The organism is Pseudochrobactrum asaccharolyticum, assembly GCF_003314995.1.
Taxonomy (GTDB): domain Bacteria; phylum Pseudomonadota; class Alphaproteobacteria; order Rhizobiales; family Rhizobiaceae; genus Pseudochrobactrum; species Pseudochrobactrum asaccharolyticum.
In genome coordinates, this window is sequence record NZ_QNRH01000001.1 from 633,575 (window position 1) to 748,917 (window position 115,343).

The 115,343-nt window shown below is 51.1% G+C and carries 103 protein-coding genes and 1 pseudogene (2 of these 104 running past the window's edge); 59 read left to right on the forward strand and 45 right to left on the reverse strand.

The genetic code is table 11. The features are described from left to right. The 3 genes from dnaE to map form a co-directional block, all read left to right on the forward strand. Positions 1-369, forward strand: partial view of a DNA polymerase III subunit alpha gene (dnaE, locus tag DFR47_RS02940; protein ID WP_374788391.1) — the end only. Its footprint begins 3,093 nt before the window's first position; only the last 369 of its 3,462 coding nucleotides appear in the window; the start codon falls outside the window, past its left edge; it ends in the stop codon at positions 367-369. A gap of 77 nt (positions 370-446) precedes the next feature. Next, a complete protein-coding gene (locus DFR47_RS02945; RefSeq protein WP_113942878.1) occupies positions 447-659 on the forward strand; it encodes a ParD-like family protein in 213 nt (70 codons plus the stop codon). Further along, positions 656-1,453, forward strand: coding sequence for a type I methionyl aminopeptidase (map, locus tag DFR47_RS02950; RefSeq protein ID WP_113942879.1), 798 nt, complete (start codon positions 656-658; stop codon positions 1,451-1,453). The genes DFR47_RS02945 and map overlap by 4 nt, the downstream gene beginning before the upstream one ends. A gap of 45 nt (positions 1,454-1,498) precedes the next feature. Here map and DFR47_RS02955 read toward each other — a convergent pair whose 3' ends face one another. Next, positions 1,499-2,140 (reverse strand): NAD(P)-dependent oxidoreductase, encoded by a 642-nt coding sequence (locus tag DFR47_RS02955; RefSeq protein ID WP_113942880.1) that lies wholly within the window; start codon positions 2,138-2,140, stop codon positions 1,499-1,501. 207 nt (positions 2,141-2,347) lie between these two features. Here DFR47_RS02955 and DFR47_RS02960 point away from each other — a divergent pair, with 207 nt between their 5' ends. Continuing rightward, positions 2,348-2,776, forward strand: coding sequence for a winged helix-turn-helix transcriptional regulator (locus DFR47_RS02960; RefSeq protein WP_113943213.1), 429 nt, complete (start codon positions 2,348-2,350; stop codon positions 2,774-2,776). Between the two features lie 53 nt (positions 2,777-2,829). On the opposite strand, the gene DFR47_RS21520 is transcribed toward DFR47_RS02960, so the two are convergent. Beyond that, positions 2,830-3,138, reverse strand: coding sequence for a hypothetical protein (locus tag DFR47_RS21520; protein WP_147245474.1), 309 nt, complete (start codon positions 3,136-3,138; stop codon positions 2,830-2,832). A gap of 372 nt (positions 3,139-3,510) precedes the next feature. Between DFR47_RS21520 and rpsD the strand changes: the two genes are divergently transcribed. Beyond that, a complete protein-coding gene (gene rpsD / locus DFR47_RS02970; protein ID WP_113942882.1) occupies positions 3,511-4,128 on the forward strand; it encodes a 30S ribosomal protein S4 in 618 nt (205 codons plus the stop codon). A gap of 157 nt (positions 4,129-4,285) precedes the next feature. Further along, complete coding sequence (locus DFR47_RS02975; RefSeq protein ID WP_113942883.1) at positions 4,286-4,828, forward strand: single-stranded DNA-binding protein; 543 nt, start codon at positions 4,286-4,288, stop codon at positions 4,826-4,828. A 50-nt stretch (positions 4,829-4,878) separates the two neighbouring features. Here the strand turns inward: DFR47_RS02975 and DFR47_RS02980 are convergent, their stop codons facing one another. Next, a complete protein-coding gene (locus DFR47_RS02980; RefSeq protein WP_113942884.1) occupies positions 4,879-5,511 on the reverse strand; it encodes a MarC family protein in 633 nt (210 codons plus the stop codon). A 397-nt stretch (positions 5,512-5,908) separates the two neighbouring features. Here DFR47_RS02980 and gyrA point away from each other — a divergent pair, with 397 nt between their 5' ends. Then, complete coding sequence (gyrA, locus tag DFR47_RS02990; RefSeq protein WP_245416449.1) at positions 5,909-8,638, forward strand: DNA gyrase subunit A; 2,730 nt, start codon at positions 5,909-5,911, stop codon at positions 8,636-8,638. A gap of 202 nt (positions 8,639-8,840) precedes the next feature. On the opposite strand, the gene DFR47_RS21525 is transcribed toward gyrA, so the two are convergent. Further along, positions 8,841-9,017 carry a hypothetical protein gene (locus tag DFR47_RS21525; protein ID WP_170137430.1) on the reverse strand — a complete coding sequence of 59 codons (177 nt, stop codon included), beginning with the start codon at positions 9,015-9,017 and terminating at the stop codon, positions 8,841-8,843. A gap of 317 nt (positions 9,018-9,334) precedes the next feature. Next, entirely contained in the window at positions 9,335-9,718 is a 384-nt protein-coding gene (locus tag DFR47_RS02995; RefSeq protein WP_210207249.1) for a hypothetical protein, read from the reverse strand. Positions 9,719-9,952: 234 nt separating this feature from the next. On the opposite strand from DFR47_RS02995, the gene coaD reads away from it, so the two are divergent. The 5 genes from coaD to tgt all read left to right on the forward strand — a co-directional run bounded on the left by coaD (position 9,953) and on the right by tgt (position 14,097). After that, the gene (gene coaD, locus DFR47_RS03000) at positions 9,953-10,447 is read left to right on the forward strand and encodes a pantetheine-phosphate adenylyltransferase (protein ID WP_113942887.1); all 495 of its coding nucleotides are present in this window, start codon (positions 9,953-9,955) and stop codon (positions 10,445-10,447) included. Positions 10,448-10,471: 24 nt separating this feature from the next. Beyond that, complete coding sequence (locus DFR47_RS03005) at positions 10,472-11,071, forward strand: peptidylprolyl isomerase (RefSeq protein ID WP_113942888.1); 600 nt, start codon at positions 10,472-10,474, stop codon at positions 11,069-11,071. 163 nt (positions 11,072-11,234) lie between these two features. Then, positions 11,235-11,741 carry a peptidylprolyl isomerase gene (locus DFR47_RS03010; protein ID WP_113942889.1) on the forward strand — a complete coding sequence of 169 codons (507 nt, stop codon included), beginning with the start codon at positions 11,235-11,237 and terminating at the stop codon, positions 11,739-11,741. 134 nt (positions 11,742-11,875) lie between these two features. Then, the gene (gene queA, locus DFR47_RS03015; RefSeq protein ID WP_113942890.1) at positions 11,876-12,949 is read left to right on the forward strand and encodes a tRNA preQ1(34) S-adenosylmethionine ribosyltransferase-isomerase QueA; all 1,074 of its coding nucleotides are present in this window, start codon (positions 11,876-11,878) and stop codon (positions 12,947-12,949) included. An 11-nt stretch (positions 12,950-12,960) separates the two neighbouring features. Beyond that, on the forward strand, positions 12,961-14,097 hold the full coding sequence (gene tgt / locus DFR47_RS03020) for a tRNA guanosine(34) transglycosylase Tgt (RefSeq protein WP_113943215.1): 1,137 nt from the start codon (positions 12,961-12,963) through the stop codon (positions 14,095-14,097). 34 nt (positions 14,098-14,131) lie between these two features. Here the strand turns inward: tgt and DFR47_RS03025 are convergent, their stop codons facing one another. Further along, positions 14,132-14,848 (reverse strand): HAD family hydrolase, encoded by a 717-nt coding sequence (locus DFR47_RS03025; RefSeq protein ID WP_113942891.1) that lies wholly within the window; start codon positions 14,846-14,848, stop codon positions 14,132-14,134. Positions 14,849-15,120: 272 nt separating this feature from the next. On the opposite strand from DFR47_RS03025, the gene rpiA reads away from it, so the two are divergent. The 8 genes from rpiA (at position 15,121) to gltX (DFR47_RS03065) (ending at position 23,897) form a co-directional block, all read left to right on the forward strand. Beyond that, positions 15,121-15,816 (forward strand): ribose-5-phosphate isomerase RpiA, encoded by a 696-nt coding sequence (gene rpiA / locus DFR47_RS03030; RefSeq protein ID WP_113942892.1) that lies wholly within the window; start codon positions 15,121-15,123, stop codon positions 15,814-15,816. Positions 15,817-16,024: 208 nt separating this feature from the next. Next, positions 16,025-16,549, forward strand: coding sequence for a DUF2059 domain-containing protein (locus DFR47_RS03035; protein ID WP_113942893.1), 525 nt, complete (start codon positions 16,025-16,027; stop codon positions 16,547-16,549). A gap of 178 nt (positions 16,550-16,727) precedes the next feature. After that, entirely contained in the window at positions 16,728-18,122 is a 1,395-nt protein-coding gene (gene gor / locus DFR47_RS03040; RefSeq protein ID WP_113942894.1) for a glutathione-disulfide reductase, read from the forward strand. Between the two features lie 250 nt (positions 18,123-18,372). Beyond that, the gene (locus DFR47_RS03045; RefSeq protein ID WP_113942895.1) at positions 18,373-19,752 is read left to right on the forward strand and encodes a class II 3-deoxy-7-phosphoheptulonate synthase; all 1,380 of its coding nucleotides are present in this window, start codon (positions 18,373-18,375) and stop codon (positions 19,750-19,752) included. A gap of 82 nt (positions 19,753-19,834) precedes the next feature. Next, positions 19,835-20,200 carry a diacylglycerol kinase gene (locus DFR47_RS03050; protein WP_113942896.1) on the forward strand — a complete coding sequence of 122 codons (366 nt, stop codon included), beginning with the start codon at positions 19,835-19,837 and terminating at the stop codon, positions 20,198-20,200. 82 nt (positions 20,201-20,282) lie between these two features. Continuing rightward, entirely contained in the window at positions 20,283-20,651 is a 369-nt protein-coding gene (locus DFR47_RS03055; RefSeq protein WP_113942897.1) for a pentapeptide repeat-containing protein, read from the forward strand. 165 nt (positions 20,652-20,816) lie between these two features. Next, a complete protein-coding gene (locus tag DFR47_RS03060) occupies positions 20,817-22,499 on the forward strand; it encodes an NAD+ synthase (protein WP_113943216.1) in 1,683 nt (560 codons plus the stop codon). 24 nt (positions 22,500-22,523) lie between these two features. After that, on the forward strand, positions 22,524-23,897 hold the full coding sequence (gltX, locus tag DFR47_RS03065; protein ID WP_113942898.1) for a glutamate--tRNA ligase: 1,374 nt from the start codon (positions 22,524-22,526) through the stop codon (positions 23,895-23,897). A 155-nt stretch (positions 23,898-24,052) separates the two neighbouring features. Here the strand turns inward: gltX (DFR47_RS03065) and DFR47_RS03070 are convergent, their stop codons facing one another. After that, the gene (locus tag DFR47_RS03070; RefSeq protein WP_113942899.1) at positions 24,053-26,401 is read right to left on the reverse strand and encodes an NADP-dependent malic enzyme; all 2,349 of its coding nucleotides are present in this window, start codon (positions 26,399-26,401) and stop codon (positions 24,053-24,055) included. Between the two features lie 367 nt (positions 26,402-26,768). Beyond that, positions 26,769-27,761 (reverse strand): N-acetyl-D-Glu racemase DgcA, encoded by a 993-nt coding sequence (gene dgcA, locus DFR47_RS03075; RefSeq protein WP_113942900.1) that lies wholly within the window; start codon positions 27,759-27,761, stop codon positions 26,769-26,771. Positions 27,762-27,940: 179 nt separating this feature from the next. Between dgcA and DFR47_RS03080 the strand changes: the two genes are divergently transcribed. From DFR47_RS03080 to DFR47_RS03100, 5 genes are all read left to right on the forward strand, one after another. Further along, complete coding sequence (locus DFR47_RS03080) at positions 27,941-29,128, forward strand: ABC transporter permease (RefSeq protein ID WP_113942901.1); 1,188 nt, start codon at positions 27,941-27,943, stop codon at positions 29,126-29,128. A gap of 23 nt (positions 29,129-29,151) precedes the next feature. After that, complete coding sequence (locus tag DFR47_RS03085) at positions 29,152-30,084, forward strand: ABC transporter ATP-binding protein (RefSeq protein WP_113943217.1); 933 nt, start codon at positions 29,152-29,154, stop codon at positions 30,082-30,084. Next, positions 30,084-31,079, forward strand: coding sequence for an MlaD family protein (locus DFR47_RS03090; protein ID WP_113942902.1), 996 nt, complete (start codon positions 30,084-30,086; stop codon positions 31,077-31,079). The genes DFR47_RS03085 and DFR47_RS03090 overlap by 1 nt, the downstream gene beginning before the upstream one ends. Beyond that, the gene (locus DFR47_RS03095; protein ID WP_113942903.1) at positions 31,079-31,672 is read left to right on the forward strand and encodes an ABC-type transport auxiliary lipoprotein family protein; all 594 of its coding nucleotides are present in this window, start codon (positions 31,079-31,081) and stop codon (positions 31,670-31,672) included. The genes DFR47_RS03090 and DFR47_RS03095 overlap by 1 nt, the downstream gene beginning before the upstream one ends. 214 nt (positions 31,673-31,886) lie before the next feature. After that, positions 31,887-33,659 carry an SLC13 family permease gene (locus tag DFR47_RS03100; protein WP_113942904.1) on the forward strand — a complete coding sequence of 591 codons (1,773 nt, stop codon included), beginning with the start codon at positions 31,887-31,889 and terminating at the stop codon, positions 33,657-33,659. Between the two features lie 112 nt (positions 33,660-33,771). Here the strand turns inward: DFR47_RS03100 and DFR47_RS03105 are convergent, their stop codons facing one another. Both DFR47_RS03105 and DFR47_RS03110 read right to left on the reverse strand, forming a co-directional pair. Beyond that, positions 33,772-34,857, reverse strand: coding sequence for a siderophore-interacting protein (locus DFR47_RS03105; RefSeq protein WP_147245478.1), 1,086 nt, complete (start codon positions 34,855-34,857; stop codon positions 33,772-33,774). A gap of 86 nt (positions 34,858-34,943) precedes the next feature. Further along, complete coding sequence (locus tag DFR47_RS03110) at positions 34,944-37,061, reverse strand: TonB-dependent hemoglobin/transferrin/lactoferrin family receptor (RefSeq protein WP_113942906.1); 2,118 nt, start codon at positions 37,059-37,061, stop codon at positions 34,944-34,946. Positions 37,062-37,259: 198 nt separating this feature from the next. Between DFR47_RS03110 and DFR47_RS03115 the strand changes: the two genes are divergently transcribed. Next, positions 37,260-38,102 carry a heme/hemin ABC transporter substrate-binding protein gene (locus DFR47_RS03115; protein WP_245416416.1) on the forward strand — a complete coding sequence of 281 codons (843 nt, stop codon included), beginning with the start codon at positions 37,260-37,262 and terminating at the stop codon, positions 38,100-38,102. Between the two features lie 6 nt (positions 38,103-38,108). On the opposite strand, the gene DFR47_RS03120 is transcribed toward DFR47_RS03115, so the two are convergent. After that, positions 38,109-38,684: a TetR/AcrR family transcriptional regulator gene (locus tag DFR47_RS03120; protein WP_210207250.1), complete on the reverse strand. Its 576-nt coding sequence runs from the start codon at positions 38,682-38,684 to the stop codon at positions 38,109-38,111. A gap of 124 nt (positions 38,685-38,808) precedes the next feature. Between DFR47_RS03120 and DFR47_RS03125 the strand changes: the two genes are divergently transcribed. After that, the gene (locus tag DFR47_RS03125) at positions 38,809-40,308 is read left to right on the forward strand and encodes an MFS transporter (protein ID WP_113942908.1); all 1,500 of its coding nucleotides are present in this window, start codon (positions 38,809-38,811) and stop codon (positions 40,306-40,308) included. A gap of 70 nt (positions 40,309-40,378) precedes the next feature. On the opposite strand, the gene DFR47_RS03130 is transcribed toward DFR47_RS03125, so the two are convergent. Beyond that, complete coding sequence (locus tag DFR47_RS03130; protein ID WP_113942909.1) at positions 40,379-41,311, reverse strand: bile acid:sodium symporter family protein; 933 nt, start codon at positions 41,309-41,311, stop codon at positions 40,379-40,381. Between the two features lie 212 nt (positions 41,312-41,523). Next, positions 41,524-42,837 carry an MFS transporter gene (locus DFR47_RS03135; RefSeq protein WP_113942910.1) on the reverse strand — a complete coding sequence of 438 codons (1,314 nt, stop codon included), beginning with the start codon at positions 42,835-42,837 and terminating at the stop codon, positions 41,524-41,526. Between the two features lie 219 nt (positions 42,838-43,056). Between DFR47_RS03135 and DFR47_RS03140 the strand changes: the two genes are divergently transcribed. Further along, complete coding sequence (locus DFR47_RS03140; protein ID WP_113942911.1) at positions 43,057-44,868, forward strand: LysR family transcriptional regulator; 1,812 nt, start codon at positions 43,057-43,059, stop codon at positions 44,866-44,868. Positions 44,869-44,936: 68 nt separating this feature from the next. Here DFR47_RS03140 and DFR47_RS03145 read toward each other — a convergent pair whose 3' ends face one another. The 5 genes from DFR47_RS03145 to DFR47_RS03165 form a co-directional block, all read right to left on the reverse strand. After that, a complete protein-coding gene (locus DFR47_RS03145) occupies positions 44,937-46,583 on the reverse strand; it encodes a thiourocanate hydratase (RefSeq protein ID WP_113942912.1) in 1,647 nt (548 codons plus the stop codon). A gap of 24 nt (positions 46,584-46,607) precedes the next feature. Further along, on the reverse strand, positions 46,608-47,696 hold the full coding sequence (locus tag DFR47_RS03150; RefSeq protein WP_113942913.1) for a thiohydantoin desulfurase: 1,089 nt from the start codon (positions 47,694-47,696) through the stop codon (positions 46,608-46,610). A 12-nt stretch (positions 47,697-47,708) separates the two neighbouring features. Further along, the gene (locus DFR47_RS03155; RefSeq protein ID WP_113942914.1) at positions 47,709-48,995 is read right to left on the reverse strand and encodes a Zn-dependent hydrolase; all 1,287 of its coding nucleotides are present in this window, start codon (positions 48,993-48,995) and stop codon (positions 47,709-47,711) included. Next, a complete protein-coding gene (locus DFR47_RS03160) occupies positions 48,995-50,356 on the reverse strand; it encodes a dihydroorotase (RefSeq protein ID WP_113942915.1) in 1,362 nt (453 codons plus the stop codon). The genes DFR47_RS03155 and DFR47_RS03160 overlap by 1 nt, the downstream gene beginning before the upstream one ends. A gap of 66 nt (positions 50,357-50,422) precedes the next feature. Continuing rightward, on the reverse strand, positions 50,423-52,105 hold the full coding sequence (locus tag DFR47_RS03165; RefSeq protein ID WP_113942916.1) for an HAL/PAL/TAL family ammonia-lyase: 1,683 nt from the start codon (positions 52,103-52,105) through the stop codon (positions 50,423-50,425). A gap of 410 nt (positions 52,106-52,515) precedes the next feature. Between DFR47_RS03165 and DFR47_RS03170 the strand changes: the two genes are divergently transcribed. Next, positions 52,516-54,111: an amidohydrolase gene (locus DFR47_RS03170; RefSeq protein WP_245416417.1), complete on the forward strand. Its 1,596-nt coding sequence runs from the start codon at positions 52,516-52,518 to the stop codon at positions 54,109-54,111. A 160-nt stretch (positions 54,112-54,271) separates the two neighbouring features. On the opposite strand, the gene DFR47_RS03175 is transcribed toward DFR47_RS03170, so the two are convergent. Continuing rightward, on the reverse strand, positions 54,272-54,949 hold the full coding sequence (locus tag DFR47_RS03175; protein ID WP_113942917.1) for a helix-turn-helix transcriptional regulator: 678 nt from the start codon (positions 54,947-54,949) through the stop codon (positions 54,272-54,274). Between the two features lie 158 nt (positions 54,950-55,107). Here DFR47_RS03175 and DFR47_RS03180 point away from each other — a divergent pair, with 158 nt between their 5' ends. Then, entirely contained in the window at positions 55,108-56,532 is a 1,425-nt protein-coding gene (locus DFR47_RS03180) for an MFS transporter (RefSeq protein ID WP_113942918.1), read from the forward strand. A 48-nt stretch (positions 56,533-56,580) separates the two neighbouring features. Here DFR47_RS03180 and msrQ read toward each other — a convergent pair whose 3' ends face one another. The 4 genes from msrQ to gltX (DFR47_RS03200) form a co-directional block, all read right to left on the reverse strand. After that, positions 56,581-57,225, reverse strand: a complete 645-nt coding sequence (gene msrQ / locus DFR47_RS03185; RefSeq protein WP_113942919.1) for a protein-methionine-sulfoxide reductase heme-binding subunit MsrQ — start codon at positions 57,223-57,225, stop codon at positions 56,581-56,583. A 15-nt stretch (positions 57,226-57,240) separates the two neighbouring features. Beyond that, entirely contained in the window at positions 57,241-58,194 is a 954-nt protein-coding gene (msrP, locus tag DFR47_RS03190; RefSeq protein ID WP_113942920.1) for a protein-methionine-sulfoxide reductase catalytic subunit MsrP, read from the reverse strand. Positions 58,195-58,374: 180 nt separating this feature from the next. Beyond that, complete coding sequence (gene gltA / locus DFR47_RS03195) at positions 58,375-59,667, reverse strand: citrate synthase (RefSeq protein WP_113942921.1); 1,293 nt, start codon at positions 59,665-59,667, stop codon at positions 58,375-58,377. A gap of 367 nt (positions 59,668-60,034) precedes the next feature. After that, positions 60,035-61,453, reverse strand: coding sequence for a glutamate--tRNA ligase (gene gltX, locus DFR47_RS03200; RefSeq protein ID WP_113942922.1), 1,419 nt, complete (start codon positions 61,451-61,453; stop codon positions 60,035-60,037). A 257-nt stretch (positions 61,454-61,710) separates the two neighbouring features. Between gltX (DFR47_RS03200) and DFR47_RS03205 the strand changes: the two genes are divergently transcribed. Continuing rightward, positions 61,711-62,139: a hypothetical protein gene (locus DFR47_RS03205; RefSeq protein ID WP_113942923.1), complete on the forward strand. Its 429-nt coding sequence runs from the start codon at positions 61,711-61,713 to the stop codon at positions 62,137-62,139. A 3-nt stretch (positions 62,140-62,142) separates the two neighbouring features. Next, positions 62,143-64,254, forward strand: coding sequence for a ComEC/Rec2 family competence protein (locus tag DFR47_RS03210; protein WP_113942924.1), 2,112 nt, complete (start codon positions 62,143-62,145; stop codon positions 64,252-64,254). A 124-nt stretch (positions 64,255-64,378) separates the two neighbouring features. On the opposite strand, the gene lexA is transcribed toward DFR47_RS03210, so the two are convergent. From lexA to DFR47_RS03240, 6 genes are all read right to left on the reverse strand, one after another. Continuing rightward, positions 64,379-65,101 carry a transcriptional repressor LexA gene (gene lexA, locus DFR47_RS03215; RefSeq protein ID WP_113942925.1) on the reverse strand — a complete coding sequence of 241 codons (723 nt, stop codon included), beginning with the start codon at positions 65,099-65,101 and terminating at the stop codon, positions 64,379-64,381. Positions 65,102-65,305: 204 nt separating this feature from the next. Beyond that, on the reverse strand, positions 65,306-66,526 hold the full coding sequence (locus DFR47_RS03220) for a molybdopterin molybdotransferase MoeA (protein WP_113942926.1): 1,221 nt from the start codon (positions 66,524-66,526) through the stop codon (positions 65,306-65,308). Positions 66,527-66,647: 121 nt separating this feature from the next. Next, positions 66,648-67,139 (reverse strand): cyclic pyranopterin monophosphate synthase MoaC, encoded by a 492-nt coding sequence (gene moaC, locus DFR47_RS03225; protein ID WP_113942927.1) that lies wholly within the window; start codon positions 67,137-67,139, stop codon positions 66,648-66,650. Positions 67,140-67,142: 3 nt separating this feature from the next. Further along, on the reverse strand, positions 67,143-67,940 hold the full coding sequence (gene trpC, locus DFR47_RS03230) for an indole-3-glycerol phosphate synthase TrpC (RefSeq protein ID WP_113942928.1): 798 nt from the start codon (positions 67,938-67,940) through the stop codon (positions 67,143-67,145). Between the two features lies 1 nt (position 67,941). Then, positions 67,942-68,964, reverse strand: coding sequence for an anthranilate phosphoribosyltransferase (gene trpD / locus DFR47_RS03235; RefSeq protein WP_113942929.1), 1,023 nt, complete (start codon positions 68,962-68,964; stop codon positions 67,942-67,944). Positions 68,965-69,006: 42 nt separating this feature from the next. Further along, positions 69,007-70,896, reverse strand: coding sequence for a SurA N-terminal domain-containing protein (locus DFR47_RS03240; RefSeq protein ID WP_113942930.1), 1,890 nt, complete (start codon positions 70,894-70,896; stop codon positions 69,007-69,009). Positions 70,897-71,232: 336 nt separating this feature from the next. Here DFR47_RS03240 and tpiA point away from each other — a divergent pair, with 336 nt between their 5' ends. From tpiA to kdsA, 5 genes are all read left to right on the forward strand, one after another. Then, positions 71,233-71,997 carry a triose-phosphate isomerase gene (gene tpiA, locus DFR47_RS03245; RefSeq protein WP_113942931.1) on the forward strand — a complete coding sequence of 255 codons (765 nt, stop codon included), beginning with the start codon at positions 71,233-71,235 and terminating at the stop codon, positions 71,995-71,997. Positions 71,998-72,109: 112 nt separating this feature from the next. Continuing rightward, positions 72,110-72,493, forward strand: a complete 384-nt coding sequence (gene secG / locus DFR47_RS03250; protein WP_113942932.1) for a preprotein translocase subunit SecG — start codon at positions 72,110-72,112, stop codon at positions 72,491-72,493. Positions 72,494-72,725: 232 nt separating this feature from the next. Continuing rightward, positions 72,726-73,367 (forward strand): L,D-transpeptidase, encoded by a 642-nt coding sequence (locus tag DFR47_RS03255; protein ID WP_113942933.1) that lies wholly within the window; start codon positions 72,726-72,728, stop codon positions 73,365-73,367. Positions 73,368-73,737: 370 nt separating this feature from the next. Next, positions 73,738-75,366, forward strand: coding sequence for a CTP synthase (locus DFR47_RS03260; RefSeq protein WP_113942934.1), 1,629 nt, complete (start codon positions 73,738-73,740; stop codon positions 75,364-75,366). A 177-nt stretch (positions 75,367-75,543) separates the two neighbouring features. Beyond that, a complete protein-coding gene (kdsA, locus tag DFR47_RS03265) occupies positions 75,544-76,386 on the forward strand; it encodes a 3-deoxy-8-phosphooctulonate synthase (RefSeq protein ID WP_113942935.1) in 843 nt (280 codons plus the stop codon). 49 nt (positions 76,387-76,435) lie between these two features. On the opposite strand, the gene DFR47_RS03270 is transcribed toward kdsA, so the two are convergent. Both DFR47_RS03270 and DFR47_RS03275 read right to left on the reverse strand, forming a co-directional pair. Beyond that, positions 76,436-78,778 carry a TonB-dependent hemoglobin/transferrin/lactoferrin family receptor gene (locus DFR47_RS03270; protein ID WP_113942936.1) on the reverse strand — a complete coding sequence of 781 codons (2,343 nt, stop codon included), beginning with the start codon at positions 78,776-78,778 and terminating at the stop codon, positions 76,436-76,438. A gap of 136 nt (positions 78,779-78,914) precedes the next feature. Further along, entirely contained in the window at positions 78,915-79,352 is a 438-nt protein-coding gene (locus DFR47_RS03275) for an Lrp/AsnC family transcriptional regulator (protein WP_113943220.1), read from the reverse strand. A 172-nt stretch (positions 79,353-79,524) separates the two neighbouring features. Between DFR47_RS03275 and rocF the strand changes: the two genes are divergently transcribed. The 3 genes from rocF (at position 79,525) to DFR47_RS03290 (ending at position 82,287) form a co-directional block, all read left to right on the forward strand. Beyond that, a complete protein-coding gene (gene rocF, locus DFR47_RS03280; RefSeq protein WP_113942937.1) occupies positions 79,525-80,448 on the forward strand; it encodes an arginase in 924 nt (307 codons plus the stop codon). Positions 80,449-80,664: 216 nt separating this feature from the next. Then, a complete protein-coding gene (locus DFR47_RS03285) occupies positions 80,665-81,735 on the forward strand; it encodes an ornithine cyclodeaminase (protein ID WP_113942938.1) in 1,071 nt (356 codons plus the stop codon). A 111-nt stretch (positions 81,736-81,846) separates the two neighbouring features. Beyond that, positions 81,847-82,287 carry a DUF1489 family protein gene (locus DFR47_RS03290; protein WP_113942939.1) on the forward strand — a complete coding sequence of 147 codons (441 nt, stop codon included), beginning with the start codon at positions 81,847-81,849 and terminating at the stop codon, positions 82,285-82,287. Positions 82,288-82,358: 71 nt separating this feature from the next. On the opposite strand, the gene DFR47_RS03295 is transcribed toward DFR47_RS03290, so the two are convergent. Both DFR47_RS03295 and DFR47_RS03300 read right to left on the reverse strand, forming a co-directional pair. Next, on the reverse strand, positions 82,359-82,646 hold the full coding sequence (locus DFR47_RS03295; protein WP_113942940.1) for a hypothetical protein: 288 nt from the start codon (positions 82,644-82,646) through the stop codon (positions 82,359-82,361). Between the two features lie 200 nt (positions 82,647-82,846). Continuing rightward, complete coding sequence (locus DFR47_RS03300; protein ID WP_374788387.1) at positions 82,847-84,442, reverse strand: D-alanyl-D-alanine carboxypeptidase; 1,596 nt, start codon at positions 84,440-84,442, stop codon at positions 82,847-82,849. Positions 84,443-85,169: 727 nt separating this feature from the next. Here DFR47_RS03300 and clpS point away from each other — a divergent pair. Both clpS and clpA read left to right on the forward strand, forming a co-directional pair. Next, the gene (gene clpS / locus DFR47_RS03305) at positions 85,170-85,520 is read left to right on the forward strand and encodes an ATP-dependent Clp protease adapter ClpS (protein ID WP_113943221.1); all 351 of its coding nucleotides are present in this window, start codon (positions 85,170-85,172) and stop codon (positions 85,518-85,520) included. Positions 85,521-85,526: 6 nt separating this feature from the next. After that, the gene (clpA, locus tag DFR47_RS03310; protein WP_113942942.1) at positions 85,527-87,971 is read left to right on the forward strand and encodes an ATP-dependent Clp protease ATP-binding subunit ClpA; all 2,445 of its coding nucleotides are present in this window, start codon (positions 85,527-85,529) and stop codon (positions 87,969-87,971) included. A 78-nt stretch (positions 87,972-88,049) separates the two neighbouring features. Here clpA and scpC read toward each other — a convergent pair whose 3' ends face one another. Continuing rightward, positions 88,050-89,543, reverse strand: a complete 1,494-nt coding sequence (gene scpC / locus DFR47_RS03315) for a succinyl-CoA:acetate CoA-transferase ScpC (RefSeq protein ID WP_113942943.1) — start codon at positions 89,541-89,543, stop codon at positions 88,050-88,052. A 632-nt stretch (positions 89,544-90,175) separates the two neighbouring features. On the opposite strand from scpC, the gene DFR47_RS03320 reads away from it, so the two are divergent. Both DFR47_RS03320 and DFR47_RS03325 read left to right on the forward strand, forming a co-directional pair. Further along, positions 90,176-90,958, forward strand: coding sequence for an AzlC family ABC transporter permease (locus DFR47_RS03320; protein WP_245416418.1), 783 nt, complete (start codon positions 90,176-90,178; stop codon positions 90,956-90,958). Further along, the gene (locus DFR47_RS03325; RefSeq protein ID WP_113942945.1) at positions 90,955-91,302 is read left to right on the forward strand and encodes an AzlD domain-containing protein; all 348 of its coding nucleotides are present in this window, start codon (positions 90,955-90,957) and stop codon (positions 91,300-91,302) included. Before DFR47_RS03320 ends, DFR47_RS03325 begins: the two co-directional genes overlap by 4 nt. A gap of 45 nt (positions 91,303-91,347) precedes the next feature. On the opposite strand, the gene DFR47_RS03330 is transcribed toward DFR47_RS03325, so the two are convergent. The 5 genes from DFR47_RS03330 to DFR47_RS22215 form a co-directional block, all read right to left on the reverse strand. After that, positions 91,348-91,770 carry an HIT family protein gene (locus DFR47_RS03330; protein WP_113942946.1) on the reverse strand — a complete coding sequence of 141 codons (423 nt, stop codon included), beginning with the start codon at positions 91,768-91,770 and terminating at the stop codon, positions 91,348-91,350. Positions 91,771-91,780: 10 nt separating this feature from the next. After that, positions 91,781-92,953, reverse strand: coding sequence for a GNAT family N-acetyltransferase (locus DFR47_RS03335; RefSeq protein WP_374788390.1), 1,173 nt, complete (start codon positions 92,951-92,953; stop codon positions 91,781-91,783). A 136-nt stretch (positions 92,954-93,089) separates the two neighbouring features. Further along, a complete protein-coding gene (locus DFR47_RS03340) occupies positions 93,090-93,830 on the reverse strand; it encodes a glycerophosphodiester phosphodiesterase (RefSeq protein ID WP_113942948.1) in 741 nt (246 codons plus the stop codon). A 2-nt stretch (positions 93,831-93,832) separates the two neighbouring features. Then, complete coding sequence (locus DFR47_RS03345; RefSeq protein WP_113942949.1) at positions 93,833-94,297, reverse strand: RidA family protein; 465 nt, start codon at positions 94,295-94,297, stop codon at positions 93,833-93,835. Then, positions 94,294-94,422: a hypothetical protein gene (locus DFR47_RS22215; RefSeq protein ID WP_281011547.1), complete on the reverse strand. Its 129-nt coding sequence runs from the start codon at positions 94,420-94,422 to the stop codon at positions 94,294-94,296. Before DFR47_RS22215 ends, DFR47_RS03345 begins: the two co-directional genes overlap by 4 nt. Before the next feature lie 154 nt (positions 94,423-94,576). Here DFR47_RS22215 and DFR47_RS03350 point away from each other — a divergent pair, with 154 nt between their 5' ends. Further along, positions 94,577-95,422, forward strand: coding sequence for a cell envelope integrity EipB family protein (locus tag DFR47_RS03350; protein ID WP_113942950.1), 846 nt, complete (start codon positions 94,577-94,579; stop codon positions 95,420-95,422). Positions 95,423-95,523: 101 nt separating this feature from the next. Here the strand turns inward: DFR47_RS03350 and DFR47_RS22055 are convergent, their stop codons facing one another. Then, on the reverse strand, positions 95,524-95,703 hold the full coding sequence (locus tag DFR47_RS22055; protein WP_245416419.1) for a hypothetical protein: 180 nt from the start codon (positions 95,701-95,703) through the stop codon (positions 95,524-95,526). Here DFR47_RS22055 and DFR47_RS03355 point away from each other — a divergent pair. The 14 genes and pseudogenes from DFR47_RS03355 to lpxB all read left to right on the forward strand — a co-directional run bounded on the left by DFR47_RS03355 (position 95,669) and on the right by lpxB (position 110,698). Continuing rightward, complete coding sequence (locus tag DFR47_RS03355) at positions 95,669-96,088, forward strand: SgcJ/EcaC family oxidoreductase (protein ID WP_342633940.1); 420 nt, start codon at positions 95,669-95,671, stop codon at positions 96,086-96,088. The genes DFR47_RS22055 and DFR47_RS03355 overlap by 35 nt on opposite strands. Before the next feature lie 146 nt (positions 96,089-96,234). Beyond that, a complete protein-coding gene (rpsB, locus tag DFR47_RS03360) occupies positions 96,235-97,002 on the forward strand; it encodes a 30S ribosomal protein S2 (protein WP_113942952.1) in 768 nt (255 codons plus the stop codon). Positions 97,003-97,355: 353 nt separating this feature from the next. Further along, on the forward strand, positions 97,356-98,279 hold the full coding sequence (tsf, locus tag DFR47_RS03365; RefSeq protein ID WP_113943222.1) for a translation elongation factor Ts: 924 nt from the start codon (positions 97,356-97,358) through the stop codon (positions 98,277-98,279). A gap of 425 nt (positions 98,280-98,704) precedes the next feature. Continuing rightward, the gene (pyrH, locus tag DFR47_RS03370; protein WP_113942953.1) at positions 98,705-99,427 is read left to right on the forward strand and encodes a UMP kinase; all 723 of its coding nucleotides are present in this window, start codon (positions 98,705-98,707) and stop codon (positions 99,425-99,427) included. Between the two features lie 221 nt (positions 99,428-99,648). Further along, on the forward strand, positions 99,649-100,209 hold the full coding sequence (frr, locus tag DFR47_RS03375) for a ribosome recycling factor (RefSeq protein ID WP_113942954.1): 561 nt from the start codon (positions 99,649-99,651) through the stop codon (positions 100,207-100,209). A 232-nt stretch (positions 100,210-100,441) separates the two neighbouring features. Next, positions 100,442-101,218, forward strand: a pseudogene (locus DFR47_RS03380) (isoprenyl transferase); the annotation flags it as partial. Between the two features lie 60 nt (positions 101,219-101,278). After that, a complete protein-coding gene (locus DFR47_RS03385) occupies positions 101,279-102,091 on the forward strand; it encodes a phosphatidate cytidylyltransferase (RefSeq protein WP_113942956.1) in 813 nt (270 codons plus the stop codon). Between the two features lie 51 nt (positions 102,092-102,142). Then, entirely contained in the window at positions 102,143-103,282 is a 1,140-nt protein-coding gene (rseP, locus tag DFR47_RS03390) for an RIP metalloprotease RseP (RefSeq protein ID WP_113942957.1), read from the forward strand. 263 nt (positions 103,283-103,545) lie between these two features. Next, the gene (gene bamA / locus DFR47_RS03395) at positions 103,546-105,942 is read left to right on the forward strand and encodes an outer membrane protein assembly factor BamA (RefSeq protein ID WP_113942958.1); all 2,397 of its coding nucleotides are present in this window, start codon (positions 103,546-103,548) and stop codon (positions 105,940-105,942) included. A 67-nt stretch (positions 105,943-106,009) separates the two neighbouring features. After that, a complete protein-coding gene (gene lpxD, locus DFR47_RS03400; protein WP_113942959.1) occupies positions 106,010-107,056 on the forward strand; it encodes a UDP-3-O-(3-hydroxymyristoyl)glucosamine N-acyltransferase in 1,047 nt (348 codons plus the stop codon). Between the two features lies 1 nt (position 107,057). After that, complete coding sequence (gene fabZ / locus DFR47_RS03405; RefSeq protein WP_113942960.1) at positions 107,058-107,519, forward strand: 3-hydroxyacyl-ACP dehydratase FabZ; 462 nt, start codon at positions 107,058-107,060, stop codon at positions 107,517-107,519. A 90-nt stretch (positions 107,520-107,609) separates the two neighbouring features. Then, positions 107,610-108,440: an acyl-ACP--UDP-N-acetylglucosamine O-acyltransferase gene (gene lpxA / locus DFR47_RS03410; RefSeq protein WP_113942961.1), complete on the forward strand. Its 831-nt coding sequence runs from the start codon at positions 107,610-107,612 to the stop codon at positions 108,438-108,440. A gap of 1 nt (position 108,441) precedes the next feature. Continuing rightward, positions 108,442-109,305 carry an LpxI family protein gene (locus tag DFR47_RS03415; protein WP_113943223.1) on the forward strand — a complete coding sequence of 288 codons (864 nt, stop codon included), beginning with the start codon at positions 108,442-108,444 and terminating at the stop codon, positions 109,303-109,305. Between the two features lie 211 nt (positions 109,306-109,516). Next, positions 109,517-110,698, forward strand: coding sequence for a lipid-A-disaccharide synthase (lpxB, locus tag DFR47_RS03420; protein ID WP_113942962.1), 1,182 nt, complete (start codon positions 109,517-109,519; stop codon positions 110,696-110,698). Between the two features lie 179 nt (positions 110,699-110,877). Here lpxB and DFR47_RS03425 read toward each other — a convergent pair whose 3' ends face one another. The 5 genes from DFR47_RS03425 to mobB all read right to left on the reverse strand — a co-directional run. Further along, positions 110,878-111,711, reverse strand: coding sequence for an ABC transporter permease (locus DFR47_RS03425; RefSeq protein WP_113942963.1), 834 nt, complete (start codon positions 111,709-111,711; stop codon positions 110,878-110,880). Then, positions 111,708-112,442 carry an ABC transporter permease gene (locus DFR47_RS03430; RefSeq protein WP_113942964.1) on the reverse strand — a complete coding sequence of 245 codons (735 nt, stop codon included), beginning with the start codon at positions 112,440-112,442 and terminating at the stop codon, positions 111,708-111,710. The genes DFR47_RS03425 and DFR47_RS03430 overlap by 4 nt, the downstream gene beginning before the upstream one ends. A gap of 187 nt (positions 112,443-112,629) precedes the next feature. After that, positions 112,630-113,454 (reverse strand): transporter substrate-binding domain-containing protein, encoded by an 825-nt coding sequence (locus tag DFR47_RS03435; protein ID WP_113942965.1) that lies wholly within the window; start codon positions 113,452-113,454, stop codon positions 112,630-112,632. A gap of 495 nt (positions 113,455-113,949) precedes the next feature. After that, positions 113,950-114,762 (reverse strand): ABC transporter substrate-binding protein, encoded by an 813-nt coding sequence (locus tag DFR47_RS03445; protein ID WP_113942967.1) that lies wholly within the window; start codon positions 114,760-114,762, stop codon positions 113,950-113,952. Positions 114,763-115,037: 275 nt separating this feature from the next. Then, positions 115,038-115,343, reverse strand: the 3' portion of a protein-coding gene (gene mobB / locus DFR47_RS03450; protein ID WP_113942968.1) for a molybdopterin-guanine dinucleotide biosynthesis protein B. The gene runs 204 nt beyond the window's last position; 306 of the gene's 510 nt are visible here — the last part of the coding sequence; its start codon lies beyond the right edge, outside the window; the stop codon is at positions 115,038-115,040.

A 115,343-nucleotide genomic window follows, 5' to 3' on the forward strand; every position in this document is an offset into this window, starting at 1 on the left:
CTGTTCTCGGAAGCGCTCCAGCAGTTCCGCGACCTGTTGGAGCCCGGACGTTCGGTGGTGATTACGGTTTCGGCTGAAAACCGGCCGGAAGGTGTGAGCCTGCGTATTGCTACGGTCGTGTCATTGGAAGATGAGGCCAGCCGCCTGCAAAAGGCATTGCGTCTGTTTTTGCGGAATAGCGATGCGCTCGATCAGATTGTGCCTTACTTCAAAACCCGTGGTGACGGCGAGGTCAGCTTCATCGTGATCAAGGATAATGGTCAGCGCGAGGTCGAAGTTGCTTTACCGGATCGCTACCGCATCAGCCCGCAGATTGCCAGCGCGATGAAGGCTATTAACGGTGTAGTGGATGTGGAACTCATCAGCTGATCGCTGACGGATTATTCACCTTGAGACTCAATATATGTTTCATGTATAGTATGTATATAAAACATATGTGAGGCCTTATGGGTATTGTGAATATTGAAGACGAGCTGCATGAGCAGCTGCGTCTTGCAAGCAAGGTGACCTGCCGCTCTATTAATGCGCAGGCTGCTTTCTGGATTAAGATCGGCATGTTATGCGAGACCAATCCGACGCTCAGTTTTTCAGAAATTATGCGCCGTGAGCTCAATGCCGCTGGTGTTGCTGTGTCTTCGCTGAGTGTGAGTGAAGCATGATTAAGCAACCACAGGAATTGGCACTGATGGCTGAGGCAGGCCGATTACTGGCTTCAGTCTTTGATATGCTGGATAAAACGCCGCTGGAGGGTGTCTCAACCATTGAGATTAACGACAAAGTCGAGCGCTTTATCACTGAGAATCTACAATCCCGACCGGCCAGTAAGGGCCAGTATGGCTATGGCTTTGTCCTGAATTCTTCACTTAATCATGTGGTTTGCCACGGTGTGCCGTCGCAGTCCGATGTGTTGAAAAGCGGTGATATTGTCAATTTTGACATTACGCTGGAGAAGAACGGCTATATCGCAGATTCCAGCAAGACTTATTGTGTCGGTGAGGTAAATACGGCTGCCAAGCGATTGGTGCGTGCCGCTTATGAAGCAATGTGGATGGGGATTGCTACGGTGCGTCCGGGCGCGCGGATCGGCGATATCGGCTGGGCGATTGAGCGCCATGCCAAGCGCAACGGCTATTCGGTTGTGCATGATTATTGTGGGCATGGTATCGGCCGTGAGATGCACGAAGAGCCGCAAATTCTCAATTTCGGTAAGCCCGGAACCGGCCTGTTTCTGCAACAAGGCATGGTTTTTACCATCGAGCCGATGCTCAATCAGGGGCGGCGCAACGTAAAGACCGAAGCGGATGAGTGGACTGTCACCACAAAGGATGGATTACTCTCGGCACAGTTCGAACATACGGTTGCAGTGACCGCAACAGGCGTGTCGGTGCTGACCCTGCGTGAAGATGAAAAGAACTCGCCGCAGGCTAAGCGTCTCGGCCTGTTTCCTGCCTGATAAAAAGAAAGCCTGCAATTAAAACAGGCTTTCTTATTTTAGCTTTTAATATGCTGCTGTGAAGCGCTGGCGGATATGTTTGCCTTGTTCTGCTTCATCAAGAATGGCGACGGCCAGATCGCCGACGGTGATTTTGCTTTCACCTTTGTCGTCAAAAACCGGAGAATCCTTACCAAGACGGAATGTGCCGGTGGCTTCCCCCGGAACCAGCAGAATGGCTGGTGAAACAAAAGACCAGTCCAGCGTATCTTCGGCTTTCAGATCATTGAGTGCCTGACGGGCACCCAGCGCACCTTCTTTATATTCAGCCGGAAACTCAGGGGAATCCACCAGCTGCTGACCGTTGATTTCGAGGCTGCCTGCGCCGCCGACTGCGATCAGACGCTTGATGCCAGCTTTCTTCACCGCTTCACTAATGGATTTGCTGCCCTTGATGTGAATATTGCGGATGTCAGCTTCCTGCCAGCCCGGATTATAGGCGGAGATCACCAGATCATGGCCTTTTAAAAGGGCAGCCAGTCCGTCCGTGTCCAGGACGTCAGCTTTCACCGCAGTGACATTGGCACTGGCAGCGATTTTCTCCGGATGGCGCACAAAAGCGCTGACCTGATGACCGCGTTTCACGGCTTCATTGAGCAGGGCTGTTCCGACATAACCGCTGGCGCCGATGATTGCAATTTTTGACATGATGCTTACCTCATACTATAAATCTGAGAATTATTTTTAATCAGGTTACGATAGGTAACTATGTAATATGCTTTTAAAGGGCTGTGAAGAATGCACTTTAAAGTTGGCAGGTTACATCAAAGTAACCACCTGTTCTGCTGTAAATGCAGGTTTATTATGGTGATGGACAGGAGAAGGATGAAGGCAATGGCATCTCAAACCAAGGCTATGCAGAAAAAAATATCTGTCGTGGATAGTGATGAAACTCAAAAAACTGTCCCGCTGCTGGCAGACACCGCCGGATTCGCAACGAATGAAGACGGCACTTGTCCGATCCGCGAAGTTCTGGATCGCGTTGGGGATACATGGAGCCTGCTGGTTATTCTCAATTTGCAACAGGGCACAGTGCGGTTCAATGCGTTGCGCCGTCTGATTGAAGGTATTTCGCAACGTATGCTGACAGTGACTTTGCGCTCATTGGAGCGTGACGGTTTGGTGTTGCGTATTGTGCGCCCGACTTCGCCGCCGGAAGTGGAATATTCGCTGACGCCGCTTGGTATGTCGCTGGCCAAGCCGATTGATGGTCTGGGGCAATGGGCCGTTGATAATCGTCATATGATGCGCGAAGAGCGTGCGCGCTTTGATGCTCAACAGTGATGAGACCGGTATTTCACTCTTAAGAATGTGGTTCGCTTTATATGCTGGTCAGCCTATTCGACATAAAACAGCAAAAGCAATGCAATCAGCATGGCCGGCATAAGGCATAGCGCAGACATGTTCAGAATTGCGGACACCGGCTGCTGCAATGATGCATTCTTTTTATAGCGTGCAGATGCTTGGAACGACTTTACACATTGGTAGATAACCAGATAGCCGCCCATGGTGATCAGTCCGAGTGTCCAGCCTGACAGAATAGTTTGTGTCGGCTGTCCCGGAACGCCGATGATCCACGGAATAATCAGAAGTCCGCAAATAGCTGCAATCAAATCCGGATAGAAGCGTATAATGAGTTTTGTCATATTCAGATGATCTCTGTCCGGACGCATTTTGAAATCTGTGCTATCGGTTTTGAACTGAAAATTAGAACCATACAAGCAGCTATAGCCGTAGCGTGCTCCGGTTTTGCCGATATTCGGCGATTTAGCATTTGATTTGCAGCAGTCTGAGCCACAGGCCTTGACAACAACGGCTCCCACTCCTTAAAAGCCGCTCAGGATTTCAGGGCATCTTCGCAGATTCCCTGTATCTGTAGACGTGTCCCGTGAATAATTGCCTCATTCGCTGTTGCAATGTTCTGTCAGTCTTCTCAATGAGAGGACAGAGGAGGGCGCGTTTCCTTCGAGCGAGGCAGATAAGCTGCCGCGCCGGTATCACTTATAAAGGGAAATGCGATGAGTAAGCGCGAATCTTCCAAATATAAAATTGACCGCCGTCTTGGCGAAAACATCTGGGGCCGTCCTAAATCCCCGGTAAACCGTCGTGAATACGGCCCAGGTCAGCACGGTCAGCGCCGTAAGGGCAAGCTCTCCGACTTCGGTATTCAGCTGCGCGCAAAGCAGAAGCTGAAAGGCTTCTACGGCGATATCTCCGAAAAGCAGTTCCGTAAAACTTACGAAGAAGCTGCTCGTCGTAAGGGCGATACCGGTGAAAACCTGATCGGTCTGCTGGAAAGCCGTCTGGATGCAGTTGTATACCGCGCCAAGTTCGTACCGACCATCTTTGCTGCCCGTCAGTTCATCAACCACGGTCACGTAAACGTAAACGGTCGTCGCGTTAACATTCAGTCCTACCGCCTGAAGGCTGGTGACGTTGTTGAAGTTCGCGAAAAGTCCAAGCAGCTGGTTATCGTTCTGGAAGCTATCCAGCTCGCAGAACGCGATGTTCCTGACTACATCGTTGCTGACCACGGCAAGCTGACTGCAACATACAGCCGCGTTCCAGGCCTGTCCGACGTTCCTTACGCCGTTCAGATGGAACCAAATCTGGTTGTTGAATATTACTCCCGTTAATCGTGAGTATGGCGGAGTTATCCGCTGTGAAATCAGAGCCGCTGCGATATTTCGCGGCGGCTTTTTTGTTTTGGATAAGCCATCTTCCCCTTTCATCAGGGGGCTGCCTTATGTATTGTCACGCAAACTGTAAGAAAAAAATCTGGAGTGCAGGTCTATGGCAGGCTCAGTCAATAAAGTTATTCTCGTTGGTAATCTCGGAGCGGATCCTGAAATCCGTCGTCTGAATTCCGGTGAGCCGGTTGCAAATCTGCGTATCGCGACATCCGAAAGCTGGCGCGACCGCCAGAGCGGTGAGCGCAAAGATAAAACCGAATGGCACAGCGTTGTGATTTTCAACGAAAATCTGGCCAAGGTTGCAGAACAGTACCTGAAAAAAGGCGCGAAAGTTTACATCGAAGGTCAGCTGCAGACCCGTAAATGGACCGACCAGAACGGCAATGATAAATACACGACTGAAATCGTGTTGCAGAAATTCCGTGGTGAATTGCAGATGCTTGACAGCCGTGGTGAAGGTGGCGGCGGCGGTGGCCGTTTTGAAGGTAGCGGCAGCGGCGGCGATCGTTTTAGCGGCGGTTCATCCCGTGGCGGTGATTACGGCGGCAACAATAATAGCGGCGGTAATGATTTTGGCCGTTCCAGCCCGCAGCAGCAGTCCGGCGGTTTCAGCCATGATCTGGACGATGATATCCCGTTTTGAGACTATCGATTTCAAAGAAAAGCCCGCGTTTATCGCGGGCTTTTTGTTGTTCAGGCTCCGGTGATCAGAGAGCGGACACCATCAGCGACAAATTGCACTGCCAAAGCCGCAAGGATCACGCCGAGCAGGCGGGTGAGGATGGAGCGGCCTGTTTCCCCTAAAAAGCGGTCAACGCGCTCTGCGAGCAAAAATACGACATAGGAAATCAGAATACAGGCAAGCAAAATGCCGAGAAGTGCCAGTCTGGTACCTATGGTCGGGAAGCTGCCGCCGAGCAGTACTGTAGCGGAGATCGCGCCCGGACCTGCAATCAGCGGAATGGCCAGCGGGAAGGCAGCCACATTGCGGATATGGTCTTTGGTAATTGCAACCGTTGCGCTTTTCTCATGGCGCTCCTGACGGCGCTCAAAAATCATTTCAAAAGCAATCCAGAACAGCAGTAAGCCACCGGCAACGCGGAAAGCGCCAAGTGTAATGCCGAACATCATCAGAATTTGTGCGCCGGCAATGGCGAAAAGTGCCAGAATGATAAAGCCGATAATGCTGGCGCGCTTGGCGACCTGCGCCCGTTCACGGCGATCCATACCGGTGGTAACCGCCAGAAACAGCGGCGCAAGACCCGGCGGATCAATGGTGACGAGCAATGTGACAAAGGCGCTGAATAGACTGTCGTAAAAGCTCATCTGTGTCCCCGTTCTTACGTTTATGGTGCTATTACCATGATTATGCATGGCTTTATGTTACCTGTGCAAGATGTGTTATTGCACAGTGTGCTCTGGTCTGCGAACGGTCTGAAATACCGATATGACGGCTTGTTTTTACTGTTCGTGCAAATAAGCACGGATTTGCCTTTTAAATCCGTGCTTATTTGCCTTTGTGATGGAAAAACTGCACATTTGATGTGTATGAAAGCCGCTGCGTGGCAGTCGAAATTTCGTGATTTTGATGTTATGGGATAGAGTATAATCAACCAAAACTAATCGATTCTTTACGAAAGATATTTGAATAGTGACAGACCTTACTCCGCCGCCCGGTTCAGACGAATTTAACGGTATTGAACCGATTTCTATTGTGGAGGAGATGCAGCGGTCCTACCTCGATTACGCGATGAGCGTTATCGTCAGCCGCGCGCTTCCTGATGTTCGTGACGGGTTGAAGCCGGTTCACCGGCGTATTCTCCATGCCATGAATGAAATGGGGCTTGCCTGGAACCGCTCCTACCGTAAATCTGCCGGTGTCGTCGGTGAAGTGATGGGTAAATACCATCCGCATGGTGACGCCTCGATTTATGACGCATTGGTGCGTATGGCGCAGGACTTTTCCATGCGCGAGCCGCTGGTTGACGGGCAGGGGAACTTCGGTTCTGTTGACGGCGACAGTGCTGCGGCGATGCGTTATACCGAGTGCCGTCTGGAAAAAGTTTCCTCGGTTCTGCTCGAAGATATCGACAAAGATACAGTTGATTTTCAGGACAACTATGATGGCCGCGAACAGGAGCCTAAAGTGCTTCCGGCGCGCTATCCGAACCTGCTGGTCAATGGTTCCGGCGGTATTGCCGTTGGTATGGCCACCAATATTCCGCCGCATAACTTAGGTGAAGTGATCAATGGCTGTATTGCCCTGATCGACAATCCTGAAATGTCGCTGGAAGAGATGATTGAGATCATTCCGGGGCCGGATTTCCCGACCGGTGGTCTGATTCTCGGCCGTGCAGGCATTTATTCTGCTTACAGCACCGGTCGCGGTTCTGTGCTGATGCGCGGTCGTGTGGCAATTGAACCAATGCGCAATGACCGTGAATCCATCGTGATCACGGAAATTCCGTATCAGGTCAATAAAGCGACCATGATTGAGAAAATGGCTGAACTGGTGCGCGACAAGCGTATCGAGGGCATTTCCGATCTGCGTGACGAGTCCGACCGTGAAGGTTACCGCGTTGTTGTTGAACTCAAGCGCGATGCCAATGCGGATGTGGTGCTGAATCAGCTGTATCGTTATACACCGCTGCAGACCTCTTTCGGCTGCAATATGGTGGCACTGAATGGCGGTAAGCCGCAGCTGCTGACACTGATGGAAGTGCTGAATGCATTCGTGCATTTCCGTGAGGAAGTTGTCAGCCGCCGCACCAAGTTCCTGCTCAATAAAGCCCGCGAACGCGCGCATGTTTTGGTTGGTCTGGCGATTGCTGTTGCCAATATCGACGAAATTATTGCGCTGATCCGCCGTGCGCCGGATCCGGCAACTGCGCGTGAGCAGCTGATGACACGCCGCTGGCCGGCTGCTGATATTGCACCGCTGATCCGTCTGATTGACGATCCGCGCCATGTGCTGAACGACGATAACACTTATAATCTGTCGGAAGAGCAGGCGCGTGCAATTCTGGAACTGCGTTTGCAGCGCCTGACAGCTCTTGGTCGTGACGAAATCGCTGATGAACTCAACAAGATCGGCGAAGAAATCAAAGATTATCTGGCAATTCTCGCATCGCGTGAGCGCATTCTGTCCATCGTTAAGGATGAAATGGCTGCGGTTCGTGATGAATTTGCTACGCCGCGCCGTACAGAACTGACACTCGGCGGCGCCGATATGGACGATGAAGACCTCATCGCCCGTGAAGATATGGTGGTTACCGTCAGCCACGCCGGTTACATCAAACGCGTACCGCTGAACACTTATCGTGCGCAGCGCCGTGGCGGTAAAGGCCGTTCAGGTATGGCGACAAAGGACGAGGATTTCGTTACCCGTCTGTTCGTAGCCAATACCCATACACCGGTGCTGTTCTTCTCCTCACGCGGTATTGTTTATAAAGAAAAAGTCTGGCGTCTGCCGGTCGGTACGCCGCAGTCTCGCGGTAAGGCATTGATTAATATGCTGCCTTTGCAGCAGGGTGAGCGTATCACCACGATCATGCCATTGCCTGAGGATGAGGCAAGCTGGGCAGAACTTGACGTGATGTTCGCGACAACACGCGGAACAGTGCGTCGTAACAAGTTGTCTGATTTCGTTCAGGTAAACCGCAATGGTAAGATTGCGATGAAGCTGGAAGAAGAAGGCGATGAAATCCTCTCGGTTGATACTTGTACGGTCAATGATGACGTGCTGCTCACCGCTGCCGGTGGCCAGTGTATCCGTTTCCGTGTGGATGATGTTCGTGTCTTTGCCGGTCGTAATTCGATTGGTGTGCGCGGTATCAATCTGGCCGATGGCGATAAAGTTATCTCCATGGCTATTCTTGAGCATGTGGAAGCAACACCGGCCGAGCGTACAGCCTATCTGAAGCGCGCAATTGCGGAACGCCGCAGCCTTGGCTCGGACGATGTGGAAGATATCGCAGTCGTCGGTGAAGACGTGACCGAAGATACGGAGCTGAATGACGAGCGCTATGAAGAGCTGAAAGCCCATGAGCAGACTGTTCTGACAGTCAGCGAATTCGGTTACGGCAAGCGTTCTTCTTCCTATGAATTCCGTATTTCTGGTCGTGGCGGTAAAGGTATCCGTGCAACTGATACATCGAAAGCCGATGAGATCGGTGCGCTGGTTGCGCTCTTCCCGGTTGAAGCAAGCGACCAGATTCTGCTGGTTTCGGATGGCGGTCAGCTGATCCGCGTTCCGGTTGGCGGTATTCGTATTGCCGGTCGTTCCACCAAGGGTGTGACAATCTTCAATACCGCTGACGGTGAAAAGGTTGTGTCGGTAGAACGTATTACTGAAACCGATGATGAAGAGGATGAAACCTCGGAAACAGCCGGTGATCAGACACCGGTTCAGGAAACTGCCCCGACGGGTGGTGATGAACCTGTCGTTGAATAAGCTTTAAAACAAAAACGCCTTGTCAATTTTGACAGGGCGTTTTTTATTACCATGACGACAAAGAAAAAAGGCGGTGTCTTCTCACACCGCCTTGAATAAAAGCCTGGACTGGAGGTTCCGGCTGCAACTTCCCTCTAATCTAGAGGGGTATTTTGAATGTATTTAGGCCTGAATTGGGCAAAACCAAGATATCTCACTTTGTTCAGGCATGTGTAATGCGTTTTGATCGTGTGCCCCGTGCAACACGTCGCACGGAACGCAGGTCGAAAGCAGATTTCTGGTTGTTAAAACGTCTTGAAGCGCTTTCTTCGATCATCAGGATAATGGCTGCAAACATCATCGCGACGATCATTGAGATTGCGAGAATAAATAGCATCATCATAGTATCCTTTCGCTTATATTACGCACAAGCGAGACAAAGGTTGCATAAAAACTTTCATTTTATGGTATGGGGTAGCGATGAACGCCTTATGATGTTTGTATTATAGGCGCTTATCTGTGAACTCTTACTGACCGCCGCATTCATGCTAGGTTCACTTTGCTAATCCGTAAACTTGTGCTTTTGATGTAAGACTACGGCTTAGGCATCGCGCTCAAAATATTGAGGCGGCAGAAAATGGAGGCGGGGTAGTAAATGACGCAGACGCGCATTTTCTCCAAACCTCAGAGATCATGGGGGAGACTTCCTATTGCGTTTCAAACAGGATTATATGCGTTGGATTTTGTGTCCCATTCTATCATATGATCCTCAACACGTACTGACCATTCACATCGGGGAAGAGCATGGCGTATTTCAGTCAAGCACTTAGACCAATGTTGCAGCCCTAATGGAATTGCATCATCCGTATTATCCGGAAGCTTTGTTGATCCGGAAAACACAATGCCTTTAGTGAAAAATGATCCGGCTTTTATATTGAACTCATAATCAAAAGACTCCCAGTTAAGTCCGGTGCCCTCAAGAAGATATTGCTCCAATAGCTCATCAACTGAATATTTGTTGATTATGTTTTTTATTATTTCAATCTCAGAGGGTGTTAATTGGGCTCTTTGTCTTGCAACGTAGTAAATTGAAACGCTCATTTTTCCTCAAGCAGTCTTATGTTTGGAAATGGCATTATTAAATTATATTCGGGAGTTGTCGCGTGCGACTTTAGCCGCAGCGATGCCATCACTTTGATGCGGAAATGAAAACAGTTGCGGTACAAGTTGTTTAACAGCTTTTCTTATGAATTAAGCCGTTTTTGCCGTTTGATTTAAACAGATGAACCACTTCCGTGATTGAAATCTCTGAAGAGAATGATTAACTCAGTAGCCATGAAAACAGCTCTCTATGCAGGATCGTTTGATCCGGTCACCAATGGTCATCTAGATGTTCTGCGCGGAGCCCTCGGGCTTGCCGATAAGGTGATTGTTGCCATCGGCGTTCATCCGGGGAAAACTCCGATGTTTAGCTTTGAGGAACGTGTCGCTTTGTTGCGCGAGGCCGGAGAGCAGGCTTTCGGTTCCGATTACAGTCGTATTGATTATACGAGTTTCAGTGGTCTGGTGGTTGATACGGCCAGAAGCCATAATGCAACGCTGATGATCCGCGGTTTGCGCGATGCCACAGATTTCGACTATGAAATGCAGATGGCCGGTATGAATGCAGGCATGGTGCCGGAAATTCAGACCGTGTTTTTGCCTGCTTCCCCGCATGTGCGTTTTATTACTGCCACACTGGTACGCCAGATTGCGGCAATGGGGGGCGATGTCAGCCGGTTTGTACCGCCTGTTATTGAAAACGCCCTTCGCACAAAGCTCAAAAAATAAGATCAGCCTTAAACAGGAAAAATCATGTCCTTTTTGCGTAAATTACTGGCCGTCACGGCTTTTCTCGCATTTTCAGCCACAGCCGCATTACAGCCAGCCAATGCGCAGGCTGCTGATCCGGAAAACACCGTGGTTCTGACCCTGAAAGACGGCGATGTAACGATTGCATTGCGCCCTGATCTGGCACCGAAACATGCCGAACAGATCAAAAAGCTTGTACGTGACGGCGCTTACAACGGTGTTGTTTTCCATCGTGTGATTGACGGCTTCATGGCGCAGACCGGTGACGTGGAATTCGGCAATGCAGATAAGGGCTATAATCCGGGTCGTGCAGGCACCGGCGGTTCGTCTTACGGCAATATTCCGGCAGAATTCTCCAAAGAGCCTTTTGTTCGCGGCACAGTCGGCATGGCGCGCAGCTCATCCCCGAATTCTGCAAATTCGCAGTTTTTCATCATGTTTGATGAAGGCTCGTTCTTAAATGGTGAATATACCGTTGTCGGTCAGGTCACCAGCGGCATGGAAGTCGTCGATAAAATCAAAAAAGGCAGCAAATCTGCCAATGGTGCAGTTGATAATCCTGACCGTATCGTTAAAGCCATTGTTCTGGCTGATCGTAAATAAAAATAAGATTGCTTTTTGTTAGACGAAAAGCATTCTGTTTGTGACTTACGCATTATCCATTGCACCTGAACGGGATGAGATGCCCGTTCCGGCTTTGCAGGAAATGCACAAATTCTAATAGGACTGCCGGTTGAGCAGTCTGACAATATACAGGAGAGGCCCTATGGCTTATAAAGATCCGGAAAATACACTGGTACTGGAAACCACCAAGGGTACTGTTGCAATCGAACTTTATCCTGATCTGGCACCAGGTCACGTTGCCCGCATTAAAGAGCTGGCACGCGAAGGCGCTTATGACGGCGTTGTATTCCACCGCGTCATCGATGGTTTCATGGCGCAGACCGGCGACGTGAAGTTCGGCAAGCAGGGCGGTTCCAGCTTCAATCCATCCCGCGCCGGTATGGGTGGTTCGGACAAGCCTGATCTGAAAGCTGAATTCAGCAACACCAAGCACGTACGCGGTACCTGCTCGATGGCACGCAGCCAGAACCCGAACTCGGCTAACTCCCAGTTCTACATCTGCTTCACTGACGCGCCTTGGCTGGATCGCCAGTACTCCGTATGGGGTCAGGTAATCGAAGGCATGGACAATGTTGACAAAATCAAGCGCGGTGAGCCGGTAACTGATCCGGATTCAATTACATCCGCTAAGATCGCTGCCGACATTTAATCTGTCAGCCTGCTGATTTGAGGGCGCGTTATGGTTCAAACCGTAACGCGCCCTTTATTTTTTGCCCGCTGTTCTATATGGCAGGGCAATGCGAATTTTAGAAAAATTTGAACTCCCTGAAATTGAGGCCAGTGATGCGCGTCGATCTGTTTGATTTTGACCTGCCGGAAGAGCGTATAGCGCTGCGTCCGGTGACCCCGCGCTATCATGCAAAATTGTTGCGCGTCATTCCGGATCAGCCTTTGCAGGATCTGCATGTTGGTGATTTGCCGGATCTGCTGCGCGAAGGCGATGCGCTGGTTTTCAATGATACCAAAGTTATTCCGGCACAACTGGAAGGCACACGCGAACGTGACGGCACTGTCGCAACAGTGAGTGCGACCTTGCATATGCGTACCGGTGCTGACCGCTGGAAAGCGTTTTTGCGTCCTGCAAAACGCGTGAAGCAAGGCGAACGCATCCGTTTCGGTCATTCCGGTTCCAGCTGCTTCTTAGGCACCTTGGATGCCCTGGTTGCAGAAAAACACGACAGTGGCGAAGTGCTGCTGGTGTTTGATGTTTCCGGCGCTGTGCTGGATGAAGCGATTGCGTCGGTCGGCCATATTCCGCTGCCGCCTTATATCGCGTCCAAACGGGCGGAGGATGCGCAGGACAGGCAGGATTATCAGACCGTCTATGCTCGCGAAGAAGGGGCTGTTGCAGCACCAACTGCTGGTCTGCATTTTACGCCGGAACTACTGGAGCGTATCCGCGCCAAAGGCGTGGAAGAGCATTTTGTGACCCTGCATGTGGGCGCAGGCACATTCCTGCCGGTTAAGGCAGATGATACTGCCGATCACAAAATGCACGCGGAAATCGGCTATGTCTCCGAGGAAACCGCAGCAGCACTCAATCGTGTGCATGAGCGTGGCGGACGGATTATCTCTGTCGGCACGACATCACTGCGCCTGATTGAAAGTGCAGCAGGCGAGGACGGTATTATTCGTCCGTGGTCAGGCGCGACCGATATCTTCATCACGCCCGGCTATAAATTTCGCGCGATTGATATGTTGATGACCAATTTCCATCTGCCGCGCTCGACATTGTTCATGCTGGTCTCGGCTTTCAGCGGTTTCGAGACAATGCAGGCGGCCTATGCCCATGCCATTAGCAATGAATACCGGTTTTATTCCTATGGCGATGCCAGCCTTCTGACGCTTCGCACTTAATGGACTCTGATATGACTAGTGAAAATTTTGAATTCAAAGTGCTGGCAACAGACGGCAAAGCACGTCGCGGTGAAATCACCATGCCGCGCGGCACTATCCGCACACCGGCCTTTATGCCGGTTGGCACCGCGGGCACCGTTAAAGCCATGTATATGGATCAGGTCAAAGACCTTGGCGCGGATATCATTCTCGGCAATACCTATCATCTGATGCTGCGTCCGGGTGCCGAGCGCGTGGCACGTCTTGGCGGTTTGCATGAATTTGGTGGCTGGCAGGGGCCGATCCTCACCGATTCCGGCGGCTTTCAGGTAATGTCGCTGGCGCAGTTGCGTAAGCTGACAGAGCAGGGCGTAACTTTCCGTTCGCATATTGACGGCCGCGCTTATGAAATGTCACCGGAGCGCTCGATTGAAATTCAGGGGCTGCTCGATAGCGATATCCAGATGCAGCTGGATGAGTGTACCGCACTGCCTGCATCCTTCAATGTCATGCAGAAAGCGATGGAACTGTCATTGCGCTGGGCAGAACGTTGTAAAGTGGCTTTCGGCGATCAGCCGGGCAAGGCGATGTTCGGTATCGTGCAGGGCGGCGATAATGTACAGCTGCGCGAACAATCCGCACAGGCGCTGAAGGATATGGATCTCAAAGGCTATGCCGTTGGTGGTCTGGCTGTTGGTGAGCCGCAGCAGGTGATGCTGGATATGCTGGATGTGACCTGTCCGATCCTGCCGCATGAAAAGCCACGTTATCTGATGGGCGTTGGTACGCCGGATGATATGCTGAAGTCGGTTGCGCGCGGCATTGATATGTTCGACTGCGTGATGCCGACCCGTGCAGGCCGTCACGGTCTGGCCTTTACCCGTCGCGGTAAGGTAAACCTGCGTAATGCGCGTCATGCGGAAGATCATCGACCATTAGATGAAATGTCAGCCTGTCCGGCATCGAGCCAGTATAGCCGTGCCTATCTGCATCATCTGGTGAAATCCAATGAAGCACTGGGCGGTATGCTGCTGACATGGAACAACTTGCATTATTATCAGTATCTGATGCAGGGTATCCGCGACGCGATTGAAGCAGGTCGCTTCAATGACTTCTTTGAAGAGACGACAGCGGAATGGGCCAAAGGCGATATTGCGCCTCTGGGATAATTAAAAGAAAAGCGGGAGAAATCCCGCTTTTTTATTATTCTGCTGCTTGTTTTGCCGCTTCCAGCAAATCGCTGGCCATATCCAGTGTCAGCTCGTCATAATGCGAGATGATGCAGCTTGGTTCAAAATGCGAGACATGCAGATCGGTATAGCCAAAATCCACGGCAATCACCGGAATGCCTGCTGCTTTAGCGGCATCAATATCGGCACGACTGTCACCGACCATAATCGCCTGATGCGGATTACCTTGCGCCTGTGCAATCGTATCTGTCAGATGGCGCGGATCAGGTTTGCGGTAAGGGAAGGTGTCTTGTCCGCAGATAGCGAGGAAACGATGTGCTTCGCCCATGCCTTCGAGTAATGTTTTGGCGCTGATTTCAAATTTATTGGTGCAGACGGCAAGACCATATCCCGCATCGCTTAAACGGTCGAGGCAGGCCAGCACGCCGGGATAGAAAACTGAGCTGCCTGGCATATTGCCGTTATAATGCTCCATGAACAGAGCAAACAATTTCTGCATATCAGCATCTGTCAGCTGACGGTTCTGAGCCTGATAAGCGCGCTCAATCATTACTTTAGCGCCGGAGCCGACAAATTTGCGCAAGGCAACAGGATCAGCCGGTGTCAGACCACCTGCAATCAGGCAATGGTTTAGGCTGTCGAGCAAATCCGGAGCGGTATCGACCAATGTCCCGTCGAGATCAAACACAATAACGGGACGCGCTGCGGTGCTGGCGGAGGAATGAGACATATCTGCCCTTTGACTTGTCACTATTTCAGAGAGCGGTCACCAAAACGCGCCGCAATCATTACAAAATCTATCTGAAATGTCGTTTATTGATAGTCTTTTTCAGTAAATAGATGAAATGAGAACAATAATATATTTGCCGCGCGTGATGCCCGTGCTACAGCAGTGCGGAAATAAGCAGCATTAATGATGTTTTGCGCCTTGTTTGCACAACTTGTTAAGGCTTACAGCGTTTTGCAGTCAAACCTGCAGATGAAAATACGGGAAGCAGATTTATGAGTTCGGTCGATCCGCGTCAGTTGAAAATTGCCGCAGCTGCTGAGGCTTTAACCCATGTGAAAAGTGGTATGAAGCTTGGCATCGGTACCGGCTCGACAGCGGAAGAATTCGTGCGTTTGCTGGCTGTTAAAGTAGCTGAAGGCTTTGAAATCATCGGTGTGCCGACATCTGAGCGCACTGCTGCTTTGTGTAGTGAGCTGGGCGTGCCGCTGACAACACTGGAAGAAACCCCGCATCTTGATCTCACTATTGACGGTGCAGATGAAGTTGACGGTGATCTGTCGCTGATCAAAGGCGGCGGCGGTGCTTTATTGCGCGAGAAAATTGTCGCTGCTGCATCCGATGCTATGATCGTTATTGCTGACGAATCAAAAATCGTTGATACACTCGGACGATTCCCGCTGCCGGTTGAAGTGAACCGTTTTGGCCTTGCCGCAACGAAAATTGCGATTGAAAAGGCCATTACGGATCTTGGTCTGGAAGCGCCGCTGAGCCTGCGCATGAAAGACGGCGAAATTTTTGTGACGGATGGCGGGCATTATATTCTTGATGCATCTTTTGGCCGTATTCCGGATACAAAAGCATTATCAGACGCACTCTTCGCCATTCCCGGCGTGGTTGAGCATGGTTTGTTTATCGGGCTTGCGCGTGTTGCGGTTATCGCGGGCACCTCAGGTATCCGGACACTGTAGCGCATTCCGAAAAGTGTGAGCGGTTTTCGGATAAAATGCGCGTAAAGACAAAAAAGCAGAGTGGTTTCGACGGTTCAATATGAACTGAAACTGCTTTCTTAATTCTGTAATTCATATCTGTCCGGCAACGGTCAGAAATAAAAAAATCGCATACCGTTGTTCCTGATGAACCGGAAATGCACTCAATAAAAAACGGAGTATTGACCATATGACCAAGGCAATTGGCTATCGCCGTCTTATTGCGCCACTGGCGGCGCTTACAGTGTTGGCTGGTGTCAATCTCGCGCAGGCTCAGGAGGCTTCACAGTCTCATCTGGCAGCTGCGCGTGCTGCAATCGCGGCAATCGGCGCTACCGAACAGTTCGACGGCATTCTGCCACGCGCTGCACAGGCACTGAAGGCTGAACTGATTCAGAAAGACCCGAATCTGGAAGCAATCATCACCAAAACCGTTGATGATAAGGCAATCGCACTGGCTGCCCGTCGTTCCGATCTGGAAACTGAAGCTGCCCGCGTTTACGCAACATCTTTCTCTGAAGATGAACTGAAATCCATCAGCGCATTCTATACTTCTGAAGCCGGTAAGAAGCTGATCTCGGAAGGTCCGATCGTAACCCGTGAAGTGCTGAAGGCTGCAGAAGTCTGGCAGAACGGTGTTGCCCGTGATCTGGCGATGCAGGTTGGCGAAGTTCTGTCGAAAGCTGCCGGCAGCGCAGCTCCTGCTGCCGAATAAAAGCAAGTAGCGCAGCTCATGGCTAGCGCCGTGTCAGTCTTATAAATTTATTCAACAAGCCCGGCCTCTGAGCCGGGCTTGTTGTTTTAGATAGATTTCTGGCTTTCAGTGCCACCTCTTGTTAAACCATGTGCCAAGCAACATATTCTGAGACAGATCAAAAACTTCGGAGAATAAAATGACCAGTTATGACTATGACCTGTTTGTGATCGGCGGCGGTTCCGGCGGTGTGCGGGCAGGGCGTCTTGCCGGAGCAATGGGAAAGAAAGTCGGACTGGCTGAAGAATATCGCATGGGCGGCACCTGCGTGATCCGTGGCTGTGTGCCGAAAAAGCTTTATGTTTATGCATCGCAGTTTCCGGAGCATTTCAGTGATGCTGCCGGTTATGGCTGGACAGTCGGTGAAACCAGCTTCGACTGGTCAAAACTGGTTGCTAATAAAGTCACCGAAATTGCCCGACTTGAAGGCTTCTATGTCGAAGGTTTGGATAATTCGAAGGTTGATATTCTGCGTCATCGCGCTGTGCTCAAAGATGCGCATACGATTGAACTGGTTGGTGCAGGTAAGACTGTCACCGCTGAAACGATTCTGATCGCCACCGGTGGGCATCCGTTTATGGATGATGCCATGCCGGGTCACGAGCTTTGTGTGAATTCCGATCAGATTTTTGATCTGCCGGAACTGCCGAAATCCATCGTCATTCAGGGCGGCGGTTACATTGCGGTAGAATTCGCCGGTATTTTCAATGGTCTGGGTGTTGAAACCACGCTGGTCTATCGCGGCAAGCAAATTTTGAAAAACTTTGATAGCGATGCATTCCGCCTCGTTACAGATTCTATGATCGAAAAGGGCATCCGCATTGTTACGGAAGCCAAAGTGGATGCAGTTGCGGAAGCTGAAGACGATTTTCGTTTGAATGTCACCCTGAGCAACGGCGAAGTTCTGGCTGCTGATCAGGTGTTGCAGGCAATCGGCCGAGTGCCGAACACCAAAGGTCTCGGCCTTGAAAATGCCGGTGTGAAGCAGGCCGCCGACGGATCGATCATCGTGGATGAATATTCTCATACCAATATTGAGAATATCTGGGCGGTGGGCGATGTGACCAATCGTGTTCAGCTGACACCGGTCGCTATTCATGAGGCTATGTGCTTCCTTGAAACCGCATTTAAGGGCAATCCGGTTCGGCCTGATCATGAATTGATTCCAACTGCGGTTTTCTCACAGCCGGAAATCGGTACTGTAGGGATGTCGGAAGAAGAAGCCGCCAAACAATATGCGAATGTTGAAATCTATCGCGCATTGTTCCGCCCGATGCGTAACACACTGGCCGGTCGTTTCGACAAGATGCTGACCAAGCTGGTGGTGGATGGTGACAGCCGTAAAGTGCTGGGCGCCCATGTGGTCGGCCCAGATGCCGGTGAAATGGCACAGTTGCTCGGTGTAGCCTTGAAAGCTGCGGCAACAAAGGATGATTTCGACCGTACCATGGCGCTGCATCCTTCTGCTGCGGAAGAGTTTGTAACCATGTATACGCCGAGCTATCGTTTGGTGAATGGTGTGCGCGAAGGCTAAGTTATTCGCTCTGAAAATAAGACAGAGTGGCAGACCGGCGGTGCAAATCGTCGGTTTTTCATTGGAAAATTACAATAAGCTCTCTGAATCTTGGCAAAAATGACACGCGAGCCGGCACGCGTGCATTTGCGTCTGGTTTATTGTCTTGGGGTGGATTATATACGCAGGGTTGTTATCGCAATGGTGCGGTACAGCAGGGGATATTGAAAAAAACTTTAACTAAAAGTTTGAAAATAACACAGGTGCTATAATGACGAAGAACTGGACACCGCAATCCTGGAGAGGCATGCCGATTAAGCAAGTGCCTTCTTATCCGGACGCGCAGGCTTTGGCCGATGTCGAGGCTCGTCTGCGTACATATCCGCCTTTGGTTTTTGCAGGGGAAGCGCGCAAGCTTACCAGGCAACTGGCCGAAGTGGCTGAAGGTCGCGCCTTCCTTTTACAGGGTGGCGATTGTGCAGAAAGCTTTGCGGAACATGGCGCGGACAATATCCGCGACTTTTTCCGCGTATTTCTGCAGATGGCTGTCGTACTGACTTTTGGCGGATCACAGCCTGTGGTTAAAATTGGCCGTATCGCCGGACAGTTTGCCAAACCGCGCTCCAGCGATATTGAAACAATCAATGGTGTGGAATTGCCGTCTTACCGCGGCGATGTCATCAACGGCATTGAGTTCAATGAAGCCTCGCGCATCCCTGATCCGAACCGTCAGGAAATGGTTTACCGCCAGTCTGCGGCAACACTCAACCTGCTGCGTGCTTTCGCACAGGGTGGCTATGCCAATCTGGAAAACGTGCATAAGTGGACGCTCGGCTTTGTCTCTGACAGCCCGCAAAATGAGCGTTACATTGCGCTGGCTAACCGTATTTCTGAAACCATCAATTTCATGCGCTCTATCGGCATTACCGCAGACAGCAACCATGCGCTGCGTGAAACCGATTTCTACACCAGCCATGAAGCATTGCTGCTTGGCTATGAAGAAGCGCTGACCCGTGTGGATTCGACCTCGGGCGACTGGTATGGCACTTCCGGCCACATGATGTGGATCGGTGACCGTACCCGTCAGCTTGACCATGCGCATATTGAATATTGCCGTGGTATCAAGAACCCGATTGGTATGAAATGCGGCCCGTCACTGGAAGCTGATGATCTGCTGCGCCTCATCGACCGTTTGAATCCGGAAAATGAAGCCGGTCGTCTGACCCTGATCGCCCGTTTTGGCTATGACAAGGTAGAAGATCATCTGCCGCGTCTGATCCGTGCGGTTGAGAAGGAAGGCCGTAAGGTTGTCTGGTCCTGTGATCCGATGCATGGCAACACCATCACTGCTGCGGGCTACAAGACCCGTCCGTTTGATCGTGTTCTGAAAGAAGTACAGAGCTTCTTTGCAGTGCATCAGGCCGAAGGCACTCATGCCGGTGGTATTCATATCGAAATGACCGGTAAAAATGTGACTGAATGCACCGGTGGTGCACGTGCTATTTCTGCGGAAGAATTGTCCGATCGTTACCACACCCATTGCGACCCGCGCCTCAATGCGGATCAGGCTCTGGAGCTGGCTTTCCTCGTGGCAGAGCTTCTCAAAAAAGAACGTGATTCACAGCCTCAAAAAGTTGCGGCAAGTGCATAATTTTTAATGCATAAAATGAATTTCGGGCGGGGCTTGGTTCCCGCCCGTATTGTATTTTTTGACTGGTTTATTGCGGGGAATAATGGAACGTATTTTCAAAGCATTTATCAACTCCATGCGGGCGCTGAACCATCTGGCACGCTTTGAAAAGCCGGTGCAGCAGGAACTGGTTTTGCTGCTGGTGTCCTTGCCGGTGGCGTGGTTTGTGGCGACAGACATGGCTTCTTATCTGCTGCTGGTTGGCGCAGTGGTGTTTTTGCTGCTGGTGGAAATCATCAACACGTCCGTGGAAGCAACCTGCAACGCAATTAGTCGTGATTTCAAAAAAGACATTCAAATTGCTAAAGATTGCGGATCGCTTGCCGTGCTGATCGCTTCGATCATGTGTGCTGCGGTCTGGATCTATCATCTTTGGCCTTATGTGCCGACGCTGGTTTTTCCTGCCTGAATAAAGATAAATATGAGCATGTCAGCGTTTTAACAGCGGCATGACTTGACGGGAAAAACAATGGCTTCGGGAGGAGCGCGCAATGAGTGAGCATGTATTCGACGGGGCACAGATGCAGAGTGTTCGTTATGAAAATGCGGATATGGCCAATGCGGAGTTTCATGGAGTAAACCTTGCAAATGCTCAGTTCTATGCCGTTTTGACCAAGGCTAAATTCACCGATACGAATTTAAGTGATGCAGTTTTTGACGATGTTAATCTCTCCGGCGCACGTTTGAACAATGTCAACTTGTCCGGAACCTCCATATCGGATGCTAATCTGTCCAACCTCGTTATAACTGACGCCACACTGGCAAATGTAGAAATCCGTAATGCTGATCTGACAGGTATGCGGATAAACGGCGTTCTGGTGAGCGATCTGTTCAAAGCCTATGAGCAGGTAACAGGTTAAAATTTCTACAGTATAAAATATCAGAGCGACCTTTGTGCGCCCAAGAGGGCGCACGGCGCTCTTGTGTGTTCTATCCTTAGTATCATTGAATAACTGCATTTCTATTCAACGGTCTGTGCCCGTTTCTCATTGCAAGAAAATGGCAGTCGCGGTAATGCTGGTGACATGAGCACATTGACCACATCTCCCGATAAATTACGTATTGCAATCGCCCAGCTGAATCCGGTTATGGGCGATCTGCAAGGTAACCTCGCTAAGGCGCGCGAAGCCCGCAAAACGGCTGCTGCTGCGCAAGCTGACCTGATCCTGTTTACGGAACTGTTTATCTGTGGCTATCCGCCGGAAGATCTGGTTTCCAAACCGGCTTTTGTGAAGGCCTGTGAAAAGACCGTGCAGGCTCTGGCGCTGGAAACCGCTGATGGCGGGCCCGGTATTATTATCGGTTCACCGTTGCAGCGTGAAAGCGGCCTGCATAATGCGGTGATGGTGCTGGATGGCGGCAAGGTGATTGCCGAGCGCTATAAAGTTGATCTGCCAAATTACGGTGAGTTTGACGAGCAGCGCAATTTTCAGGCTGGCGCTATGCCGGGGCCTGTCAATTTCCGCGGTGTGCGCTTGGGCATTCCGGTTTGTGAGGATATCTGGGGCGAGCTTGGCGTTTGCGAAACATTGGCTGAGAGCGGTGCAGAAATTCTGCTGGTACCAAATGGTTCCCCTTATCACCGCTCCAAGATGGAAGTACGCCATCAGGTAGCTGTGCGTCAGGTTGTTGAGACCGGTTTGCCGCTGGTCTATGCCAACCAGACCGGCGGACAGGACGAATTGCTGTTCGATGGCGGTTCTTTTGTCATCAATGCCAATCATCATCTTGCGGTGCAATTGCCGCAATTTGAAGAGCTGGTGTCCATGACCGAATGGACGCGCGGTGAGGATGGCTGGTCTTGTGCCGACGGTGACCGTAACTGGCTGCCGGAAGGTGAGGAGGCCGATTATCTCGCTTGTATGCATGGCCTGCGCGATTATGTGAATAAAAACGGCTTCAAAAGTGTAGTGCTTGGCTTGTCCGGTGGTTTGGACTCAGCGATTTGTGCCGCTCTGGCAGTTGACGCGCTTGGTAAAGACCGTGTGCATACGGTGATGCTGCCTTATCGCTATACCTCCGATATCTCGCTGAAAGATGCGAAAGATTGCGCCGAAGCACTGGGCTGCCGCTATGACATCGTGCCGATTGCAGAGCCTGTTGAGGGCTTCCTCAATGTGCTTGAGCCGATGTTTGAGGGAACCGAGAGCGGCGTCACGGAAGAAAATCTGCAAAGCCGTGCCCGCGGCGTTATTCTGATGGCAATTTCCAACAAGTTCGGCTCGATGGTTGTAACCACCGGCAATAAATCGGAAATGGCTGTCGGTTATGCCACGCTCTATGGCGATATGAATGGCGGCTTCAACCCGATCAAAGATCTCTACAAGATGCAGGTCTATGCGCTGGCTGACTGGCGCAACCATCATCTGCCGGAAGGTGGTATGGGGCCTGAAGGTGAGGTTGTACCGCAAAACATCATCGACAAAGCACCAAGTGCAGAATTGCGTGACAATCAGACTGATCAAGATTCACTGCCGCCATATCCGGTGCTGGATGCTGTTCTTGAGGCGCTGGTCGAGCATGAACGCAGTGTCGATGAGATCGTAGCCGAAGGCTATGACCGCTCTGTAGTTGAGCGTGTGGAGCATCTTCTCTACATCGCTGAATATAAGCGCCGGCAATCGGCTCCGGGTGTGAAAATTACCACCAAGAATTTTGGCCGCGACCGCCGTTATCCGATTACCAACCGCTTCCGCGACCGGCACTAAAAGAAAACTCAGAAGAAGAAAATTATGACTGTAATCGTTCGTTTTGCTCCATCTCCGACCGGCTATATCCATATCGGTAATGCTCGTCCGGCGCTTTATAACTGGTTGTTTGCGCTGAAGAATAAGGGGCAATTCATCCTGCGTTATGACGATACGGATGTGGAGCGCTCTCGATCAGAATATGCGGAAGCGATTGCTCGTGATATCGACTGGCTGGGCATCAAGCCATCCCGTGTAGAATATCAGTCCAAGCGTTTTGCGGTCTATGATGCTGCGGTTGAAAAGCTTAAAGCAGCGGGTCTGCTCTATGCCTGCTATGAAACAGCAGAAGAGCTGGAACTACGCCGCAAACTGCGACTGGCACGCAAACTACCACCGGTCTATGCCCGTGATGCATTGAAGCTGACAGACGAGCAGAAAGCTGTTTATGAAGCTGAAGGTCGTAAGCCGCATTGGCGTTTCCTGCTGCCGAATTTCAAGAATTCACCATTTGAAACCGAACGTACCGAAGTGCATTGGGATGATCTGGTACGCGGCCCGCAGACGGTTGATCTGGCTTCTATGTCTGATCCGGTGCTGGTGCGCGAAGACGGCACCTATCTCTATACGTTGCCATCGGTGGTGGATGATATTGATATGGGCATCACCCATATTATACGCGGTGACGACCACGTGACCAATACCGGTGCACAGATTGCAATTTTCCGTGCGCTGAGCGATGTGGTGCCAACATTCGGCCACCACAACCTGCTGACGACAACAAGCGGTGAGGGCCTATCAAAGCGTTCCGGTGCCTTGTCCGTAGGTAGCCTGCGTGAAGCCGGTGTGGAGCCGATGGCTGTGGCCTCTCTGGCGGTGCTAACCGGTACATCAGACAATGTTGAACCTGTCGCGACAATGGAAGAACTGGCGGCACGCTATGAGCCGTCTCATGCGTCGAAATCCAATGCGAAGTTTGATCCGGCTGATCTGACCGGTCTCAACCGCGCTTTGATCCATCATCTGGAATTCGCCGATGTGGCGTCACGTCTGGCAGAGATTGGAATTTCCGGCGATAAGGCTGAAGCCTTCTGGGCGGCTGTCCGTGGTAATATTGATCATGTTAAAGATGCTACGCAGTGGTGGGAAGTCGTCAACCGCACTGAGCCTTACAGCGATGCCGTAGCAGCGGAAGACAAGGATTTCATCACACAGGCGTTTGATCTTTTGCCTGAAGCGCCTTGGGGCAATGATATCTGGAAAGTCTGGACAGAAGCCGTGAAGGCTGCAACCGGCCGCAAAGGCAAAACACTGTTCATGCCTTTGCGTTTGGCACTGACCGGCGTTGGTTCCGGCCCCGAGCTTGCTGATCTGCTGCCGCTTATTGGGCGGGAACATACGCTGGCCCGACGCGCCTGATTGAAGTGCGTCTGACAATTTTTATGTAAAAATAAACGGCGGAGTTTTCTCCGCCGTTTTTGTATTTGTAACCGATGAAATACAAACAAGCATAAATAAAAACGCCGCGTAGTTTTTAAACTACGCGGCGTTTTCTTTTTATTTGTAGCGCTGAATTACGCTGGTGTGCGCTGTGAAGCCTCAACAACGGCCAGTGCTGTCATATTCACAATACCGCGCGATGTAACCGACGGTGTGAGGATATGCGCAGGACGGGCTGCACCAAGCAGGATCGGGCCGACATGCAGAGCATCGGTCACGGTTTTCAGCACGTTCATGGTGATATTCGCGGCATCCAGATTAGGGAAGACCAGCAGATTGGCTTCACCCTTCAGGCGGGAATTCGGGAATACGCGGTCACGCTGGAACTGCGACAGAGCTGCATCACCATGCATTTCACCATCAACTTCCAGATCAGGAGCGCGTTCCTGCAGAATAGCGCAAGCCTGACGCATCTTGGCCGCGCTCTTTGAATCGCGCGAACCGAAATTCGAATGCGACAGCAGGGCAGCCTTTGGCTCGATGCCGAAGCGACGGATTTCTTTTGCCGCCAGAATGGTCATTTCTGCAATCTCTTCGGCGCTCGGATCAATATTCACATAGGTATCTGTGAAGAACAGAGTACCGCGTGAGGAAATCAGCAGGCTGAGCGTGGAGAGATCATGCAGGCCGGTCTGAATGCCGAGAATCTGTTTAACCAGTGTCAGGTGACGTTCAAAACGACCTTCCAGGCCACAGATCATCGCATCCGCTTCGTCACGCATCATGGCCAGAGCCGCAATAACGGTCGGGTTGGTGCGAACGATCGAGCGGGCGGCTTCCGGTGTCATACCCTGACGGCCGGTCAGCTTATGCATCAGCTCAACATAATCGCGGTAGCGCGGATCATCTTCCGGATTGATAATGTCGAAATCAACACCCGGTTTGATTTTCAGCGCATAGCGCTGCAGGCGGGCTTCGATAACGCTCGGACGACCGATCAGGGTCGGAATGGCGATACCTTCTTCGAGTACGACCTGCGCAGCACGCAATACACGCTCTTCTTCACCATTGGCATAGATAACGCGCTTCTTGTCGCTTGAGCGACGGGCAGCTGCAAAGACCGGCTTCATGATCATGCCGGAGCGGAAGACGAAGCGGTTGAGACGCTCGACATAGGCTTCCATGTCCTCAATCGGACGGGTTGCCACGCCGGTTTCCATAGCGGCCTGAGCCACAGCCGGAGCAATGCGCAGGATCAGACGCGGGTCAAACGGTGACGGGATCACATAATTAGCACCGAAGACCGGCGTTTCGCCCGGATAGGCGCGTGCAGCCACATCAGAAACTTCTTCACGGGCGAGAGCGGCAATTGCCTTCACCGCAGCCATTTTCATTTCTTCGTTGATCGCTGTTGCGCCAACATCCAAAGCGCCGCGGAAGATATACGGGAAGCAGAGAACATTGTTCACCTGGTTCGGATAGTCCGAGCGGCCGGTACAGATGATTGCATCTTCACGTACTGCACGGGCTTCTTCCGGCATGATTTCCGGCTTAGGATTGGCCAGAGCCATGATCAGCGGGGCAGGTGCCATTTTGGCAACCATTTCCGGCTTCAGAACACCGGCAGCCGATACGCCGAGGAATACGTCCGCATCCGGAATGATGTCATTCAGTGTACGGGCATCAGTTTCCTGAGCGTAAACCTCTTTCCAGCGATCCATCAGCTCGTTACGGCCTTTATAAACAACGCCTTCCAGATCGCTGACCCAGATATTTTTCTGCTGTGCACCAAGGCTGACAAGCAGGTTAAGGCAGGCAAGTGCTGCTGCACCGGCGCCGGAAACCACGATTTTAGCTTTGGAAATATCTTTATTGGCCAGTTCCAGACCGTTCACCACAGCTGCGGCCACAATAATGGCTGTACCGTGCTGATCGTCATGGAAAACCGGAATATTCATCTTGGCACGAAGCTGTTCTTCAACTTCGAAGCACTCAGGAGCCTTGATATCTTCCAGATTGATGCCGCCAAAGGTTGGTTCCAGTGCGGAGATGACATCAACCATACGCTCGACTTTAAGTGAGTCGATTTCAATGTCGAAAACATCAATATCAGCAAACTTTTTGAACAGAACGGCTTTGCCTTCCATCACCGGCTTGGAAGCCAGCGGGCCGATATTGCCAAGGCCGAGAACGGCTGTACCGTTGGAGATCACTGCGACCAGATTGGCTCGTGCAGTGTAATCGGCAGCCAGTGCCGGATCATCCTGAATGGCAAGGCAAGGCGCGGCAACGCCCGGGGAATAGGCAAGAGCCAGATCGCGCTGGTTGCCAAGCGTTTTTGTCGGCTGAATTTCCAGCTTACCCGGCTTTGGTGAGCGGTGATAAAACAGCGCCGCTTCTTCGAAATCAGAAAATTTTCTCTCTGTACCGGCACCCTGTGCGGTACCGGTTTTGTTTGTGTCGTTGGATGAATTTTTTGTCATGTAATAATTGTCCAGTCAGACGATTGGGGCAGCCATCCCCGTGACAGCTAAGCAATTTCAAGAACGCTAAATCGTTGGAGCGGCGAAATCAGTTGCATAGGCTGATTTTGTAGTCCGCTGCGATCCGTCCGAAACCGCATTATACCAAAACACTTTGGCACATTTGTCACAAAGGGAGGCTCTTCGGACAAGCTGTACCATTTAGATGGAATAAGGTCGTATATGGGATAATTGAGCAAGTTACAAATCACAGACTGCTCATTCATCGGGGTAAAAATCAAAAAAAATACGGTTTTGCGGGTTATGGCAGGAAAAGGTCGCGCGATTATGTCTCACTTTGACAAAATCGCGCTTAACCGAATGTCAGTTAACCCCACAATTCAGGGAGTGGCGGGGATACAGTTGTGCCGTCATAATGCAATGCCGGTTCACGGTCTTTTGCCAATAATAGTGGGCCGTCGAGGTCAACAAAATCAGCATCCTGCGCCACCATCAGGGCAGGTGCCATGGCGAGTGACGAGCCGACCATGCAGCCCACCATCACCTGAAGGCCAAGTGAACGGGCTTTGTCACGCATGATCAGGGCTTCAGTCAGGCCGCCGGTCTTATCCAGCTTGATATTGACTGCATCATAGCGGTCTTTCAGCTTTTCCAGACCTTCGGATGTATGGGCGCTTTCATCGGCACAAACCGGAACAGGGCGGTTGGCCTGCAGCAGATAGCTGTCATCAGATGATGGCAAAGGCTGTTCAATCAGGCCGATTTTACATTCTGCCGCAACGCCGATATTTTCCGCAAAGTTGTCCGGATTCCAGCCTTCATTGGCATCCAGAATGATCTGCGCGTTTGGTGCGGCACTACGCACGGCACGAATGCGGTCTGCATCATTCTCGCCGCCGATTTTGACTTTGATCAGCGGGTGGTGCGCGAGCTTCGCAGTGGCTGCGGCCATTGCTTCCGGCGTATCTATAGAAACGGTGATGGCGGTAATCAGCGGGCGCGGGGTCAGATTGAGCAGTGCCGCAGCTGTGGTGCCGGATTGCTTGGCCTGCAAATCCCACAAGGCGCAGTCAACGGCATTACGTGCGGCACCTGCCGGCATTGCAGTCTGCAATTTGAGACGCAGGGATTCTGCCGAGCCGCCTGCTTTCAGCAAAGGCTCAACGGCGCGGATCTGATCGCTGACTGATTCTATGCTTTCGCCATAGCGTGCATAGGGCACACATTCACCGTGCCCCCTGTGAATACCGTCACTCAATTCACACACTACGATAACAGCTTCGGTTTTGGAGCCGCGCGAGATTGTAAATTTGCCTGCAATCGGGTAGCGCTCAATAAGCAGATTAAGATTATATTGCATTGGTACTGTCCGTAATTATAGAATTTTACGTCTGTAATGATGCATTTAGACTAAATGATACAGACGTTCGGGTTTATCAGAGGCCTGATAGATGTGAATATGTTGCCCTAAGAGATGGAAATAGTCCGGCATAGTACTGAGCCGGTTATCACCATACAGACTCAAGTTTTGGATAATGCATGTTGACCGATAAAAAGGGTAAAACAAGTAGTAACCCAGCCTCCGCACCGGAAATAAATGTGGTGCCGGATGATGCGGGAACTATTGTCACTTTATCCGGTCACTGGACATCGCTGACAGTTGCGCGCGTTGATAATCAGATGCGCAAGCTGGAAAGCGGTCTGGCTGAAAAACTGCCGTCAAAGATTGTAAAACTGGATATGGGCAGCATATCCGGCCTTGATACAGCCGGTGCATGGTTGATTGAGCGCCTGCGTGTGGCGCTGAGCAAGCAGCAGGTCAGCGTGCATATTGAGAATATACGCCCGAGCTGGTCGCCGTTGCTCCAAGAGGTTGGCGCCGCCGTTGAACGCTATCAGGTGCCGGAAAAGCCGCAGCGTCCGTTTTTTGTGATTTCGCTGCTCGATAAGCTTGGCCGTTTAATGTATGCGGCGCGTGACGATTTTCTGATGTCGATGCATATTCTCGGCGCGACAATCCGTGGCTCGCAGATGAAGTCCGGTCGTGGCAACGGCATTGGTTATGCGGCGATTGTCAATCAGATTGACCGGATGGGCGTTGGTGCGATTCCGGTCGTGCTGCTGATGTCCACGATTATCGGTGCGATTATTGCCCAGCAGGGCGCATTTCAGTTGCGCTATTTCGGCGCGGAAATCTTCGTGGTCGATCTGGTCGGTATTCTGGTGCTGCGTGAAATCGGGGTGCTGTTGACCGCAATTATGATTGCGGGGCGTTCCGGCAGTGCGATTACTGCTGAAATTGGTTCGATGAAAATGCGCGAGGAAACCGATGCGCTGACCGTCATTGGGCTTAATCCTGTCGGTGTTCTGGTGTTTCCGCGTTTGGTGGCGCTGGTGATTATCCTGCCGATGCTGACCATTATTGCTGATTTGGCAGCGCTGGCCGGTGCCGGTTTCATTGCATGGACCTATTCGGGCATTCCGCCGGAAGCGTTTATGAGTCGCCTGCGTGACGCGATTGTGACCTCAACCTATCTTGCAGGTCTGATTAAAGCGCCGTTTATGGCGATGATTATCGGTATTATGGCCTCGGTTGAAGGCATGAAGGTGAAAGGCAGTGCGGAATCACTGGGGCGGCGAGTGACGTCATCAGTGGTGAAATCTATTTTCGTGGTAATTGTCGTGGATGGTATGTTTGCGATTTTCTACGCGGCAATTGATTTTTAAAATCAGAACGATAACGGATGAATATGAATTCTCAGAATAACCGTCAGACATTACAGCAGGAGAATACGGACGCGGCATCAGATGCCGTGATTTCCGTGCGTGATGTCACGGTTGCGTTCGGCCGCAATGTGATTTTGGACAAGTTGGATCTGGATATCCGGCGCGGTGAAGTGCTGGGTTTTATTGGTCCGTCCGGCTCCGGTAAATCTGTTCTGATGCGTACCATTCTGGGGCTGACCCAAAAGAAATCCGGCCTGATTGATATTTTCGGGCAGGATGTCGATAAGGTCAATGAACGCCAGCGCATGGCCATTGATATGCGTATGGGCGTGCTGTTCCAGCAGGGGGCTTTGTTTTCTTCGCTGACGGTGCTGGAAAATATTCAGGTGCCGATGCGGGAATATCTCGATCTGCCGCCAAAACTGATGAATGAGCTGGCACGCCTGAAAATCGATCTGGTCGGTTTGAAGCCGGATACAGCAGAGAAATATCCGTCGGAACTCTCCGGCGGGATGATCAAACGTGCCGCACTGGCACGCGCACTGGCGCTTGATCCTGAAGTTGTGTTTCTGGATGAGCCGACATCGGGGCTTGATCCTATCGGCGCGGCGGATTTTGACGATCTGATCGCTAACTTACGTGATACGATGGGGCTAACCGTCTATATGGTAACCCATGATCTTGATAGCCTTTTTGCAATTTGTGACCGAATTGCTGTATTAGGACAAAAGAAAGTACTGGTAGACGGTACAGTTGAAGAATTGCTGAAATGCGACGATCCTTGGGTGCAGACCTATTTCAATGGCAAGCGTGCGCGGCAGATTGACAAAAATGCGGCTAATCGCCGGAAAACGGGCTCACCCCCACCGGATAAGGCAGCAGAAGCTGGCATGACTGAAACGAAAGGTTCCTCTGCGGACCAAGGCACAAAACAAGATACGGAAACGAAACAGTAATGGAAACAAAAGCCAATTATGTTCTGGTCGGTATTTTCACACTGGTTGTGACGATTGCCGCCTTTGGTTTTGTGTATTGGGCTGCCCGTTTCGGTGATAATAGCGATACGCTGCCTCTCGAAATCCGTATTCCGGGCTCGGTAACCGGTCTGTCCAAGGGCAGTCAGGTGCTGTTCAACGGTATTAAGGTTGGTGACGTCCGTCAGATGTTCCTTGATCCGCTCAATCCGAATATGGTGATTGTGCAATCTGAGGTAAACCGCACCACACCGATCACCCGTTCGACCAAAGCTGAATTGTCGTCGCAGGGTTTGACCGGTATCAGTTTTATTGAGCTCAAGGGCGGTAGCCTGATGGAGCCGAACCTGATGGAAGAAGCGGATAAAGGCGGCTATGTTGCGCGTATCAATGCTGATCCATCAATTTTCACTGATCTGATGGCGACCGCGAAAGATATTTTCGGCCGCACAGAGCGTGTGCTTGGCGGTTTGGAAGGCTTCGTCAATGATGCTCGTGGTCCGCTGACCGATACAGTCAATAATGCCAAGACCTTTACGGATGCATTGGCTAAGAACGCTGATGTGATCAGTGCTATCGGTGATAATGCGGCTGACGTACAAAAAACCATTCAGGAAGCACGCGAAATGATGGAACGCCTGAACGCGGCTTCCAAGCGTGTGGATGGCATTATGGCTAAGGTCGATAAGATGCTGTCACCTGAGGATCGTGACGGTGTTGTTGCACAGGCAAGGGCGACGCTCGCATCTATTCAGAAAACATCGGATAATCTGGACAAGCGTCTGGCACCGATTGCCGAAAACCTGTCGCGTTTCTCAGGCAAGGGTTTGAGCGATGTACAGTCGGTTGTTGTCGATAGCCGTCGCTCATTGCAGCGCATTGAGCAGGCCATTACAGATCTTGAACGTGATCCGCAGCGCATAATCTTTGGCGGTTCAGGTACCGTACCGCAATATGACGGAAGGAAGCGCCACTAATGCTGAAATCTATTCTGAATTACAGACTGGCTGTTCTCGGCGCTACAGCATTGCTGGCCGGTTGTGCTTCAAGCACACCGCTGGATACATTCAGCCTCAGTACCACACAGGTACAGGTGGCGCAGAAGCGTAAGAATGTGCAGATTTTGGTGCCGACACCGGCAGCACTTAAAGCGCTGGATAGCGAGAATATCGTTATTCATGATGCGCCGGGCTCAATCACCTATCTCAAAGGCGCCCAATGGGGCGACCGTCTGACCAATCTGGTACAGGCGCGTCTGGTGCAAGCTTTTGAAAACAGCAATGCAGTAGGTGGTGTCGGCCGTCCGGGTGATGGTCTGGCGATTAATTATCAGGTTCAGGCAGATTTGCGTGATTTTGGTATTACGGCATCGTCGTCGCCGCAAACTGCCCGTATTGAGCTGGCCGTGCGCGTGTTGAATGACAAAACCGGTGAAGTTCGCGCAACACGTGTCTTTACTTCAACGGCACCGGTGAGTGGCGCAGGCAACAAAGCCTATATCCGTGCGCTGGATGCCGGTTTCAATGATGTGACCCGTCAGATCGTGGCATGGGTTGTTTCTGTTATTTAATAAAGGCGGAACCTGAAGCGATATTGAAGCGTTGGGTAATCGGAATTTTATTCTCATCATTGTTTTAATAAAGGCGGCTTTGATGCCGCCTTTTTTCTTCTTAATTCGATGAAAGAAAAATATTCTGTCTGCTGTATAAAATGCAGCAGTAAGCAGATGCGATTCTCTGGATACAGCTTAGGCTGACAGGGATTAACAGGGGGGAACAGGCCGTATGACCTTGCAACAGATACTGGCGCTGGCGGTTATCGCTGTGATGATGGCGGTCTTTATCTGGGGGCGTTTCCGCTACGATGTTGTCGCCCTGTGTTTTCTGCTGATTGCTGTCGCGCTCGGGCTGGTGCCTTATGATCATGCCTTTACCGGTTTTGCCGATGATATTGTGATCATTGTCGGGAGTGCGCTGGTCGTGAGTGCAGGTGTTGCGCGTTCCGGCCTGATGGAAGCAGCCGTGCAGCGCTTCGTGCCCCACCTCAATGCGATACGGATACAAATGCTGTTGTTGGTTACAGTAGTGACCGTGCTGTCTGCGTTCGTTAAAAATGTCGGTGCGCTGGCGATTATGATTCCGGTGGCGATGCAGTTTGCCCGCCGTTCCAATGTCTCTCCGTCGGTGTTTCTGATGCCGATGGCCTTTGGTGCGCTCCTGGGCGGGTTGATGACACAGGTCGGTACCTCTCCGAATATTGTGGTTTCCCGCGTGCGTGCGGAGATGGTGGGCGAGAGCTTCACCATGTTTGATTTTACGCCGGTTGGTGCCACGCTTGCTGTGGTCGGTATTATCTATCTGACTCTGTTCTATAAGCTGGTGCCGCAGCGCAAACGCGAGAATGTCAGTGTCGATGAGGCGATTGAAATCCGCAATTATGTCTCGGAGGCACGGGTGCCGAAAGGTGCGCCGATCATTGGCAAAAAAGTCACCGATCTGATGAAACCTGCCGAAGGCAGCGCGATGGTTACATCCATCCTGCGTGACGTGAAACGTGTCGCGCCACTGCCGGATACGGTGATTGCCGAGGGGGATATCATTCTGCTGGAGGGTGACCCGAAAGCGCTTGATGCAATTGTCAGTAATGCCAAACTTAAATTGACAGAAGACCGTGTGCCTTCGGAAAATGCCGGTTCGGCTGAGATTGAAGCGGTTGAAGCGGTGATCGGCAAGAATTCGGCGCTGATCGGCACCTCTGCGCGTAGCCTTAATCTCTATGAAAATTATGATGTGAACCTGCTCGCCGTGAGTCGTCAGGGAGAGCGTATCAGCGAGCGTCTGCGAGAGGTCGTGCTGCATCAGGGCGATGTTGTCGTGTTGCAGGGGCGGCAGGGTATTTTGCCGCCATTGCTACGCGAGCTGGGATGTCTGCCACTGGCACGCCGCACCATTCTGCTGGGCAGTGTGCGCCGTGGTCTGATACCGCTGTCGATCCTGCTGGTGGCCATTGTCGCAACTGCACTCGGGCTGGTTCCGGTTTCTATTGCGTTTTTTGCGGCAGCGGTGGCGATGGTGGTATTTCGCGCTATTCCTGTCAGCGAGGTCTATTCCGCAGTGGACGGGCCAATTCTTGTAATGCTGGCTGCGCTTATACCGGTCAGTGATGCGCTGCGTACCACTGGGGCGACCGATGTGATTGCTCAATGGCTGACGATTTTTGCTCAACAAATGCCACCGGCAGGGGCATTGGCGCTGATATTGATTACGGCGATGGCAGTAACACCATTTCTCAATAATGCCGCGACGGTGCTGGTTATGGCGCCGATTGCCACCAGTTTTGCTGCTGGTCTTGGTTTCAGACCAGAAGCTTTTCTGATGGCCGTGGCGATTGGTGCCGGTTGCGATTTCCTCTCACCGATCGGGCATCAGTGTAACACGCTGGTTATGGGCCCGGGCGGATATCGCTTCGGCGATTTTCCGCGCCTTGGCCTGCCACTGTCCTTTATCATCATTCTGGTGGCAGTGCCGGTGCTGATGTTCTGGTGGCCGTTGCAGTAATACCAAAGACTAATGAGCATGACTCATTGGTCTTTGGTTAAGCCCGAGTGGCGATTGAACATTTCAAGGCGTGATGCGTTAGCATCTTGAGCCGCCTTGGTATAAGTGACGATCAACCGGCCATAAAGCCGGTTAAATCTTTCTGCCAATATCCGGCAACGAGAGTCTGATCGCGCGATTTATCGAGCTGTTTGCGCCAATAGTCGCGCATGATTTTTGCATGGTCGGCTTCAGCGGCAAACCAGCCGAAACTGTCATTACCTTCCGGCCAGGGCAGGGCGCACAATCTGTCCGTCAGTTCTGTTGCGGCTGCCTGCTGATCAGAATTTATGATCCAGTCAATCGTCACACCTTCCGGATGTGCCAGTGGCTGAATATCGGCTTGGCTATCGACTGCAATCAGCGCATGGCCGGTAACATCCGGTGCAAATTCTTCCAGCATCCGCCCCACAGCGGGCAGGCCGGTCATATCAGCGCCGATCAGATATTGTTTTGCCTGTCGCAATGGACGACCCACAGGTCCCATCAGGCCGATTTTATCACCGGATTTGGCCTGCTTTGCCCATTGGCAGGCCAGCCCTTCGGTTTCATGAATATAGAAATCAATCTCCATCCAGCCTTCGATAATATTGAGATTGCGGATGGTATAGGCGCGGGCGGCAGGACGGTTTTCTTCATCCGGCCAGAATGGCAGGCCATTCGGCCCCATAATCGGCCAGACGGGTTGTGGCACATCCTCTGTCGGCAAGAGCAGGCGGACATGCATGGCACCAAACAGGGAGAAGCGTGTGAGATCTTCACCGTTGAAACGGATGCGCAGCATATGCGGGGTGTAATAATGCGCTGAGACTACTGTCATCTGCCGGAATTGCGGCAGCGGCTGCTCACCAGCCTGATCACCTTCCCAGAGAATTTCCGGTGCTTCTTCTTTGGTGTAAAGTTTAATGGCGACGGCGGCGAGATCTTTCAGGCGGCTTAAACCGACATTTTCGGAAGCGCGGAGTGTTACCAGATAGCCGTCTGTGTTCGATTTCAGTTCGATATGTCCGAAACTATAATGAAACGCATGTTGCTCTTCGTGCAGATCATAATGTGCTTCATAGGAATTCAAACGGTCAATGATCGGTGGCAGATAAGCGGAACCATTATTGAGCCGGATATGGGCATAGCTGTGCAAAGTGGTTGAATGTTGTGACACGGTGTTCTCGATTTCAGAAACGGAGCTAAAACAGAAAAAAGACAGGCAGCACTCTGCTGCCTGCCAGACTGGAGAGAGTTGGCGTATTAGCCGCCGAAACGTCCGGTAATTGCGACCTTGAAAGTACGTCCCTTACCTTGCTCAATATCTGAGGTGGTTGCCCAGCCGGTCTGTGCATCTGTATAGGCTTTGTTGAAAATGTTATCGACGCCGAAGTCGAGTTTAACATTGTCTGTGACCTGCCAGTTGGCAAAGAGATTAACCAGATCGGTGCGTGGATAAACGGTCACACCATTGCTGATCGCACGGGTAACCTTGCCGACGCTTTGATATTCAACGCCATAAACCAGTCGGTCATCCAGTGCTTTCAAACCGAGCGCAGCGCTGAAATTATGCAGCGGTGTGTTGCTCAGGGATTCGCCTTTGTAGATGCCGTCTTTCATTTCCGCATCGGTGTAGGAGGCGGCGAGGTTCACATAGCCCCACCATGTGTCATAGGTGCCTTCCAGCTCCACACCACGCAGACGGGCTGTGCCGACATTCTCGGATGTTGTGTACTTGTCGATTTTAACGGTGTTGATGTAGTCCTTCACATCCGTATGGAAGATATTCAGCTTGCTGCGCAGCTGATCACCGGCCTCAATCAGATTTTCCTGTCGCAGATTGATGCCAATTTCATAGGTGGTAGCGACTTCCGGTTTCAGGAACAGGTTCGGCTCATAACCGGAGCCATGTGAACCGTTTTGACGGAACACATCCTGCATATGCGGCACGCGGTAGCCTTGTGCATAAAGACCGTAGAACTGGATGCCTTCGATTGGTGTGATGCCGACACTCAGGCGCGGTGACACACGATTGCCGTCAAGGCTGACATCCTGAGAAGGATTGGTTGGTGTGGCTTTGCTGGTGCCGTCGAGCTTATAGCCGTCATAGCGCACGGCACTGATGACCTCGAGCCATTTCTGATATTCGCCCTGCCATTGCACAAAGCCGCCATAAGCCTGCTGCTCACCATTGCCGAAATTATCGGTATCGGAGCGACCGCGCAGCTTATAATAATCCAAGCCGTAAGTGACTGTATGTTTCAGCGCTTCTGTTTCAAAACGCGAGCTGTTATGTGCACGGAAACCGGATGTTGAAACATCGTAATAACGGGTTGTGCCAAGGTTTTTCAGCGGCCAGACCTGATACTGATCATTCTCTGTGGCGGCATGATAGGCATTGACCGAGAGATCCCAGAACGGATTATCATCCGGCCGGTAGGTATAGCTGCCGGTATAGGTGCTGACGATAGTATCGGCATCATAACGCGACAGGGTTGCGGAAGAGGAACCGCTGCTGCCGGTGATAATGTCTTCATATTTCTGGCGGGAGATACCGAATTTCAGCTCATGGCCTTCTGCCGGACGCATGGTGACTTTACCCATGCCGCTGATTGCTTTTTCACCCGTCCAGCGCACATAATCGCCGTCACCGTTTTTATATTCGTCACTGTCGCGGTAGTTCAGATTACCGATAATGTCGATATTCTCATTGAAGCGGTAAGCACCGGTGGTGCTGGTGAGAAAGCCTTTGCCATTGCTCTCATAGCGCAGCTTTTCGCTCAAAGCCCATGTTTCACCGTCATTCAGGAAATCGCGGGCATCTTTGGTTTCAAAGGCAACCACGCCGCCAATCGCACCGGAACCATAGATGTTGGAAACGGGGCCACGGATGACAGTCACCTGCTTGAGCAGTTCCGGTTCGATATAGAACGAGCCGGATCCGTGCCCGACACGCCAGTAGTCCTGTCTCGCGCCGTCAAGTGTCACTGCCACACGGCCATATTGCTGAAGACCGCGAATATTAATCGAGGTTGCCGGATCATCACCGTTCAGTGAGGCATGAACACCCGGCGTGAAGCGGAAAATATCCGCAGACGTCACCGGCTGAATACGGTCGATCTGCTGGCGGGAGATCAGACTGGTCGAGGCAATCGCGTCAATCACAGCTTGATCATTGCTGAGCGGGGAAATGGTAATGGTATCAAGTTCCAGCACCTGTTGTTTGGTTTTCTCTGCGCTGGTTTGTGTTGCTGCCTGCTGCTCTGTCTTGACAGGTTTGGTTTGTGCCTGAACCGGAGAGGCGGCCAAGGCCAGCAGTCCTAAGGTGCTGAGCACTGTCGTACTCATCAAACGGAAAGCAGATTTTTGCGAGATATTCATATGACCCCCGATTATGCGGCCGGTACGCAGCGGGAGAAAATTTCATGCTGCAGGCTTGCATTAAGTTGACTCGTTAGCTCATGTTTAATAGGGCTATATAAATCATGATAAATAGAGTCAACTTTAATTATGCGGAACAGACATTTGTGCACAAAGGTGGAAAATCATCCCTGTAAACGGCCGTTTGGCGTAAAAATCTTGCTTAAAAATGCGCTGCTTATTTTGCTGCTTGGCTTTTGCTATAATGCTCAGGCACAGGAGCAGGGAACAGCACAGCGTATTATAACGCTGGGGCCGGATGTGACCGAGATTGTTTATGCGCTTGGCAGTAGCGACAAAATTGTAGCTCTTGACCGCAGCAGCAAATATCCGGCGGATACAGCGAATAAAACCAATGTCGGCTACCGGCGCAGTTTATCAGCCGAAGGCGTGCTGGCACTGCATCCTGATCTTATCATTGCATCAGAGGATATCGGCCCGCCGGAAGTGGCGGATGTGCTTAACCAGTCCGGTGTGCCCGTGCTGTATATTCCGGCGATCAACAGTCGTGAGGGGCTGATTACCAAGGTGAGCATGATTGCTGAACGTCTGAACCTGCAAGCGCAGGGAGAGGTGCTGACAAAGCAGATCATTGCGGATTTTGATGCAGCCATGGTGCATGTGCGTAAAGTCTCGGAAGGGCGCGGCAAGAAGGTGGTATTTTTCCATGGTCTGACCAAACTGAGCGGTGCAGGCAGTGACACGGCGGCAGATGCTTTTATCCGTCATGCGGGCGGGGTTAATCCGCTGTCCGTCTATAAAGGTTATAAAGCCGTCTCCGAGGAATGGTTGCTGGAGGCTGAACCGGATGTGGTGCTGATGCTCTCTGACGGTGCCGGTGGCCCCAAGCCGGAGGATGTGTTTTCTGTTAAAGCGCTGCAAACCACGCCTGCGGCCAAAAGCAAATCACTGATTGTACTGGACGGGCCTTATATGCTTGGCTTCGGCCCTCGCACGGCGGAAGCTGTACGCATTCTGGCTGATGCGCTTTACGGGCAGTAATTACATTCAATCATCAATTTTCTTCGGCAGCAGTTTTTCAATATCGCGGAAAATCTGCTGCCATTCATCTTCATTCAGATCAAAAAGCTGAAAACTGCGCAGCAGAAACGCACCCTCATTGGCTATAAAAGCTAAGCGGGCATTGCGCCCTTGTTCTGTTGATACATCCAGTTCGCTCAGTTGCTGACGATACCATTGACGGGTATCTGCCAGATGCTCGGAATTGGGGATCAGTGCAGCCAGCATTGCGGCAAAGCGTGAGTCACCGAGCGGATCACTATCGCGCGTTACCCGTATATGCGCGGCAATATGGGACAGCATGTCGGTTTTACCGTTTTTCTCGGTTGTAACCTTCTTGTCAAATTTATTGCCCCAACGGGTGAGCATGGCATCAACCAACCCGTCTTTGGTGCCGAAACAATATTGCACTCCGCCTTTGGTGATACCTGCTGCTTTAGCCAGCGCATCAATCGTCAAAGCAGTGGCACCATGCTCGACGACAATTTTCTCCGCCAGATCCAGCAAGTGATTGCGGTCGATTGTGCGGGGGCGGCCGATTTTTGTGTGTTTTTTACTTTCCATACGTATGGATTTAAATTATCGACCTTCGGGTTTCAAGTGTTTATTGCAACGATCAGCTCCCGGATACGTTGCAGACTTTGATTTAAACGTGCTGAAAAACAGCACAACAGAAGTGGATTTTACAATGGCATTACAAAACCGCTGGCTGGTTCTGGCCATCGTTTCGAGTGCATTATTTTTAATCGTTATTGATATGACAGTGCTTTACACAGCTCTGCCGCGCCTTACCCATGATCTTGCGGCAAGTGCTTCTGAAAAGCTCTGGATCATCAATGCCTATCCGCTGGTCGTTGCGGGCTTGCTGCCGGGTGTCGGCAGTCTTGGTGACCGCCTTGGCCATAAACGCATGTTCACATCAGGTCTCGTCGTTTTCGGACTTGCATCGCTGACTGCCGCCTATGCACCGACAGCTGAAGTGCTGATTGCAGCGCGTGTATTGCTTGCCGTTGGTGCGGCGATGATGATGCCTGCAACCCTCTCGATCATTCGACTGACGTTTGAGGATGAGCATGAACGCTCTTTCGCAATTGGTATCTGGGCGGCAGTTGCCTCCGGCGGTGCTGCATTCGGTCCTGTGGTTGGCGGTGTGCTGCTCGAATACTTTTGGTGGGGCTCTGTTTTCCTCATCAATGTACCGGTTGTCGTGATCGCGCTGCTCTTTGCCCTGTTTGTACTGGAAAGCCGCCCCGGTAATAAAAACCGCAAATGGGACCTGATCGGTTCCATTCAGGTGATGATCGGTCTGGTTGGCGTGACTTTTGCGCTGAAAGAACTGGCAAAGCGTGACGGTTCTCTGGTGTTGTTTGCCGTCGCACTGGTTGTTGGTCTGACCGCGCTGGTTGTGTTCTATCGCAGGCAGCGGGCAACCAACGGCATGCTGATTGATTTCTCGCTGTTTAGTAACCGCAAATTCTCGTCCGGCGTCATGGCAGCTTCGGTCTCTGCAGCGGCTTTGATTGGTGTGGAGCTGGTTTTCAGCCAGCGCTTGCAGCTGGTCGCCGGTTATTCGCCGCTCGAGGCCGGTTTGCTCATTCTGCCAATTCCGCTGGCTGCCTTTGTAGCAGGGCCTCTGGTCGGCTGGGGCTTGCCTAAAATCGGTGCTGCGCGGGTACTGTGGGGCGGGATGATGATTACAGGTCTCGGCTGTACGCTGTATTTGCTGAGCTTCCAGCTACAGCCACATGTCTGGCTGATCGGGCTGATGATTATGGGCTTTGGTGTCGGTGCGTCAATGACCGGTGCTTCCACGGCTATTATGGGCAATGCACCGCAGGAAAAGGCCGGTATGGCTGCCTCTGTAGAGGAGGTGTCCTTTGAACTCGGCGGTGCAACCGGCGTTACGATTTTCGGTAGTCTGATGACTGCGATCTACACGGCTTTCATGGTGATACCAGCAGGTTCAGGCTTTACTGATACCATTCGTGACAGTCTGGATGAGGCATTGTTATTTGCGGAAACGTTGCCTGCGGATCAGGCACAGCACTTGCGTGAAATCGGATTCATTGCCTTTGATCAGGCCTTTATGTGGGTGATTGGCACAGCAGTCCTGCTGATCTTTTCAACGGCTTTGCTGATTTTCCGGATGAACCGGAAATCCTGTGAGGCAGCTTTGAAAAAAGCATAAAAAAAACCGGCTCATTCAGGCAGAATGAGCCGGTTTTTCGTTGGGTAATGCGTAAAATTACAGCAGATGATTATTTATCATCTTTCATACGGGCGAAATAATTCGCCAGCAGCGCACCGGAAATATTGTGCCATACGCTGAAGATCGCGCTTGGTACCGCGGCCAGCGGTGAGAAATGCGCATTGGCAAGGGCTGCACCCAGACCGCTGTTCTGCATGCCGACTTCAATCGCAATCGCTTTACGTTTGGCCAGCGACATGCCGGTGAGTTTGGCAGCGGTAAAGCCAAGCAGATAGCCGATGCCATTGTGTAGCACCACAACAACAAAGATCAGCAGGCCGGATGTTGCAATCGCGCCTTTGCTGCCAGCCACAACGGCGGCGACGATCAGTACAATACCGGTTACGCTCACCAATGGCAGAGCAGGTACGGCAGCTTTAACGACACCCGGAATAAGCTTCTGCGCGAGAACGCCGAGCGCCAGCGGTACGAGAATGACTTTAACAATGCTCATAAACATTGCCCATGCATCCACCGGCAGGAACTGACTGGCAAAGAACCAGACGAGGAATGGCGTTACCAGTGGTGCCGCCAGTGTGGTTACACTGGTGCAGGCAACGGACAATGCCACATCACCTTTGCCGAGATAGGTCATCACATTGCTCGATGTACCGCCCGGGCAGCAACCGACGAGAATGACACCGGCTGCAACTTCAGGAGACATCGGAATAATCTTGGTCAGCAGCACGGCAAGCAGCGGCATGATCAGGAACTGGGATGCAACACCGATACCCACATCAACCGGACGACGCACCACTTCACGGAAATCATCGACGGAGAGGGTAAGACCCATGCCGAACATAATGATACCGAGCAGGGTAACAATATAAGGGCCGAAGAATTTAAAGGTCTCAGGGAATACAAAACCGAGAACGGCGAACAGCAGAACCCAGACCGCAAAGGTCTTGCCTACGAAGGCCGAAAAGCTTGCAAGTGCTTTCATTACAGATAGTCCTTATTCAATAACAGACCCCGATCTAATTTTTATGAGGCGGCATAGCAAGTTATTAATGAAATAAAAAAGGTCTTATACGGGTAATAAAATGAGTCTGAGCTGATGGCCTATAGGTCTAAAGTTTCATGGGGCACATGAAAAACACCCGCCGTGAGACAGCTCTCACGACGGGTGCAGTGAATGTGTGACTGACAGAACTGTCAGGCTGTCTTTTTATTATCGCTCATTTTGAAAATCGCGAACAATGCGATGACAGCTGCGATACTGACATACCATGCCGGTGCGCTGTAGCCGAGCGAGGTTGTGCCGAGCCATGTCAGTGCTGCCGGAGCAAAACCACCGAAAATTGTGGTGGAGATGTTATAGGCAAGCGACATACCGGTTGAACGGATATGGGTCGGGAAGACTTCGGACAGAGCGGAAGGTGCAACGCCAACCACACCGGCAACCATAACACAGAAGCAGCTCTGAACAGTGATCAGGGTGCTGAGTGTTGGTGAGTGATGCAGCCACCACAGCAGCGGATGAATAGCAATCAGCAGCACGGTTGTGGTGATCGCCAGTGTCAAACGACGGCCGATCTTGTCGGAAACAGCACCGGCAACGATACAACCGACAGCCATAAGACTATTTCCGATCAGGGCAGCAATGAATGCCTGTGAACCGGTGAAACCGAATGCACGCTGTACATAGATCGGCATATAGATGATCATGACATAGACGCTGGCTGCCCATAATACGGAGAAGGCTGTACCTTTGAGCAATGCACCGCCATAATTGACGAATACTTCTTTCAGAGGGGCATGTTCTGCAGTTTTGCCTTGTTTATCAAATTCAGCTTTGAAAACAGGCGTTTCATCCAGTGAACGGCGCATCCACAGACCAACAGGTGCAATCAGCAGGCCGAGGATGAACGGAATACGCCAGCCCCAGTCACCAACCTGATCTTCAGTGAGAAGTGAGGTGACAGCGAGAGCAACAAAGGCACCAATAATATTGGAAAATGCCATACTGGCCTGCAGCCATGCAGCATATTTACCTTTTTGACCTTCCGGCGCATGCTCCACCAGAAAGGCTGCGGCACTGCCGACTTCACCACCGGCTGAGAAGCCCTGCAGCACACGGCCGGCAAGAATAATCATCGGAGCGCCGATACCGATCGCGGCATAGGTTGGTGCAATAGCGATCAGCAGCGTACCGGCTGCCATGATCATGATTGTCAGAAACAATGCCGCTTTACGACCGGCTTTGTCGGCATAAACGCCGAGGACAACCGCGCCCAGCGGACGGATCAGAAAGCCAAGACCAAAGGCCAGAAAGGACTTGATCAGCTCGACAGTGTCATTTCCGCCAGGGAAAAAATTCTTGGCGATGTAAACGGCAAACAAAGCGTAGATTGTAAAATCATACCATTCCAGCGCATTACCGATAGAAGCGGCAGCGACAGCCTTTTTGGCATTGGAATTCGGCTTTGCGTCCGATTTGATAGTTTGATTATGTGTAACGTCCGTCATATGACAGAATCCCCCAAATATTCCGGCTGTGGTCTTTTATGTCTCATCTCCCACCAGCAATACGAGACAGTAACAATTTAACTTTGTGTCGGCAGTTGACAAAAAATGAATGTCTCCATAGCGAAAAACGAAATAGTATTTCGGCGGAACAATATTTTTGTATTTATGGCATATTGGATTGATATTCCTGATAAAAATCACTGATGAAGGTCTGTGCCTATGATCGAGCTGCGGCAGCTTTCTTACTTTGTGGCGGCCTGCCATCAAACCAGCTTCAGCAAGGCGGCTGAAGTTCTGGATATTGCGCTGTCAACTTTGAGTGTTGCGCTGCAGAATCTGGAAGAGGAAGTCGGCGCGCAACTGTTCCGCCGCGTACCGGCCGGGCTGACGCCGACTGTGGCAGGTCGCTGGCTCTATCGCGCTGCAATACCACTTTTGCAAGCCGAAGCTTTCACCCGACAGGCCACAATGCGGGAGTGTAACGGGCAATGCGAATTCAGCCATTTGGTGGTTGAAGTGCAGCTGATGTTCTCACTTGGTAATGTCTCCAAGGCCATAAGCTCGGCTTTGGTCGGCCTGCAAAAAGACTATCCGGAAGTGTTTATCGAGCCACATTGGGGCAGTTCGGACGGGGAGCCGCCTTTGCCGCTGACCGAGAGTACTGAGAGTAACCGGATAATCTTCAGCTATGAGAAAAAGGGTGTCGCCATTCACGATGATCCGTGGGTGCTGGCGCGTAGTCTGCCGGTTCAATCCGGTGAGGCTCCTGCCTTGCAGGATATGCTTGCAGGTCCGGTGATTGTTCCGGCACTGCCCGAGCCGCTCTTGCAGGATTTGTCGGGCTATTTGCAGCAGCATCCGATTAAGAATATCCGTTTTACACAGGATCATCCGGGCACTCTGGCACGCCTGAGTGGCGAGAACCCGGATACCGCTTTTCTGGTGCCGCAAAGCACACTAGCCAACCGCATGGGGTTGCATCGCCTGAAACTGGTGCCGCTTGATCCACCGCTTATCAGTCAGGTGCGGGTGCATATTGCCGATCCGCATCCGGTGGCGGAAGAGACTGTACGCCGTATCCGTGCGGCACTGGCATCCGGAGAGCCTTCAGCACTCTATCAACCGCAACTGACCAGACGGCAATTCAGCTATTTCCGGCTGATTGACAATAACCGCAATCTGACTGCCGCTGCCCGTGTGGCTAAAGTTGCCCAACCGGCGATTACCGGCCAGCTGCGTAAGATGGAGCAGGTGATTGGCAAACAATTATTTGAGCGCCGCCGCGATGGTCTGGTGCCGACTGAGGCAGGGCGCATCTTCCGCATTGGTAGTGAACTGATCGAAGCACGTTTGCAATCCATGGCCGTGCATAGTGCGGGATCACTGGGGCGCAACCGGTCGCGTTTACGGATTGGTGTTCTGCCTTCGGTCAGTCAGGAAAGCACTCTGCTGGCAGGTATGACCGATGCGGTGCTGCGCTGGCGCAAAAGTCACCCGCAGATTGACCTGCAAATTCTCGAAGCGCCAACCAGTGTTTTGCAGGATTGGGTACAGGCGGGTGTGATCAGCCTTGCCGTGCTGGAAACCGATATGCCGCACATGGCGCGTTTCAGACTCAATGTTGAGGAACCGCTGTCGCTGATCTGCCATCCCGATCTGGCAGCAGAGCTCTCTCAGGGTACAGGCGTTGATCTGGAAACACTGCGTCAGGTGCCGCTGGTGCTGCCGACTATGACCTTTGGCATCCGGCAATTGCTGGAAACACAATTGAACGAGCAAAACCTGTCGCTGGAGCCGGTGATTGAAATTAACTCACTGCCGATGATGATCGCGATGATCCGGCGCGAAAAGCTTGCAACCTTGCTGCCGGTCTCAGCCGTGCGTCGCGATCTGGAACAGGGCACATTGGTGAACCTTGAACTCAAGCCGCATATTTTGCGCAGATTGTTTGTGATCTATTCCAATGCCCGCACTCTGACGGTTGCCGAAAGAGAGCTGGTGCGCGAATTGCGCGAGGCACTCACACAATGAGTGGAAATGAAAACAGGCGAAACCGGAGTTTCGCCTGTTCTCTTTACGGGGGGAGGATTTTTTAGCTTTTATGCCAGATTGAAGTGGCGGATGTTTTTCTTTTCCGCTTCGTCCAGCGCTTCTTCATAACCGGCATCGGCATAACGCATCACGCCGAGCGATGTGTCATTGGTCAATGACAGTTCAATGCGGACATCCGCATCATCGGTACCATCGGCCACCACAGTCACACCCGCGCTGGTCATATAGCCGGAATAACCGCCGCCGCCGGAATGAATAGCGACAAGATCAGCTTGCGAGGAGCACATAGCCAGACCATTGATCAGCGGCCAGTCGGCAATCGCATCAGAACCATCACGCATATTCTCAGTCATGATATTCGGATGCGCCATGGCACCGGCATCAAGATGATCGCGGGTAAAGGCAACAGGGCCGGACAGCGTACCGTCACGCACCATGCTATTCACAGCGAGTGCCAGCTGAGTGCGTTCGCCATGGCCAAGCCATGCGATACGCGCTGGCAGACCTTCAAACGGCACATTCTCACCGGCGAGATGGATCCAGTTGGTGACAATGCGGTTATCGGCAAATGCCTTGAGGATGTAATTGTCGATAATGCGGATATCTTCCTGATTATTCGACAGAGCAATCCAGCGGAACGGGCCAATCGCACGGCAGAACAACGGACGCAGGAAGGCTTCGGTGAAGACCGGAATATTGAACGCATCTGCCACGCCGCCGTCTTTGGCATGGGTGCGGATCAGGTTACCATTGTCAAACACCACTGAACCGGCTTTCTGGAAACCGAGCATGGCTGTGACGTGACGAACGATGGAAGCGCGGCTTTCATTCATCAGGGTCTGCGGATCGCTCTTACGCATGGCACGGGCTTCATCCAGCGAACGGGTTGCCGGTACATAGCCGTAAACCAGATCATGGGCGGAGGTTTGGTCAGTTACGATATCCGGAATGATATTGCGTTCCAGAATCTGCTCATAAAGATCAGCGGCATTGCCGTGAACGCCGATGGAAACAGCGCGTTTCTCGGCCATCGCTGTTTTGACCTGCGCCAGCGCATCGTCCAGATCTTTGGCAATCACATCAAGGAAGCCGATATCCTTGCGCTTCTGAATGCGTTCCTGATCGATTTCAACGCAGAGCGTAACCGCACCGGCCATACGGCCTGCCAGTGGCTGCGCGCCGCCCATGCCGCCAAGACCGGCGGTGAGGATCAGACGACCGGCCAGATTATTATTGAAGCTCTGTTCGGCAATACGCATGAAGATTTCATAGGTGCCCTGAATAACACCCTGCGAGCCGATATACTGCCAGTCACCGGCAGTAAGACCACCCCAGCAGATCAGGTTCTGCTTTTCCCATTCGTAGAAATTTTCAGCCTTCGCCCACTGACCAACCATATTACAGTTGGCCATAATCACGACTGGTGCCTGTTTATGGGTTTTCAGAATGCCGATCGGCTTGCCGGATTGTACGACGAGCGTTTCGTCTTCTTCAATCTTGTGCAGGCTTTCAACGATTTTGTCATGAGACGGCCAGTCGCGTGCGGCTTTACCAAGTGCGGCATAGACCACCAGATTGTCAGGGTCTTCACCCACAGCCAGTACGTTTTCCATCAAACGCAGCAGGCCTTCAGCGCGCCAGTTCTTACAGCGCAACTCAGTGCCGGATGTGACGTTAAATTGTTTCTTGGACATAATAGTACTTTCTATACCGCTAAATCAGGCCAGTGCGTAATCGGCAAGGGAAATGCCGAGTGCCTTTTCGACAATCGGATAAACGCTCGGGTCTTTGACCGAGGCGCTGAGCGGAATTTCTGTCTTGTTGATGTGGAACACCAGAATTTCCATACCTTCATGGACATTGCCGACACTGACAGGGCTGCCATTTGTATCGAGCGTGGTGATCACATCAGGGAAGGTGGCAAGACGCTGACCGTCACCATCATCCACGGCCATATATTCGTTCATCACATGCAGGATCACATCGCGGTTGCCGTCACGCACGGTGATGGTGCCGATGTCGAAAGCTTCCTGCGTGTAGTGCACATTCTTGGCGGTGACTTTGCCCTGTGCGAGAATGCTGCCATTGGTGGTTTTGCAGATTGCATCAATCACCGCAGTTGCGCCTTTGCTCTGGGCTGCGCGGATGGCTTCGCCAAGGGTCAGAGCACGGGAGATACCGCCGAGCGCTGCATTCCTGCGCACATAGGAAGCACGCAGCGGATTGCGGCAGCTGGCGATGAAACCACCGGACATATCAGAGGCTTTGCGCAGGATCGGCGAGATTTTGGCTGTCGCGCCGCGTGTGACCAGCTCGATATAGGAGTTGGAATCACGGTGACCGCCAACGGCTGTCTGGATCATCTGCTCAGGGCTGTTGGCCATGCCGATGGAGCCCATGTCGCCAGTCGGATGCGCGCGGATATCGCCCACAGCATCAATCACTTTGGTGCCGAGAACAGCGGAAGGCAGCCAGGCATTCATGGTGCTGGACATGCCGTTCTGGCCGATCATCAGGCCATAGACTTCATCGCCCAACTCATATTGCAGCAGTTCAACGGCTTTCACATAGTCGATGCCGAGCATTTCCCACTGGGTGGTGCTGGCCGGTGCGCCGATAGCAGCGGCTGTGGCAATCCATGCATCGTCGGATACTTCTTCCATATCCACCAGTTCAGGCCGGCCAATGGTGACCGCAGTGGTGCCCAGCATACGGCCGTGCTCAACCCAGCCGCCGCCACCGGCTGCAAAGACCGAACCGCCTGCAATTGCGGATTCCACGTCATCCAATGTTAAAATACGCCCCATAATGGCCTCCTCTTAAATGCTGTTATGTGTTTGATTGGTAACCGGAGTGCGCTCGTCAAAGCGGCGCACTGCCGCAAACATTGCTGCAGCACCTGCTGCAAGGTCGTGTTTTTCTGCCCATTCTTCCGGTGTATGGCTGCGTCCGCCAAGGCATGGCACAAAGACCATGGCGGCCGGTGCCAGCTGGCCGATAAAGGCCGCATCATGCCCCGCACCGCTGGCGAGTTGCAGATGGCTATGGCCGAGTGCATCGGCGCTTTTTGCCAGATCATCCAGCAGGCCTAAGTCACAATCCATCGGCATGGTGTCGGAAAGGGTCTTGAAGTGGCTGCGCTCCACATTGGCTTTCGCGGCAGCAAGTTGTGTTGCCGCATCAATGCTTTCCAGAAAACGCAGCGTTTTCTCGCGTTTACCGGTGCGGATGTCGACAATCACCTTGGCCTGTTCCGGCACCACATTGGCACCGCCCGGCTCAAGGGTGAGAATGCCGACAGTGGCAACAAAATAGCCGTCCGGCTCGGATGCCAAAGCTTCGGCCTGTTCACGGATTGCAGTGACGGCTTGCGCTGCCGCATAAAGCGCATCGCGGCGCATATGCATTGGCGTGGTGCCCGCATGGTCAGCGGCACCCTGAAAGGCAATTTCCAGACGGGTGATGCCGACAATGCCGGTCACCAGACCCAAATCCGTCTTGCTCTGTTCCAGTACAGGGCCTTGCTCAATATGCAGTTCCAGATAGGCGGCAATATCCTTGCGCACAGCCTCTGAAAGTTTGGCCGGATTGCCGCCGACACGGATCAGCGCATCGCCGAGGCGCTCATCCTGCGGGCCCGTAAAGTCGAGCATAGCATTGGTCAGCTGACCGCTCATGCCACGGCTACCGACACAGGACAGACCGTATTCACTAGGTTCCTCTGCGAGAAAATCCACCACTTCCAGATTGTGCTGCAACTCAATACCGGCATCGCGCAGGGCGCGGGCAACTTCGAGTGCTGCCACCACACCGGCAATGCCGTCAAAGCGTCCGCCGGAAGGCACAGTATCACTATGCGAAGCCATCATAATGGTTTTGGCGTGCGGCTTGGCACCGGTACGGCGGCCGATCAGATTGCCTGCGGTATCAATGCGCACCTCAAGACCGGCGGCTTTGAATTGCTCAATCAGATAGGCGCGGCCAGCCAGAAAACGCGGCGTAAAAGAACGGCGCGTGTAAGGCTTGCCCGGCTCGGTAATATCGGCCAGCGCCATAATATCCTGCCAGAGCCGGTCGCCGTCTACGAGCGTGTTGGAGGCCGCCATTACGCGGCTCCTTTACGCAGAGCAGGGCGTACAAAGCGACCGGAACCCGGTTCAGCTGTGACCACACCTTCAGCCATGGCGCATTCACCGCGCACAAATGTATGGGTGATGCGGAACGGCAGTGTGATGCCGTCATAAGGGCTCCAGCCGACGATGTTATTGCCGCTTTCTGCCGCCTTGTAAGTGTATGGATCACGGCGTGCCAGCACGATATCCGCATCAAGACCGGCACCGAGCGCACCTTTGGTCTGACCGAGGCGGAACAGATTGGCCGGATTATGTGCCAGCAGACGGGCGGCATGGCTGAGCGACAAACCGCGCTCATCCAGACCTTTGAGCAGCAGCGCATAGAGCGCCTCCAGCCCCGGAACACCGGATGCGTTTTTCAGCATGTTTTCATCGTTTTTGCGATCAAGCGACCAGCTCACATGATCGGTGGAAACAATGCTCACGTTACCGGCGGCCAGTTGCTGCCAGATGGCTTCACGCTCGGCGCGGTTGCGTACCGGCGGGTTGATCTTAGCGCGGCCGATCAGACGGCTGACATCATCTTCTTCACACAAGGTCAGATAGTGGATGCAGGCTTCAACTGTTGCGGCATAGCCCTGTGCACGGTAGCCTGCTGCCAGTTCATAGCCACGGCCAACGGAGCAATGCACCACATGGGTGGCGCAACCGCTCATGGCGCCGATCTCATAGACTTCTGCCATCGCCAGCGTTTCAGTTACCGGCGGGCGGCTCATGCTATGGGTCAGATAATCGGTGCGGCCGCTTTTCTCGACCTGATCGATGTAATAGCGCACCATTTCATCATTTTCATTATGAATACCGGCAATCAGACCATGACGGGCAATGGCCGAGAAGCACTCATAAAGCATCTGCGGGGTGATGCGCGGAAAGCGCTCCGGATGCGTGCCGAAGGTCGAGAATTTGAAGCCCGCCGCACCGGCTTCAACCAGACCGTCAATATGCTTGGTGCCGTCTGCCGGATGCGCCGTGGCATAAAGCGCGAAATCCACGCGCGCTTCCTTGCCAGCGGATTCCACCTTGCGGGTGAAGCGCTCCGGCGTGGCGATCAGGTCGCCGTCGTCATAAGGCATATCGACAATCGTCGTAACGCCGCCTGCAGCGGCTGAGCGGGTCGACCAGATAAACTCTTCCTGATTTTTCTGGCTGCGGCTATGTACCTGACCGTCAATGGCACCCGGCAACACCAGATAATCCGTACCGCCATGGCTTTCACCTGCAGGGGCAGTACCTTGACCCGTCTGGACAACGCGGCCGTCGCTGACCAATACCCAGCCATTCTCAATGACCTGATCGGGCAGAACCACTTTACCTTTGAAGACTTTATCCTGCATTGCGGTATTTCCTCATTCTGGCTGCCTGCATTGTTTTGCAATGCAGGCAGTTATGCGATTTAAAAATTACTTGGTGGCTGGCTGTGTGAAAGCGTGCAGCACCTGCACACCGGCTGCAAAATCCGGCGTGTAAATGCGATCCTGATCGACGAATTTGACCTGTGCACGATAGGTTTCCAGCAGCTTTGCGGAGGTTTTGCCGAGCGCTACCTTGCCACGCAGATCAACCGCCTGTGCTGAATGCAGCAGCTGAATGGATGACAGGCTGTACATATTGCCGAGAATGCGCTGCAGGTTGTTCACTGCCAGCGGGGCATTATTGCCGGTATCTTCAATATTGCCTGCCATGGCGAAAGTATCGAGCGATACAGGCATGGCCAGCTGGCGGTTTTCGGCATAGAGCGCAACAAGCGGCTTCTGCATGGCACCAAAGGCATGGCCTTCATTCTCAGGGCCGGCAAGGAAGCGCGGCAGCTTGGTGAAATCCGGATTTTCCGTGCGGATGGTCTGCATCACAATATTCTGCGCCAGACGGGTGAGGGCGACATTCAGATTTTCCACACGGGTGGCAACCGGCAGCATATCGAAATTGGCGGTCGGATAAATCGCGCCATGCACATCGCCTGCGACCTGATATTTGTGCAGCTGGTTATGACTGTCAGCCGCTTTTTCCGCAGGCTTGTCGGAAGCCACTGCAGCCGGATTGTCATCGCTGGCATTGATATGGATATGCAAAGCTTCTTCAAGCGCGGCCTGTGCTTCCCATGCATTGCCGAGCGCATAGGCCATTGTGCGGTAGGAGAGCGGATCCTGCAAAGCGCGGCCATCAGATTGCTGCCAGAGATAGGAGCCATCCAGCGCTGCACGAATATCAGTTGCCGCCTTCACCATACCCGGAAACGGGCGCAGTTCGGTTGTCTCAGCCAGGAAAGGCGCGACATTGCCGTTATAACCTTCAAGCGATAGGGCGAAAACGGCTGTGGCTGCTTCCAGATAATGGCGGGTTTCTTCTGCAAGCAAAACGGCCTGACCGGCAGTCAGTGCATTGGTACTGAGAATGGAGAGGAAGTCTTTGCCGACCGGTTCAATCGGCTTTAATCCGGCCAGTTTCAGAGCTTCTGCCGCAGGCATACGCTTGCCCTGATAATCCACGAACCATTCGCCGATCATCGCCAGTCCGATATGGGAGGCGAGCGTAATATCAGCCTCACCGACAGAGCCTTTTTCCGGCACTACCGGAGTAATGTCGTGATTGAGAAAATCGCGATAGGCTTCCACCACGCTCAGCTGTGTGCCAGTTTCACCGCCGAGCATTTCATTGAGACGGATCAGCATACCGGCGCGAACAGCCTGTGCAGGCATAGCCTCGCCAATACCGCCACCATGGGCATGAAGCGAACTGGTGTTGAAGCGGCGGGAAAGCGCCAGTAATTCCTCATCCAGCGTGCGGCGGCCTTTAACCTCTTTGAAAACCGGTTTGTCCTTGTTCCAGCCCACGCCGACATTCAGCCCGTAAACGGCGGTGCCTTGCAAAGCTGCTTCCATCACCAGATCAAAACTATGACTGACCTTTTGTGCCGCTTCCGGAGCGATTTCGACTTTTTCGTTTTTGTTCGCTGCGAACTCTGCCACCTGCGCAGTGGTGAGCTGAGTGCCGTTAAGCTGCAAAGCTTGCGCATAGGCGGCAGAAGACGACAGGAGGGCAAGTGTCAGAATGCTGAGTTTGGACAGGTGATTGAGCTTTTTCATACTGGGTTCCCGTTTGCCTTTTCCCTCTGGATGAGGGTGCTTATGGATGCGGCAAATTATGGGTCAGTATAGAAATTGCCTGAAAGGCTGAAACGGCGAAAGTTGCGAAACCGGCAATAACAAAAAGCTAAATCCGGCCGGTAACGGAGAATAGTTTTTCGGACAGTTCGATTGTTGCCTTACGCATAGCGGCTTTCATTTTGCGGGGTAATGAAAAGGACTGCGTGTAACTGAAATGCTGATTTTGGGAAATGAAACTCGATATTCAGTGATTGTTAAAATGACAATAAATACAGTAAAATCAAAAGCTTGTAATTGTTATTATAAGGGTTGTGTATGGCGTTTTTATGATGAATTGTCTGCGGGTAACTGTCACATAACCTCAGGCAAATTCAGTAACGGAGTTCTACATGTCTTGTACTCTCTCGTCTAAAATTGCACTCAGCCTTATGATGTCGGCCTCTTTGCTCAGTCAGGCCGCAGCACAAAAATCAGAACAGGATGTCAAAGCTTATAAGCAGCAAGTAACAGCGGGTGTGGAGAGCCGCGCCAAGCTTGCGCAGGAGATGACGGATTCAATTTTCAGCTTTGGTGAGCTGGCTTTTCAGGAAGTGGAAACCTCAAAATACATCACGGATATTCTTGAGAAGAACGGCTTTACCATTGAGCGCGGCGTTGCCGGTCTGCCGACCGGCTGGGTAGCACGCTGGGGCTCGGGCAAGCCGGTGATTGCACTGGGCAGCGATATTGACGGTCTGCCAAAAACCTCTCAGATGCCCGGTGTTGCCTATCGTAAGCCGATGATTGAGGGCGCACCCGGTCACGGGGAAGGGCATAACTCCGGTCAGGCTGTGAATGTGGTTGCAGCCTTGGCGATGAAAGACCTGATGGAGAAGGAAAAACTCTCCGGTACGCTGGTGCTCTGGCCGGGTGTGGCAGAGGAGTTGTTGGGCGGCAAAGCCTATATGGTGCGTGACGGTGTGTTCAAGGATGCGGATGTGGTGATGTTCACCCATGTCGGCAATAATCTGCAAACCTCATGGGGTGCAGCCAATGGCACCGGTATGGTTTCGGTCAAATATACATTTGCCGGTGAGTCTGCCCATTCTGCCGGTGCGCCGTGGCGTGGCCGCAGTGCGCTTGATGGCGTAGAGCTGATGAATGTGGGCTGGAATATGCGGCGCGAACATCTGCGCCCTGAACAGCGCTCGCATTATGTGATCCCTGACGGCGGTGACCAGCCGAATGTGGTGCCGTCTGTTGCCAGTGTCTGGTATTTTATCCGTGAGACGGATTTTGAAAACATTGCCAAGAACTTTGCGATAGCCAATACCATGTCAGAAGCAGCGGCAAAAATGTCAGACACAACAGTGGAACGGCAGATTATCGGTACAGCTGCACCGCGCCATTTTAATAAGCCTATGGCGGAGGCAGCCTATGCCAATATTCTCGAAGTTGGCTTGCCGGAATGGACAGAGGATGAAAACAGCTTTGCCAAAGCTGTGCAGAAGGCTGTGAAAGGCAAGGAAGACGGGCTGGCGACAGAACTGAAGAAACTGGCACCACCACCGGAAAAACTGGAAAGCGGCGGCTCTGATGATATCGGCGATGTGTCATGGATTGTACCGACAATTACGCTAAATTATCCGTCAAATATTCCGAACCTTCCGGGGCATCACTGGTCAAATGCGATGTCGATGGCCACACCAATTGCTCATAAAGGCGTTGTCGCCGGCTCAAAAGTGATTGCCATGACCGGTGTTGATCTTCTAACCAAGCCGGAACTGGTATCTGCGGCACAGGATTATTTCACCAATGTGCAGCAGAAGGATCAGAAATATCTGCCGATGCTTGGTGCGGATGACAAGCCGCAAATTCAGCTGAATACGGAGATTATGCAGCAGTTCCGTCCTGAAATGCAGAAGCTCTATTATGATGCAGAGAAATACCCGACTTATCTCGATCAGTTGGGTGTGAAGTTTCCTGAGCTATCAGCTCCGCAATAGAGCATAATTTCTTAAACTTGAATCAGTTTAAGGTGAAATTATGCTCTAATTTTAAAGTGTTAGAGCGACCTTTGTGTGCCAAGTATGGCACACGGCGCTCTAATATGATCGTCTGAATATAACAAAGGCGGCTCGGAATTTTCCGGATCGCCTTTGTTTTTTATCGGGTCTCAGTAATGCGATAGGCGCAACGTCGTGCGCCAAGCAAAATATGTTCACAGCGTTCAATCTTACAGCTATCGCCAAGAATGGTCTGAAAAATATTGAGCTCTGAGCGGCAAAAATTCTGGCAGGCCGTAGCGGCGGCGCAGATAGGGCAGTGGTTTTCAATCAGCAGCCATGAGCCATCCGGCTGTTTTGACCATTCTGCCATATAGCCTTCCTGACTACGCAATCGGGACAGGCAGTCAATGCGTTGTTCAAGCGCAGACATATACTGCATTTTTGCTTGATAACCCGCCAGCATTTCCTGCTCGCGCAAAGAGATAATCCGGTCAGTAAGGGCAGGATCAAGGCTGTTCATATGACGCAACAGAGCCACGGTTAATTCAGCATGTGTATCCGGAAATTGATTGTTGCCTTTTTCGGTCAGGTGCCAGAGTTGCACGGGTCTGCCTGCTTTGGCTTTTTTTTCTGTGGCATAGGGTTCAATCAGCCCTTCTGTCACAGATTTTTGCAATTGCTGGCGTATGTTCTCCGCGCCGGTGCCGATGAGCTTGGCCAGAGCAGATATTGTTTGCGGGCCACGCGTTTTGAGAATAAACAGCAGACGTCCGGCTGTGCTTTGTTGTGCAGCGCCAGTTAATTCGTCTGAAGTGATAATGTCAGAACTTGACATTTGATCTCCTGCTGAATATTCCAAGTATCTACTTGCTTAATTATCGGCTTTATCAGGGCTTTGCAACCCGACCGGCATAATTCGGTTAAAATTGTTGAGAAACACAGGCGCATTCCCGCCGGAACTCATGGTTTTTGATAGCTGTTCCGGAGAATAAAATGTCTGACCCGGCATCACTCACCAGTCACCACAAAGTTGGTTGGGGAGATTTGTTGACTGGCAAAAATGCCATTCGTTCGCTGGCGCTCGCAGGCGGCGTCGCACTCCATGCTATTAATGTTTATATTGCAACAACCATTCTGCCGTCTGTGGTCGCGGATATTGGCGGGCTGGATTATTATGCATGGAACACAACACTGTTTGTTGTTGCATCCATTATCGGCTCGACATTGGCCGTTAAATTGCTGCGTGCCGCTGGGCCGCGTAAAGCCTATGCAATCTCGGCCTGTGTATTCGCATTGGGTACGCTGATTTGCGCTATGTCGCCGAGCATGCAAATTTTGCTGGTCGGCCGTTTCATTCAGGGCTTTGGCGGCGGTTTTATGCTGGCTTTGTCCTATGCGATGATCCGTATTGTATTTCCTGAGGTGTTGTGGCCGCGAGCCATGGCACTGATCTCCGGTATGTGGGGTGTAGCGACGCTGGTTGGCCCTGCAGTTGGCGGTATTTTTGCCGAGCTTGGAGAGTGGCGTGCGGCTTTCTGGACGGTTGTTCCGGCAGCATTGCTGTTTGCGCTTATGGCACTGTTTGTACTGCCGGATGTGCGTCATGAAAAAGAAGACACGGCACGTCTGCCATTTGCGCAGCTTACACTTTTAACACTGGCTGTTTTTGCAGTTTCGCTCGGCAGTATCAGCCATGAAGTGATCTGGAACGTGATCGGTATCAGTATCGCGATTGTTTTGATTGCTCTTATGATCCGTTTGGATGCAACCAGTAGCAAGCGCTTGTTGCCGCGCGGTTCTTTCAGCTTCAGCCAGCCGCTGGGCCCTGTTATTGTCACTATGTCTTTGCTGGCTCTGACAGTCACATCGGTGGAGGTATTTATTCCGCTGTTCTTGCAGGTGCTGCATCACCAGTCGCCATTGGTTGCCGGTTATCTGGCTGCATTGATGGGCGCTGGCTGGACAATCGGTTCTATCATGAGCTCCGGTATCAGTTCCCGCCGTGTGCGTGATGTGATCATTATCGGCCCGCTGACATCTTTTGCGGGTATGGTATTGTTGTTTTTGCTGCTGCCGATCGCCAGCGGAGGTACCTATCTCGAACTGCTGCCGCTCTGTGCCGGTTTTGTGGCTGTCGGCTGCGGCGTTGGTATGACATGGCCGCATTTGCTGACACGTGTGTTGAAAGTGGCACCGGATGATGAAAAAGATCTGGCATCAACGGCGATCACGACTGTGCAGTTGTTCTCTGCCGGACTTGGCGCAGCTATGGCCGGTATGGTCACCAGCCTTGGTGGTCTGACTGTACCGGGTGGTATGGCCGGTACATCCAGCGCTGCATTCTGGTTATTCCTCAGCTTTGGTATCGGGCCTTTGCTTGGTTTCCTCTGTGCTTCGCGTATTGTTAAACGCTGGTAAAATCAGCTACTTCCGATAAAAAGATAAAGCTGACCGGTCATTGGCCGGTCAGCTTTTTTTATGGGCCAGATAGGGCTTGCGAATGAGGCGCCACAGAACCAGAGTAATGATGATCAGCCCGTAGACCAGAGGTTCTGTCGGCCAGCTCTTTACTGACATCAGAAAATGCAGGCTTCCGGCAAGGGCTATCAGATAAATCAGCCGGTGCAGGCTCTGCCACTTGTTTTTCAGCTTGCGGATTGACCACTGGTTCGAGGTCAGAGCCAGCGGAATCATCAGAATAAAAGCTGTAAAACCAATTATGATAAACCAGCGTTGTGTGACGTCTTTTACAATCTCCGGCCAGTTCAGCCCGCGATCAAGAATAACATAAGTGGCAAAGTGCATGGCGACATAATAGAAGGCCAAGAGACCAAGCGCACGGCGATATGCTATGAAATTGAGCCGGAACAAATCACGAAGCGGCGTGATCAGCAAAGTTAAAATCAGAAAACGCAGCGCCCAAAGACCGAGAATATGTTCAAATTCTTTGACCGGATTTGCGCCAAGCTGATTATTGGCCGCGAGCCAAAATGCCCAGATGGCCGGCGCGAGACCAGCAACGTAAATACCCCAACGCAGCCAGAGATTATTCGGTATTTTGACCGGTGCTTTGCGGGCAGTACGGGGCAGAACTGTGCTGTTTGCTGTCATCCGGATTGTCTCTGTTTAATAGTTTTTGGTCAGATCCATACCGCTATAGAGTTGAGCAACATGCTCGCCATAACCGTTAAACGGCAGCGTATCGCGTCTGTCCGGTGAGAAGAAACTACCGCTGCCGATGCGCGTCTCGGATTTCTGGCTCCAGCGCGGATGATCAACGGCCGGATTAACATTGGCATAGAAGCCATATTCCGAGGCGTTCTGCATCTTCCACGCAGTCAGCGGCTCTTTATCGGTCAGCGTGATTTTGACAATCGACTTGATGCCTTTGAAACCATATTTCCACGGTACAACAAGTCGTATCGGTGCGCCGTTTTGATTGGCGAGATTTTCCCCATAGAGACCGGTGGCCAGCAATGTCAGCGGGTTCATCGCTTCATCAAGACGCAAACCTTCACGATACGGCCAGTCGATAACCGGAAAAGCACCGCCGACACCCGGCATTTCTTTGGGACGCAGGGCGGTTTCAAAAGCAACATATTTAGCCGAGCCAAGCGGCTCAACGCGTTTCAGCAGTTCTGACAGTTGAAAGCCCTGCCATGGGATGACCATCGACCATGCCTCAACGCAGCGCATACGATAGATGCGCTCTTCGATGCTCATGGCTTTCATCAGATCATCAATGTCGAAAGTTGCAGGCTTTGCCACCATGCCGCCGACTTCAATCGTCCACGGACGGGGTTTGAAATCACCGGAATAGCTTGAGGGATCAGACTTGCCGGTGCCGAATTCGTAGAAATTATTATAGGTCAGCACTGAGTCTTTGGGTGTCAGTTTTTCATCGGTCTTGAAGCCGTCAGCGCTGTCTTTTGCTAATGCGAGTTGCGGAGCCAACCCGCCCAAAGATATGCCAATACCTGCAGCTATGCCGGTTTTAATAAATTCCCGCCTGCGCAAGTAAAATGACTGGCTGGTAATTTCTGACGCTGCAATGCCGGATTTGAAAAATGACTTCGACATAATACTGGCTCCCTGCTGATCGGCAGTTACGCATATCGGACTTAAAACGGATATGTTACGGGCAATTTTATGCTGATGTCTGTGGTTTATTTACGTTCATATTGCGTGAGAAAAACGCAAAATTCTATACGATAAATAAAAAAGGCTCCCGAAGGAGCCTTTTCATCAGTGTGTTACTGATTATTTGCGCTTTGCCAGCGGTACGAAATCGCGCTGTGCATGACCGGTGTAAAGCTGGCGCGGACGGCCGATTTTCTGAGCCGGATCTTCAACCATTTCTTTCCACTGAGCAACCCAGCCGATGGTACGGGCAACGGCGAACAGAACTGTGAACATTTCTGTCGGGAAGCCGAGAGCCTTCAGAGTGATACCGGAATAGAAGTCGATATTCGGATACAGCTTCTTCTCGATGAAATATTCATCAGTCAGAGCAATATTTTCCAGCTCCATTGCAACGTCGAGCAACGGATCATCTTTGATGCCGAGTTCGCCGAGAACTTCATGCGTGGTTTTCTGCATGATGCGGGCGCGCGGATCGTAGTTTTTGTAAACACGGTGACCGAAGCCCATCAGACGGAACGGATCGTTCTTGTCTTTTGCCTTGGCAACATATTCAGGAATGCGATCAACCGAGCCGATTTCAGCCAGCATGTTCAATGCAGCTTCGTTAGCACCGCCATGCGCTGGGCCCCAGAGGCAGGCAATACCGGCAGCGATACATGCAAACGGATTAGCACCCGAAGAACCGGCAAGACGAACTGTCGATGTCGATGCGTTCTGCTCGTGGTCAGCATGAAGAATGAAGATACGATCCATGGCGCGTGCCAGAACCGGATTGACCTTATATTCTTCGCAAGGCACGGCAAAGCACATGCGCAGGAAGTTGGAAGCCAGATCAAGATCGTTCTTTGGATATACGAAAGGCTGACCGACGTGATATTTATAGGCCATTGCAGCCAGTGTCGGCATTTTCGCCAGCAGGCGGATCGAAGCAACCATACGCTGGTGCGGATCAGTAATGTCGGTTGAGTCGTGGTAGAAGGCGGACATAGCGCCAACGCAACCAACCATAATAGCCATCGGATGCGCATCACGGCGGAAGCCGGTGAAGAATTTGGCCATCTGTTCATGGACCATTGTGTGACGGGTCACACGGTAGTCAAAATCTGCTTTCTGGGTCTTGGTTGGCAGTTCGCCGTAGAGAAGCAGGTAGCAGGTATCAAGGAAATCGCCCTGTTCGGCGAGCTGTTCGATCGGATAGCCGCGATGCAGGAGAACGCCTTCATCACCGTCGATATATGTGATTTTGGATTCGCAGGAAGCTGTTGATGTGAAACCAGGATCGTATGTGAAGGAATTTGTATTCTTGTAAAGCGGGCCGATTTCGACGACGTCTGGTCCGATTGTACCTTTGCGGACCGGCAATTCGGTGGAATTACCATGTAGCGTGATTGTCGCTGTCGTATTAGACATACTGGTTCCTTTCATCATCGCGCTCACTGCTCGTGGATAGCAGTAAATTTGGAGCATAAAGCTGAAAACAGAAGTTTCGGTTTTAACTTATGCATAGAAACATACAGTTAGGGTATTTTTACCGGCGCTGCCAGTTTGAAAAATATCCTAAGCCGGTTGTCACGTAAAATTCATGATATTTATGAATGACAACCTGAAAAATTCTTGGCTCAAATTATCGTAAAAGCCGCGTGTTGCAATGCAGAAATTCGGGTTTTTATGAACAAATTTCTGTCAATTGGCCATTCTTACGACAGAAGCCGGTCTGTGAAATTCACAACACCGTGTTTTGGCCGCGCTTAGTTGAGAAAGCGCGGCCAAATTAGATTTAAACAGCCTGATCCTGAATGCGTCCGAGCGCTTCTTCGCGACCCAGAACCACCAGAACATCAAAAACGCCCGGCGATGTGGCGCGGCCGGTGAGGGCTGCACGCAGCGGCTGAGCAATCTTGCCGAGCTTCAGGCCGGTTGATTCTGCATGGGCGCGCACAACAGCGTCGAGCGCTTCGGCAGTCCATTCCGCAGCTTCAAGCTGAGGCAGTACAGCCTTGAGAATAGCGCAGCCTTCCTCATTGAGCAGGCTGGCAGCTTTTTCATCCAGCGGCAGCGGGCGGGATACGAACAGGAATTTCGCACCATCAGCCAGTTCTACCAGCGTTTTTGCACGGTCTTTCAGGCCCGGCATTGCTGCAACAAGTTGCGCACGACGTTCATCATTGAGCAGAGCCTGCAATTCCGCACCGCCTTCGATATAAGGCAGAACGTCAATCAGCGCCTGAGTGAGCGTTTCTGGATCGCTGGCACGGATATGATGACCATTAATGGCTTCCAGTTTCTGGAAGTCAAAACGTGATGCGCCTTTATTAATATCTTTGGTATCAAACCATTCAATCATCTGCTCGATCGTCATGATTTCATCATCACCATGGCTCCAGCCAAGACGAACCAGATAGTTGCACAGGGCTTCCGGCAGATAGCCCATCGCACGATAGGCTTCTACGCCCAATGCGCCGTGACGCTTGGAAAGCTTGGCACCATCCGCACCATGGATCAGCGGGATATGGGACATCTTAGGCACATCCCAGCCCATTGCCTGATAGATGATGGTCTGGCGGGCAGCATTGGTCAGGTGGTCGTCGCCACGGATAATATGGGTAACGCCCATATCATGATCGTCGACCACAACTGCATGCATATAGGTTGGTGCGCCGTCCGAACGCAGAATGATGAAATCATCCAGATCTTTATTCGGGAAGCGGACTTCGCCCTGCACATCATCCAGTACAACGGTTTCGCCTGTCTGAGGGGCTTTAATGCGGATAACCGGCTTCACACCTTCCGGTGCTTCCGACGGATCGCGGTCACGCCAACGACCGTCATAGCGTGGCGGGCGGCCTTCAGCGCGCGCCAGTTCGCGCATCGCATCCAGTTCTTCCGGTGAGGCGTAGCAATAATAAGCTTTACCGGCTTTCACCAGTTCTTCAGCAACTTCGCGGTGGCGCGGTGCACGTTCCCACTGGGAGATCGCATCGCCGTCCCATGTCAGGCCTAGCCATGTCAGGCCTTCAAGAATAGCTGCAGTTGCAGCCTCTGTTGAACGCTCACGGTCGGTATCCTCAATACGCAGCAGCATCTTGCCGCCGGTATGTTTGGAATAAAGCCAGTTAAACAACGCGGTACGTGCGCCGCCGATATGGAGATATCCTGTCGGGGAAGGCGCAAAGCGGGTAATAACGGGTGATGACATCGGTCGCTCCGTATCTGCGGGAAAATTACAATTTCATGCTCTTATATCCGAATTTATGGAGATAAGAATGTAATTTGCCGCCTCTCGATTTCTTATGCTGTTCATGTAGCATAGGCAGCACAGCGTGCAAGACTTGATGCGCGGATCAGGGAACGGAAGCGGTGTTTAACGTCGTATAATGCAAGATTCCTGCGTGAAAAGTGCTGTTTTGGACGTTTAATTGTGCAGCTGTCAGGTGCGGGGGCAATTCAGACAGCATGACCGGCAGCAATGACAGGGCGGTTGGAAGTCATCAGGATAAGAGTGAGTCCCGTGATGTGAGTGACGGGGCGCAGACAAGTGCTGTCAGCAATACTTATTCACGTGGACTGACAGTTGAGCAAACCATGCTCGGTTTTGCAGAACCGGATGCAGGCGAGCATAGTGCAGCTGAAATTGAATGTGCTGCCAGAGCGAAGAATTTTAAAAAATACGCGAAATTTTTGAACCGCAACGCTCCGGTTTGGCAGGAATACTGGCAGTATTTCAAAGACAATCTGATTGATGCTTTGCTCTATGAATATGAGCGCGGAGCGGTGTTTCTGCTGACTGCTATTATGGCAGGTGTGGGGGCTGTTTATTATTTCGGTTTGGTTCGGGAGCCTTATTGGATCGAGCTGGCTATTCCGGCCTTTCTGTTTGGCTAGTTATTGCTTTTACTGCGTGACACGCTGATACGCCGTGTCAGTCTGATATTGATCCTTAGCTTTATTACGGGCATGGCCGCGGCTAAGTGGGAAACACAGCGCTATGCGACGACGATGCTGGGCAGTGCGGTTTCCACCGTGATGACAGCACGGATTGTGTCATTGGAGCAGGAGGCCGAGGAGGATGGCAAGGCTGGTCGCTGGCGCATTGTTGCCGATGTTTTAGCAACGGAAAAACCGCATTTGCGCTATGCGCCGCAGCGGTTGCGTCTGTCTGCCCGCGATTTACCGGCATTGAGCGAAACAGGAACTGTGCTGAAAGGTGCTGTGCGGTTGCGCGCGCATGGCGGACCGGTGCGCTCGGGTCAGTATGATTTCGCGTTTCATGGTTTCTTTCGCGGGCATGGTGGTAACGGGTTTTATCTTGGCACACCTGAAATTATAGACAGTGATATTGCCAGCGAGCCTCAGGACAAAAGCTGGCAGGCCAGTGTGGAGGCCATCATCGGTCAGCTGCGGGCCTTGATAGGCGGGCGCATTATGCAGGCATTAAACGGTGAGGAAGGGGCGGTGGCTGCCGCGCTGATTTCCGGTCAGCGTGCAGGGATCAGTGAAGCCACTAATGAAGCGCTGCGTATTGCAGGACTGGCGCATATTCTCTCAATATCCGGCCTGCATCTGGCTTTGGCGGCAGGAATTGTCATGGTGAGTGTGCGTGGGCTGGCAGGGCTGTTTCCGTCCTTGTCACTCTATTATCCAGTCAAGAAAATTGCTGCGCTGATTTCGTTGTTTTCTTCCGGTTTTTATCTGGCTCTATCGGGCGCGGATGTGGCGGCACAGCGTAGTTTTATTATGTTGGCGGTAATGCTTTGTGCGGTGATTATGGATCGTAAAGCGCTGACATTGCGCAATCTGGCGATTGCGGCTTTGTTCAGTATTCTTGTAACGCCGCATGAAATTCTGGGACCCAGTTTTCAGATGTCCTATTCTGCCACCGGAGCGCTCATCGCCGGATTTGCATGGGTGAAGCTGCGTAAAAGGCAAAATCCGGAGAAAACGGAGCGGCAAACCGGATTGCTTCATACAGTCCGGCGCTGGCTCATTGGCATTATCGCAACGTCACTGTTGGCAGGTACGGCCAGTGGTCTTTATGCGGCCTTTCATTTCAACAACATGGCACCGCTCGGCATGCTGGGAAATGCATTGGCTCTGCCGGTGATCTCAGTGCTGATTATGCCTTTTGCCGTGATTGCACTTTTACTGATGCCACTTAGCCTTGAATGGTTGCCCTTACAGGTGATGGGTAAAGGCATCGAGCTGGTGAAGTGGATTGCCCATTTTGTGGCTGGCCTGTCGCCTGATCTGATACCCGGATTACTGCCTGCGCCGGTATTGCTGCTTTGGACTGCGGCTATGCTGTCTGCCATGATCCTGACCAGCCATTTGCGATTGATCTCTCTGATGTTTGTAGGTGCAGGCTTTGTATCTCTCGTAGCAACGGATTTGCCGGATATTAACGTTTCAGAAGATGCCAGGCTGGTTGCTGTTCGCCAGAACAATATTCTCTACGTCAACCGCCCGAGACCTGCAGCTTTTACAACAGATAACTGGCGCAAAGCCTATAAAATTACAGAAGTAAGAGTACCTGACAAAAAGGGGGCAGAAAGCTCGGAAGGTTTTATCTGTATGGACGGGTTATGCAGCTTCGATTTAGCGAATGGTCAGGTGCTGGCCTATGCTGAAAACCGTGATGCTGCGCAGATCGCCTGTAATATCGGTGATGTTATTATCTTCGCCTTTGCAGGCAATATGCACTGTTCAAAACGCCAGGATAGGGATGATACGTCACCGCTTATCATCACTCGTCAGCAACTGGCTCTAAAAGGTGTTGCTGAAATTTATCTGCCTTTAAATAGAGAAATCAATCAAGAGCGGACTATTATTCAGGCTGCAAAAGCAGCTACTCAAATTGAGAATTCTGTGGCTGGTGATAAGTCAAAAAACAATGCGAATAGCGCAGGAGAGGTAAAGGTTGTTTTCGCGGTGGGAGAGCCGCAACGGCCGTGGCATTTATATCGTCTCTGGTCTCGCGCAGCGCGTAATCTGGAAGATTAAACATCTTTTATATCAAACAGATACGCTGATGATGAATGTCAGCCATTCTTAAAAACACAAATATCGTTTTAAGCAGGTATGTGAAACCGATATAAATCACCGGTTTCACTGTAATGATTGCCTGTTAGTAACGGCGTACCAGACCAACCAGCTTCCCCTGTACACGCACGCGGTCTGGTCCGAAAATACGAGTTTCATAAGCAGGGTTTGCAGCTTCCAGTGCAACAGATGCACCTTTGCGGCGGAAGCGTTTCAGTGTCGCTTCTTCATCATCGACCAGAGCTACGACAATTTCACCGGCATTGGCTGTGTCACCACGACGGATAATCACCGTATCTCCATCGAGAATACCGGCCTCGATCATCGAGTCGCCTTTGACTTCCAATGCATAATGTTCACCGCTGCCAAGCATTTCCGGAGGCAGGGTAATCATATGGGTCTGGGACTGAATGGCGGAAATCGGCACACCGGCTGCAATGCGTCCCATCACCGGAACGCTGATACCCGCAGGTGCATCAGATTCTGCTGCTGGGGCAGCCTTTTTAGGCAGTTCGGTGACATTCTTCTTGCCCAGATCACCTTCAATGACGCTTGGTGAGAATTTCTTCTGGCTGTTGAGACCCGGAGCAATGGAGTCCGGCAGGCGCACAACTTCCAATGCACGGGCTCTGTTTGGCAGGCGGCGGATAAAACCGCGCTCTTCCAGTGCGGTAATCAGACGGTGAATACCGGATTTCGAGGCAAGGTTAAGTGCTTCCTTCATCTCATCAAACGAAGGGGGAATGCCGCTTTCCTTCAGACGTTCATGGATAAACAGCAATAATTCATGTTGTTTACGCGTCAGCATTATACGCTCCCAAAGCCTAAAACATATCTGCAGGCAGGCAAAAGCTGCGGCAGATACAGAAGTCGTGCGGATTAAACGCATAACCGCATGCACGGGCTGCGGTTGCGAGAATCATTTAATAAAAACAAACCCAGAACGAACACTATATGTTCCAGTATTGTTCTGCAAGGCTTTAAAAAGGATTAATGCTGAAGCTGTACGGTTTTAACGGATTAACAGGACCGGGCAGCGGTCACCGCGCTTTGCCGCTTTCGCAAACGGCTCTCTGATCAGCAAGCCGTCAGCACGGGTGATAACGGTCAGCATGGAGGAATCCTGCACCGGCAGAGGGGTCGCCAGCAATTCACCATTGCTGTCATAAGCCAGCGTAGCGCGGGCATAATCGCGACGATTGCCGTTTTCGGCCATGTCCTGAGCCAGAACTGCACTGGCAATACGTGTCATTGGTGTTTTGCCTGCCAGACGGGCAACCAGAGGTGCCAGAAACACATAAGAACAGACAAGGCTGGAAACAGGATTGCCCGGAAGCCCCAGAACCAGCAATGGTTTTTTGCCGTCACGGGCGAGGGTACCAAACATCAGTGGCTTACCCGGACGCATGGCGATTTTGTAAAAGCCTAAATCCACACCGCAATTGATGAGCGCTTTATGTACAAGATCATGATCCCCAACCGAAGCGCCACCAAGCGTTATCAGAATATCAGCATCGGAAGCCGCAACATTGCGAATGGATTGCGCGATCTTGACCAGATCGTCAGGCACAATGCCTAAATCTTCTGCTACGCCGCCATTGCAGCGCACGATTTCAGCAACGCCGTAACTGTTGGAGCTGACAATCTGATCTGCCGCCGGAATCGTACCGGCAGGGACAAGCTCGTTACCGGTGGCAAGAATAGCAGTTCGCGGTTGTGTATAGACTTGTAACTTCGCATGGCCAGAAGCGGCAGCTAATGACAGCGATGCAGGATCAAGAACATGACCAGTCTGCAATAAGCACTCGCCGTCACGGAAATCTAAGCCACTCAGGCGGATATGGCGACCTTTCTCCACATCCTCCAGCAGGGTGACCTGATCATCTTCCTGTTTGGTATTCTCCTGAATAACCACCGTATCAGCACCGGCAGGCAAAGGGGCGCCGGTGAAAATACGTACAGCTTCACCGGATTTCAGTGTGCCGTCAAAGCCTTTACCGGCTGCGGATTCACCAATCACTTTAAGCGTAACCGGCAATTGTTCTGCATCGGTAAAACGAATGGCATAGCCATCCATAGCCGAGGCATCAAATGGCGGCTGATTGAAAGAGGCAAAGATCGAAGTGGCAAGAACGCGGTTGCCCGCCTGATGCAATGCAACATTCTCATGACCGGAAGGCATTTTATCTGCCAGTAACAGACGCAAAGCTTCATCAACGGGTAATAAGGCCATGAATTCTCTCCCGTAATATGAGCGGAAAGGATGTTGTAGCATTTTCAGCAAAAGTGGGAACCGGTTTTGCGTCGGATAATGCGTAAAAACAAACAATTACAGCGGTTCTAACAATTCAGTCTTAATTGGAACCGCTGTAAGAGCGCTGCCAGTCACCGGACTTGCCGCCGGTTTTGCTGTCAACGGCAATATTGCTGATGACCATACCTTTATCAACGGCTTTTGCCATATCGTAAATGGTCAGACAGGTAACGGAAACGGCAGTCAGCGCTTCCATTTCCACACCGGTTTTGCCGGTGAGCTTAACTGTTGCGCTAACACGCAAGCCGGGCAAAGCTTCATCCGGCTTAATCTCAACTGTAACTTTGCTGAGCATCAGCGGATGGCAGAGCGGTATCAGATCAGAAGTTTTCTTAGCGGCCATAATACCGGCAAGGCGGGCGGTGCCGATAACATCGCCCTTGGCTGCGTTGCCGGAAATGATCAGCTCAAGTGTCTGCGGCTGCATGATGACACAGCCCGATGCGGTCGCAATGCGCACAGTGTCGGTCTTGTCACCAACATCCACCATATTGGCGGCGCCGCTTTCATCGAGATGTGTCAGCTTGCTCATAGTTTATTCTTTGCCGGTCAGAAGTTTGCGGGTCGCACCTGCCACATCCTGCTGGCGCATCAGGCTTTCACCAATCAGGAAGGTGGAGATGCCGGATTTCTGCAAACGCAGGCAATCATCATGCGTGAAGATACCACTTTCGCCAACCAGCAGACGATCATCCGGCACCATGGTTGCCAGACGCTCAGAAACAGCGAGATCAACTTCGAAAGTACGCAGGTTGCGGTTGTTGATGCCGAGCAGGCGCGAAGACAATTTCAGTGCCCGCTCCATTTCCACTTCATCATGCACCTCGATCAGTGCATCCATGCCGAGCGAAAAGGCTGTGTCTTCCAGCTCCTTTGCCATCGCATCATCAACACTTGCCATGATGATGAGAATGCAATCCGCACCCCAATGACGCGCTTCATAGACCTGATATGGATCAAACAGAAAGTCTTTGCGCAGCGCTGGCAAGGCGCAGGCAGCACGTGCTTGTTTCAGAAAGTCCGGTGCGCCCTGAAAGCTTGGCGTATCTGTCAGAACCGAAAGACAGGCCGCACCACCATCTTCATAGGCTTTTGCCAAAGCAGGCGGATCAAAATCCGGACGGATCAGACCTTTGGACGGGCTGGCTTTTTTGATTTCTGCAATCAGACCGAAAGAGCCGGTAGCCTGCTTTGCTTCCAGAGCTTTAAGGAAGCCACGGGCAGGCGGCTGATCGGCAGCAGCCTTTTTAACATCTGCCAGTGGCAAACGCGCTTTGGCTTCTGCAATTTCAACAACCTTATAGGCTTCGATCTTTTTGAGAATATCAGTCATTTTATTCACTTGTCTTACTATTCGATACAGCAATCAACTGATCGAGTTTGGCTTTGGCCGCGCCGCTGTCAATGGACTGTGCAGCAAGGGCAATGCCTTCTTTAATATCTTTGGCTTTACCGGCAATCACCAATGCAGCACCGGCATTGAGCAGCACTATATCGCGATAAGCACCGGCTTCGCCATCAAGCACACGTAGCAGTGCAGCCGCATTATGCTGGGCATCGCCGCCTTTGAGATCCTCAAAAGCCACGCGTTTCAGGCCGACTTCTTCCGGTGTGATTTCAAATTCGGTAATTTCGCCATTATGCAGTGCTGCAATATTGGTGGTGCCTGCGGTGGTCATTTCATCCAGACCATCGCCATAAACAACCCAGACGTGATCTGAACCCAGTTCTTTCAGCACTTTGGCAATCGGCAGAACCCAGTCGCGTGAGAAAACGCCAACGAGTTGGTGTTTGACGCCAGCCGGATTGGCGAGAGGGCCGAGCAGGTTGAAAATTGTGCGGGTACCAAGTTCCACACGGGCAGGGCCGACATGACGCATCGAAGAGTGATGCATCGGTGCAAACATAAAGCCTAAACCTGCCTCATGAATGCACTGGCTGATGGTTTCCGGATCAGCCTCGATATTAATGCCGAGCTCTGCCAGCGTATCCGCAGCACCGGAACGGGAGGATAAAGCGCGGTTGCCGTGTTTGGCAACTGTAACGCCTGCGCCCGCAGTCACGATGGCTGCACAGCTGGATACGTTATAAGAGCCGGACTGATCGCCGCCGGTACCAACGATGTCAATTGCACCGGCAGGTGCATCGACGGGGATCATTTTCGAACGCATTGATTCCACAGCGCCTGCGATTTCCGCAACAGCTTCACCGCGCACGCGCAGAGCCAACAGAAAACCACCGATCTGAGCAGGAGTGGCAGAACCGGACATCATGATGTCAAACGCTGCTTTGGCCTCCGCTTTTGTGAGCGGAGTGCCTGTTACAGCTTTGGCAATATAGCTTTTGAAATCTGACATAGTGTACTCGAATCTTTTAGAAATTCTGCCTGTAAGTTCAGGTCAGAAAGATAAAGCCTGATCCATCAGAGTCTGATTGATCTTAACCGGATATTCGCTCTGCAGGCGGCCGACCAGCTGTTCCAGCAGGTCATCGCCAATGCGCGAGGAAATGGCATCGCGGGTGCCCTGTGGCAGGCTTTCAGCGCTGACACCGGCAGGCTCTGTGGTTTCAGTTACCTGGAACAGAATCTGTGTATCTTTATTGATACCATTGGCTACGCCGCTCAGCTTGTCCGGACCGCCGAAGATCTGGGCAATGGCAGCAGGTGCCAGTTCAGAATCGGTTGCTGTACGGGTCAGGCCACGCTTGGTCTGTTTTTCCACGCCAACTTCCTGAGCCAGTGTATCCATGGTTGCACCGGCTTCGAGACGCTTGCGCAGCTCTTCAGCTTTAGCAGTGAGACCTTTGACAGCGGCATCCTGTTTCCATTCTGCTGTAACCTGATCTTTGACTTCATCAAATGTTTTGTCGCGGGCAGGGGTTACACCATCCAGCTGATACCAGATGTAACCACGGGTCTGAGTTGGCAAAGCATCATTGTCGATGCCCTGATCCGATTCAAAGACAGAGGTCAGGAAAGAAGGCAGTTGCGGCAGGTCTGCGACAGGCTTACCGTCCGGGCCATTACCGTTTGCATCAACGGCTTCAATGGTTTTGACTTTAAGCTTCAGCTTTTCAGCAGCCTGAGCCAATGTTGCTCCGTTGCCGCGTTCTTCTTCATAAGAGTCATGAACAGCATTCAGCGAGGCCAGCGCCTGTGTCAGAGCCAGTGTTTTACGGATTTCCGGTTCAACCTCTGCTTCTGTTTTAACAGTTGCCGCATCAACAGCGCTGATGTGCAGAATGACAGGGCCGAAAGCGCCTTTCACCACATCACTTGTGCCATTGGCAGCTAATGCAAAAGCTGCATCAGCAATGACTGCATCCGGCAGTTCGCCTTTTACAAAAGTGCCGAGCTTAACATCTTCAGGCTTTTTGCCTTTTTCCGCTACAAGATCAGCAAAGCTGGTGCCGGCTTTGATTTTTTCAGCGGCAGCTTTAGCTTCATCTTCATTCGCGAATGTCAGCTGTTCAATGGTGCGTTTTTCTTCAGTGGAGAAACGCGCAACATTCTTTTTGTAATAATCCTGAATTTCTTCCGGTGTTACGTCGGCTTCATTCACAATATCCTGCGCTTCCAGCGGAACATAGCTGACTTTGCGATATTCCGGTGCGCGGTAATTGCCGAGATGGCTTTCATACCATTTTTTCAGTTCAGCTTCATCAGGTGTTGCGATTGTATCGGCTTTTTCCTGAGTAAGCGTGATGTAATCAACAGTGCGGCTTTCACCGTCATAAAGCGCCAGTGCTTTGAACAGCGTATCCGGTGCGGCCATACCATCAGACACCGCTTCAACAATCTGCTGACGCAGTGCGAATTTGGTGCGGCTGTCGAAATAGCTCTGCGGGCTCATGCCAGCCTGACGCAGCACAGCGTTAAACTGATTGTTGGAGAAACGGCCGCTTGAGTCCAGAAACGCCTGATCTTCACCGGTGAGGCGGGCGAGGTGATCTTTCGACATACCCAGACCCATCTGACGTGCCTGCTCATCAAGCAGAACACCTGCAACCAGCTGGCCGGTAACCTGTGCAGGAATACCGAGCGCTTTTGCCTGATCGCGGGTCAGCTGCTGGCGCAACTGGTTGGAAACGGCAATCACCTGACGATCATAGGCCAGACGATACTCAGTCGGCGTTACTGATGAGCCTCCGGCTTCCAGAACAGCATTGCCGCTAAAACCTTCACGGAACACATCTGCGATACCCCAAGCTGCGAAGGAGAGGACGAGAAGGCCGAGAAAGAATTTTGAAACCCAGGATTTGGATGCAGTGCGCAAGCTGTCAAGCATAGAAGTACCTTTGTGGAGTAAACTCACTTTGTTAAATAAGGGGATAGCCGCCGATGGGTATGCAGTCAAACGGAAACCTGCTTATAGAGAGCGAATGACCAAAAGAATTGTGGCATTATTACCGTTTATACGAATAGTGAGCGTCGTTTTGGGGATTTGCTTTCACAGACGAATTTGCTAGAGCGTGTCGCAATTCATCGCCTTCTGAACTGTCGCGCACATTGCGGCAGGATCAGTCGAGGGTGCAAATCGGCTCTGTCCGGACGCTCTATGATGCACGGATATTGCCAAAATCCGCTATAAAATGCGGTTGAGATCATTGGTGAGGAGGGTGTAATGACCCCGGAAATTCGTCCGCTCGTTGCGGGAAACTGGAAAATGAACGGCACCGGCGAACAGCTGGGAGAGCTGCGTGCAATTGCTGCCAATCTCAGCACCGATATTGGCCGTAAATTCGACGTGGTGATCTGCGTTCCTTCCACTCTGATTTCGCGTGCAGCTGCAACGCCGGAGACTGATGCGATCGGTGTTGGCGGTCAGGATTGCCATGCAGCAGAATCAGGCGCTCATACCGGCGATATTTCTGCGCAGATGCTGAAAGAAGCAGGCGCGAGCCATGTTATCCTCGGTCACTCCGAGCGCCGTACAGATCATCATGAGACCAGTGAAGCCGTCTGCGCCAAAGTACAGGCCGCATGGAGAGCCGGGCTGACAACGATTGTTTGTGTTGGTGAAACTGCCGAACAGAAACAGGCCGATCAGACCCTCGAAATCGTTGGTCAGCAGATCGCGGATTCTCTGCCGGAAGGCGTAACGCCGGAAAATACAGTTGTTGCCTATGAGCCTATGTGGGCAATCGGCACCGGTCTTACACCAACCGTATCAGATGTGCGCACAGTGCATGCTTTCATCCGCTCCAAGCTGATTGAGCGTTTCGGTGCAAAAGGCGCGCATCTGCGTCTGCTTTATGGTGGTTCGGTTAAGCCGAATAATGCAGTTGAATTGCTCGGTGTTGCTGATGTTGATGGCGCGCTCGTTGGTGGTGCCAGCCTGAAAGCAACCGATTTTCTTGCTATTTGTGACGCTTATCGCGTACTCTGAGCCTGAATAAATGCCGATCCCTTGCAAGCATTCGTTTGCAGGGGGTTGGATTGTCGGATAAATCCGTGTAGTAAGCCCTTTCTATTCTTATGAGAAAGCAGTCCGGAAACTCATGCAAAACGTTCTTATTGTTATTCACCTCCTGATCGTTCTCGCACTTGTCGGCGTTGTTTTGATTCAGCGCTCCGAAGGTGGTGGTCTTGGTATCGGTGGTGGTTCGGGTTTCATGTCAGCGCGTGGTGCTGCCAATGCTCTGACCCGCACAACAGCTATTCTGGGTGCTGGTTTCTTTGCGACTTCGCTGCTTCTCGGTATCCTGGCCATGAATGGTGAACGTCCGACAGATATTCTCAATCGTATTCCTGCGGGCAACTCCCAGACAGCTCCGGCTGGCGGTAATGGTATTCTTGATCAGCTCGGTGGCGGTACAACAACACCTGAAGCTGCACCGGAGCAGCCTGCAGCACCTGCAAGTCAGGTTCCAAGCTCTCAGTAAGAGCCGGTCAGATTGAACTTTTTAAAAGCCTCCCTCGCGGAGGCTTTTCTATTCTTAAGGCTTCTTAAGAAAAGTGTTGCAGGCTTGCCATAGATGACGGGATTAGCTTGTGGGAAACATATTGCCCGTTGAGAGATGTGAAAGTTTAGCCTATCAGCAGGTAACCTGATTTACACATCATCTTCCGCATATCTTCATCAGATGCGCATAAAAGAGTGTTCGAGAAAGCCCCATGATTTCATCGCGTGTTCTCATCGCCGGTTTTGCCGGTTTGTGCTTAAGTTTCTCAGCTTTGACCGGTCTGGCTTCGGCGCAGACTGCACCAGCTGCAGAAGAAGCGCCTAAGGCTGCTAAATCTGAAAAGAAAAAGGCACCTGCGCAGAAGGTTGCTAAAACCAAATATAATATTGATCCGAAATTTCAGGCACAGACTGTTGCTTTCTCGGGTTATCCGGTCGGAACAATCGTTGTCGATCCGTCCAAATATTTCCTTTATTTGGTAGAAACACCAACCACTGCACGTCGCTACGGTATTGCAGTTGGTAAAGTTGGTCTGGAATTCAAAGGCAGCGGTACAATCAATGCCAAGCGCGAATGGCCGCGTTGGATTCCAACGGCCGATATGGTGAAGCGTAATCCGCAGCATTACGGCCGCATTAAAAACGGTATGGATGGTGGTATGGGCAACCCGCTGGGTTCCCGCGCGCTGTACCTGTTTCAGGGCAATAAAGATACCTATATCCGTATTCACGGCACAGTTCAGCCTTGGACAATCGGTAGTGCGGCTTCAAATGGCTGCTTCCGTATGACCAATGAAGATGTGATGGAACTTTATGAGCGCGTTAATCTGGGTGCGACTGTCGTCGTTCTTTGATTTTGCTGCTTTTCGCAGAAGCCGGCTGACGCCGGCTTTTTGCATTTTAAGTCATCAGACTTGCTCAAAATAATATTTAATAAAAAAAGTTGTTCGGGATAAACGAATAAGCAGTGGCAATTTGTTTGCCGAAGCACTATCTGTTTGGTCAGAGCTACGGGTCATATTTCTGTAGCGCGTTATCAACGCAAAGTTTGTAATTTCAGCACTGTCGGGAAAAATCCTTACGGTGATGTTGTTGCGTGAAATTGGGTTTTACCAAAAAATCCCTCATGGATTTGGCGGTTAAATGTTAAGAATAATGAAAAATCCGTTACAAATGCATTTTTTTGTGGCGGAATCAATCAGGAGAGTCTAACGACATAAGCCCATGGCGCGATATGTATTCATCACAGGCGGCGTGGTCTCTTCCCTCGGAAAAGGCATAGCTGCAGCAGCACTGGCGGCTCTTCTTCAGGCACGTGGTTACCGCGTGCGGATCAGAAAGCTCGACCCTTATCTCAACATTGATCCGGGCACGATGTCCCCTTACCAGCATGGTGAGGTGTTTGTGACCGATGACGGTGCGGAAACCGATCTTGACCTCGGTCATTATGAGCGTTTCACCGGTCGTTCTGCGACAAAGCAGGACAATATTACCACCGGCCGCATCTACCAGAACATCATCGAGAAAGAACGCCGCGGCGATTATCTCGGTGCGACGGTTCAGGTTATTCCGCATGTAACGGATGAGATCAAAAACTTCATTACCGATGGCAATGAGGATTATGATTTCGTGCTTTGTGAAATCGGCGGCACAGTCGGCGATATCGAAGCAATGCCGTTTCTGGAAGCCATCCGTCAGCTTGGCAATGAATTGCCGCGCGGGACAGCCGTTTATATTCACCTGACACTGATGCCGTATATTCCGGCAGCAGGTGAGCTGAAAACCAAACCGACACAGCATTCCGTAAAAGAACTGCGTTCTATCGGTATTGCACCGGATGTTCTTCTGATCCGTGCGGATCGTGAAATTCCGGAATCCGAACGTAAGAAGCTCTCCTTGTTCTGTAATGTCCGCCCGAGTGCAGTTATTCAGGCACTGGACGTTCAGAGCATTTATGATGTGCCGATGGCCTATCATAAAGAAGGTCTGGATTCTGAGGTTCTTGCTGCTTTCGGTATTGAACCGGCACCTCTGCCGCAGATGGAGCGTTGGGAAGAGATTGCCAACCGTATCCACAATCCTGAAGGCGAAGTGACCATTGCAGTTGTCGGTAAGTATACCGGCCTCAAGGAAGCTTATAAATCGCTGATCGAAGCACTGACCCATGGTGGCATTGCCAACCGTGTGAAGGTCAACCTCGACTGGATTGAAGCGGAAGTCTTCGAGAATGAAGATGCAGCTCCTTATCTCGAAAAAGTTCACGGCATTCTGGTGCCGGGCGGCTTTGGTGAGCGTGGCGCTGAGGGCAAGATTCTCGCGGCTAAATTTGCCCGTGAGCGTAAGGTTCCTTACTTTGGTATCTGCTTCGGTATGCAGATGGCTTGTATTGAAGCTGCACGCAATCTTGCCGGTATCAAAGATGCAACATCAACCGAGTTCGGTCCTGCGAAGGAACCGGTTGTTGGTTTGATGACTGAATGGCTCAAAGGCAATATGCTGGAGAAACGTTCCGCATCGGGCGATCTCGGCGGTACAATGCGTCTTGGTTCTTATGAATCCGTTCTCAAGAGCGGCACCCGTATTGCTGATATTTACGGCACAACGGATATTCATGAGCGTCATCGTCACCGCTATGAGGTCAATATCGATTATATGGATCAGCTTGAAAAAGCCGGTCTGACATTCTCCGGTCTGTCACCTGACGGTGTTCTGCCGGAAACAATCGAATATGCTGACCATCCTTGGTTTATCGGTGTGCAGTATCATCCGGAGCTGAAATCGCGTCCGTTTGAACCGCATCCGTTGTTCGCTTCCTTTATTGAGGCGGCAATGAACCAGAGCCGTCTGGTCTGACCAATGCAACGGGCACTGTTAAAGTGCCCGTTTTGCTTTTATCAAAAGAGACTGGATATTGCGTAAGCTAATATCCATATGCTGAGAACGAGACTGCTTTGCGCTTATCAGCGCTATGAGTCTGCGTGATTATTTATTCTGAAAAGTCAGGCTACTTTTCAAATTTGAGGAACAGAGATGACTGCCAATTCTGTTATTGAGATCAAGGCGCCGTCAGGCAATGTCGTATTTTCCAACAAGGGCGCATTGTCGATCATTGCTGGCCCGTGTCAGATGGAAAGCCGTGAACACGCTTATGAAATGGCCGGTTCCTTGAAGGAAATGACAGATAAGCTCGGTATCGGACTGGTTTATAAATCGAGCTTTGACAAAGCCAATCGTACATCGCTGAAAGGTCAGCGTGGTATTGGTCTGGAAAAGGCTCTGGAAGTCTTTGCTGATCTCAAGAAAGATTTCGGCTTTCCGGTACTGACCGATGTTCACACTGAAGAACAATGTGCAGTTGTCGGTGAAGTTGTTGATGTGCTGCAGATTCCGGCATTCCTTTGCCGTCAGACTGATCTTCTGATTGCAGCAGCCAACACCGGTCGTGTGGTCAATGTCAAAAAAGGCCAGTTTCTCGCGCCTTGGGACATGAAAAATGTCATGGCCAAAGTGATTGAAAGCGGCAATCCGAATGTGATGCTGACCGAACGCGGTGCATCTTTCGGCTATAATACACTTGTGTCGGATATGCGTTCGCTGCCGATTATGGCTGGCATGGGTGCACCGGTGATTTTTGATGCAACCCATTCGGTTCAGCAGCCGGGCGGCCGTGGCGAAACCAGTGGCGGTCAGCGTGAGTTTGTTGAAACATTGGCGCGTGCAGCCGTTGCTGTAGGCGTGGCTGGCGTGTTCATTGAAACCCATCAAGATCCGGATAATGCACCATCGGATGGTCCAAATATGGTTGCAATTAAGGATATGCCGCGTCTGCTCGAAACGCTGATGGCTTTTGACCGTTTGGCAAAGTCTCTCTGATTTAGAAAACAGCTTAAAAAAAGCCCCGATTTTTGCGGGGCTTTTTCGTTTAAAACTTACGGCTGAGACTGACTTTAAAGTTCCGGCCAGGCATCGCTGAAATGCCATCGCTTAGATATGGCTCATAATATTTGTCGAAGATATTTTCGACGGCCAGATGCAGCTCTGTATCTTTCATCATACCGGAGCGTGGTGTCCAGTCGAGAAACACATCATGCAAATTATAAGCATCGCTTGGTTTGCGGGCATAGAGATTGCCGCCCTGATTGTAAGCTGTTTTATGTTGCTTGGCGACAAACGTGCCGACCCAACCGAACATTAAATCGTATTCTGCAACCTTCCAGCCAAGAGTTGTCGACAGTGTATTGGGCGCAAGATCATGAATATAGGTGTCATTGGGTGAGTAAACATTATTCACCAAACCGTGACGTTTACCATCCATATAGCTGTAGCGAATATTGGCAAAATAATTGCTGGTGTCGTAGTTAGCGGAAAGTTCAAAGCCTTTGGTGTAGAACGACGGAATGTTCCAGTAAAACGGTACTTGCTCACCTTTCGGCAGGTTAGCCGAACCGAACCTGCGCCAAACCTGATCTGTTACATGATTATAATAGACCGAGGCTTTGAGCGAGAGCATGTCATCATCGCTGAAGACCTGATCAAAATCAGCTTTGACACCAATATTGATATTGTTGTTCCGCTCGCCTTTAAGCTGACGGCTGGTGCCTGGTGCACTGCTCAGATCACTCTGATTGGAAAAGGTTTCATCAATATTCGGTGCGCGGAAAGAATACGCCCAGTCCGCAAAGAATTGCAGGTTTGATGTTGGTTCATAAACAACACTGAATGCTGGTGTTACCGCATCATGTGAAACTGCAGAAAAATCGTGACCGGCTTTAGGATTGTTGAAACGTGGGGCGGCATTTGGTGTGCCTTCCGTGCGGATGTAGTCGTAGCGAATACCCGGTATCAGCGTCAGCTGGTCGGTAATTGTGATTTTATCATAGGCATAAATCCCAAGACTGTCCTGCTTGCCGCCCGGCATAAACCATGGTGCATAATGCCCGTAATTATACTGAGGATCGGTAGGTCTGCTGATATCGAACATATCAGTTTTACGTCTATGCTTATTCAGCTGTACGCCATAATTGACGCTATGTTCAAAACCACCCAATTGAAATTTAGACGTATTTTCTGCTTCAAGATGCAGGTCTGAATAGAGCGAGTGGAGTTCTTGTCCGCCGGTCGATGCGCTTGGCTTGTAATTAGGCAAGCCGGTCGGGCGTGATGTATCGAGCTGTGTGGAGGAATAGCTCAGCATAATACGGGCATCAACCAGATCGCTGTCACCGTGATATTTATATTCAAGGCTGCCATTCACATCTTTAAATTCGCGCCATGAGAGGCGGCGAAGCAAAGCCTGACGGTAACCGTATTTGTCAATGTCATATTGGCTGACAACGATCTGCCCGCGAATGGCTGCGACCGGCCCCCAATTATCAGAAGTGCCGTAACGCATCGCGGCGGTCAGTTCATGATTATCGACCGTGGCGCTGGCTTTACCTGTAAAGGACGTTAGCTGGTCGTTGGAATAGGTATAGCGCTCACCGCCGCCGACACGAACATCATCACCTTTACGCCATGTAACGGCTGCAAGGCCGTCATAGGTCACAGGTGTACCGAAATCCGAACGACCATAGACAGCAGCTGATTCTGTCAGGCCGCGATTGGCGCTTTGATAGCCGGTTTTCAGCCATGCCCCCCAGCTTTCACCGTCACGCAGCATGTCAGCAGCAGAGCGGGTTTCCATCTTGATGGTGCCGCCGAAGCCGCCATTGCCGTATTTGACTGAGGTTGAGCCTTTTTCAATTTCGACGCTTTTCAACAATTCAGGCTCAATAAAAATTGTGCCCTGATCATATTGCTCAAAATTCTTACGGGCGCCATCAAGGATAACACGTACGTCAGTCTGTCTGCCGAAGCCGCGGATGGCAATGCCTTGCCCCTGAATACGCACGCCACCGAGCAACGCGACACCCGGTACGGATTTCAGCAGTTCAGGCAAGGATGATGCCTGTGCTTTTTCAATCGCTTGTGTATCCAGTGCCGCAACATTAGGGGCAGCTGTGCCGTAACTACCGTCACCGGCAACAATGCCATTGATAAGCGTAATGGTGTTTAATTGAACGGTGCCGTTTTGTGCGGTTGTTGCTTCATTGGTACTGGTCGCTGCCGGTTGGGATTGCTTGGTTTGTGCGACGCTTGCAGCTGTCAATGACAGGAGGGGAATACTGCTTAAAACGGTGCTTGTAAGAAATAAAACTGTAAATTTTTGCAGGCATGAAAACGTGCGTGCACCGGAGGCTGAACCACCGGCAGCATAAGCGGACATAAGCGCAACTCCTTGGGAGGATGTGTTGTTCAGGCTTTATTAACGAATGCGCCTGCCATAGTGTATTTGTTGCGCTTTGCATATATGTTTTGCCTAAACAAGACAATTTTTGTCGTGTTTAGGCTGAGTAATCTGTTTACAGACGCGCTTTGGTGCTGCGCGGGGTCGCCAGAAGCAAATTGGTTTCGCTGTTGGTAATGCCCGCAACCAGACGCACACGGCGCAGTACACTGTCGAAATCAGTGAGTGTATCGGCATTGATTTCTGCAATCAGATCCCAGCGACCATTGGTGGTGTGAATTTCCGAAATCTCCGAGAAGCCGCCCAGCGCTTTTACCACGCGCTCTGTCACATGGCCTTCAATAGCGATCATCATAATACCGCGAACAGCCTGCTCAACAGTGTCCGCACGCAGGATAACCGTATAGCCGAGAATGTGGCCGTCTTTTTCCAGACGTTCGAGGCGGGCGCGGGCGGTTGCGCGGGAAACACCGGCATCAAGAGCCAGATCAGAGATACTGCGGCGGGCATTATGACGGAGCAGGGTGATGAGTTTCTGGTCTAGTTCGTCCACGGTCTTACCATTTTGTTTATTTAACTGATCATTCTGATAAAGCATCTGTGGAGATTTGCCAATCTTCTCTGTCCACTCTGCCAATGATTCATGATTTTATACCGGAAAATCACAGCCCAGACTGCGCTTGAGCGGACGGCTTGTGGAAAAATGATAGTCGTGAGGAACATATATGCATTGTAAGCTGATTGGTGCACCCGTGCAGGACGGAACCGGACGCATGGGCTGTGAAATGGGGCCGAGCGCTTTTCGCGCTGCCGGACTGACACAGGCTCTGGAAGAGCTGGGTCATAATGTGACCGATCTTGGCAATGTAGAACCGGCACCGAAGCGGGCACTGACTCATTCCAATCCGGCTCTGAAAAATCTTTCTGAAATCGTTGCATGGATTGAGGCGCTGGATAAAGCTGCCTATGACCATAGTGCTGACGGTTTCCCGATCTTCCTCGGCGGCGATCATGCATTGGCTGCCGGTACTGTATGCGGCCTGAGCCGTCGCGCCAAAGAGCTGGGACGCCCGCTTTTTGTACTGTGGCTTGATGCCCATACGGATTTCCACACACTGGAAACCACAGCCAGTGGTAATCTGCATGGCACACCTGTGGCCTATTACACCGGTCAGAAGGGCTTTGAAGGCACTTTCCCTGAAGTGCTGGCACCGGTTGATCCGGCCAATGTCTGCATGATTGGTATCCGCTCGGTTGATCCGGCAGAACGTGTTGCAATCAGCAAGACTGAAGTCACCGTCAATGACATGCGTATGATCGATGAGCACGGCGTTGTGGCTTTGCTCAACCGCTTCCTGCAGCGTGTTAAAGACGCCAATGGTCTGCTGCATGTCAGCCTTGATGTGGATTTCCTTGATCCGAATATCGCACCGGCTGTTGGTACAACCGTACCGGGCGGCGCGACTTTCCGCGAAGCGCATCTGATTATGGAAATGCTGCATGACAGTGAGCTGGTCACCAGCTTCGAGGCTGTCGAGCTTAATCCGTTCCTTGATGAGCGCGGTCGTACGGCCTTCCTGATGGTCGATCTGATCGCCAGCCTGATGGGGCGCAGCGTGATGGATCGTCCGACACGCAGCTTCGCATAGAGCTGAAAGTTTCAAAAACAGAGCGCCCGCAAGCCAGAAGGTAAGCAGGCGCTCTTTCTTGGTTTAAAAAGCAGTTTCAAAATGTGTGGTAACCGGTTTACTACTGAGCCAGTTTGCTACTGAGATTGCGCCATTCAACAAGCAGAGCAATTTCCCTGACCGGAAAAAAGACTGCTCTGATACAGGTTCCGGCAGTGACCGGAGGGAGATAGCCTGATGCGTGACAGAACAACTTTGAATCTCGTACCATTTGTCAGTGTTGACCACATGATGAAACTGGTTTTGAAAATCGGTATTGAAGATTTTCTCAAAGAACTTTGCACCTATGTGGAAGAAGATTTTCTGCGCTGGGAAAAATTCGATAAAACCCCGCGCGTTGCTTCGCACTCCCATGATGGTGTGATTGAACTGATGCCGACAAGCGACGGTAATCTCTATGGCTTTAAATATGTAAATGGCCATCCGAAGAACATGAAAGACGGTCTGCAGACTGTTGCTGCATTTGGTATGCTTTCTGACGTTGATACCGGCTATCCGGTTCTGCTCACAGAAATGACCATTCTGACCGCTCTGCGTACTGCTGCGACTTCGGCTGTTGTCGCCAAATATCTGGCTCCGGAAAATGCAGCAACCATGGCCATTATCGGCAATGGCGCGCAGTCCGAGTTTCAGGCACTGGCATTCAAAGCGCTGCTCGGTGTGAAGTCGCTACGTCTCTATGATATTGACCCGACTGCAACTGAAAAGTGCAAACAGAACCTCGCACGCTTTGGCTTCGATATCGTCACCTGCACCAGTGCAGAAGATGCAGCGCAGGGCGCACAGATCATCACCACTGTGACTGCCGACAAGCAGAATGCAACAATCCTGACTGATAATATGATCGGCAGCGGCATTCACATCAACGGCGTTGGCGGTGACTGCCCGGGCAAAACAGAAATGCACAAAGACATTCTGCTGCGCTCCGATATCTTTGTTGAATATCCGCCGCAGACCCGCATTGAAGGTGAAATCCAGCAGCTCGATGCTGATCATCCGGTTATCGAAATGTGGCAGGTGATGAACGGTACAGTACCGGGTCGCCGCGATCAGAACCAGATCACATTGTTTGACTCAGTTGGTTTCGCGACTGAAGATTTCTCGGCACTGCGCTATGTGCATGACAAGCTGAAATCAACCGGTCTGTTTGAAAATCTTGATCTGCTGGCAGATCCAGATGAGCCGCGCGACCTGTTTGGTATGCTGCTGCGCTGTGAAAAGAAGCTCGCTGAAGAAGTGGCTGCTTAATTCAGGTTACTATTTAAAAAACGGGCAGGGTAACTCCTGCCCGTTTTGTTTGTAGCTGTTGTAACGGCTTGTATACTGGACTTCACCGGTGCAAGGGAGTAATTGCCGGTTATGGCTCTGCATCTTGTAAAACTCTGTGTGGGATGTGATTCCCTTGAAGATCTGGCAGCGTGGATTGATTTCCGCCTTGAGGAATGCCGTGCAAACGGTGTTGTGCCGGAACAGTTTCATACAACGCGAATGGTCCCGAAGCGTCAGGCGGAGTTGCTTGACGGCGGTTCACTCTATTGGGTGATCAAGGGCAATATTCAGGCGCGCCAGCGCTTGCTGGAAGTGCGTACATTTACCGGTGAGGACGGGATTGGCCGTTGTCATCTGGTGCTGGAGCCGAAAGTCATTCCGACCATCTGGCAGCCTCGCAGGGCGTTTCAGGGATGGCGTTATATTGCAGATGAAGAAGTGCCGCAGGATGACAGGGCGGGTGCCGGTGGCGGCATGCAGGCTTTGCCAGTGGAGCTGCGCCGCGAACTGGCGGTGCTGGGTCTTATTTAAAGCATTTCCAGCAAAAGTGCGAAGCGGTTTTGCGTCGGATAATGCGTAAAACAAACAATTACAGCTTATTCTTAACGCAGTTTCAGGCGGATTGCTGTGCGTCCGTTGATATTGCCTGTTGCAACACGCACGGATGCTTCCGGCAGACTGATGCGGCGGCTGCGCTGAGCATTGCAGACCAGCAGGCCGACAAACTCGCGGGTATTAAGTGAGGCGCCGTCAGCGCGCAGATCGGCAAGACGTGCTGCGGCACTGCGTAAAGCATGCACGCTGAGCAAAGTGGTTTTGCCCGATTTTTGGTGGTCGGATTCAACCGGATCAACATTGGTGAAACCGAACAGGTTGAGCATATTCGACATTGTAAACCCTTTACACAATACTCATTGGGTTTGCAGATGGTCTGCCAGACTGATGACAGGCTGAACACAAAGCTTGTCATCTCGGATATTACGCTGCGTCAGAGCATGACCGGATGTTACCGGAATAATACAAGATGCTCTGCCGCTTTTTCGAAAGGGTAACCGCGATACACTTTACGGTTACGCTTTAAACAGATGCCTTATCGGGCAATTGCATAGCAGCTGAATTTTTTCTTTTTGAGGGCATCACAAGCATCCCATGCAGCCGTTTTGGTTTCAAAACCAACGAAGCGAGCGCGGTAGAAAGTGTTGTTACCCTTGTTGAAAGTTTCAGTCATTGGCGAAGTGGCGCGCAAGGTGCTGCCAGCCTGCTGAGCGGCTTTGTTCAGCATTTCCTGCGCCTGATTTTCGCTTGGCAGGGAACCGATCTGAATAGCCCATGCACCGGCAACATCATTTGCAGCAGCCATAGCAACAGTTGTCTGCGCAGGCTGAGGTTGACGGACATTTTCCTGCGGAACTGCTATTGGTTCATTGCGAACAGCTGCAACAGGCTTAGGTGCCAGACCCATACGGGCAGCTGCCGTATTAGCAGAGGCAGTGGTAACCGGATCAACATTCGGGATCGACGCTTTAGGTGTCGGAATTGCCACGAGCTGAGAAGAGGTGGAGGCAGCAGGGCGCTGTGTTGGTGAGGCCAGTGCCAGCATTTCCGGCTGCTGCGCAGGAATTGGAGGCTGACGGGAAATCACCGCACTGATAGCATCCTGTGCACTGCCGGTTGAACCGGAAGCATCGGCCACAAGAACCGGCTGCTGATCTGCGCGCTCAGCTGGAATTGGTACTGCGCGCGGCAATGGCGATGGGGTCGCTGCTACTGCCGGTGCGGCAGGTGCATCATTACGTGCCATCAGCAGGGCATCGTTGCCACGACGCGATGGTGTTGCTTTTTCCAGATGCGCCTGAATCAGACGTGTCATAGTCGCATCACGGGATGCGCCGGTATTGCCGCCCATAACAACAGCAACAATACGACGACCATCGCGATTGACGGAGGTGACGAGATTGTAGCCGGACGCGTTAACATAGCCAGTTTTAATGCCGTCTACGCCTTCAATACGACCAAGCAGGCGGTTGTGACCATTGATGGTCTTACCGCGGAACTGGAAGCTGGAGCGGCCGAAATAGCCGTAATACTGCGGATAATGCTGACGCAGAGCGATACCGAGAATCGCCATATCCCGCGCAGTGGTCTGCTGGTTCGGGTTAGGCAGACCCGAAGCATTGCGGAATGTGGTCGAGCGCATGCCGAGGCGGCGCGCTTTTGCGGTCATCATCTGAGCGAAACGAGGTTCAGAACCACCGAGATATTCACCAAGAGCTGCCGCAGCGTCGTTTGCGGAGCGGGTGATCAGCGCCATAATGGCATCTTCAACAGTGATGGTCTGGCCTGCTGCCACACCGATCTTTGTCGGTGGACGGGAGGCTGCATATTTGGAAAACGGAATTTTGGTATTTTTGTTGATGCGACCGGCCTGCATAGCTTCAAAAACCATGTAAAGCGTCATCATCTTGGTAAGCGATGCAGGAAAGCGCTTGGCATCGGCGCTTTCAGCAAACAAAGTTTTACCTGTGTTAGCGTCGATCACGATTGCTGCGTGGCGCGATGGATTTTTCGCTGCCTGCGCTGAATCTGTTACAATGGTAAGAGATACGGCGCCGACCATTGTTACTGCTAACAATGAGCGGGCCGCAATCTTGATGCCGGATGCGGCGTGACGGAACGCATGATACACGGTGACTTACCTACCTGGACTGCCAATTTTCAGGTGTGGCGCAAAGGACACGCCACGAACATTTCCGCGATCATATTGCCAACAGCCTTACCAATCCGTTTATAGACTGGAAAAACGTGCTGATTTTTTGACTTATATGACACTTTTTTACGCCTGAGCGCCGTTTGACTGCACTGCAAGAATTGTCAGGGTTGCGTTAAGTGCTTGCTAATAAATGAAAAATTTATTGATTGAAGTTTTCTGTCGAAAATTAAAAAAATAATATGTTGCGGGTGTTTTGGGCTCAAAAAATGATTTTCTTTGTTCAAAACAGCTAATTTGTCCTGAAACTGTTAAGAAGTGAAGTTATGTGGCTGGCTTCAACAGGGTAGAACAAACTGACTGAAAGGACGCGGACGGTTTCGATGCTGCTTTGTGATTCAATATGCGGGCGGGAATGAATTTTCTGCCTTATGGAAAACAGTCAGATTCGTTTGCGGAAAACTTTGCTTAACAGATGTGTTTCATACTGGTTTTTTCCTGCAGTCGGGGTACTCTGGAAAGAAATGAGGTCATGTCAGGCTTTATAAAGTTCGGGGCTTAACATCGCCGCGTTTCAACCTACATAATAGGTCTACGATGCATGGCTTAACGGTTATGCAGGGTGACTTCGGAAATACAGATACGATCAGGACGGATATAGTCAGTAATGAATGCGGCACACCGTTTAAAACAGGCTTCGCCACTTATGCAGGATAAGCCTGTTATGCAGGGAAATGATGAAGACGATCAGAAAGGCCCTGGTAATGGTACGGCTGTTATTACGCGGACAAAGACCCGCTTAAAACGGCCCAGCCTCTACAGGGTTTTGCTGCTGAATGATGATTATACGCCTATGGATTTCGTGATTCATGTGCTGGAACGTTTTTTCCAGAAGAACCGTGATGAAGCGACACGCATTATGTTGCATGTTCATAATCACGGGGTCGGTGAGTGCGGTATCTTTACCTATGAAGTCGCCGAAACCAAAGTGACGCAGGTGATGGATTTCGCCCGTCAACATCAGCATCCGCTGCAATGCGTGATGGAGAAAAAGTGAGGTACCATGCCAACATTCTCCCAAAGCCTTGAAAAAGCACTTCATCAGGCGCTGACAATCGCCAATGAACGCCATCATGAATATGCCACGCTTGAGCATCTTCTGCTGGCGCTGATTGACGACCGTGACGCCGGTGCGGTTATGCGTGCCTGCAATGTCGATATTGTGCAGCTTAAAAAGACAGTGACAGATTATATTGACCGCGAACTGGATAATCTGGTGACCGGTTATGATGAGGATTCCAAGCCGACAGCCGCTTTCCAGCGGGTGATTCAGCGCTCGGTAATCCATGTGCAGTCCTCAAATCGCGATGAAGTGACCGGTGCGAATGTGCTAGTGGCAATCTTTGCCGAGCGGGAAAGCCATGCAGCCTATTTCCTGCAGGAACAGCAGATGACCCGCTATGATGCGGTCAATTACATTTCGCACGGTATTTCCAAGCGCTCCGGTGTCAGCGATGATCTGACACAAGATAAGCTGCATGATCAGGAAGAGGCGGCTCAGCCTGAAAATGAAGAAAGCAGCAAGAAGAAAATTGACGCGCTGACAGCCTATTGTGTCAACCTCAATGAAAAAGCCAAAGCCGGTAAGATTGATCGTCTGGTTGGCCGTGAGAGCGAAGTTAACCGCACGATTCAGGTGTTGTGCCGCCGTTCCAAGAATAACCCGCTTTATGTGGGTGATCCGGGCGTGGGTAAAACCGCAATTGCCGAAGGTCTCGCCAAACGTATTGTTGACGGCGATGTGCCTGAAGTCTTGCTGAACGACACGATCTTCTCGCTGGATATGGGTAGCTTACTGGCTGGTACCCGTTATCGCGGTGATTTTGAAGAACGCCTGAAACAGGTTGTCAAAGAACTGGAAGATTATCCGGGTGCTGTGCTGTTCATCGATGAAATCCACACTGTGATCGGTGCGGGTGCGACCTCTGGCGGCTCTATGGATGCGTCCAACCTGCTGAAGCCTGCTTTGTCTTCCGGTCAGATTCGCTGCATTGGCTCGACAACCTATAAAGAATTCCGTCAGTTCTTTGAGAAGGACAGGGCGCTTGTACGTCGTTTCCAAAAGATCGATGTGCCTGAGCCGACTGTGCCGGATGCTATTGAGATCATGCGTGGTCTGAAGCCTTATTTTGAAGACTTCCACAAAGTGAAGTTCTCGAATGATGCATTGACTGCGGCGGTGGAACTCTCTGCCCGCTATATCACTGACCGTAAATTGCCGGATAAGGCGATTGACGTGATTGATGAAAGCGGTGCCGCACAGATGCTGGTGCCGGAAGCCAAGCGCAAAAAGGTCATCGGTATCAAAGAGATCGAAGCGACCGTTGCGACGATGGCACGTATTCCGCCGAAGACTGTTTCCAAAGATGACGAGCAGGTGCTCGCCAGTCTGGAAAAAGATCTTAAACGTGTGGTTTATGGGCAGGAACTGGCGATTGAATCGCTCAGCTCTGCAATCAAGCTGGCTCGTGCGGGTCTACGTGAGCCGGATAAGCCGATCGGCTCTTATCTGTTCTCCGGTCCGACTGGCGTGGGTAAGACGGAAGTTGCCAAGCAGCTTGCCAGCACATTGGGCGTACAGCTGCTGCGTTTTGATATGTCCGAATATATGGAGCGCCATACGGTTTCGCGCCTGATCGGTGCCCCTCCGGGCTATGTCGGTTTTGAACAGGGTGGTCTGCTAACTGATGGTGTTGACCAGCATCCGCATTGCGTGTTGCTGCTTGACGAGATCGAGAAAGCACATCCGGATCTGTTTAACATTCTGTTGCAGGTTATGGATCATGGTCGTCTGACCGATCACAATGGCAAGCAGATTGACTTCCGCAACGTCATTCTGATCATGACCACCAATGCCGGTGCAGCAGATCTTGCTAAAGCAGCGATTGGTTTCGGTTCATCCCGTCGCGAAGGCGACGATATGGAGGCGATCAACCGTCTGTTTACACCGGAATTCCGCAACCGCTTAGATGCGATTATTCCGTTCGGTCCGCTGCCTGTGCCGGTTATTCATAAAGTGGTGCAGAAATTTATCATGCAGCTGGAAGCGCAGCTTGCTGATCGTGGTGTTACTTTTGAACTGGATAAGAAGGCCGTTAATTGGCTGGCTGATAAAGGCTATGATGAGCGCATGGGTGCACGCCCGCTGGGTCGTGTCATTCAGGAATATATCAAGAAGCCGCTGGCGGATGAATTGCTGTTCGGTAAGCTGAAAAACGGCGGCACTGTCAAAGTGACGACCGGTGAAAAAGCCGATGGCAAGATTGGTCTAGTGCTGGATGTGGTTAAAGCCAAACCGGTTAAGCCGCAGAAAGAACAGCCGGAAGAAGAACTGGTTGTAAAGCCGGAGAAAAAACCTGCCAAGGCTGAGGCTGTTGCCGAAACAGGCGCAGCGGAGCCAAAGCGCAAATCGGCATCGGTGCCGAAAGTGCCACGCTCTAAAGAGTAGGGCTTTAACATAAGACAAAAGAAAAGCGCCCGTTGATCGGGCGCTTTTTTATTTGCGGTAAATAAATGAAAAGCCTGATCAGCTCTTTAGCATTGTGCCGGTTTTTTCCTTAAGCGCATACCACGAGATAGCTTCTTCCAGAATATGTGGGGTCTGGCCGCCACGCTCACAGGCACGGGCAAAATAATCGCGCAATTGCGGGCGGTAATCCGGATGCGCACAATTTTCGATAATCACAGAAGCCCGTTCGCGCGGAGCAAGGCCACGCAGATCGGCAAGACCGTGTTCTGTCACCAGAATATCGACATCATGTTCCGTATGGTCAACATGCGGCACCATTGGCACAACCGAAGAAATAGCACCGTTTTTGGCGACTGATTTCGTCACGAAAATTGAAAGATAGGCGTTGCGGGCAAAATCACCGGAACCACCGATACCGTTCATCATATGCGTACCAGCCACATGGGTGGAGTTCACATTGCCGTAAATGTCGAATTCAAGGGCAGTGTTGATGCCAATAATCCCAAGACGACGGATCACTTCCGGATGGTTGCTGATTTCCTGCGGACGCAGGATCAGCTTATCTTTATAGCGCTCGAAATTACCGAATACCCGTTCGCCGCAAGCCTGACTGAGCGTGATGGATGAAGCTGAGGCAAAGCTGAGTTTGCCTGCATCCATCAGGTCAAAGGTGCTGTCTTGCAGAACTTCACTATACATCCGCAAGCCCTTGAAAGGACTATCGACAAGGCCGGTCAGAACCGCATTGGCAATCGTGCCGATACCGGCCTGCAGCGGGTTGAGCGACAGATCAAGGCGGCCTTTTTCCACTTCACTCTCAAGAAAATGGGTGAGGTGGGAGGCGATGGCAGAGGTTTCACTGTCAGCAGGCTCAATCAGTGAAGCGCTGTCAGACTGCTCCGTGATAACGATAGCTGCAATTTTTTCCGGTGGAATCGGAATATATGGCGTGCCGATGCGGCTCTCACAGGAGACGACCGGAATCGGATCGCGAGACGGGCGCTTGGTCGGAATATAGACATCATGCAGACCTTCCAGCGCAAGTGGATGGCTGAGATTGATCTCTACAATGACTTTCTTCGCCAGAATAGCAAAGCTTGCTGAGTTGCCGATAGATGTTGTCGGGATAACACCGCCGTCTTCATTAATGGCAATGGCTTCAACAATCGCATAGTCAACCGGCCCGATCTGATTGGAGCGTAACTGCTCAACAGTTTCAGAAAGATGCTGGTCGATAAACATCACTTCGCCACGGTTGATGGCAGCGCGCAAAGTGCGGTCAACCTGAAACGGCATACGGCGGGCAAGAACACCGGCTTCGGTGAGAATCTTATCAACATCGTGGCCGAGCGAGGCACCGGTCAGTAGGGTGATTTTGAACGGGGCAGTCTTGGCCTGTTCAGCCATTGCAACCGGTACAGCTTTGGCGTCACCGGCGCGGGTGAAGCCGCTCATACCGATTGTCATCCCGTCTTTAATCAGGGCTGCTGCCTCAGCAGGCGTCACAACTTTATCTTGAAGGGAGGAATTGCGGATACGATCTTCTAGCATGGGAAACCTATATTCGAAGGATCTCTGAATGGGAGGGTTCAGAGGTAAGCAGTTTCAGGAAAAGTGGAAGCCGGTTTTCCGTTCGAAACTGCGCTAAACAAAGAATTCGTGGCGTTCTATATTATAGAAATGAAAGCCTCTCTGATCGCATATGTATTGTATGCTGTTATAGCATTTCCAGCAAAAGTGGGAATCGGTTTTGCGTCGGATAATGCGTAAAACCAAATAGTTACAGCGGTTCCAACGATTCAGTCTTAACTGGAACCGCTGTAATACGCAGTATCGGTGTAAGGGCAGAAGTGAAGGTTGACCTAAACGTAAACTGCTCTGAATAAAGGATTTATCCTGTAGCAGAGTGTTTTGCCAGCCCTGACTTTGATATGGTCATTCTGTCGCGATTTATAGCGGAATTGTCCTGAGTAAAACAGCTCGTAGAGGTGCAGTTTGCCTCAAGTTTATGCCGGTTACGAATGACCGGCCTGAGCGGCATTGCCAATGCAAAATCCCGTGATTAACAATGAGGCCACCACAAGTGCCATCTTATGTAAGTTAGTCTTATGCCAGATCATCAGTTGCCGGCAGGCCAGTCAGCAAACCGCCCAGCATCATGCCCAACAACATGCATTGAAAGCGTGGATAAAAATGCTGATGAATATAATCGGGATGCCGCTTCAACATTTGCAGAGCGTGTGCAGTGGTTTGGCCGCGGCTCAAAGAATATTTTCAGCATACCGGCACTGTTGCTGATCAGTTCGTTTATCGGTTTTTCCGGTCTGGCAATTGAGAGCGGTATCAGCATGGGGCAGGCGGTGTTTATGACACTGACCATCTGGGCTCTGCCTGCCAAAGTGGTGCTGATCGGTGCGATTTCTGCCGGTAGTTCAATGGCCGCTGCGGCATTGGCTGTGGCGCTGTCTTCTGTGCGTCTGATGCCGATGGTCGTGGCGCTGTTGCCGGAGCTGAAAGGCCCGCGTTCCCGCAAAATTACATTGTTGTTTCTCTCGCATTTTGTGGCTGTAACCGCATGGGTCATGGCGATGGAGCAGTTGCGTCATATTCCGCGCGATCTGCGCACCAGCTATTTCGCCGGTATCGGTGTGACTTTGGTGCTGACCAATGCCTGCGTGGTAGCACTGATTTATCTGCTGTCTGCCAATTTTCCGCCTTTGCTGTTTGCTGCACTTTTCATGCTGACGCCGATGTATTTTCTCACATCATTGTGGCGCTCATCGCGTGAGCAGGCGGGCAAGACGGCTTTGCTGAGCGGTTTGCTTATCTTTCCGGTCATGCATGCAATTGCACCGGGTTATGACCTGCTGCTCACCGGTCTGATTGGCGGTGCAGTTGCCTTCGGCTTCCATCTCTATGTCGAGAGCCTGCGCCGCAAAGAAGCTCAGAAGGAAGTGCTGTCATGAATTTCACGAGCTTTGATACATGGTGGTGGCCGTATTTATTCATCCTGATTGCCGGTACTGTGGCAACGGATATCTGGCGCTTTCTGGGAGTGCTGGTCGGCGGGAAGATGCGCGAGGATTCACAAGCTCTGGTGCTGGTGCGCTGTGTAGCGACGGCCTTGGTGGCAGGGGTGATTGCGCAGCTTATTCTCTATCCGACAGGTGAGCTTGCGAATTCGCCGATGTGGCTGCGGGCAGGTTCTGCGGTGCTTGGCTTTGTTGCATTTTTGCTGGCGGGGCAGCGTATTCTGGTGGGTGTTCTTACCGGTGAAGCACTGCTTCTGGCAGGGCTGCTTCTCCTGTAAATCTCTGCGCACATGCAATATGCGCAGAGAGATAAACACTATTAATTAAAGGCTTGCGATAATTTTCTGACAATTCTCAGCAAGAACAGCCTGATCTTCCATTTTGCCGGTATGTCCCGTCAGCTCCACGCCTTCAAAGCGCGGAATAACGTGGAAATGCAGGTGGAATACAGTCTGTCCGGCAGCCGGTTCATTGAACTGCATAATGGTAACACCATCAGCCGCAAAAGCCTTCTTCACTGCAACAGCAACTTTCTGGGTAGCGGCAATCAGCTTGGCCAGCACAGCGCTGTCAGCATCGAGAAGATTGCGCGAACCCTGTTTCGGGATCACAAGGCTGTGGCCTTTGCCCTGCGGCATCACATCCATGAATGCATAGACATCATCATCTTCATAAATCTTATGGCTTGGAATTTCGCCGCGCAGGATCTTCGCGAAAATATTGTCGCTGGCATAAGGCGTGGTCATAGAATGCTCCCTAATCCGGTTGATGGAATTTGCGGAACGGACTGTGTTCCGCATAATAGCTGTTGTTCATTTCGACTTCGCGGATCTCACGGCGCAGATATTGCGCCACGGCATCACGAAAGCCTGTGTGGCTGATATAATGGGCGGAGTGGGTGGTGACGGGCTCATAGCCGCGCGCCAGCTTGTGTTCACCCTGGGCGCCAGCCTCCACCACTGATAATTTATGCGCAATGGCATAATCAATGGCCTGATGATAGCAAACTTCAAAATGCAAAAACGGGTGATCTTCGATGCAGCCCCAGTGACGGCCAAACAAACGGTCGCCGCCGATGAAATTGATTGCACCGGCAATATAGCGGCCATCACGCTTGGCCATAATCAGCACAATATCATCGCCCATACGCTCGCCGATCAGCGAGTAGAATTCACGGTTGAGATAAGGGCGCCCCCATTTGCGGCTGCCGGTATCCATATAAAAAGCGTAGAACTTATCCCAGATATCTTCCGTCAGGTCTTTGCCGGTTAGCCAGTCAATGGAAATGCCATTGCTCAAAGCCTCGCGACGTTCGCGCTTTAATGTTTTGCGTTTGCGGGAAATAAGTTCTTCCAGAAAATCATTATAATCCTGAAAACCATTGTTTTTGAAATGAAACTGCTGGTCTTTGCGATGCAGGAAGCCGGCTTCAGTCAGCGCCTGAATATCAGCCATTTCCGCAAAAGTTACATGAGCGGATGACAGCTGATTATGATCGGTGAATTGGGTAATCGCGCTGCTCAGCAATGCGCGTTGTGTGGCAGGGGTATCTGTTGTTAGCAGGCGCGCACCGGTCGCCGGAGTGAAAGGAATACCCAGTTGCAGCTTGGGGTAATATTGTCCGCCTGCGCGTTCAAAGGCTTCAGCCCAGCCGTGGTCAAAAACATATTCGCCCTGACTGTGGGATTTCAGATAAGCAGGTGCTGCGGCGAGCAATCGTCCTTGTTGCGTCTCCAGACGCAAATGACATGGCACCCAACCGGTTGCTTCACCCACGCAGCCGGAATCTTCCAGCGCAGAAAGATAGGCATAGGACAAAAACGGATTATAGGATTTATTGTTTTGCAGATTACCGTCATCGGACAGGGCTGCGGTGTATTTTTCGGTTTCAGAAAACAGTGCCCATTCATCAGGGCTGAAGCCCTGCATTGAGCTGATGTTACGCAAAATAATGCCGGTTTCTTCCTCTGCGTCTTTATGCATAGCAATCAACCATTTCCACTGTTCCGGTCACATCTGATTTCTACCGGCGCATATTAATATGCGCCGGTAAGATATTGTTTTATCAGGCGATAACACTGTCCGGTACAAAGCCTTCGAATGTAATCTGCTGTGCATGCAAATCGCTCATGGCTTTTTCTTCCATATTACGCACGGTCCATGTAATCACAGGACGGCCGAGCACTTGTTGGTAAAAGCTGATGAACGGGTTTGGCAGATGGTGGAAGCTGTAGGACACAAAATCCACATCATAGGCGAGCATGGCAAAGTGTTTTTCCATATCGGCTGCACTTGTACCTTCTGCTGTCAAACCGGCAGGTACGCCCGGTGCATCGCTGCGGAAAAGGCGGATCAGATGATGGTCGAACGACATAATCGCCGCCTCACCCTGATAGGTCTTCAGCTCTTTGGCAACGGCGGCAACCAGACCTTCGTCCTGACCTTCAATGCCTTTGAGTTCGATGACCAGAGGTACTTTTCCGGCAACAAGATCAAGCATCTGACGAAGCGATGGCGGATGATCCTGTGTGGTGCCGATGGTCAGTGCCTGAGCCTCAGCCAGCGTCAGATCGCAGATACGGCCTTCACGCCCAGTAAGGCGGTTCAGCACATCATCATGAAACACGATGACTTCACCGTCTTTGGTCAGATGCACGTCACATTCAATGGCATAATTGCCTGCAATCGCTGCACTAAAGGCCGGAAGAGTGTTCTCCCAGACCTTTTTGTTCATATCGTGCAACCCGCGATGGGCAATCGGCCGGCGGGTAAGCCACTTCAGTTCATCGCGAAGCGTTGCGCTCATGATTATTCAACCTCAAGAATGGCTTCGATTTCTACCGGTGCGTTCAGCGGCAGGCCGGCCATGCCGACAGCGGAGCGGGCATGTTTACCGGCATCACCGAGAACGTCGATGAACAGCTGGGAGCCGCCGTTTGCAACAACGTGCTGATCAGTGAAATCGACAACGGAAGCAACAAAGACAGTAATTTTGATCACGCGCTTGATACGCTTCAGATCGCCCAGAGCTGCCTGAGCCTGCGAGAGCACATTGATAGCGCAATATTTTGCAGCTTCCTGTGCCTGTTCAATGGTCAGATCACGGCCAACCAGTCCGGTGGAAACGAGCTTACCGTCTTTCAGAGGCAGCTGGCCGGAAGTGAACAGCAGATTGCCGCTCTGGGAAAATGGCAGATAAGCAGCGGCAGGGGCTGCGGACTCTGGAATGGTGATGCCGAGATCTTTGAGGCGGGTTTCGATTGTCGATGTCATGGCGCTCTTTCCGGTTTTAATTCATCATCATCTGTTGAAAAGGTGATGAGTCTTTCGGTCATTTCGATGCGGTCTTCAGACCGCAGGAATTCTTTAACAGTTTGCACTTCATTCTGCATATCCATTGTTGCGGTCACTTATGTAAAATAGATGGCGCGCATCTCAAGAAAATGAATACGAAACTGATAGAATCAGTGGAGCATAGCAAAAGCTGTGATTTTTGCCTCGCTTCCGCCATGAGTTATTTTAACATGGCGATAAATTTATCGGAGAATCTCTATGCGTTTTTTGCAGGCCCCCATTTTGCAGGCTGTTGTGTTCGGAACCGGTTTCGTTTTGCCCGCAATATTGAGTACGGCCGCTTATGCAGGAAACACGCTTCTGCCGCATCGTGCAGTCTATGATCTGACACTGGAGCGTGCAGATGAAAAATCCGGCATTGATAATGTTACTGGACGCATGGTTTACGAGTTTAACGGCTCAGCTTGCGAAGGTTTTACGACAAATTTCCGGTTTGTAACCCGCATTGATATGGAAGGTCAGGATCAGCGGGTGACTGATCAGCAGACCACCACATTTGAGGCCGGTGACGGCAGCCGCTTCCGCTTCGTCAACAAAACTTTTGTCGATAAGGAGCTGATTAAAGAAGTGCGCGGTAATGCGACGCTGAATAAAAAGCAGATGGATGTCGCTCTGACGAAGCCTGAAAAACAAGATCTCAAATTGGCTATGTCACAATTTCCGACCCGCCATATGGAAGAGATGCTGCAGAAAATCGATAAAGGAGATACGTTCTTTCAGTCTACGATTTTCGATGGTTCCGATGAGGCGAATAAAATCATGGCGACAACGGCTGTGATCGGTAAGGGGCAGGTACTGCCTGCGGATAATGAAACCAAAGTCATGGGCGAGGTGGCCAAGCAAGAAAGCTGGCCTGTGACGGTTGCTTATTTTGATGATGAAGAAAATGACGAAGGACTGCCGGTCTATCGCGTGAACTTCAAGCTTTATCGTAATGGCGTGACCCGTGATCTCAATATGGATTACGGTGACTTTTCCATGAAGGGCACATTGGTCAATCTTGAGATGTTTAAGCCATCTGGTGACGGTGCTTCCTGCGAATAATCCGGTATGATTTTATTTTTAATATACGGCGGCTTTCCGGAAGTCGCCGTTTTTTTGTTTCTGTGTTCAATTTAAAAAAAGAACGTAAATATGACAAGATTTTATGTCGTGTTTGGCAAGTATTTATTTGTTTTTTTATTTATAGATAAAAATTTTTCGTGAGGTATTATGTATAAATCTATATTTATTTCGTCTTTTTTATTTTTAAGTGCTTCTGCGGCTGTAACTACAGTGCATGCAGAGAAGATGCCGTCAGTAAAATCGGCAGCTAAATGTACCATGATTAGCCATGAGAAAGTGACAAAGCTGTTTGATCGCTGGAATGCGTCATTGCAGACGCATGATCCGGCTAAGGTGGCTGCGAATTACAGTTCTGATGCCGTTTTACTGCCGACGCTTTCCGCGCAGGTTCGTTATACGGATGAGGAGCGTATTGATTATTTTAAGGACTTTCTCAAGAAGGATCCTGTTGCTAAAATAGATAGCCGGACTATTCGTACGGGTTGTAATAAGGCCATTGATAACGGGGTTTACACATTTCGTTTTACAGACGGTACAGAGGCAACTGCGCGTTACACTTTCACCTACGGGTGGAGCGGAAAAGTCTGGCTGATAACGTCACATCATTCGTCGGTTCTGCCCAAAGACGGCAAACAGGCTGATTGAGACTTGCATTTTGCGGCGGGATAAGTTAATCGCCGCATTATTCCACACACGGGATTTGGGCGTTGCGCGGGAGAAATCCGTACAACGCCTCCGGTGGCACATTTGTGCCTCAGCCCGTGGAGGTTCAACCGGAAAAGGAAAATACAATGGCATTGCCTGATTTCAGCATGCGCCAGCTTCTGGAAGCTGGTGTTCACTTCGGTCACCAGACACACCGCTGGAACCCGAAAATGGCACCTTTCATCTATGGTGCACGTAACAACATCCACATTCTCGATCTGGCTCAGACCGTTCCTCTGCTGCACAATGCGCTGAAGGTTGTATCGGACACTGTTGCTCGCGGCGGTCGCGTTCTCTTCGTTGGTACCAAGCGTCAGGCTTCGGAAATCATCGCAGACGCAGCTGGCCGTTCGGCTCAGTATTACGTTAACTCCCGCTGGCTCGGCGGCATGATGACCAACTGGAAAACCATTTCCAACTCGATTCAGCGTCTGCGTAAGCTTGACGAACTGCTGGCGAGCGAAGCTCAGGGTTATTCCAAAAAGGAACGCCTGACACTGGAACGCGAACGTGAAAAGCTGGACCGCGCTCTCGGTGGTATCAAGGATATGGGCGGCGTGCCTGACCTGATGTTCATCGTTGATACCAACAAGGAATCGATTGCAATTCAGGAAGCCAAGCGTCTTGGTATCCCTGTTGTTGCTATCATCGACAGCAACTGTAATCCTGACCAGATCGATTTCCCGATCCCAGGTAACGATGATGCTGCCCGTGCGATTTCCCTCTATTGCGACCTGATTGCTAAGGCTGCTCTGGACGGTATTATGCGTCAGCAGGGCGCTCTGGGCATCGACGTTGGTGCACAGGTTGAAGCTCCTGTTGAGCCAGCTCTGGAAGCTGCTGAAAACGCTTAATATGTTTTCCTGTCTGCCGGATCCGTTTTCGGATCCGGCAGATTATCTGCTTAAAAGACACAATCTGCCGTGCTCAAAGAGCTTCAAAATTCTGTAGCTTTAAACCGGTAAATACTGAAACGGCTGAGTCGTTTCTGATTCCATTCACGAATGGTGTAATCTGTGTCATTAATTTGAGCCCTTTAAGGCTCCTGCTATCCCGTATGTATACAGTTGACGCTTTGCAATGATTGCAATGCGGACTGTAATGATTAATCGGTCATTGCGTAAAAGACAGGTCAGCTGTCTGTACAATGATCCTTAGCGGGCATGCCGCTTGCCGGATGTCTGCTGCTTATCTCAAAGAGGCGACAATGAGCATTACCGCAGCAATGGTTAAAGAACTTCGTGAACTCAGCGGCGCAGGCATGATGGACTGCAAGACCGCTCTGAACGAAAATAATGGCGATATGGAAGCTGCCATGGACTGGCTGCGCGCTAAAGGTATCGCTAAAGCTGACAAGAAAGCCGGCCGTACTGCCGCTGAAGGTCTGGTAAGCGTTGCCAGTGAAGGCAAAAAAGCTGTTGTTGTTGAGGTTAACTCCGAAACAGACTTCGTTGCCCGTAATGCTGCGTTCCAGGAAATCGTTGTTAACGTAACTAAAGTTGCACTCGCAACTGATGGTTCAACAGATGCAGTTGCAAACGCAATCTATCCGGGTTCGGAAAAGACTGTAACTGACACAATTAAAGATGCTGTTGGCACCATCGGTGAAAACATGGCGTTCCGTCGTTCCGCGGCTCTGAGCGTGGAAAACGGTGTTGTTGCTTCTTACATCCACAACGGCGTTGCTGACGGTCTCGGCAAGCTCGGCGTTCTGGTTGCAATCGAAACAACCGGTAATGCAGATGCTGCTGCTGCTATCGGCCGTCAGATTGCTATGCATGTTGCTGCAACCAACCCGCTGGCTCTGACGCCTGCTGAAGTTGATGCTGCTGCTGTTGAGCGCGAAAAAGCAATCTTTGCTGATCAGGCTCGCCAGTCCGGCAAGTCGGAAGAAATCATCGCTAAGATGGTTGACGGCCGTATGCGCAAGTTCTTCGAAGAAGTTGTTCTTCTGTCGCAGGCTTTCGTTATCAATCCTGACCTGAGCGTTGAAGCAGCGCTTAAAGAAGCTGAAAAAGAAATCGGCGCACCTGCAAAGGTAACCGGCTTTGTTCGCTTCGCTCTGGGCGATGGCATTGAAAAAGAAGAAACCGACTTCGCTGCTGAAGTTGCTGCCGTTACTAAAGGCTAATATGACTTGATGCGAGGCGATTGTGCTTTGCATAGAGCTGTAATCTAAAGAATAGAGCGGTTTCTCCAGAGGCCGCTCTATTTTTTTGTGTGCGTATCATAAAAATTGTCAGTTATGGCTGTGCATGACGTGACAATGCCGCGTGCTTCATGTATGCGAAATCAATTCAGCTTTTTCCTGTCATCATGCCGGCCAGTTTCTGGTGCTTCCGGCGGGTTTGTCACGACAGGAGGCAGCCATTTCATTTCCGGCTTAATTCAGGCATGTTGCCTTGCAGTCATGTCACTCATAGGGTGTAACCGCCTTAGCGGGGAAGTCAGTCTGCGGGCTGGTTTTATGACGCGCATGTGATGCAGGCCGGACAAATTCGAGCATAGCTCTTCTTACCAGCGGGTAATGACTGAGCGAACCATAAAAGGGATCCCATGACAGGCAAAACACTTTATAAGCGGGTTCTCCTCAAAGCCTCAGGTGAGGCACTGATGGGTGAGCAGGGATTTGGCATTGACGTGTCCGTTGCTGACCGCATTGCAAGCGATATTGCTGAAGCGCGTGCACTTGGCGTTGAAGTCGGCGTAGTGATTGGCGGCGGTAATATTTTCCGCGGCTTAGCTGTAGCCTCCAAGGGCGGTGACCGCGTAACCGGCGATCATATGGGAATGCTGGCGACAGTGATCAATTCGCTGGCTTTGCGCACATCTCTGGTCAAACAGGGCGTTGATGCGGTTGTGCTGTCGGCAATTGCAATGCCGGAACTGTGCGAGAGTTTTTCGCAGCGTCAGGCAACGGCCTATATGGATCAGGGTAAGGTTGTTATTTTTGCCGGTGGTACGGGTAATCCATTCTTCACAACCGATTCTGCTGCCGCTTTGCGCGCGGCTGAAATTGGCGCTGATGCTCTGTTTAAGGGGACGCAGGTAGACGGTATTTATAGTGCCGATCCGAAGAAAGATCCGACAGCGACCCGCTTTGACAATCTGACCCATAAAGAAGTGTTGGATAAAGGTCTGGCAGTTATGGATGTGACCGCTGTGGCATTGGCACAGGAAAATCATATTCCGATCGTGGTTTATTCCATTCACGAAGCCGGTGGTTTTGCTGAAATTCTGCAGGGCAAAGGCCGCTGCACAGTGGTAACGGACGTTTGATAAGCTCTGAGAAGTATTGAATCTGTGCCTGAGTACAGATTCAATTCAGGAAAGCTGAGATTTTGTGCTTATCATTTGCGCCAACCTGTTCTAAACAAAAACTGAATTATGTGAGCTGAAAGCAGTTTCAGCTCATTTGCAGCATTTTCTTTTTCAAACAACTGGTTTGAGCAAGGAATAAAATGCGCGAGACGTTTGGTGTACGCCCAAGGAGAGATAAGATGAGCGATGCTCTGGATGTAAACGATCTGAAACGCCGCATGGAAGGCGCAATTCAGTCCTTCAAACATGATCTGGGCGGCTTGCGCACCGGTCGCGCTTCGGCAAGCTTGCTGGAGCCACTGACAATCGAAGCCTATGGCTCGACTATGCCGATCAACCAGGTGGCGCAGATTACAGTTCCTGAAGCCCGTATGCTTTCTGTTTCCGTTTGGGACAAGAGCATGGTTGGCGCTGTTGAACGTGCGATCCGTGACAGCGGTCTGGGGCTGAACCCGATCACAGACGGTATGACACTGCGCGTGCCGCTGCCGGAGCTGAACGAACAGCGCCGTAAAGAGCTGGTGAAGATTGCTAACCAATATGCTGAAGGTGCGAAAGTTGCTGTTCGTCACGTTCGCCGTGATGGTATGGAAAAGCTGAAGAAGCTGGAAAAAGACGGCGCTATCAGCCAGGACGACAGCCGTGTTCTGTCTGACAAAGTCCAGAAAATGACTGACGAGACCATTGTGGAACTCGATAAGCTGCTGGTTACCAAAGAAGCGGAAATCATGCAGGTTTAATCTGCAACAATATTGTGTCAGAGTGATTTCGGTATTGCGATCTCACTCTGACACATGGTCTGACCGGCCTTACCGATGAAGTTTAATATACTGTAAGTTCCGGTTTTCCGTACCGGATTGGCCGCGTAAATGACATGTTTGCGGGGTCATATGAGCAGCATAGCTATGCTGAGTTATTTCCCAAAAACCGGATAAGTCTGGCGCCTGAGGGCAGCCGTCTGTCACTAAAGAGGAATATGCCCGAATGTCCGATCCGCGTCACATCGCCATTATTATGGATGGCAATGGTCGTTGGGCTAAAGCACGTGGTTTGCCGCGTGTTGCCGGTCATAAAGCGGGGGTGGACACCTTGCGCGCGATTGTCCGCGCTGCGGGGGACAAAGGTCTTGAATTCCTGACACTGTTTGCATTTTCCTCTGAAAACTGGACACGCCCGACCTCTGAAGTTACAGAGCTGATGGGCTTGCTGAAGCTGTTCATTCGTCGTGACCTGAGCAAACTTCACAGTCAGAATGTGCGTGTGCGCATCATCGGCTCGCGTGAAGATCTGGCTTCCGACATTTGCAGTCTTCTGGAAGAGGCGGAAACCCGAACCGCTGCCAATACCGGGCTGACCCTTGTGATTGCCTTTAATTACGGCTCCCGTGACGAGTTGGCGCGCGGTATGCGCAAGATCGCTGAGGATGTTGCGGCTGGACGGCTGAAGCCGGAGGCGATTACCGCGGAAATGATTGCATCAAAGCTGGATACAGACTGGATTCCTGATCCTGATCTGATTATCCGTACCAGCGGTGAGATGCGCCTTTCTAATTTTTTGCTCTGGCAGGCGGCTTATTCAGAGTTTTTATTTGCACCGGAATACTGGCCGGACTTCAAGCCTGCGCATTTCTATGCAGCAATCGACGAGTATCATAAGCGTGTTCGCCGCTTCGGCGGGCTGACCACAGAAGAATTGCAGGACTTTTCCGGTGATTCTGATGTCGTGCCTTTGCGGCATACGGCAGGATAAATTAGCGGGTGATTCAGGCTGCCTGAACACGAGTCACACTATTCAGGGGCGAGGGGTTTCGTGTCCAATTTACAATTGCGTATCATGACGGCGGCAGTGCTTGCGCCTGTTACAATTTTGCTGATCTGGCTTGGAGGTATGAGCTTCCGTGTGCTGGCTGTCGTGATCGGCTTCGCGATTTTCTTTGAATGGACGACGTTGAGCGCCTCAAAGCAGACACGCTCCGGTCTGACGGCAGCGTGGGCGGTATTGTCCATCGCTGCCGGTTTGCTGTTGATTGAAGTGCCATCACTGCAAATTCTGGCTATTCTTGCTGCCGGTGCGATTTTTCTCGTTCAGCGCTCAAACTGGGCTGCTGCGGGTCTGCTCTATGCCGGTGTGCCCATGGTTTGTCTGGCCGTTCTGCGCGGGGACACAACATCAGGGCTGATTGCGATCATCTATCTTTTCGCGCTTGTCTGGGCGACAGATATTTTTGCTTATTTTACCGGCCGCACTTTTGGCGGGCCAAAACTGGCCCCACGTTTTTCTCCGAATAAAACCTGGTCCGGTGCAATCGGTGGTGTTGTCGCCGCAATGATTGCTGCCGCAGCGGTAAGCTATTTCAGTTTTGATCGCGTGAAATATCCGATGGTCATACTGGCGATCATGCTTTCTGTTGCTTCGCAGATCGGTGATCTTGGCGAATCCTGGGTTAAGCGCCGCTTTGGTGCCAAGGATTCCGGTAAGTTATTGCCGGGTCACGGTGGCGTGATGGATCGTGTTGACGGTTTGATCGTGGCTGCGGTTATGCTTTATGTGATTGGCGCTTTGGTGACCGGATCGGATACACCATCATCTATGTTTATCGGTATTGTTTTGCAGCCTCTGTGAAACTAACAGCGAAGACAGTTTTTTGGAATTTGAAAGTCGGGAGACAGGGTTTTGAGTGATCCCTTAGGATATTTATTCGGCGGCGAAAGCTTGCTGGTTGGTACATTGCTTCCGTTTATTCTTGTTCTGGCTGTTGTTGTTTTTGTTCATGAGATGGGACATTTTATCGTCGGTCGCCTATGCGGTATCGGCGTTCAGGCGTTCTCTATTGGTTTCGGACCGGAGCTGATCGGTTATACTGCACGTAATGGCACACGCTGGAAACTCTGCGCGATCCCATTGGGTGGCTATGTAAAATTTGTCGGTGACCTCAATGCTGCCAGTGCGCCTGACGGGCAGGGTGTGGCCGCTATGAGCGAAGCTGAGCGTAAAGTGGCTTTCCCTGCTCAGCCGGTCTGGAAACGTGCAGCTACCGTTTTTGCAGGGCCTGCATTCAACTTCCTGCTGACGATTGCGATTCTAAGCTTTTTCTTCGCCAGCTACGGACGCATGGTCGCTGATCCGACCATTGCGGAAGTAAATGCAGGCAGTCCTGCTGCTATTGCCGGTTTCAAGCCGGGCGATCGCTTTATCAATGTTGAAGGCAGTGAGATTACGACTTTCACCGATGTGCAGCGCATTGTAAATGGCCGCAGCGGTGATGAACTGTCTTTCACCGTTGAGCGTGATGGGCGTGAAATCGAGCTTAAGGCTGTTCCGGAATTGATGGAACAGACCGACGCACTGGGCAATAAAATCAAGCTTGGTGTCATTGGTGTAACTATCACCAAAGATACAGGAAATTTTCGCCGCATTGAATATTCACCACTCGAATCGGTTGGTGCTGCGGTTGTGGAGACCGGACATATTATCAGCCGCACCGGTACTTTCATGAAAAGACTGGTGATGGGGCGTGAGGATAAATGTCAGTTGGGCGGGCCGGTAAAAATCGCTAATATGGCGGGGCAGGCGGCGCAACACGGCTTTGAATGGCTGGTTCAGCTGATTGCAATGTTGTCGGTTGGCATTGGATTGTTCAATTTATTTCCACTCCCCCCTCTTGATGGCGGGCATCTGGTGATTTATGCCGGTGAAGCTGTATTGGGACGTCCGGTTCCGGTAGCAGTGCAGGAATTGTTCTTCCGGCTTGGTTTCTTTGTCGTTATCGGCTTCATGGGATTCGTTTTTTATAATGATCTCTTTGGTTGCTGATCTGATCTGGACATAGTCTAGGCCGTTGAATTATAAAACATTAACGATTTGTGTAAAAACCGGAGGGGGATTATACGAAAAAGCAGTAATTTGTTTACCATGCTATTGGAATTGCGTGGCACCTGTGCCACGCTCGGCAATGAAGTAAACAGATTTTAATTGAGATGCTTGCTTGTATATGAAAACCGGTTATTACAGTTTGCATTATGCGCTATTCTCCCGAAATACGGCTCGGGGCAACGAAACGAAGGTTAAATAGACCTATGACGGCAAATTCAAAGTTCTTTGGTGCTGCTTCTGCGGTCGCTATGTCGGTAGCTATGGTTGCTGCCGGTACATCAGCGATCTCATTTGCTACTGTGAGTGTTGCACAGGCAGCAGTCGTAAGTCGGATTGACGTTCGCGGTAACAAGCGGGTTGATGCAGCGACTATTCGTGGCGCTATCGCTATCAAACCGGGTAAATCATTTACCAATGCTGATATTGATGCGGCTGTTAAGAGCCTGTTCAATATGGGCCTGTTCTCAGATGTTCGCATCAGCCAGTCCGGCGGCGCGCTTGTTGTAAGTGTTTCTGAGTTCTCCGTTGTTAATAACGTCCTGTTCCAGGGTAATAAAAAGGTCAAGGATGCGGATCTCGCCCGTGCGGTTGAGTTGAAAGCCCGTAGCCCGTTTGATCCTGCCCAGATGGAAACAGATCGTCAGTCCATCATTCAGGCTTACAAGCATGTTGGCCGTAGCGACGCGATTGTTAATGCCCGTACCGTTGACCTTGGTCAGGGACGTGTAAACGTTGTTTATGAAATCACTGAAGGCGGCCGTACAAAAATCGCCAATATCGATTTCGTTGGTAACGAAGCATTCGGTGGTCGTCGTCTGCGCGATGTGATCTCGACAAAACGTACAAATCCTCTGTCATGGCTGACCCGCGGCGATATCTATAGCGAAGATCGTCTGCAGGCTGATGAAGAAGCGCTGCGTCGTTTCTACTACAACCGTGGTTATGCTGACTTCCGCGTTGTTTCTTCTAACGCGACACTTGATCCTGCAACCAATGAATACACAATCACCTTCACAGTTGAAGAAGGTCAGCGTTATACATTCGGTGATGTTCAGGTTGAAAGCACAATCCCGGGTGTTGATGCGCAGGCTCTCGATGGCATGCTGAAAAGCCGTGCGGGTAAAGTTTATAGTGCAAGCGATGTTGAAAAGTCGGTTGAAGCTGTAACTGAACGCGTTGCCGGTAATGGTTATGCTTTCGCGAAAGTTGAGCCACGTGGTGACCGTAATTTCGAGAATCACACAATCTCGGTTGTTTATAATGTGGAAGAAGGTCCGCGCGCTTACGTGCAGCGTATCGAAATTCGCGGTAACGATAAGACCCGTGATTATGTAATTCGTCGTGAATTCGATATGAGTGAAGGCGATGCTTTCAATCAGGTTATGATCACGCGCGCCAAGCGTCGTCTTGAAGCTCTGCAATTCTTCCAGACAGTAAACATCTCGACCGCTCAGGGTTCTGAGCCGGATCAGGTTGTACTGATCGTTGATGTTGTTGAGAAGCCTACAGGTGAGTTCTCCATCGGTGCGGGTTATACCTCTGGTGGTGAAACACCAGGTGCTTCGGTTGAAGGTTCTGTTGCTGAGCGTAACTTCCTCGGTCGTGGCCAGTACATCAAGATTGGTGCTGGTGCTGGTCAGGATAACGCCCGTAACTACTCCTTCTCGTTCACTGAGCCTTATTTCCTTGGTCAGCGTATGTCTGCCGGTTTCGACGTATTCCGCAAAACATACAGCGTACGTAACGATTATGATGTAGAGCAGACCGGTGGTACAATCCGCTTCGGCTTGCCAATTACGGATAATTTCGGCGCCAGCGTTGGCTATAACCTTGTTCAAGAAAAATATAAGCTGGACATGGGTCGTTTACAGGCCGGTGAAGATCGTAATGATCAGGCTACGCTTGAGAAATATTGGGCTCCAGCTCTGATCGAAGCTTCGAAGCAAAGCCCGTGGTTGCGTTCTTCGATTTCCTATGCTCTGACCTATAATTCTATTGATGATCAGAACAATCCGCATGATGGTATTTATGCGCGCTTCGGACAGGAATTCGCCGGTCTCGGTGGTGATGCTAAGTTCATCAAGACAACTGCAAAAGCATCTTATTATAAGACACTGCTGCAGGAAGCTGATGTTGTTGGTGTGCTGACTGCCGGCGGTGGTTATGTGCATAAGCTGACAGATGATGGTCTGCGTATCTTTGATATGTTCAAAGGTAATACAGATATGATCCGCGGCTTTAAATATAACGGTATTGGGCCTTATCAGGATGCTACTAACGGTGATCGTTATTGGCTTGGTGGTACGACTTACTTCCACGCAAGTGCTGAAGTTCAGTTCCCGATGCCGGTTATTCCTGAAAGCCTTGGTATCCGCGGTGCATTCTTTGCTGATGCTGCAACACTTTATGGTAATAAAACCGAAGGTAGTGCTTCGAACCCTATCTATGGTACCGGAAGTTCGTTGCGTGCTTCTGCTGGTGTGAGCTTAATGTGGGCTTCGCCGTTTGGACCGCTGCGCTTTGACTACGCTATTCCGCTTAAGAAAGAAGATTCCGACAAGGTTCAGAACTTCAACTTCGGTATGTCGAGCAAATTCTGATAAGTTTGCTTTTTCCTGAGGCGATAATTCTGCAAGGAAGCTTCGCCTCAGGAGAGAAAGTTTGTTGATGGCAGATCCTGTATTTTATACTCTGTCCTGTGCAGTCAACGTCGCTGATATTGCTCAATTGACCGGTTCTGAATTACTGACAAAGCAGTATGCTGACCGTAAGATTGAGCATTTAGCGTCTTTGGATAATGCCACGTCGGATTCATTGGTCTTCCTTGAAGGTAAGAAGAACGAAACTGCTTTGAGAAATCTCAAAGCAGCTGCTGTGCTTTGTGCTGAGGCGCAAGCGGGTTTAATTCCGGAAGGTATTGCGGTTCTCGTTAGCCGTTCACCACAGCGTGATTTTGCAGCAGTAGGTCGTAAATTATTTGAGCAGGCGGTTCATCCGCGCTCATTGCTTGGCATTCCGGGCATTTCGGAAAATGCCACAATTCATCCGACGGCTGAAATTGAAGGCACGGTTACGATTGAGCCGGGCGCTGTTATCGGTGCCAATGTGTCGATCGGTTCTGGTTCAACCATCAGTGCTAACAGTGTGATTGGTGCGGGCTGTAAAATCGGCCGCGATTGTATCATTGCACCCAATGTTTCAGTCACTTATGCATTGCTTGGCAATCGCGTTTATCTGCATCCGGGTGTCCGTATCGGTCAGGATGGTTTCGGCTTTGTACCGGGCCCTGCAGGGCTTGAAAAAGTGCCGCAGCTTGGCCGCGTGATCATTCAGGATAATGTGGAAATTGGTGCGAATACAACGATTGACCGTGGCTCTTTGAGCGACACGGTGATCGGTGAGGGTACTAAGATCGATAATCTGGTACAGGTCGCGCATAATGTTAAAATCGGCCGTCATTGCGTTATTGCAGCCCATACAGGTATTTCCGGTAGTGTGACGATCGGGGATATGGCGATGATTGGTGGCCGTGTTGGTCTGGCTGATCACATTAATATCGGTTCGCGCGTACAAATTGCTGCTGCGAGTGGTGTTATGAATGATATTCCGGATGGTGAGAGATGGGGTGGTCTGCCTGCCAGACCGCTGAAACAATGGTTCCGTGATATCGCGACTTTGCGCAGTATCGGACAGAGTAAAAAGGAGAAATCCTGATATGAATGAGAATGTTGAGCAGAAGAGCCTTGGTTCAGCTGATATTCAGAAGTTGCTTGCAGTTCTGCCGCATCGTTATCCGTTTCTTCTGATTGACCGGATTGTCGATATTGACGGTGATGATTCCGCGACTGGTATCAAAAATGTGACAATTAATGAGCCGCATTTTACTGGACATTTTCCAGCGCAGCCTATTATGCCAGGTGTGTTAATTCTCGAAGCAATGGCACAGACTGCCGGTGCAATTTCTATGTTCAAAATGGGCCTGGAAAATGCAGGTTCAGTCTTCCTTTTGACAATCGATAATGCAAAATTCCGCCGTCCGGTTGTTCCGGGCGACCAGATGTTGCTTCGTGTTAAGAAAATGAAACAGCGCGGCAATATTTCTAAGTTTGCCTGCATTGCTGAAGTTGACGGTGTGAAAGTTGCTGAAGCAGATGTTTCTGCTATGACCGGCGCATAAGCACAGAGAACTTTCAGGTTCAAATAGATAAATGAACTTTCGGTGGCCGCTATCGGGCACCGATATAACTTAAGAAAAAGCGTGATTTAAATGCGTGAAACCTTTATCCACCCGACAGCCTGTGTTGAAGCCGGCGCCAAACTTGGTCAGGGTGTCTCCGTTGGTGCTTTTTGCCATATCGAGGCAGGTGCGGAGATTGGCGATAACAGCGAGCTGATGAGCCATGTTGTTGTCACCGGTTTTACGACTTTAGGCGAAAACGCTAAAGTTTTCCCGCATGCTATTCTTGGTTGCGAGCCGCAGAACGGTAAGCATAAAGGCGGACATACAAAGCTGCTGGTTGGTAAAAATGCGATGATCCGCGAAGGCGTGACCATGCATCGCGGTTCGGATACCAGCCGTGGTTATACCAATGTCGGCGATAACTCCACATTCCTTGCTTATGCGCATGTGGCGCATGATTGCGACGTGGGTAATCACGTAACATTCGCGAATAATGTGATGATCGGTGGCCATTGCGAAATCGGCGACCATGCTATTCTTGGCGGCGGCGCAGCGGTGCATCAGTTTGTTCGTGTTGGCCATCATGCTTTTGTCGGCGGTATGGCTGCTGTTGTTCAGGACGTTATTCCTTTCGGTATGGCTATCGGTGTTCATGCGCATCTTGGTGGTCTGAACATCATTGGTATGAAACGCTCCGGTCTGGAACGTAAAGAAATTCATGCTGTTCGCCGTGCAACCCGTATGCTGTTTGACCGTACTAAACCGGTGAAAGAACGTGTTGAAGATGTGCGTGTAGAATTCGCGGATTCTGCAGCTGTTGCCGATCTGGTTGCCTTCATTACGGCTGATGCAAAGCGTAGCTCTTTTACGACACCGCTTTTGCATGGCAAACACGGCCAGCTCGAAGATCATTCCTGATATGTCAAAAAGCGATGTTCCTGTGCAGAATGTTGATGCTGCAGCCAGAACCGCTATTATTGCCGGTAACGGGCTTCTACCACAGGTTGTGGCGGAGGCTCTTGAGAAAAAAGGCAATCCGCCATTTGTGGTTTGCCTGAAGGGCGAGGCGGATGACAGCCTGCGCCGTTTTGATAATGAAACCATTTCCGTGGTGGAATTTACCCGTCTGATCAAAGTGTTGAAGCAGTCGGGAGCGAAAAATGTCATTCTGGCCGGTGGTGTCCGACAACGTCCCCATTTAAGTGATATCCGTCTGGATTGGACAACAATCCGCGCTCTGCCGCGCATCTTTCGTGCTTTGGGCAAGGGCGATGATGCCTTACTACGCGCATTTATTGGTCTGCTGGAATCCTATGGCTTTCATATGGTCGGCGCGCACCAGATTGTGCCTGATATTCTGGCACCGGCAGCGTCTGTGCTGACCACACGGGTGCCGGATAAAAAGGAACAGCGTAATATTGATCTTGCACGCGAAGCAGCCGTTATGCTCGGTAAGCTGGATGTCGGGCAGGGTGCAATTGCTGTTGGCGGACGTGTCGTAGCACTTGAAGGCGTTGAAGGCACAGATAATATGATTGAGCGCATTAAACAGATGCGTGCGGAAGGCCGTATTCCGCGGCAAGGCGGAGTATTGGTCAAATGCGCCAAGCCTATTCAGGATGAACGCGCTGATCTGCCGACAATCGGTATTGATACTGTCAGCAATATTGCTGCGGCAGGCTTGGCTGGTATTGCAATTGAGGCCGGACGCACTGTTATGTTGTCCTATCATGACACCGTACAGGCTGCGAATGCGCAGAACCTGTTTATTGTTACCTTTTAAAAAGCCATCAATAACAGTGGGCTAGATCGTATCATAGTCAAGTTTGATCAACTTGGAGATTATGATAATGCGATTGCTAATTTATCCAAGAACAAGCGCTATAAATTCCATTAACGCGACTAGTACTGGAAAAACTTCAAAACGAATATAGCCTTGCCGTTGTTCAGCAACTATGCTCGGCATTTTCTACTCTTAAGGGTGCCGGACAGAGATGAGCGAAAAACTGCCTTTGAAAATTGCTGTTGTGGCTGGTGAAGAGTCCGGTGATCTGCTGGGCGCAGATCTGGTCGATGCTTTGCGCACGAAAACGGATCGCCTTGTGAGCCTTGTTGGCGTTGGTGGCACGCATTTGCAGCAGCGCGGTTTGGATAGCCTGTTTGATCCGGATGAAATTGCCTTGATGGGGCTTGGTGCTGTGCTGGCGCGCTTGCCAAAGCTGATCATGCGTATTCGCCAGACTGCAAAAGCGATTGTCGCCGCTAAGCCTGATTGCCTGCTGATTATTGATAGTCCGGACTTTACCCATCGTGTAGCGAAAAAGGTGCGTCAGGCCGATCCTTCTATTCCGATTATCAAATATATTGCGCCGACGGTTTGGGCATGGCGTCCGGAGCGCGCGAAGGAAATGCGCAAATATATTGATCACGTGCTTGCTGTACTACCATTCGAAGTTGAAGTGATGCAGAAGCTCTCGGGTCCGAAATCGACTTATGTCGGTCATCGTCTGAGCAGTTATCAGCCTTTGCTGGACGTGGCTGCATCCCGTGAAAAGCGCAAAGCACCATCTACGGATGGCGATAAGACGATCTTGCTGCTACCGGGCTCACGCCGCTTTGAAATTCAGGGGCTGCTCAAAGAGTTTGGCACAACACTACAGTTGCTCAATGAGCGCAATGGTGCAGTTCATGCTATTTTACCAACACCGGAACGCCACGCTGCTTATGTGCAGGAATTGACAAAAGATTGGCCGGTAAAGCCTGTTATCGTAACCGGCGAGGCGGCGAAGTGGGAAGCTTTCACCAAGGCTGACGCGGCGCTCGCTGCTTCCGGCACGGTTTCTCTGGAATTGGCGCTGGCTAAAATTCCAACTGTTGTTACTTACAAGGCCGATCTTTTCAGTCGGCTGTTTCTTGCGCGCCTGATTACAATCTGGAGTGCTTCACTGCCGAATATCATTGATGACAGTCCAATTATTCCGGAATTCTTCAATGATTTTGTCCGTGCCGGTATGCTGTGCCGTCAGATTGAGCGTTTGCTGGAAGACGGGCTCCCACGGCAGGCACAGATTGAAGGTTTTGAGCGTATTGCACATAAAATGCATACCGATAAACCTGCCGGTGAGATGGGCGCGGATGTGCTGCTTCAATTGCTTGCTTCCGGTAAAAGTAGCTAAATCTAAAATACTCAGAATGAAAAAAAGCCTGCCGCTGAATATCAGCGGCAGGCTTTTTGTTTGCTCTAACCTTATCTATTAGAGCGCATTCCGAAAAGTGTGAAGCGGTTTTCGGATAAAATGCGCGTAAAAACAAAAGTTAGAGCGGTTTCAACGATTCAACATTAACTGAAACCGCTCTAACGGATAAGGTGAATGGTAATGCGACGTTCAATCCACTCAATGATATTACGCAGCACTTCCACAATCGCAAGATAGATGATTGCTGCCCAGAGATACGTCTGGAAATCAAAAGTGCGGGAATAGGCGCGGCGGGTTTCACCCATCAGGTCATAGACCGTGATGATCGCAACAATGGCAGAGCCTTTAATCATCAGAATGATTTCATTGCCGTAAGGACGTAATGCAACGACCAGAGCCTGAGGCAAGATGATCTTGCGGAAGGTCTGGAACTTGGACAGGCCAAGTGCATGAGCGCCTTCCCATTGGCCTTTAGGTACGCTGGCAATCGCACCACGCAGAATTTCAGCCTGATAGGCCGCTGTATTCAGTGTGAAAGCCAGAATCGCACAGTACCATGCCTCACGGAAGAAGCTCCACAGGCCGATTGTCTCCAGAAACGGACGGAATGTTCCCAGACCGTAATAGATCAGGAAGATCTGTGCCAGCAGCGGGGTGCCGCGGAAGAAATAGACATAGCCATAAGCAATTGCACCCAGAATGCGGTTATCCGACATACGCGCAAGAGCAACCGGCAGCGACAGCAATGCACCGAGCACAATTGAGATCGACACGAGTATCAGTGTTGTTTTGAGACCGCTCCAATAGCGCGGGCCATAGGTCTCAATCAGATCAATCTGCCATACATTATACAGATAGACCGCCAGACCGGCGAAAAGTGCAAGCCAGATACCAACCAGCACGTGGCCGGTAATGCGGGCACCTGTCCATGGACGAGGCGGCTCAGCAGGACGAAAAACGCGTTCGCTTGATGTTTCTGTTATAGTCGTCATTGGCTTACCACGCTGGACGCCGTCTGTTTGCGGCTGCCTTCAGCCCATTTTTCAATGCGGGCGATGAAGTAAGAAGAGATAATTGCGAGTGCGAGATAGATCAGGCAGGCAACACCATAGAACAGGAATGGTTCTTTGGTAACGCGCGCTGCAACCGAAGTCTGACGCAGAATGTCTGTGAGGCTGATCACGGAAACCAGTGATGTATCTTTCAGCAGAACCATCCACAGATTGGCGAGACCCGGCAGTGCAATTTTAATCAGCTGCGGAAAGATAATTTTGCGCATGGTCTGGAAATTGGTGAGACCGATTGCAAAGGCACCTTCATACTGGCCTTTAGGGATGGCGCGGAATGCCGATAAGAAGACCTCACTGGAGTAGGACGAGAAGACGAAGCCCAGCGCAATCATACCGGCTGCAAAGGCATTGACCTCAACCGAACCTTCAAATCCGATGAGCGAGAAGAATTTCTGAACTGCAAGCGAGCCGCCAAAATACACCAGAAACAGCGTGAGCAGTTCCGGCAGGCCGCGGAAGATTGTTGTATAAATATTGGAAGCAAGGCGCAGCGATGGCTCCGCGGATTGCTTGCCCAAAGCAACAAGGAAACCGAGTAACAAACCGATAGGCAAAGTGGCCAGAGCCAGCAGAACGGTTGTTAACAGTCCCCATGCTATGCTCAGCCCCCATCCGTCCGGACCAAAGCCAATCAACACAGCATATTTTTCCATTTAGTCTATCCCTGTAAGAACGGGTGGTGAAAGTGATATGCCACCCGTCTAGAGCATGTCGCAGTCTGATAACCGCGGCGATGCGACCAATCAAAAATCCGAGCGGGCAGAAGATTAATCTGTGCCACGCTGCAAATCAGTGCTTTAAAAAATACCGGCCAGACGCATCTGACCGGTTGTTGCATGCTTATTCGCCGTAAATATCGAAATCGAAATATTTATCGTTGATTTCTTTGTACTTGCCGTTGTCGCGGATGGCGAGAATGGCAGTGTTGAATTTCTCAACCAGCTCTTCACGACCTTTTTTGATCGCAACGCCAACACCCGGACCATGAATTTCAAGGTTAGGTTTGACCGGACCGACCAGCTTACAGCATTCGCCTTCCGGTGTTTTCAGCCAGTCGATCAGCGAGACAATATTGTCATTCACGGCATCAACGCGGCCGGAAACCATGTCCATACGGGCTTCATCAACACTACCGTAAGGTGTGATAGTGCTGTCGGTATATTCGTGTTCCGAAAAAACCGCATGAATGGTCGAAGATTGTACGCCGATTGTTTTGCCGGCCAGATCTTCTTTGGTGGTGCCTTTAACATCAGAATCCTTTGGTACAGCGATTGCCGCCGCAGGATTGTAATATTTGTTGCTGAAATCGACCTGCTCTTTACGAGCCGGTGTAATCGACATGGATGAAATAACTGCATCCAGCTTGCCGGATTGCAGTGCAGGGATCATACCATCCCAATCCTGCACGATGATCTCGCATTTGGCTTTCAGCTCTTCACAAAGAGCATTCGCAATATCAATCTCGAAACCGGCAACGCTGCCGTCAGCCTTGACGAAATTATAAGGAGGATAGGCGCCTTCCGAACCGATTTTAAGTGTCAGCTGCTCTTGTGCCTGTGCTGCGATATTCAGGCTTGCAACAGCACCGGCTGTCACCAAACCTGCAATTGCCAGATTGCGCAGAGCTTTGCTGAAAAAGCGGTTTGCTCCTGTCGTCGTTCTCATTCTCCAGATACCCCCATGAGATGCAGTATAAAAGCAGTCTTGTTTCTTAATTCTACGCTTGTTTTTGGTTTTGTTCTCAATGCGAAGAAAAATTTGTTAACAGCGATATTCCCATCATTTTGGCTGCAAAGGCAAGTATCAAAAACGTATTTTGCACTGTCGTGGAAAAATAAAGCGCTGGACAAATATAATAATGTAGCTATATGCGCTTTTTAAAATTCAAGAATGATTATTCTTCATTAAAAACAAAATGTTATATGGTATATATAATCCGGTTTCTCATAGGGATATTAAGCTTCCGCTTAAAAATGCAGGTTGCGATCCTGTTGTGTTTGCGACACTTTGTTGGCGGCTTTCAGATAAAACGGCATAAGATTATGCGTATTGGTCATGAGTGTCGGATATCAAAAAAAGCTGCATATAAATATGCAGCTTTTCTTTTTATTCTGATGCATGTCGCAAGCATGTTAGGACATGCGTTAAAGAAAGCGATGATTATTCTTTGATTTCCGCACCATAGGCATCGAAATCGAAATATTTGTCGTTCACTTCTTTATATTTGCCATTAGCGCGGATCGCTTTGATCGCCGCGTTGAATTTAGCAATCAGTTCAGGATTGCCCTTCTTGAAGGCAACGCCTGCACCCGGACCATGAATTTCCGGCACGGCCGGCCATGTGCCGACCATCTCACAACATGCGCCATCTTCAGTTTTCAGCCACTGGGAGAGCGTGACGCTATCGTCGCTGGCGGCGTCAAGGCGGCCATTGGCCAGATCAAGACGATATTCTTCGGCAGTCGGATAGGACTTGATGGTACTGTCGGTGAAGGTCTTTTCAGCATAATTGGCATGAGTGGTGGAGATCTGTACGCCGATGGTTTTACCAGCCAGATCTTCTTTGGTGGTGCCTTTGATGTCGCTGTTTTTTGGTGCAGCCAGACCCGGAGGGGTGTTGTAATATTTGTTGCTGAAATCAACCTGCTTCTGACGATCCGGTGTGATCGACATGGAGGCAATGAAAGCATCAAATTTACCGGCCTGCAGGCTCGGAATGGCGCCATCCCATTCAATGGTGATGAACTTACACTCAGCTTTCATTTCTTCACAAAGTGCGCGGCCGATATCCACGTCAAAGCCGGAGAGTTCACCGGCAGCATTGATAAAGTTGAAAGGAGGATAGGCACCTTCTGTCGCGATTGTCAGCTTGAGAGGTTCCTGCGCCTGTGCTGCTGTTGCAGACAGGGAAATGGCACCTGTCATCAGAACGGCAGACAGTGTTGCTCCGATAATATTTTTATAAGTCTTCATTGTACTTTTCACCCGTTGAACCCATCCAAAGTTGCAATGATTACGCCGCTATCTGATTGATTTAATCGGTTTATATTTTAGCGGTTTCAAACGTAATTATTGTTCGCTGGATATTCCCACCATTTTTTAGGGAAAGGCAAGAGCAAAAAAATGTTTTAAAACAATGTTTGAAATTATGGTGCCAAAGTATTGGCTGATTGTATGAATTTGTAATGGTAGATTTCTGTAATTTTTAATAAAACCAATAGGATATCCGATTTTATTCGCGTATTGAATTAATTTTCCAATTCGCAATAGTGCTCAATGAAATCGCTGACAGCGGCGATATTGTTGAGATCCAGAACGGGTACGGTTTGGCCGTGTAGCGCTTCATCCGTTGCAATGGCCACGATGGAATATTGCTCTGCATTCAGCGGGATTTGAGTCGGACTGTCTTTGCGACGCACTTCAATCTTAGCGTGCTTATCATTTTTATAGCCCTCGACAATTATCAGATCGCACGGTGCCATGCGGCTGACAATATCATCCAGTGACGGCTCTGTTGCATCGCGCAGTTCATGCATCAGTGCCCAGCGGCTGAA

What these genes read in the sequence shown, in the direction of transcription:
- DFR47_RS02945 (WP_113942878.1), top strand. Translation starts at nt 447, where the DNA reads ATGGGTATTGTGAATATTGAAGACGAGCTGCATGAGCAGCTGCGTCTT.
- map (WP_113942879.1), top strand. Translation starts at nt 656, where the DNA reads ATGATTAAGCAACCACAGGAATTGGCACTGATGGCTGAGGCAGGCCGA.
- DFR47_RS02955 (WP_113942880.1), bottom strand. Translation starts at nt 2,140, where the DNA reads ATGTCAAAAATTGCAATCATCGGCGCCAGCGGTTATGTCGGAACAGCC.
- DFR47_RS02960 (WP_113943213.1), top strand. Translation starts at nt 2,348, where the DNA reads ATGCAGAAAAAAATATCTGTCGTGGATAGTGATGAAACTCAAAAAACT.
- DFR47_RS21520 (WP_147245474.1), bottom strand. Translation starts at nt 3,138, where the DNA reads ATGACAAAACTCATTATACGCTTCTATCCGGATTTGATTGCAGCTATT.
- rpsD (WP_113942882.1), top strand. Translation starts at nt 3,511, where the DNA reads ATGAGTAAGCGCGAATCTTCCAAATATAAAATTGACCGCCGTCTTGGC.
- DFR47_RS02975 (WP_113942883.1), top strand. Translation starts at nt 4,286, where the DNA reads ATGGCAGGCTCAGTCAATAAAGTTATTCTCGTTGGTAATCTCGGAGCG.
- DFR47_RS02980 (WP_113942884.1), bottom strand. Translation starts at nt 5,511, where the DNA reads ATGAGCTTTTACGACAGTCTATTCAGCGCCTTTGTCACATTGCTCGTC.
- gyrA (WP_245416449.1), top strand. Translation starts at nt 5,909, where the DNA reads ATGCAGCGGTCCTACCTCGATTACGCGATGAGCGTTATCGTCAGCCGC.
- DFR47_RS21525 (WP_170137430.1), bottom strand. Translation starts at nt 9,017, where the DNA reads ATGATGCTATTTATTCTCGCAATCTCAATGATCGTCGCGATGATGTTT.
- DFR47_RS02995 (WP_210207249.1), bottom strand. Translation starts at nt 9,718, where the DNA reads ATGAGCGTTTCAATTTACTACGTTGCAAGACAAAGAGCCCAATTAACA.
- coaD (WP_113942887.1), top strand. Translation starts at nt 9,953, where the DNA reads ATGAAAACAGCTCTCTATGCAGGATCGTTTGATCCGGTCACCAATGGT.
- DFR47_RS03005 (WP_113942888.1), top strand. Translation starts at nt 10,472, where the DNA reads ATGTCCTTTTTGCGTAAATTACTGGCCGTCACGGCTTTTCTCGCATTT.
- DFR47_RS03010 (WP_113942889.1), top strand. Translation starts at nt 11,235, where the DNA reads ATGGCTTATAAAGATCCGGAAAATACACTGGTACTGGAAACCACCAAG.
- queA (WP_113942890.1), top strand. Translation starts at nt 11,876, where the DNA reads ATGCGCGTCGATCTGTTTGATTTTGACCTGCCGGAAGAGCGTATAGCG.
- tgt (WP_113943215.1), top strand. Translation starts at nt 12,961, where the DNA reads ATGACTAGTGAAAATTTTGAATTCAAAGTGCTGGCAACAGACGGCAAA.
- DFR47_RS03025 (WP_113942891.1), bottom strand. Translation starts at nt 14,848, where the DNA reads ATGTCTCATTCCTCCGCCAGCACCGCAGCGCGTCCCGTTATTGTGTTT.
- rpiA (WP_113942892.1), top strand. Translation starts at nt 15,121, where the DNA reads ATGAGTTCGGTCGATCCGCGTCAGTTGAAAATTGCCGCAGCTGCTGAG.
- DFR47_RS03035 (WP_113942893.1), top strand. Translation starts at nt 16,025, where the DNA reads ATGACCAAGGCAATTGGCTATCGCCGTCTTATTGCGCCACTGGCGGCG.
- gor (WP_113942894.1), top strand. Translation starts at nt 16,728, where the DNA reads ATGACCAGTTATGACTATGACCTGTTTGTGATCGGCGGCGGTTCCGGC.
- DFR47_RS03045 (WP_113942895.1), top strand. Translation starts at nt 18,373, where the DNA reads ATGACGAAGAACTGGACACCGCAATCCTGGAGAGGCATGCCGATTAAG.
- DFR47_RS03050 (WP_113942896.1), top strand. Translation starts at nt 19,835, where the DNA reads ATGGAACGTATTTTCAAAGCATTTATCAACTCCATGCGGGCGCTGAAC.
- DFR47_RS03055 (WP_113942897.1), top strand. Translation starts at nt 20,283, where the DNA reads ATGAGTGAGCATGTATTCGACGGGGCACAGATGCAGAGTGTTCGTTAT.
- DFR47_RS03060 (WP_113943216.1), top strand. Translation starts at nt 20,817, where the DNA reads ATGAGCACATTGACCACATCTCCCGATAAATTACGTATTGCAATCGCC.
- gltX (WP_113942898.1), top strand. Translation starts at nt 22,524, where the DNA reads ATGACTGTAATCGTTCGTTTTGCTCCATCTCCGACCGGCTATATCCAT.
- DFR47_RS03070 (WP_113942899.1), bottom strand. Translation starts at nt 26,401, where the DNA reads ATGACAAAAAATTCATCCAACGACACAAACAAAACCGGTACCGCACAG.
- dgcA (WP_113942900.1), bottom strand. Translation starts at nt 27,761, where the DNA reads ATGCAATATAATCTTAATCTGCTTATTGAGCGCTACCCGATTGCAGGC.
- DFR47_RS03080 (WP_113942901.1), top strand. Translation starts at nt 27,941, where the DNA reads ATGTTGACCGATAAAAAGGGTAAAACAAGTAGTAACCCAGCCTCCGCA.
- DFR47_RS03085 (WP_113943217.1), top strand. Translation starts at nt 29,152, where the DNA reads ATGAATTCTCAGAATAACCGTCAGACATTACAGCAGGAGAATACGGAC.
- DFR47_RS03090 (WP_113942902.1), top strand. Translation starts at nt 30,084, where the DNA reads ATGGAAACAAAAGCCAATTATGTTCTGGTCGGTATTTTCACACTGGTT.
- DFR47_RS03095 (WP_113942903.1), top strand. Translation starts at nt 31,079, where the DNA reads ATGCTGAAATCTATTCTGAATTACAGACTGGCTGTTCTCGGCGCTACA.
- DFR47_RS03100 (WP_113942904.1), top strand. Translation starts at nt 31,887, where the DNA reads ATGACCTTGCAACAGATACTGGCGCTGGCGGTTATCGCTGTGATGATG.
- DFR47_RS03110 (WP_113942906.1), bottom strand. Translation starts at nt 37,061, where the DNA reads ATGAATATCTCGCAAAAATCTGCTTTCCGTTTGATGAGTACGACAGTG.
- DFR47_RS03120 (WP_210207250.1), bottom strand. Translation starts at nt 38,684, where the DNA reads ATGGAAAGTAAAAAACACACAAAAATCGGCCGCCCCCGCACAATCGAC.
- DFR47_RS03125 (WP_113942908.1), top strand. Translation starts at nt 38,809, where the DNA reads ATGGCATTACAAAACCGCTGGCTGGTTCTGGCCATCGTTTCGAGTGCA.
- DFR47_RS03130 (WP_113942909.1), bottom strand. Translation starts at nt 41,311, where the DNA reads ATGAAAGCACTTGCAAGCTTTTCGGCCTTCGTAGGCAAGACCTTTGCG.
- DFR47_RS03135 (WP_113942910.1), bottom strand. Translation starts at nt 42,837, where the DNA reads ATGACGGACGTTACACATAATCAAACTATCAAATCGGACGCAAAGCCG.
- DFR47_RS03140 (WP_113942911.1), top strand. Translation starts at nt 43,057, where the DNA reads ATGATCGAGCTGCGGCAGCTTTCTTACTTTGTGGCGGCCTGCCATCAA.
- DFR47_RS03145 (WP_113942912.1), bottom strand. Translation starts at nt 46,583, where the DNA reads ATGTCCAAGAAACAATTTAACGTCACATCCGGCACTGAGTTGCGCTGT.
- DFR47_RS03150 (WP_113942913.1), bottom strand. Translation starts at nt 47,696, where the DNA reads ATGGGGCGTATTTTAACATTGGATGACGTGGAATCCGCAATTGCAGGC.
- DFR47_RS03155 (WP_113942914.1), bottom strand. Translation starts at nt 48,995, where the DNA reads ATGGCGGCCTCCAACACGCTCGTAGACGGCGACCGGCTCTGGCAGGAT.
- DFR47_RS03160 (WP_113942915.1), bottom strand. Translation starts at nt 50,356, where the DNA reads ATGCAGGATAAAGTCTTCAAAGGTAAAGTGGTTCTGCCCGATCAGGTC.
- DFR47_RS03165 (WP_113942916.1), bottom strand. Translation starts at nt 52,105, where the DNA reads ATGAAAAAGCTCAATCACCTGTCCAAACTCAGCATTCTGACACTTGCC.
- DFR47_RS03170 (WP_245416417.1), top strand. Translation starts at nt 52,516, where the DNA reads ATGTCTTGTACTCTCTCGTCTAAAATTGCACTCAGCCTTATGATGTCG.
- DFR47_RS03175 (WP_113942917.1), bottom strand. Translation starts at nt 54,949, where the DNA reads ATGTCAAGTTCTGACATTATCACTTCAGACGAATTAACTGGCGCTGCA.
- DFR47_RS03180 (WP_113942918.1), top strand. Translation starts at nt 55,108, where the DNA reads ATGTCTGACCCGGCATCACTCACCAGTCACCACAAAGTTGGTTGGGGA.
- msrQ (WP_113942919.1), bottom strand. Translation starts at nt 57,225, where the DNA reads ATGACAGCAAACAGCACAGTTCTGCCCCGTACTGCCCGCAAAGCACCG.
- msrP (WP_113942920.1), bottom strand. Translation starts at nt 58,194, where the DNA reads ATGTCGAAGTCATTTTTCAAATCCGGCATTGCAGCGTCAGAAATTACC.
- gltA (WP_113942921.1), bottom strand. Translation starts at nt 59,667, where the DNA reads ATGTCTAATACGACAGCGACAATCACGCTACATGGTAATTCCACCGAA.
- gltX (WP_113942922.1), bottom strand. Translation starts at nt 61,453, where the DNA reads ATGTCATCACCCGTTATTACCCGCTTTGCGCCTTCCCCGACAGGATAT.
- DFR47_RS03205 (WP_113942923.1), top strand. Translation starts at nt 61,711, where the DNA reads ATGACCGGCAGCAATGACAGGGCGGTTGGAAGTCATCAGGATAAGAGT.
- lexA (WP_113942925.1), bottom strand. Translation starts at nt 65,101, where the DNA reads ATGCTGACGCGTAAACAACATGAATTATTGCTGTTTATCCATGAACGT.
- DFR47_RS03220 (WP_113942926.1), bottom strand. Translation starts at nt 66,526, where the DNA reads ATGGCCTTATTACCCGTTGATGAAGCTTTGCGTCTGTTACTGGCAGAT.
- moaC (WP_113942927.1), bottom strand. Translation starts at nt 67,139, where the DNA reads ATGAGCAAGCTGACACATCTCGATGAAAGCGGCGCCGCCAATATGGTG.
- trpC (WP_113942928.1), bottom strand. Translation starts at nt 67,940, where the DNA reads ATGACTGATATTCTCAAAAAGATCGAAGCCTATAAGGTTGTTGAAATT.
- trpD (WP_113942929.1), bottom strand. Translation starts at nt 68,964, where the DNA reads ATGTCAGATTTCAAAAGCTATATTGCCAAAGCTGTAACAGGCACTCCG.
- DFR47_RS03240 (WP_113942930.1), bottom strand. Translation starts at nt 70,896, where the DNA reads ATGCTTGACAGCTTGCGCACTGCATCCAAATCCTGGGTTTCAAAATTC.
- tpiA (WP_113942931.1), top strand. Translation starts at nt 71,233, where the DNA reads ATGACCCCGGAAATTCGTCCGCTCGTTGCGGGAAACTGGAAAATGAAC.
- secG (WP_113942932.1), top strand. Translation starts at nt 72,110, where the DNA reads ATGCAAAACGTTCTTATTGTTATTCACCTCCTGATCGTTCTCGCACTT.
- DFR47_RS03255 (WP_113942933.1), top strand. Translation starts at nt 72,726, where the DNA reads ATGATTTCATCGCGTGTTCTCATCGCCGGTTTTGCCGGTTTGTGCTTA.
- DFR47_RS03260 (WP_113942934.1), top strand. Translation starts at nt 73,738, where the DNA reads ATGGCGCGATATGTATTCATCACAGGCGGCGTGGTCTCTTCCCTCGGA.
- kdsA (WP_113942935.1), top strand. Translation starts at nt 75,544, where the DNA reads ATGACTGCCAATTCTGTTATTGAGATCAAGGCGCCGTCAGGCAATGTC.
- DFR47_RS03270 (WP_113942936.1), bottom strand. Translation starts at nt 78,778, where the DNA reads ATGTCCGCTTATGCTGCCGGTGGTTCAGCCTCCGGTGCACGCACGTTT.
- rocF (WP_113942937.1), top strand. Translation starts at nt 79,525, where the DNA reads ATGCATTGTAAGCTGATTGGTGCACCCGTGCAGGACGGAACCGGACGC.
- DFR47_RS03285 (WP_113942938.1), top strand. Translation starts at nt 80,665, where the DNA reads ATGCGTGACAGAACAACTTTGAATCTCGTACCATTTGTCAGTGTTGAC.
- DFR47_RS03290 (WP_113942939.1), top strand. Translation starts at nt 81,847, where the DNA reads ATGGCTCTGCATCTTGTAAAACTCTGTGTGGGATGTGATTCCCTTGAA.
- DFR47_RS03295 (WP_113942940.1), bottom strand. Translation starts at nt 82,646, where the DNA reads ATGTCGAATATGCTCAACCTGTTCGGTTTCACCAATGTTGATCCGGTT.
- clpS (WP_113943221.1), top strand. Translation starts at nt 85,170, where the DNA reads ATGCAGGATAAGCCTGTTATGCAGGGAAATGATGAAGACGATCAGAAA.
- clpA (WP_113942942.1), top strand. Translation starts at nt 85,527, where the DNA reads ATGCCAACATTCTCCCAAAGCCTTGAAAAAGCACTTCATCAGGCGCTG.
- scpC (WP_113942943.1), bottom strand. Translation starts at nt 89,543, where the DNA reads ATGCTAGAAGATCGTATCCGCAATTCCTCCCTTCAAGATAAAGTTGTG.
- DFR47_RS03325 (WP_113942945.1), top strand. Translation starts at nt 90,955, where the DNA reads ATGAATTTCACGAGCTTTGATACATGGTGGTGGCCGTATTTATTCATC.
- DFR47_RS03330 (WP_113942946.1), bottom strand. Translation starts at nt 91,770, where the DNA reads ATGACCACGCCTTATGCCAGCGACAATATTTTCGCGAAGATCCTGCGC.
- DFR47_RS03335 (WP_374788390.1), bottom strand. Translation starts at nt 92,953, where the DNA reads ATGCAGGGCTTCAGCCCTGATGAATGGGCACTGTTTTCTGAAACCGAA.
- DFR47_RS03340 (WP_113942948.1), bottom strand. Translation starts at nt 93,830, where the DNA reads ATGAGCGCAACGCTTCGCGATGAACTGAAGTGGCTTACCCGCCGGCCG.
- DFR47_RS03345 (WP_113942949.1), bottom strand. Translation starts at nt 94,297, where the DNA reads ATGACATCGACAATCGAAACCCGCCTCAAAGATCTCGGCATCACCATT.
- DFR47_RS22215 (WP_281011547.1), bottom strand. Translation starts at nt 94,422, where the DNA reads ATGGATATGCAGAATGAAGTGCAAACTGTTAAAGAATTCCTGCGGTCT.
- DFR47_RS03350 (WP_113942950.1), top strand. Translation starts at nt 94,577, where the DNA reads ATGCGTTTTTTGCAGGCCCCCATTTTGCAGGCTGTTGTGTTCGGAACC.
- DFR47_RS03355 (WP_342633940.1), top strand. Translation starts at nt 95,669, where the DNA reads ATGCCGTCAGTAAAATCGGCAGCTAAATGTACCATGATTAGCCATGAG.
- DFR47_RS22055 (WP_245416419.1), bottom strand. Translation starts at nt 95,703, where the DNA reads ATGGTACATTTAGCTGCCGATTTTACTGACGGCATCTTCTCTGCATGC.
- rpsB (WP_113942952.1), top strand. Translation starts at nt 96,235, where the DNA reads ATGGCATTGCCTGATTTCAGCATGCGCCAGCTTCTGGAAGCTGGTGTT.
- tsf (WP_113943222.1), top strand. Translation starts at nt 97,356, where the DNA reads ATGAGCATTACCGCAGCAATGGTTAAAGAACTTCGTGAACTCAGCGGC.
- pyrH (WP_113942953.1), top strand. Translation starts at nt 98,705, where the DNA reads ATGACAGGCAAAACACTTTATAAGCGGGTTCTCCTCAAAGCCTCAGGT.
- frr (WP_113942954.1), top strand. Translation starts at nt 99,649, where the DNA reads ATGAGCGATGCTCTGGATGTAAACGATCTGAAACGCCGCATGGAAGGC.
- bamA (WP_113942958.1), top strand. Translation starts at nt 103,546, where the DNA reads ATGACGGCAAATTCAAAGTTCTTTGGTGCTGCTTCTGCGGTCGCTATG.
- lpxD (WP_113942959.1), top strand. Translation starts at nt 106,010, where the DNA reads ATGGCAGATCCTGTATTTTATACTCTGTCCTGTGCAGTCAACGTCGCT.
- fabZ (WP_113942960.1), top strand. Translation starts at nt 107,058, where the DNA reads ATGAATGAGAATGTTGAGCAGAAGAGCCTTGGTTCAGCTGATATTCAG.
- lpxA (WP_113942961.1), top strand. Translation starts at nt 107,610, where the DNA reads ATGCGTGAAACCTTTATCCACCCGACAGCCTGTGTTGAAGCCGGCGCC.
- DFR47_RS03415 (WP_113943223.1), top strand. Translation starts at nt 108,442, where the DNA reads ATGTCAAAAAGCGATGTTCCTGTGCAGAATGTTGATGCTGCAGCCAGA.
- lpxB (WP_113942962.1), top strand. Translation starts at nt 109,517, where the DNA reads ATGAGCGAAAAACTGCCTTTGAAAATTGCTGTTGTGGCTGGTGAAGAG.
- DFR47_RS03425 (WP_113942963.1), bottom strand. Translation starts at nt 111,711, where the DNA reads ATGACGACTATAACAGAAACATCAAGCGAACGCGTTTTTCGTCCTGCT.
- DFR47_RS03430 (WP_113942964.1), bottom strand. Translation starts at nt 112,442, where the DNA reads ATGGAAAAATATGCTGTGTTGATTGGCTTTGGTCCGGACGGATGGGGG.
- DFR47_RS03435 (WP_113942965.1), bottom strand. Translation starts at nt 113,454, where the DNA reads ATGAGAACGACGACAGGAGCAAACCGCTTTTTCAGCAAAGCTCTGCGC.
- DFR47_RS03445 (WP_113942967.1), bottom strand. Translation starts at nt 114,762, where the DNA reads ATGAAGACTTATAAAAATATTATCGGAGCAACACTGTCTGCCGTTCTG.